The organism is Streptomyces sp. T028, assembly GCF_048159505.1.
Taxonomy (GTDB): domain Bacteria; phylum Actinomycetota; class Actinomycetes; order Streptomycetales; family Streptomycetaceae; genus Streptomyces.
In genome coordinates this window covers 56558-168789 of the sequence record NZ_JBLRVZ010000007.1, presented here as the reverse complement: position 1 = coordinate 168789, position 112232 = coordinate 56558, and the positions used below count along the sequence as shown (strand labels likewise).

At 69.3% G+C, this 112232-nt stretch carries 112 protein-coding genes, 1 tRNA gene and 1 pseudogene (1 of these 114 cut by a window edge); 41 read left to right on the top strand and 73 right to left on the bottom strand.

What is annotated here, in order from left to right:
• The coding region (locus ACLZN2_RS08180) for an ATP-binding cassette domain-containing protein (RefSeq protein ID WP_416977694.1) at positions 1–605 on the top strand (605 nt) is incomplete at its 5' end.
• Entirely contained in the window at positions 602–1378 is a 777-nt protein-coding gene (locus ACLZN2_RS08175; RefSeq protein WP_416977693.1) for an ABC transporter permease, read from the top strand. The genes ACLZN2_RS08180 and ACLZN2_RS08175, both read left to right, overlap by 4 nt.
• Positions 1379–1475: 97 nt before the next feature.
• Here ACLZN2_RS08175 and ACLZN2_RS08170 read toward each other — a convergent pair whose 3' ends face one another.
• Positions 1476–1847 (bottom strand): holo-ACP synthase, encoded by a 372-nt coding sequence (locus ACLZN2_RS08170; RefSeq protein WP_416977692.1) that lies wholly within the window; start codon positions 1845–1847, stop codon positions 1476–1478.
• A gap of 92 nt (positions 1848–1939) precedes the next feature.
• Between ACLZN2_RS08170 and ACLZN2_RS08165 the strand changes: the two genes are divergently transcribed.
• Both ACLZN2_RS08165 and ACLZN2_RS08160 read left to right on the top strand, forming a co-directional pair.
• Complete coding sequence (locus ACLZN2_RS08165) at positions 1940–2896, top strand: tetratricopeptide repeat protein (RefSeq protein ID WP_416977691.1); 957 nt, start codon at positions 1940–1942, stop codon at positions 2894–2896.
• Between the two features lie 5 nt (positions 2897–2901).
• Positions 2902–4626, top strand: a complete 1725-nt coding sequence (locus ACLZN2_RS08160; RefSeq protein ID WP_416977690.1) for a M16 family metallopeptidase — start codon at positions 2902–2904, stop codon at positions 4624–4626.
• A gap of 55 nt (positions 4627–4681) precedes the next feature.
• Here ACLZN2_RS08160 and ACLZN2_RS08155 read toward each other — a convergent pair whose 3' ends face one another.
• The 5 genes from ACLZN2_RS08155 to ACLZN2_RS08135 all read right to left on the bottom strand — a co-directional run bounded on the left by ACLZN2_RS08155 (position 4682) and on the right by ACLZN2_RS08135 (position 10825).
• Positions 4682–5158: a hypothetical protein gene (locus ACLZN2_RS08155; RefSeq protein ID WP_416977689.1), complete on the bottom strand. Its 477-nt coding sequence runs from the start codon at positions 5156–5158 to the stop codon at positions 4682–4684.
• A 241-nt stretch (positions 5159–5399) separates the two neighbouring features.
• The gene (locus tag ACLZN2_RS08150; protein WP_416977688.1) at positions 5400–6119 is read right to left on the bottom strand and encodes a PH domain-containing protein; all 720 of its coding nucleotides are present in this window, start codon (positions 6117–6119) and stop codon (positions 5400–5402) included.
• A gap of 31 nt (positions 6120–6150) precedes the next feature.
• Positions 6151–9243 carry an FG-GAP repeat domain-containing protein gene (locus tag ACLZN2_RS08145; protein ID WP_416977687.1) on the bottom strand — a complete coding sequence of 1031 codons (3093 nt, stop codon included), beginning with the start codon at positions 9241–9243 and terminating at the stop codon, positions 6151–6153.
• A gap of 167 nt (positions 9244–9410) precedes the next feature.
• Positions 9411–10337: a hypothetical protein gene (locus ACLZN2_RS08140; RefSeq protein WP_416977686.1), complete on the bottom strand. Its 927-nt coding sequence runs from the start codon at positions 10335–10337 to the stop codon at positions 9411–9413.
• Between the two features lie 80 nt (positions 10338–10417).
• Entirely contained in the window at positions 10418–10825 is a 408-nt protein-coding gene (locus ACLZN2_RS08135; RefSeq protein WP_416977685.1) for an ATP-binding protein, read from the bottom strand.
• Positions 10826–10942: 117 nt separating this feature from the next.
• Here ACLZN2_RS08135 and ACLZN2_RS08130 point away from each other — a divergent pair, with 117 nt between their 5' ends.
• Both ACLZN2_RS08130 and ACLZN2_RS08125 read left to right on the top strand, forming a co-directional pair.
• Positions 10943–11779: a helix-turn-helix domain-containing protein gene (locus ACLZN2_RS08130; protein ID WP_416977684.1), complete on the top strand. Its 837-nt coding sequence runs from the start codon at positions 10943–10945 to the stop codon at positions 11777–11779.
• A gap of 8 nt (positions 11780–11787) precedes the next feature.
• Positions 11788–11967: a DUF397 domain-containing protein gene (locus ACLZN2_RS08125; protein WP_416977683.1), complete on the top strand. Its 180-nt coding sequence runs from the start codon at positions 11788–11790 to the stop codon at positions 11965–11967.
• Here the strand turns inward: ACLZN2_RS08125 and glmS are convergent.
• Both glmS and ACLZN2_RS08115 read right to left on the bottom strand, forming a co-directional pair.
• Positions 11950–13797 (bottom strand): glutamine--fructose-6-phosphate transaminase (isomerizing), encoded by a 1848-nt coding sequence (gene glmS / locus ACLZN2_RS08120; protein ID WP_416977682.1) that lies wholly within the window; start codon positions 13795–13797, stop codon positions 11950–11952. The two genes, ACLZN2_RS08125 and glmS, sit on opposite strands and share 18 nt — an antisense overlap.
• 95 nt (positions 13798–13892) lie before the next feature.
• Complete coding sequence (locus ACLZN2_RS08115; RefSeq protein WP_416977681.1) at positions 13893–15464, bottom strand: PQQ-binding-like beta-propeller repeat protein; 1572 nt, start codon at positions 15462–15464, stop codon at positions 13893–13895.
• Positions 15465–15737: 273 nt separating this feature from the next.
• On the opposite strand from ACLZN2_RS08115, the gene coaA reads away from it, so the two are divergent.
• Positions 15738–16706, top strand: coding sequence for a type I pantothenate kinase (gene coaA / locus ACLZN2_RS08110; RefSeq protein ID WP_416977700.1), 969 nt, complete (start codon positions 15738–15740; stop codon positions 16704–16706).
• 42 nt (positions 16707–16748) lie between these two features.
• Positions 16749–17687, top strand: a complete 939-nt coding sequence (locus ACLZN2_RS08105) for a DUF389 domain-containing protein (RefSeq protein WP_416977680.1) — start codon at positions 16749–16751, stop codon at positions 17685–17687.
• On the opposite strand, the gene ACLZN2_RS08100 is transcribed toward ACLZN2_RS08105, so the two are convergent.
• Positions 17688–18938, bottom strand: coding sequence for a glycosyltransferase (locus tag ACLZN2_RS08100; protein WP_416977679.1), 1251 nt, complete (start codon positions 18936–18938; stop codon positions 17688–17690).
• A gap of 237 nt (positions 18939–19175) precedes the next feature.
• On the opposite strand from ACLZN2_RS08100, the gene ACLZN2_RS08095 reads away from it, so the two are divergent.
• Positions 19176–20279, top strand: coding sequence for a methyltransferase domain-containing protein (locus tag ACLZN2_RS08095; protein ID WP_416977678.1), 1104 nt, complete (start codon positions 19176–19178; stop codon positions 20277–20279).
• Positions 20280–20442: 163 nt separating this feature from the next.
• Here the strand turns inward: ACLZN2_RS08095 and ACLZN2_RS08090 are convergent, their stop codons facing one another.
• On the bottom strand, positions 20443–21297 hold the full coding sequence (locus ACLZN2_RS08090; protein WP_416977699.1) for an alpha/beta hydrolase: 855 nt from the start codon (positions 21295–21297) through the stop codon (positions 20443–20445).
• A 353-nt stretch (positions 21298–21650) separates the two neighbouring features.
• Between ACLZN2_RS08090 and ccrA the strand changes: the two genes are divergently transcribed.
• The gene (ccrA, locus tag ACLZN2_RS08085; protein WP_416977677.1) at positions 21651–22973 is read left to right on the top strand and encodes a crotonyl-CoA carboxylase/reductase; all 1323 of its coding nucleotides are present in this window, start codon (positions 21651–21653) and stop codon (positions 22971–22973) included.
• Between the two features lie 38 nt (positions 22974–23011).
• Here the strand turns inward: ccrA and ACLZN2_RS08080 are convergent, their stop codons facing one another.
• Together ACLZN2_RS08080 and ACLZN2_RS08075 are read right to left on the bottom strand one after the other, a co-directional pair.
• Positions 23012–29746: an SDR family NAD(P)-dependent oxidoreductase gene (locus ACLZN2_RS08080; protein ID WP_416977676.1), complete on the bottom strand. Its 6735-nt coding sequence runs from the start codon at positions 29744–29746 to the stop codon at positions 23012–23014.
• On the bottom strand, positions 29743–31512 hold the full coding sequence (locus ACLZN2_RS08075; protein ID WP_416977675.1) for a fatty acyl-AMP ligase: 1770 nt from the start codon (positions 31510–31512) through the stop codon (positions 29743–29745). The genes ACLZN2_RS08080 and ACLZN2_RS08075 overlap by 4 nt, the downstream gene beginning before the upstream one ends.
• Before the next feature lie 170 nt (positions 31513–31682).
• On the opposite strand from ACLZN2_RS08075, the gene ACLZN2_RS08070 reads away from it, so the two are divergent.
• A complete protein-coding gene (locus ACLZN2_RS08070) occupies positions 31683–33293 on the top strand; it encodes an MFS transporter (protein WP_416977674.1) in 1611 nt (536 codons plus the stop codon).
• Here the strand turns inward: ACLZN2_RS08070 and glmM are convergent.
• The 3 genes from glmM to rplM all read right to left on the bottom strand — a co-directional run bounded on the left by glmM (position 33290) and on the right by rplM (position 36022).
• Positions 33290–34648: a phosphoglucosamine mutase gene (glmM, locus tag ACLZN2_RS08065; RefSeq protein WP_416977673.1), complete on the bottom strand. Its 1359-nt coding sequence runs from the start codon at positions 34646–34648 to the stop codon at positions 33290–33292. The genes ACLZN2_RS08070 and glmM overlap by 4 nt on opposite strands.
• A gap of 371 nt (positions 34649–35019) precedes the next feature.
• Positions 35020–35532: a 30S ribosomal protein S9 gene (gene rpsI, locus ACLZN2_RS08060; RefSeq protein WP_416977672.1), complete on the bottom strand. Its 513-nt coding sequence runs from the start codon at positions 35530–35532 to the stop codon at positions 35020–35022.
• Positions 35533–35578: 46 nt separating this feature from the next.
• Positions 35579–36022 (bottom strand): 50S ribosomal protein L13, encoded by a 444-nt coding sequence (rplM, locus tag ACLZN2_RS08055; protein ID WP_416977671.1) that lies wholly within the window; start codon positions 36020–36022, stop codon positions 35579–35581.
• A gap of 320 nt (positions 36023–36342) precedes the next feature.
• Here rplM and ACLZN2_RS08050 point away from each other — a divergent pair, with 320 nt between their 5' ends.
• Both ACLZN2_RS08050 and ACLZN2_RS08045 read left to right on the top strand, forming a co-directional pair.
• Positions 36343–37215, top strand: a complete 873-nt coding sequence (locus tag ACLZN2_RS08050) for a hypothetical protein (RefSeq protein WP_416977670.1) — start codon at positions 36343–36345, stop codon at positions 37213–37215.
• Positions 37216–37311: 96 nt separating this feature from the next.
• On the top strand, positions 37312–39312 hold the full coding sequence (locus tag ACLZN2_RS08045; protein ID WP_416977669.1) for a glycosyl hydrolase family 28-related protein: 2001 nt from the start codon (positions 37312–37314) through the stop codon (positions 39310–39312).
• A 7-nt stretch (positions 39313–39319) separates the two neighbouring features.
• On the opposite strand, the gene truA is transcribed toward ACLZN2_RS08045, so the two are convergent.
• From truA to rpsJ, 31 genes are all read right to left on the bottom strand, one after another.
• A complete protein-coding gene (truA, locus tag ACLZN2_RS08040; RefSeq protein ID WP_416977668.1) occupies positions 39320–40177 on the bottom strand; it encodes a tRNA pseudouridine(38-40) synthase TruA in 858 nt (285 codons plus the stop codon).
• 145 nt (positions 40178–40322) lie between these two features.
• Positions 40323–40808 carry a 50S ribosomal protein L17 gene (gene rplQ, locus ACLZN2_RS08035; protein ID WP_416977667.1) on the bottom strand — a complete coding sequence of 162 codons (486 nt, stop codon included), beginning with the start codon at positions 40806–40808 and terminating at the stop codon, positions 40323–40325.
• Positions 40809–40991: 183 nt separating this feature from the next.
• Positions 40992–42014, bottom strand: coding sequence for a DNA-directed RNA polymerase subunit alpha (locus ACLZN2_RS08030; RefSeq protein ID WP_003966937.1), 1023 nt, complete (start codon positions 42012–42014; stop codon positions 40992–40994).
• Positions 42015–42132: 118 nt separating this feature from the next.
• Positions 42133–42537 (bottom strand): 30S ribosomal protein S11, encoded by a 405-nt coding sequence (gene rpsK, locus ACLZN2_RS08025; RefSeq protein WP_010354218.1) that lies wholly within the window; start codon positions 42535–42537, stop codon positions 42133–42135.
• 68 nt (positions 42538–42605) lie between these two features.
• Positions 42606–42986: a 30S ribosomal protein S13 gene (gene rpsM, locus ACLZN2_RS08020; protein ID WP_030788235.1), complete on the bottom strand. Its 381-nt coding sequence runs from the start codon at positions 42984–42986 to the stop codon at positions 42606–42608.
• A 217-nt stretch (positions 42987–43203) separates the two neighbouring features.
• A complete protein-coding gene (gene rpmJ / locus ACLZN2_RS08015; RefSeq protein ID WP_003948619.1) occupies positions 43204–43317 on the bottom strand; it encodes a 50S ribosomal protein L36 in 114 nt (37 codons plus the stop codon).
• A gap of 62 nt (positions 43318–43379) precedes the next feature.
• Positions 43380–43601 (bottom strand): translation initiation factor IF-1, encoded by a 222-nt coding sequence (gene infA, locus ACLZN2_RS08010; protein ID WP_003948620.1) that lies wholly within the window; start codon positions 43599–43601, stop codon positions 43380–43382.
• Positions 43602–43752: 151 nt separating this feature from the next.
• Positions 43753–44589 carry a type I methionyl aminopeptidase gene (map, locus tag ACLZN2_RS08005; RefSeq protein ID WP_416977666.1) on the bottom strand — a complete coding sequence of 279 codons (837 nt, stop codon included), beginning with the start codon at positions 44587–44589 and terminating at the stop codon, positions 43753–43755.
• 167 nt (positions 44590–44756) lie between these two features.
• Positions 44757–45419: an adenylate kinase gene (locus ACLZN2_RS08000; protein ID WP_416977665.1), complete on the bottom strand. Its 663-nt coding sequence runs from the start codon at positions 45417–45419 to the stop codon at positions 44757–44759.
• Positions 45419–46732, bottom strand: a complete 1314-nt coding sequence (gene secY / locus ACLZN2_RS07995; RefSeq protein ID WP_416977664.1) for a preprotein translocase subunit SecY — start codon at positions 46730–46732, stop codon at positions 45419–45421. The genes ACLZN2_RS08000 and secY overlap by 1 nt, the downstream gene beginning before the upstream one ends.
• Before the next feature lie 259 nt (positions 46733–46991).
• A complete protein-coding gene (gene rplO / locus ACLZN2_RS07990) occupies positions 46992–47447 on the bottom strand; it encodes a 50S ribosomal protein L15 (protein WP_416977663.1) in 456 nt (151 codons plus the stop codon).
• 2 nt (positions 47448–47449) lie between these two features.
• The gene (gene rpmD / locus ACLZN2_RS07985) at positions 47450–47632 is read right to left on the bottom strand and encodes a 50S ribosomal protein L30 (RefSeq protein WP_055632353.1); all 183 of its coding nucleotides are present in this window, start codon (positions 47630–47632) and stop codon (positions 47450–47452) included.
• Positions 47632–48237 (bottom strand): 30S ribosomal protein S5, encoded by a 606-nt coding sequence (gene rpsE / locus ACLZN2_RS07980; RefSeq protein WP_009190144.1) that lies wholly within the window; start codon positions 48235–48237, stop codon positions 47632–47634. Before rpsE ends, rpmD begins: the two co-directional genes overlap by 1 nt.
• Before the next feature lie 36 nt (positions 48238–48273).
• Positions 48274–48657 (bottom strand): 50S ribosomal protein L18, encoded by a 384-nt coding sequence (rplR, locus tag ACLZN2_RS07975; RefSeq protein ID WP_055632352.1) that lies wholly within the window; start codon positions 48655–48657, stop codon positions 48274–48276.
• 3 nt (positions 48658–48660) lie between these two features.
• Positions 48661–49200, bottom strand: coding sequence for a 50S ribosomal protein L6 (gene rplF, locus ACLZN2_RS07970; RefSeq protein WP_055632351.1), 540 nt, complete (start codon positions 49198–49200; stop codon positions 48661–48663).
• Between the two features lie 24 nt (positions 49201–49224).
• Positions 49225–49623: a 30S ribosomal protein S8 gene (rpsH, locus tag ACLZN2_RS07965; RefSeq protein WP_055632350.1), complete on the bottom strand. Its 399-nt coding sequence runs from the start codon at positions 49621–49623 to the stop codon at positions 49225–49227.
• A gap of 241 nt (positions 49624–49864) precedes the next feature.
• Positions 49865–50050: a type Z 30S ribosomal protein S14 gene (locus tag ACLZN2_RS07960; protein WP_003956452.1), complete on the bottom strand. Its 186-nt coding sequence runs from the start codon at positions 50048–50050 to the stop codon at positions 49865–49867.
• Between the two features lie 5 nt (positions 50051–50055).
• A complete protein-coding gene (gene rplE / locus ACLZN2_RS07955; protein WP_020135807.1) occupies positions 50056–50613 on the bottom strand; it encodes a 50S ribosomal protein L5 in 558 nt (185 codons plus the stop codon).
• Entirely contained in the window at positions 50613–50936 is a 324-nt protein-coding gene (gene rplX / locus ACLZN2_RS07950) for a 50S ribosomal protein L24 (protein WP_030039760.1), read from the bottom strand. Before rplX ends, rplE begins: the two co-directional genes overlap by 1 nt.
• A gap of 2 nt (positions 50937–50938) precedes the next feature.
• Positions 50939–51307 (bottom strand): 50S ribosomal protein L14, encoded by a 369-nt coding sequence (gene rplN / locus ACLZN2_RS07945; protein ID WP_003998823.1) that lies wholly within the window; start codon positions 51305–51307, stop codon positions 50939–50941.
• A gap of 138 nt (positions 51308–51445) precedes the next feature.
• Positions 51446–51733: a 30S ribosomal protein S17 gene (gene rpsQ / locus ACLZN2_RS07940; protein ID WP_009327090.1), complete on the bottom strand. Its 288-nt coding sequence runs from the start codon at positions 51731–51733 to the stop codon at positions 51446–51448.
• Positions 51733–51957 (bottom strand): 50S ribosomal protein L29, encoded by a 225-nt coding sequence (gene rpmC, locus ACLZN2_RS07935; RefSeq protein WP_355741593.1) that lies wholly within the window; start codon positions 51955–51957, stop codon positions 51733–51735. Before rpmC ends, rpsQ begins: the two co-directional genes overlap by 1 nt.
• Positions 51957–52376: a 50S ribosomal protein L16 gene (gene rplP / locus ACLZN2_RS07930; RefSeq protein WP_189268842.1), complete on the bottom strand. Its 420-nt coding sequence runs from the start codon at positions 52374–52376 to the stop codon at positions 51957–51959. Before rplP ends, rpmC begins: the two co-directional genes overlap by 1 nt.
• 5 nt (positions 52377–52381) lie before the next feature.
• On the bottom strand, positions 52382–53203 hold the full coding sequence (gene rpsC, locus ACLZN2_RS07925) for a 30S ribosomal protein S3 (protein WP_390658130.1): 822 nt from the start codon (positions 53201–53203) through the stop codon (positions 52382–52384).
• The gene (gene rplV, locus ACLZN2_RS07920; protein WP_403820179.1) at positions 53203–53550 is read right to left on the bottom strand and encodes a 50S ribosomal protein L22; all 348 of its coding nucleotides are present in this window, start codon (positions 53548–53550) and stop codon (positions 53203–53205) included. The genes rpsC and rplV overlap by 1 nt, the downstream gene beginning before the upstream one ends.
• 45 nt (positions 53551–53595) lie before the next feature.
• Positions 53596–53877, bottom strand: coding sequence for a 30S ribosomal protein S19 (gene rpsS, locus ACLZN2_RS07915; protein WP_023547380.1), 282 nt, complete (start codon positions 53875–53877; stop codon positions 53596–53598).
• A gap of 12 nt (positions 53878–53889) precedes the next feature.
• Complete coding sequence (rplB, locus tag ACLZN2_RS07910; protein ID WP_030788280.1) at positions 53890–54726, bottom strand: 50S ribosomal protein L2; 837 nt, start codon at positions 54724–54726, stop codon at positions 53890–53892.
• Positions 54727–54766: 40 nt separating this feature from the next.
• On the bottom strand, positions 54767–55186 hold the full coding sequence (gene rplW, locus ACLZN2_RS07905; RefSeq protein ID WP_133914848.1) for a 50S ribosomal protein L23: 420 nt from the start codon (positions 55184–55186) through the stop codon (positions 54767–54769).
• A complete protein-coding gene (gene rplD, locus ACLZN2_RS07900; protein ID WP_416977662.1) occupies positions 55186–55839 on the bottom strand; it encodes a 50S ribosomal protein L4 in 654 nt (217 codons plus the stop codon). The genes rplW and rplD overlap by 1 nt, the downstream gene beginning before the upstream one ends.
• 8 nt (positions 55840–55847) lie before the next feature.
• On the bottom strand, positions 55848–56492 hold the full coding sequence (rplC, locus tag ACLZN2_RS07895) for a 50S ribosomal protein L3 (RefSeq protein ID WP_107465881.1): 645 nt from the start codon (positions 56490–56492) through the stop codon (positions 55848–55850).
• Positions 56493–56510: 18 nt separating this feature from the next.
• Complete coding sequence (gene rpsJ / locus ACLZN2_RS07890; RefSeq protein WP_003948644.1) at positions 56511–56819, bottom strand: 30S ribosomal protein S10; 309 nt, start codon at positions 56817–56819, stop codon at positions 56511–56513.
• A 568-nt stretch (positions 56820–57387) separates the two neighbouring features.
• On the opposite strand from rpsJ, the gene ACLZN2_RS07885 reads away from it, so the two are divergent.
• Complete coding sequence (locus tag ACLZN2_RS07885) at positions 57388–59394, top strand: hypothetical protein (protein ID WP_416977661.1); 2007 nt, start codon at positions 57388–57390, stop codon at positions 59392–59394.
• 16 nt (positions 59395–59410) lie between these two features.
• Here ACLZN2_RS07885 and ACLZN2_RS07880 read toward each other — a convergent pair whose 3' ends face one another.
• Positions 59411–59587 (bottom strand): hypothetical protein, encoded by a 177-nt coding sequence (locus ACLZN2_RS07880; RefSeq protein WP_416977660.1) that lies wholly within the window; start codon positions 59585–59587, stop codon positions 59411–59413.
• Between the two features lie 319 nt (positions 59588–59906).
• On the opposite strand from ACLZN2_RS07880, the gene ACLZN2_RS07875 reads away from it, so the two are divergent.
• The gene (locus ACLZN2_RS07875) at positions 59907–61889 is read left to right on the top strand and encodes an ATP-binding protein (RefSeq protein ID WP_416977659.1); all 1983 of its coding nucleotides are present in this window, start codon (positions 59907–59909) and stop codon (positions 61887–61889) included.
• Between the two features lie 44 nt (positions 61890–61933).
• Here ACLZN2_RS07875 and ACLZN2_RS07870 read toward each other — a convergent pair whose 3' ends face one another.
• A complete protein-coding gene (locus ACLZN2_RS07870; protein WP_416977658.1) occupies positions 61934–62146 on the bottom strand; it encodes a DUF397 domain-containing protein in 213 nt (70 codons plus the stop codon).
• Complete coding sequence (locus tag ACLZN2_RS07865) at positions 62143–63018, bottom strand: helix-turn-helix domain-containing protein (RefSeq protein ID WP_416977657.1); 876 nt, start codon at positions 63016–63018, stop codon at positions 62143–62145. The genes ACLZN2_RS07870 and ACLZN2_RS07865 overlap by 4 nt, the downstream gene beginning before the upstream one ends.
• Positions 63019–63132: 114 nt before the next feature.
• Between ACLZN2_RS07865 and ACLZN2_RS07860 the strand changes: the two genes are divergently transcribed.
• Positions 63133–63591, top strand: a complete 459-nt coding sequence (locus ACLZN2_RS07860) for an ATP-binding protein (RefSeq protein ID WP_416977656.1) — start codon at positions 63133–63135, stop codon at positions 63589–63591.
• 258 nt (positions 63592–63849) lie between these two features.
• A complete protein-coding gene (locus ACLZN2_RS07855) occupies positions 63850–64599 on the top strand; it encodes a helix-turn-helix domain-containing protein (protein WP_416977655.1) in 750 nt (249 codons plus the stop codon).
• Positions 64600–64849: 250 nt separating this feature from the next.
• On the opposite strand, the gene ACLZN2_RS07850 is transcribed toward ACLZN2_RS07855, so the two are convergent.
• From ACLZN2_RS07850 to ACLZN2_RS07825, 6 genes are all read right to left on the bottom strand, one after another.
• Complete coding sequence (locus ACLZN2_RS07850) at positions 64850–65989, bottom strand: acyltransferase family protein (RefSeq protein WP_416977654.1); 1140 nt, start codon at positions 65987–65989, stop codon at positions 64850–64852.
• A gap of 197 nt (positions 65990–66186) precedes the next feature.
• Positions 66187–67380 carry an elongation factor Tu gene (gene tuf / locus ACLZN2_RS07845; protein WP_416977653.1) on the bottom strand — a complete coding sequence of 398 codons (1194 nt, stop codon included), beginning with the start codon at positions 67378–67380 and terminating at the stop codon, positions 66187–66189.
• Positions 67381–67549: 169 nt separating this feature from the next.
• Positions 67550–69676, bottom strand: a complete 2127-nt coding sequence (fusA, locus tag ACLZN2_RS07840) for an elongation factor G (RefSeq protein ID WP_416977652.1) — start codon at positions 69674–69676, stop codon at positions 67550–67552.
• A 39-nt stretch (positions 69677–69715) separates the two neighbouring features.
• Positions 69716–70186 (bottom strand): 30S ribosomal protein S7, encoded by a 471-nt coding sequence (rpsG, locus tag ACLZN2_RS07835; protein ID WP_030788318.1) that lies wholly within the window; start codon positions 70184–70186, stop codon positions 69716–69718.
• A 2-nt stretch (positions 70187–70188) separates the two neighbouring features.
• Complete coding sequence (rpsL, locus tag ACLZN2_RS07830) at positions 70189–70560, bottom strand: 30S ribosomal protein S12 (RefSeq protein WP_003948652.1); 372 nt, start codon at positions 70558–70560, stop codon at positions 70189–70191.
• 253 nt (positions 70561–70813) lie between these two features.
• Positions 70814–71848: a glycosyltransferase family 2 protein gene (locus ACLZN2_RS07825; RefSeq protein WP_416977698.1), complete on the bottom strand. Its 1035-nt coding sequence runs from the start codon at positions 71846–71848 to the stop codon at positions 70814–70816.
• Positions 71849–71993: 145 nt separating this feature from the next.
• Here ACLZN2_RS07825 and ACLZN2_RS07820 point away from each other — a divergent pair, with 145 nt between their 5' ends.
• Positions 71994–73271: a hypothetical protein gene (locus ACLZN2_RS07820; RefSeq protein WP_416977651.1), complete on the top strand. Its 1278-nt coding sequence runs from the start codon at positions 71994–71996 to the stop codon at positions 73269–73271.
• A 52-nt stretch (positions 73272–73323) separates the two neighbouring features.
• Here ACLZN2_RS07820 and ACLZN2_RS07815 read toward each other — a convergent pair whose 3' ends face one another.
• From ACLZN2_RS07815 to ACLZN2_RS07800, 4 genes and pseudogenes are all read right to left on the bottom strand, one after another.
• Positions 73324–73809 carry a DUF1707 and DUF4190 domain-containing protein gene (locus ACLZN2_RS07815; protein WP_416977697.1) on the bottom strand — a complete coding sequence of 162 codons (486 nt, stop codon included), beginning with the start codon at positions 73807–73809 and terminating at the stop codon, positions 73324–73326.
• 272 nt (positions 73810–74081) lie between these two features.
• Positions 74082–74273: pseudogene (locus ACLZN2_RS07810) on the bottom strand (hypothetical protein); the annotation flags it as partial.
• Positions 74270–75274, bottom strand: coding sequence for a hypothetical protein (locus ACLZN2_RS07805; protein WP_416977650.1), 1005 nt, complete (start codon positions 75272–75274; stop codon positions 74270–74272). The pseudogene ACLZN2_RS07810 and the gene ACLZN2_RS07805, both read right to left, overlap by 4 nt.
• Positions 75267–75590, bottom strand: coding sequence for a WhiB family transcriptional regulator (locus tag ACLZN2_RS07800; RefSeq protein WP_416977649.1), 324 nt, complete (start codon positions 75588–75590; stop codon positions 75267–75269). The genes ACLZN2_RS07805 and ACLZN2_RS07800 overlap by 8 nt, the downstream gene beginning before the upstream one ends.
• A 259-nt stretch (positions 75591–75849) precedes the next feature.
• Here ACLZN2_RS07800 and ACLZN2_RS07795 point away from each other — a divergent pair, with 259 nt between their 5' ends.
• The 5 genes from ACLZN2_RS07795 (at position 75850) to ACLZN2_RS07775 (ending at position 78715) form a co-directional block, all read left to right on the top strand.
• Complete coding sequence (locus ACLZN2_RS07795) at positions 75850–76347, top strand: helix-turn-helix domain-containing protein (protein ID WP_416977648.1); 498 nt, start codon at positions 75850–75852, stop codon at positions 76345–76347.
• 350 nt (positions 76348–76697) lie between these two features.
• The gene (locus tag ACLZN2_RS07790) at positions 76698–77111 is read left to right on the top strand and encodes a hypothetical protein (RefSeq protein ID WP_416977647.1); all 414 of its coding nucleotides are present in this window, start codon (positions 76698–76700) and stop codon (positions 77109–77111) included.
• Positions 77112–77275: 164 nt separating this feature from the next.
• Complete coding sequence (locus tag ACLZN2_RS07785; RefSeq protein ID WP_416977646.1) at positions 77276–77878, top strand: phage tail protein; 603 nt, start codon at positions 77276–77278, stop codon at positions 77876–77878.
• 100 nt (positions 77879–77978) lie between these two features.
• Entirely contained in the window at positions 77979–78269 is a 291-nt protein-coding gene (locus ACLZN2_RS07780; RefSeq protein WP_416977645.1) for a hypothetical protein, read from the top strand.
• 188 nt (positions 78270–78457) lie between these two features.
• Positions 78458–78715, top strand: a complete 258-nt coding sequence (locus ACLZN2_RS07775; protein WP_416977644.1) for a hypothetical protein — start codon at positions 78458–78460, stop codon at positions 78713–78715.
• A 16-nt stretch (positions 78716–78731) separates the two neighbouring features.
• Here ACLZN2_RS07775 and ACLZN2_RS07770 read toward each other — a convergent pair whose 3' ends face one another.
• Positions 78732–79580 carry a hypothetical protein gene (locus tag ACLZN2_RS07770; protein ID WP_416977643.1) on the bottom strand — a complete coding sequence of 283 codons (849 nt, stop codon included), beginning with the start codon at positions 79578–79580 and terminating at the stop codon, positions 78732–78734.
• A gap of 387 nt (positions 79581–79967) precedes the next feature.
• Here ACLZN2_RS07770 and ACLZN2_RS07765 point away from each other — a divergent pair, with 387 nt between their 5' ends.
• The 16 genes from ACLZN2_RS07765 (at position 79968) to ACLZN2_RS07690 (ending at position 93719) form a co-directional block, all read left to right on the top strand.
• The gene (locus tag ACLZN2_RS07765) at positions 79968–80177 is read left to right on the top strand and encodes a hypothetical protein (RefSeq protein WP_416977642.1); all 210 of its coding nucleotides are present in this window, start codon (positions 79968–79970) and stop codon (positions 80175–80177) included.
• A gap of 147 nt (positions 80178–80324) precedes the next feature.
• Positions 80325–80768: a hypothetical protein gene (locus tag ACLZN2_RS07760; RefSeq protein WP_416977641.1), complete on the top strand. Its 444-nt coding sequence runs from the start codon at positions 80325–80327 to the stop codon at positions 80766–80768.
• Between the two features lie 129 nt (positions 80769–80897).
• Positions 80898–81596 carry a hypothetical protein gene (locus ACLZN2_RS07755; RefSeq protein ID WP_416977640.1) on the top strand — a complete coding sequence of 233 codons (699 nt, stop codon included), beginning with the start codon at positions 80898–80900 and terminating at the stop codon, positions 81594–81596.
• A 97-nt stretch (positions 81597–81693) separates the two neighbouring features.
• Complete coding sequence (locus tag ACLZN2_RS07750) at positions 81694–82887, top strand: phage tail protein (RefSeq protein WP_416977639.1); 1194 nt, start codon at positions 81694–81696, stop codon at positions 82885–82887.
• Positions 82884–84155, top strand: coding sequence for a tape-measure protein (locus ACLZN2_RS07745; protein WP_416977638.1), 1272 nt, complete (start codon positions 82884–82886; stop codon positions 84153–84155). The genes ACLZN2_RS07750 and ACLZN2_RS07745 overlap by 4 nt, the downstream gene beginning before the upstream one ends.
• A gap of 19 nt (positions 84156–84174) precedes the next feature.
• Positions 84175–85095, top strand: coding sequence for a phage distal tail protein (locus ACLZN2_RS07740; RefSeq protein WP_416977637.1), 921 nt, complete (start codon positions 84175–84177; stop codon positions 85093–85095).
• A gap of 4 nt (positions 85096–85099) precedes the next feature.
• On the top strand, positions 85100–86293 hold the full coding sequence (locus tag ACLZN2_RS07735) for a hypothetical protein (RefSeq protein ID WP_416977636.1): 1194 nt from the start codon (positions 85100–85102) through the stop codon (positions 86291–86293).
• A gap of 48 nt (positions 86294–86341) precedes the next feature.
• Entirely contained in the window at positions 86342–87553 is a 1212-nt protein-coding gene (locus tag ACLZN2_RS07730; protein WP_416977635.1) for a hypothetical protein, read from the top strand.
• A gap of 31 nt (positions 87554–87584) precedes the next feature.
• Complete coding sequence (locus ACLZN2_RS07725; protein ID WP_416977634.1) at positions 87585–88781, top strand: hypothetical protein; 1197 nt, start codon at positions 87585–87587, stop codon at positions 88779–88781.
• Positions 88782–88842: 61 nt separating this feature from the next.
• Positions 88843–89943, top strand: a complete 1101-nt coding sequence (locus tag ACLZN2_RS07720; RefSeq protein WP_416977633.1) for a hypothetical protein — start codon at positions 88843–88845, stop codon at positions 89941–89943.
• Entirely contained in the window at positions 89940–91085 is a 1146-nt protein-coding gene (locus ACLZN2_RS07715; protein WP_416977632.1) for a hypothetical protein, read from the top strand. Before ACLZN2_RS07720 ends, ACLZN2_RS07715 begins: the two co-directional genes overlap by 4 nt.
• A complete protein-coding gene (locus ACLZN2_RS07710; RefSeq protein ID WP_416977631.1) occupies positions 91085–91795 on the top strand; it encodes a hypothetical protein in 711 nt (236 codons plus the stop codon). Before ACLZN2_RS07715 ends, ACLZN2_RS07710 begins: the two co-directional genes overlap by 1 nt.
• Before the next feature lie 12 nt (positions 91796–91807).
• Positions 91808–92221 (top strand): ATP-binding protein, encoded by a 414-nt coding sequence (locus tag ACLZN2_RS07705; protein ID WP_416977630.1) that lies wholly within the window; start codon positions 91808–91810, stop codon positions 92219–92221.
• Positions 92222–92314: 93 nt separating this feature from the next.
• Entirely contained in the window at positions 92315–93187 is an 873-nt protein-coding gene (locus ACLZN2_RS07700; RefSeq protein WP_416977629.1) for a peptidoglycan-binding protein, read from the top strand.
• 26 nt (positions 93188–93213) lie between these two features.
• Positions 93214–93456, top strand: coding sequence for a hypothetical protein (locus ACLZN2_RS07695; protein WP_416977628.1), 243 nt, complete (start codon positions 93214–93216; stop codon positions 93454–93456).
• Positions 93453–93719: a hypothetical protein gene (locus tag ACLZN2_RS07690; protein WP_416977627.1), complete on the top strand. Its 267-nt coding sequence runs from the start codon at positions 93453–93455 to the stop codon at positions 93717–93719. The genes ACLZN2_RS07695 and ACLZN2_RS07690 overlap by 4 nt, the downstream gene beginning before the upstream one ends.
• A 57-nt stretch (positions 93720–93776) precedes the next feature.
• On the opposite strand, the gene ACLZN2_RS07685 is transcribed toward ACLZN2_RS07690, so the two are convergent.
• The 10 genes from ACLZN2_RS07685 to ACLZN2_RS07640 form a co-directional block, all read right to left on the bottom strand.
• Positions 93777–97673, bottom strand: coding sequence for a DNA-directed RNA polymerase subunit beta' (locus tag ACLZN2_RS07685; RefSeq protein ID WP_416977626.1), 3897 nt, complete (start codon positions 97671–97673; stop codon positions 93777–93779).
• Between the two features lie 94 nt (positions 97674–97767).
• Positions 97768–101253: a DNA-directed RNA polymerase subunit beta gene (rpoB, locus tag ACLZN2_RS07680; RefSeq protein WP_416977625.1), complete on the bottom strand. Its 3486-nt coding sequence runs from the start codon at positions 101251–101253 to the stop codon at positions 97768–97770.
• 549 nt (positions 101254–101802) lie between these two features.
• Entirely contained in the window at positions 101803–102186 is a 384-nt protein-coding gene (gene rplL / locus ACLZN2_RS07675) for a 50S ribosomal protein L7/L12 (RefSeq protein ID WP_416977696.1), read from the bottom strand.
• A gap of 124 nt (positions 102187–102310) precedes the next feature.
• Positions 102311–102841 (bottom strand): 50S ribosomal protein L10, encoded by a 531-nt coding sequence (rplJ, locus tag ACLZN2_RS07670; RefSeq protein ID WP_133914837.1) that lies wholly within the window; start codon positions 102839–102841, stop codon positions 102311–102313.
• Positions 102842–103119: 278 nt separating this feature from the next.
• Positions 103120–104025: a hypothetical protein gene (locus ACLZN2_RS07665; RefSeq protein ID WP_416977624.1), complete on the bottom strand. Its 906-nt coding sequence runs from the start codon at positions 104023–104025 to the stop codon at positions 103120–103122.
• 148 nt (positions 104026–104173) lie between these two features.
• Complete coding sequence (gene rplA / locus ACLZN2_RS07660; RefSeq protein WP_416977623.1) at positions 104174–104899, bottom strand: 50S ribosomal protein L1; 726 nt, start codon at positions 104897–104899, stop codon at positions 104174–104176.
• Between the two features lie 82 nt (positions 104900–104981).
• Positions 104982–105416, bottom strand: coding sequence for a 50S ribosomal protein L11 (gene rplK, locus ACLZN2_RS07655; protein WP_037858373.1), 435 nt, complete (start codon positions 105414–105416; stop codon positions 104982–104984).
• A gap of 165 nt (positions 105417–105581) precedes the next feature.
• Entirely contained in the window at positions 105582–106442 is an 861-nt protein-coding gene (gene nusG, locus ACLZN2_RS07650; protein ID WP_416977622.1) for a transcription termination/antitermination protein NusG, read from the bottom strand.
• Positions 106443–106523: 81 nt separating this feature from the next.
• Positions 106524–106811, bottom strand: a complete 288-nt coding sequence (gene secE / locus ACLZN2_RS07645) for a preprotein translocase subunit SecE (protein ID WP_416977621.1) — start codon at positions 106809–106811, stop codon at positions 106524–106526.
• Positions 106812–106920: 109 nt separating this feature from the next.
• Positions 106921–106993: transfer RNA gene (locus tag ACLZN2_RS07640), tRNA-Trp, on the bottom strand.
• Between the two features lie 215 nt (positions 106994–107208).
• On the opposite strand from ACLZN2_RS07640, the gene ACLZN2_RS07635 reads away from it, so the two are divergent.
• Together ACLZN2_RS07635 and ACLZN2_RS07630 are read left to right on the top strand one after the other, a co-directional pair.
• On the top strand, positions 107209–108435 hold the full coding sequence (locus ACLZN2_RS07635; protein WP_416977620.1) for a pyridoxal phosphate-dependent aminotransferase: 1227 nt from the start codon (positions 107209–107211) through the stop codon (positions 108433–108435).
• Positions 108436–108560: 125 nt separating this feature from the next.
• The gene (locus ACLZN2_RS07630; protein ID WP_416977619.1) at positions 108561–109592 is read left to right on the top strand and encodes an adenosine deaminase; all 1032 of its coding nucleotides are present in this window, start codon (positions 108561–108563) and stop codon (positions 109590–109592) included.
• Between the two features lie 177 nt (positions 109593–109769).
• On the opposite strand, the gene ACLZN2_RS07625 is transcribed toward ACLZN2_RS07630, so the two are convergent.
• The 3 genes in view from ACLZN2_RS07625 to ACLZN2_RS07615 are tightly spaced (each overlapping or abutting the next) and all read right to left on the bottom strand, a layout consistent with a single transcriptional unit that may run on beyond the window.
• Positions 109770–111272 (bottom strand): hypothetical protein, encoded by a 1503-nt coding sequence (locus ACLZN2_RS07625; protein WP_416977618.1) that lies wholly within the window; start codon positions 111270–111272, stop codon positions 109770–109772.
• Entirely contained in the window at positions 111247–112002 is a 756-nt protein-coding gene (locus tag ACLZN2_RS07620; RefSeq protein ID WP_416977617.1) for a hypothetical protein, read from the bottom strand. The genes ACLZN2_RS07625 and ACLZN2_RS07620 overlap by 26 nt, the downstream gene beginning before the upstream one ends.
• On the bottom strand, positions 111999–112232 hold the final stretch of the coding sequence (locus ACLZN2_RS07615) for a hypothetical protein (protein ID WP_416977616.1). 372 nt of this gene lie beyond the right edge of the window; only the last 234 of its 606 coding nucleotides appear in the window; its start codon lies off the right edge, out of view; the stop codon is at positions 111999–112001. The genes ACLZN2_RS07620 and ACLZN2_RS07615 overlap by 4 nt, the downstream gene beginning before the upstream one ends.

Genomic DNA, 112232 nt, shown 5'->3' with positions numbered 1-112232 from the left:
TCGACCTCACCGACGCCGCGAAGAAGCCCGCCTCCACCTACTCCGGCGGTATGAAGCGCCGCCTCGACATCGCCATGACCCTGGTCGGCAGCCCGCGGATCATCTTCCTCGACGAGCCGACCACCGGTCTCGACCCCCGCTCCCGCCACACCATGTGGCAGATCATCCGCGAACTCGTCTCCGACGGCGTCACCGTCTTCCTCACCACCCAGTACCTGGAAGAGGCCGACGAACTCGCCGACCGCATCGCCGTCCTGCACGACGGCACGATCGCCGCCGAGGGCACCGCCGAGGAACTGAAGCGGATCGTCCCCGGCGGACACGTCCGGCTCCGCTTCACCGACCCCGCCGCCTACCGCAGCGCCGCCTCCACCCTGCGCGAGGCCGCCCGGGACGACGAGTCGCTCACCCTGCAACTCCCCAGCGACGGCAGCCAGCGCGCACTGCGCGCCGTCCTCGACCGGCTGGACTCGGCCGGCATCGAGGCCGACGAGCTGACCGTGCACACCCCCGACCTCGACGACGTCTTCTTCGCCCTGACCGGCCCGGCCGACGTCCCCGCCCAGCAGAACCAGCAGAACCAGCAGAAGGAGTCCGCCCGATGAGCACCCTGTCCCTCGCCGCACGCGACTCGGCCACGATGCTGCGCCGCAACCTCCTGCACGCCCGGCGCTACCCCTCCCTCACCCTGAACCTGCTGCTCACGCCGATCATGCTGCTGCTGCTCTTCGTCTACATCTTCGGCAACGCGATGAGCGGCGGGGCGGGGCGCTCCGCCTACATCGCCTACATCGTCCCCGGTCTCCTGTTGATGACCATCGGCTCCACCACGATCGGCACCGCGGTCTCCGTCTCCAACGACATGACCGAGGGCATCATCGCCCGCTTCCGCACGATGGCGATCCACCGCCCCTCGGTGCTCGTCGGACACGTCGTCGGCAGTGTGATCCAGTCGGTCATGAGCGTGGTCCTCGTGGGTGCCGTCGGTGTGGCCATCGGCTTCCGCTCCACCGATGCCACCGTCCTGGAGTGGCTCGCGGCGTTCGGACTGATCGTCCTGTTCGCCCTCGCGCTCACCTGGATCGCGGTCGGCATGGGGCTCGTCAGCCCGAACGCCGAGGCGGCCAGCAACAACGCGATGCCGCTGATTCTGCTGCCGCTCCTGTCCAGTGCCTTCGTACCCCTCGACTCGATGCCGGGCTGGTTCCAGCCGATCGCGGAGTACCAGCCGTTCACCCCGGCCATCGAGACCCTGCGCGGCCTGCTGCTCGGCACCGAGATCGGCCACAACGGCTGGCTCGCCGTCGCCTGGTGCCTCGGCCTCGCGGTGCTCGGCTACTTCTGGTCGACCTCGAAGTTCGACGCCGACCCGAAGTAACCGACCGCCATGGCAACGCGGACCGGCCATCGAACGGGCGGCGCACACCGACACCACGTCGGAGTGCGCCGCCCGTTCACATGAAAGACCGACCGCCCTACCCCTCCGCGATCACCACAGCCGAAGCCACCCCCGCGTCATGGCTCAACGACACATGCCACCCCCGCACCCCCAGCTCGGCCGCCCGGGCCGCCACACTTCCCCGCACCCGCACCCGCGGCTGCCCGCTCGCCTCCACGAACACCTCCGCGTCGGTCCACAGCAGCCCCGGCGGCGCCCCCAGCGCCTTGGCGAGCGCCTCCTTCGCCGCGAACCGCGCCGCCAGCGAGGCGACCCCCCGCCGCTCCCCGCTGGGCAGCAGCAACTCGCTCTCGACGAACAGCCGTTGGGCGAGCGCGGGCGTCCGCTCCAGCGACGCCGCGAAGCGTTCGATCTCGGCCACGTCGATACCGACCCCGATGATGCTCATGCCGAGCACTCTAAGGCGGGTACACCGCTCTCCCCGTTGGCACAGCCTGCTGCTAGCCTGCGGCAACTTGATCACCACCAGGGGGCGGAGAGATGAGCGGTACTGCCGGCAGACCCACGACCTCGAACGGGCCGACCTTCGACTCGTTCGACAACACCCCGGAGCTGATCCCCTTGCGCACGGCGGCCCAGTCGGGCGACTGGAACGCCGTACGGGCCTATTTCTCGGGCCTGGACTCGGTCGACAAGGTCTCCTCCGCCGTCGCGACCCTCGCCGACATCGACGGCGCCGAGTTCCTCCTGCAGCAGGCGGCCGCCGACCACCCCGGTGACCCGCTGCCCCGCGCCGCCCTCGCCGAGCGCTATGTCTACATGGGCTGGGACATCCGCAGCAGCCTGCAGGCCAAGCACGTCTCCAGCGAGCAGTTCGACCGCTTCCACGCCTGGCTGCGCAAGGCCGAGCAGATCCTGATCGAGGTCTGTGCCGAACAGCCGTCGTACGCCCCCGCCTGGACGGCCCGTCTGATGACAGCGCGCGGACTGCAGTTGGGCCAGGCGGAGGCCAGGCGCCGCTACGACCGCCTCTCCGCCCACCACCCGCACCACTACCGCGCCCAGGTCCAGCTGCTCCAGCAGGTGTGCCCGAAGTGGAGCGGCTCCTGGGAGGCGGCGCACGGCTTCGCCCGGGAGTGCGCGACCGCCTCCCCCGACGGCTCGAACTCCGGCGCCCTGGTCGCGCTCGCCCACATCGAGCACTGGCTCGACCTGGACGGCCCCGCGGGCACCGCCTACATGCGGGGCATCCCGGTCCGCGACGACCTCCGCAACGCCGCGCGGATCTCCGTCCTGCACCCGGACCACCGCCCCGACTGGAACTCGCTCGGCGCGCACAACGCGTTCGCGTTCGCCTTCTCCCTCGGCGGCCACTTCGAGGACGCGGCCCCGCACTTCGCCTACATCGGCGACCGCGCCACCGAGTCCCCCTGGTACTACACGAACGACAAGAAGGCCGCATTCCTGAAGCACCGCAAGTCCGCACTGGGGGCCTGACCACGATGACGACCGAACTGCACGTGCTCGACGGCCTGGTCTCCCACACGACGACCGACGGCATCCCCACCCTGTACGCCCCGACGTCCGCGAACGAGATCACGGCGGGCCTGTTCTTCCGGGTGGGCCGCGCCGACGAGACCCTGGCGACGGCCGGGATCACCCATCTCGTCGAGCATCTCGCGCTGCACCGCCTCGGCCTGTCCGACCTGCACTACAACGGCGCGACGGCGAACGCGTACACCCTCTTCCACGTCACCGGCAGCGAGGAGGAGGTCGTCACGTACCTCAACAGCGTCTGCGCGGCCCTGCGCGACCTGCCGATGGACCGGCTGGAGACGGAGAAGGAGATCCTCCGCACCGAGGCGGCCGGCCGGGGCGGCGGCCCGGGCCACCAGCTGCCGCTGTGGCGGTACGGCGCCCGGGGCTACGGCCTGTCCAGCTACAACGAGCTGGGCACCTGGAGCCTGACCCCGGACCAGGTCCGGCACTGGGCCGAGACCCGCTTCACCCGCGACAACGCGGTCCTGTGGATCACCAGCGAGCACGTCCCGGAGGGCCTCGACCTCGCCCTCCCCCAGGGCACCCGCCTCCCGGCCCCCGCCGCGACCAGCGCACTGCCCGTCACCCCCGCGTACATCCACGGCGACGACGGCCACGTGGTCCTCACCTCGGTCGTGCGCCGCTCGCCGGCCGCCGCCGTCTTCGCGGACGTCGTCGGCCGGGCCCTCTTCCAGGACCTGCGCCAGGAGGGCGGCTACTCCTACTCGGCGGAGGCCGACTACACCCCGCGCGATGCCGATTACGCCACCCTCACCGCGTACGCCGACTCGCTCCCCCAGAAGCAGGACGCGGTCGTCGGCGGCTTCATCGACACCCTCGCGCGCCTGCGCGCCGGCCGCATCGAGCAGTCCGAACTGGACTCCGTCCGCGCCAAGCTCCTCAAGGCGTACGACGTCCCGGACCTCGGCGCCGCGTCGCTCCCGTCGTACGCGCTGAGCCTCCTCCTCGGCCACCGCATCCTCTCCCCCGAACAGCGCCGCGCCGAACTGAACGCGGTCACCGTGGCCGACCTGCACGAGGTGGCCCAGGAGGCCTGGGCCACCGCCCTCGTCCAGGTCCCCGGCCGGGGCGTGGACTGGGCGGGCCTCACCCTGGCCCCGCAGTACTCCCAGGACTCGGTCACCGGCACCCGCCACCAGTCCCTGGAGGACGAGAAGGTCACCCTCGTCATTGGCACGGAGGGCGTCAGCCTCCTCACCCCGCGCGGCCCCGTGACCGTCCGCTACGACGCGACGGCCGCCATGACCGCCCGCCCCGACGGCGCCCGATCCCTCACCGGCCACGACGGCTTCTCGGTGACGATCGAGCCGACCCTCTACAAGAGCGTCACCCCCGAGCGCATATCCGCCGTCGACGCGGCGACCCCGCCCGCGGCGGTGGTCCCCATGCCCGCGAGGGAGCCGGACCGCATCCCCCAGCCCCGCAAGCGCGCGAGCACCCCCGCCGACCGCCCCCTCAAGTCCACCTGGGCCTGGACCCTCGCCCTCTGGACGGTCGGCCTCCTGACCGCCTTCTGGGGCCTCCTCTGCGCCGTCATCACGGCGGACGAGGCGTCGGCCGCGAACCCGGAATGGGACGCGGTGGTGGGCGTCTGGATCATGTGGCTCCCCCTGGCGGCGGTGACAGTGGCCCTGTACCGGGCCCGCGGGCGCCGCCGCCGCTCCTGACAGCGTTGGGTCCGGCGGTGCGCAACCGCCGAACCCAACGCCACGCCTCCTGCGGTCAGGCGGCGGTCTTGGTCGTGCAGTTGTTGGCCTGGAGCTGGGCGCTGGTGCTGATCACCGCGTTCAACGCCAGGCTGATCTGGGTCGGGTTGATCGGGAAGGTGGTCAGCGCGGAGGCCAGGGCCTGCAGGTTCTGCTGCAGCTGGAGAGTGAGAGCCACGCAGGTCGGCGAGGGTGTCGTCGGGAGACACCCCTGCGCCTGGAGCTGTACGACGGTGGCCTGGGCCGCGGTGATGGCCGCCTGGGCCGCGACGACGTCAGGAGTCGCGAGGGCGAGCGCTGTCTGAGCGGCCGTCAACTGCGTGTTGAGCTGAACGGTGAGTTCTGCGCAGGTCAGCTTCTTCGTTTCCTGGACGATGGGCTTGGGGACGGGCAGGCCCGTGTCCGCTGCGGCTGCCGGTGCGATGGCGATGGCCAGAGATGTCAGAACCGCGGCCGACACGACAGCGGACCCGAAGCGCTTGAGGGATGACATTCCGCGCCTTTCTTTGTGTGCGAATGAGGAAGCCGATGGGGACTTCTCGCATCCACAAGGCCACGGAGTGTGACAGTCGGCAACTCGGCCACCCCGTCCACTGCGGGCCGAGGGAGCCGCCGCCAGCACATGATCCGCAGAAAAGCCCAGCTCAGAGCGGCAAGGTGACGGCCGACCAGAACCGGGCAACCGATACTGCGAACGAGTACTCCGAGTGACGAGACCGCCCGGAATCCTCGAACTAGACCCGGCCCCGCGAACGCCGGCGGGCGGCGGCGCGGGCCTCACCGACGCGGTCCAGGACGAGAAAGAAGACGGGGAGAGAGAGCAGCGGCAGGCCCAGAAGCAGCAGCCATGTGCGCGTCGGCCGTTCGGTGAGGACCAGCCAGGTGAAGAGGACGAACGCGGCGACCATGACGAACAGGGAGCCGATGACCGCCCGCTGCCACGCGGTACGCCGCCGCGCCCCGCGCAGGATTCGCTCCTCCAGCTCGGGCCGCGTGTGCGGGGACAGGAACCCGAGCCGTACGGCGGTGGCGGACAGGTCGGCGACCTCGCCGACCGGGTCGCCCAGCTGCTGCTCGTCGAGCTGGAAGAGACGGATCCGGCGCCCGGCGGTGTCGTACAGGTACGCCGGCCAGCGCGGGCTGCCGCCCCGCTTGCCGCTCTCCACCCGGATGCCGTAGACATCGGACCAGGCCCGGGTACGCGTCCCCAGCGGCCCCCGGACGGTGATCCCGTCGGCGGTGACGGACGTACGCGCCCGCCAGTGCTCCAGCGCCACCCGGAGGCCGAGCCCCACCCAGACCACCATGGGCGCCAGGTCCCAGCCCGTCACCCCGCCCAGCGTCGTGATCCGCAGCAGGGTCATACCCGTGATCACCGTCACGGCCACCAGCACGAGATACACCACCGGCACCGCCCGCCGCCTGCGGTACTCCCGCTCGATCCCCTCACCCATCCAAAACTCCCCCGCACGCGGACCTGACGCTCTAGAAGATCCCCTTGTAGCCCTTCCAGCCGGTGCTGATCTTCACGCGGCTGCCGAAGGATCCCTTGCCGTTGCCGGGGAGCCGGTAGAGGACGCCCGCGGTGTCGCGCGCGACCAGGTCGGCCTTGCCGTCGCCGGTGATGTCCCCGACGCCGACGACCGAGTTGTACGAGGATCCCCATCCGGAGAACAGCTTCACGCGTGCGGAGAAGGTGCCGTTGCCCTTCCCGTAGTACCGGTAGAGGTTGTTGGACTTGTCCTGGGCGACCAGGTCGCCGATGCCGTCGCCGTTGAGGTCCCCGGCGCCGACGACCTTCTTGTACGTCTTCCAGTTGGCGTACAGCTTCACCCGCGCCGACAGCTTCCCGGTGCTGGTGCCCTTGTAGAGGTAGACCGCGCCGGTCGAGGCGTTACGGGCGATCAGGTCCGGGCGGCCGTCCTTGGTCACGTCACCGGGGGCGGTCAGGACGTCGTACTGGTTCCAGCCGGTACCCAGCGAGGTGTACGACGTCCACTGGGTGGACGTGACGACGCATCCCGGCTTGTACAGACGCAGGGACCCGTTGCCCATCCGCAGCAACACGTCGTTGCAGCGGTCCCCGTTGAGGTCGCCGACGGCCACCGGCGTGATCTTCGTCCCCCAGCCCCAGCCCCCGACCCTTCGGGAGAACGTGCCGCTGCCCGTGCCCTGGTGGAAGCTTAGGTAGCTGTCGGAGTCGACGGTCACCAGATCGCCGACAGCGTCCGGCAGCAGGCTCGCGGTACCGAGGTAGTCGTGGTGCACCGCGGCGCCCTGCTGGAGCCGGACCGTGCCCTTGACCGTCAGGGGCGCGCCGACGCCGTCGGCGGGCGTGACGGAGATCGTCCAGTCGTAGACGCCGTTGGGGGCGTACCCGGAGCCGGTGGTTCCGTTCCATTCCGGGCGCGGGATCGCGCCGCGTACCGGGCCGCCGCCATCGCTGGCGACGACCTTGCCGGTGGTCTTGTTCCGGATGGTGAGCTGCCAGCTCGCGGCGGGTTTCGACAGCAGAATCGCGTTGCCGGTCAGCAGGGCGCTGTTGTTCGCGTCCGCCCAGATCTGGTCGTGGATCGTCAGGGTGTCCAGCAGTCGCAACGGCTGCTGGGCCAGCCCCGACGGCACGAGGTGCACCTGCTCCTTGGCGTCCACGTACGCGGCGTTCGCGCCCGACTCGTCGACCGTCCAGCGCACGTCCCGCTGCGACACCCCGGTGTCCGGCAGGTCGCCGATCTCCCGGCTCGCGGCCGTGCCGTCGGCGACCGTCGTCAGCGTCAGCTTCCCGGCCTGCTTGTCGTGCGTGACGACGTACCCGTCGCCCAGCTTGGCCTCGTCGGCCGGCACCGGCACGGACTTCTTCGCCGTACGGTCGTACACACCGGCCTTGTCGCCGCAGCTCCAGTAGAGCCAGCGGCCCAGCGCCTGGAGTTCGGTAAACGCGCAGTCGGCGTCGGTCGTGAGGGTTTCGGTGGTCTTCTTCGTCGTCAGGTTGTACGCGGTGACGCTGCCGGGCGTCGCACCCGCGGTCCACAGGACCTCGCCGGAGAGGGCGGCCGGGCCGGGGGTGCGGGTGACGACCGGGGCGCCACTGTCGTCGAGGTGGTAGACGTACTGCTCGGTGGCCGTGGTGTAGATCAGGTACGCCCCGGAGACGTCGGTGATCTGCCCGCCGGCGGGGACGGAGCGCTCCCAGAAGTCGTAGTCGCCGGGCCCGTTGACCCTGAGCCGGTCGTACTGCCCCGATTCCCGCCCGAGCCAGGCGGTCCGCCCGTCGGCCGTGCCGAACAGCTGGGAGCAGCCGAGGTCCGTCGCGGGGCAGGAGCCCACCAGCGTGTCGGTGCCGTCGTACGACGAGCGCGCTCCGAACGTCGGCGTCCCGGTGACGGCCACGGTTCGCCCGTAAGTGTCGCGGTAGCCGGCGTAGCTGGGGTCGGCGACGACGAGCATGCCCTGGTCCAGGGAGAGCCCCTGGATCTTGTACGCGGGCTTGGGCAGCGCCTTGACCTGGGTGACGACCGGGCCGCCGTCCGGGCCCTCCTGGATGCGCTGGACGCCCCAGTCGTCCTCGGCGGCGGCGGTGCGGCCGACGGCGAGGGCACTGTCGTTCGTAGCGGCCGCGATGGCGGGGTTCGACGCGGGCAGCAGGGTCGTCGACGGACCGCCCACGAGGGGCGTGGCGATCACCGCCGTGCCGGGCCGGGTCACCAGCCAGTCGCCGACCACGGCGAGGCCCTGCGCGGGGTTGGTGGCGCCGCTGTCGAGGGCGATCTCGACCGGGGCCGCGGACAGGTCGGAGCGGGAGTAGACCTGGACGACGGGGTCGCTGATGCTGAAGAGGACGACGTGGTCGGCGGTGACCTGGGCCCCGGAGTAGACCTTGCTGCGCAGCGGGGTCCACTGCTGGACCTGGCCCGTCCGCCGGTCGACCATGACCGAGACGTACGCCCCGGTCTCGCCCGCCCGTCCGGCGTGGAACAGCAGCCCGTCGGCGTCGCCGCCCCTGGGCATGCCGAGGACGTACCCCTCGGGCACCCCGGTCACCGGCACGTCTCGCGTGGTGCCGTCCGCCTCCGGGAACAGCAGGTGCATCTCCCGCTGCGTGACCCCGTTGTCGTCCTTCCACGACCTGTAGGCGACCGCGAGATCGCCGTAGGCGGTGAGGTAGGTCAGGCCCTCGGGCGTGCGGATCGTACGGGTCGTGCCGTCGGCCGCGTTCCACAGGTCGACGCGACCGTCGGCGTAGCGGTAGGCGAGGACGTCGCCGCCGGCCGTGTTGTAGGTGGTGTAACCCTCCGGGTGGACGACCTTCACGGACTTGCCGTCGGCGTACCGCGTCCAGACGAGCCCTGAGCCCTCCAGGCTGTGGAAGACGCCCTGGGCTCCGGCCCCGTCGTGCCCGTCGTACGACGACCCGCCGTACAGCGCGCCGGAGGTGTACGTACTGCGCAGCGCCGCCGGTACGACCGTCTCTGTAGCGGTGTCAGCGACCGCGACGGACGGCAGCAGCGGGCTCAGACCGGCCGCGAGTACGGCGCAGGCGGCGACGAGACGGGTACGTGCGTGGGCATGACGAGCCATGAGAGTCCCTCCCCGTGAGCGGAGACGGGTTGGACGCCGACCCGGCGTCTGTGGCCCCCCGGCCTTCACACCCATCTCACAAGTCGGCTGATCCTACAGCGACTTCACGACCGGCGGGACGAGCGGGGCTGACGAGCGCGGGGGCCGCATCCCGCAGCCCCCGGCGTTCAATCCGAGTCCGGACTCTCACCGTCCTCGTCGGCGAGGAGCTCCTCCGCGCGTTCGACCGTGCCGACCCGGCCGAGCCAGTCGTCGAGCAGGTCGAGGTCGGTGCAGGTGACGATCCGCTCGCGCAGCTCGTCGGAGACCGGGAGGCCGCGCCCTTCCAGCACACGCAGGACGCTCTTGGCCTCGCCCTCCGCCATACCCTCCGCCATGCCCTTCGCCTTGCCGTCCAGATAGGCCTCTTCGAAGACCGTGCCCCGGCCCGGGAAGTAAGTGATGACCATCTTCTCCAGTTTCCTCCACGTATCGCGGGCCGGGGTGTTCTCCAGCCCGATCTCCACCAGTTCCGACCAGTACTTCGCCGTGGCCTTGTCGAACGACCGCATCCCGCGGGCCAGCAGTTCCAGTATGGCCGCGATGTCCTGACTCTCGCTGTGCACGATGGCACTGAGCGTCGCCAGCGCCGGCTGCCGCGCGACCTCCGACTCGTCGGTGATCGGCGCGACGGTGTCCGGCCCCAGCACGAAGGGGCTGGTGACCTGGGTCTTCCACGGGCCGACACGACACTCGAAGGGTCCGGCCGCCCAGGCCGCAGTGGGGTGGTTACGGCAGACGGCGACGAGCAGTACCGGCAGGTTGAACTTCGCGTGCAAATAGCTCACGTAGTAGGCCCAGCTGGCTCCCTTGCCGGAAACCTTCTTGGTCTGTGCCTCGATGGCGAGCAGGAAACCGTCCCCGTCGGACGGCTCGATCTTCAGCACCGTGTCCACACGGCGTTCCAGGGGCTTGATCTCCGTCGCGTCAGGCGTGATCGCTTCGATGACCGCCTTGGCGGGCGCCTCAAGTCCCAACACCTCGAAGACCGGGGCGAGGACCTCCGGATGATCCTGGAAGATCCGGTGGGACACCTCATGGGTGGATGTGACCATGTGCGCAACCTTGACGGGTCGAAGGGACGACTGACCAGGTGATCCGAAAACGTTCACCCTTTCGAGCGGCGAGGAAACGTTCACGCCGCCGAACTCAGCTCGCACCACACGTACTTGCCCCGGCTGCCGAATCGGGACATCGGCTGCCAGTGCCAGAGGTCGGAGCAGGCCTGGACGATCGCGAGCCCGCGCCCACTCTCGGCCTCCTCGTCCAACTCCTCGAACCTGGTGGGTGGTTCGGGCGGCTCCGGGTCCGCATCCCAGGCCCCGATCTGCAACACCCCCTCCGTCCAGCGCACCCTGAGCGCGGCGGGCCCCTTCTGATGCCGTACGGCATTGGAGACCAGCTCGGCGGCGAGGAGTTCGGCGGTGTCGAGGAGGGCGGCGAGGCCGTGGAGGTTGAGGATCACCCGGAGGGTGTGGCGAGAAACGGTGACGGCTCGGGGGTCGTTGGGGATGTAGAGGGAGTACTCCCAGGGTTCGGGCATGGGGCGGCTCCAACTCCGTTTCATAGAGTGTGCGTTGCGTCACCGACGGTAGGCCTAAGATTTCATCCAGAGCAAGCCGGTCGCGTAATCTGAACCCGAACGAGCAAGGAGCGGTCAATGGTGTTGAGGCGCGAACCAACGGCACGTCAGATGCGCCTGGCGACCGAACTACGCAGGCTCCGAGAGGCAGCGGGGCTCAACTCCACTGAGGCAGCAGCGCTGCTTGGCGCGAGTCGCGTCCAAATCAGCCACATCGAATCCGGCCTCACTGGTGTGAGCGAGCAAAGGCTGCGTCGCCTCGCCTCTCACTACGCCTGCACAGACAGCAAGTTCATCGACGCCCTGGTCACTATGGCCGTCGACAGGACGCGTGGCTGGTGGGAGGAGTATCGAGGATTACTGCCCACGCCGTTCCTGGACCTGTCCGAACTGGAGCACAACGCCCAGTTTCAGCGCCACGTCGCCATCCTGTACGTGCCGGGCTTGCTCCAGACGGAGGACTACGCGCGCGCCGTCTTCTCATCCAGACTGCCGGAACTCACCCACGAAGAGGTTGAGTTGCGCATCAGGCACCGCAAGGCGCGCCAGGAAATCGCCATCCCCTACGAGGCGGTGATCCATGAGGCTGCACTTCGGATCAGGGTCAGCGACCGTGCCACCTCAGAGGCCCAACTCACCAGGCTGCTTGAGCTGTCCGAAGCGGACCACATCACCTTGCGCATCATTCCCTTTGACGTGGACGGCTTCGCCAAAGCCTCAAGCACGATGACGTACGTAGGAGGCCGCGTCCCCAAACTGGACACAGTGGTCCGTGACGCGCCGCACGGCTCGGTCTTCATCGATTCCGAGGCTCAGCTCAACACCTACCGAACAAGCTTCCGTAGAGTGGAGGAAGCGTCACTCGAACCCGAACCGTCGCGCGATTTCATCCACAAGCTGGCGAAAGGGCTGTGAGGTACCCCATGGACAACTGGCGGAAGTCCTCCTACTCAGGCGAGGGCGACGGCAACGAGTGCGTGGAAATCGCCACCACCCCCACCCACACCGCCGTACGAGACTCAAAAGCCCCGGCCGGAGGCACCCTCACCTTCCCGGCCGAGGCCTTCGACGCCTTCCTGAACGGCCTACTCGACCGTCACTGACTTCGCCAGGTTGCGCGGCTGGTCCACCTCGTTGCCCCGGGCCGTGGCCAGCTCACACGCGAACACCTGCAACGGCACCGTGGCCACCAGCGGCTGCAACAGCACCGGCGTCGCAGGGATCCGTACGAGGTGGTCGGCGTACGGGACGACCGCCTCGTCGCCCTCCTCCGCGATGACGATGGTCCGCGCACCCCGGGCCCGGATCTCCTGGATGTTGGAGACGATCTTGTCGTGGAGGACGGACCGCCCGCGAGGTGAGGGGACGACCACGACGACCGGCAGATCCTCCTCGATGAGGGCGATCGGCCCGTGCTTCAGCTCACCGGCGGCGAAGCCCTCGGCGTGCATGTAGGCGAGCTCCTTCAGCTTCAGGGCTCCCTCCAGCGCGACCGGATAGCCGACGTGCCGCCCGAGGAACAGCACGGTTTTCTTGTCGGCGAGGGAGCGTGCGAGCTGCCGTACCGGCTCCATGGTCTCCAGGACGCGTTCGACCTGGCCGGAGATCTGGGCGAGGTCGCGGATGACGGCGCGGATCTCGTCCGCCCACTTGGTGCCGCGCACCTGCCCCAGATAGAGGGCCACCAGGTAACAGGCGACCAGTTGCGTCAGGAACGCCTTGGTGGAGGCGACGGCGACCTCGGGCCCGGCGTGGGTGTAGAGGACGGCGTCGGACTCGCGGGGGATCGTCGAGCCGTTGGTGTTGCAGATGGCGAGGACTTTGGAGCCCTGCTCACGGGCGTGCCGTAGGGCCATGAGGGTGTCCATGGTCTCGCCGGACTGGGAGATGGCGATGACGAGGGAGCGCGGACCGAGGATGGGATCCCGGTAGCGGAACTCGCTGGCGAGTTCGACTTCGCACGGGATGCGGGTCCAGTGCTCGATGGCGTACTTGGCGATGAGGCCCGCGTGGAAGGCCGTACCGCACGCGACGATGACGACCTTGTCGACCTCCCGCAGCTCGGCGGCGCCGATGCGGACTTCGTCGAGGGTCAGGGAGCCGCTTGCGTCGATCCGGCCGAGGAGCGTGTCGGCGACGGCCTTCGGCTGCTCGGCGATCTCCTTGAGCATGAAGTAGTCGTAGCCGCCCTTCTCGGCGGCGGAGGCGTCCCAGTCGACGTGGTACGAGCGCACGTCGGCCGGCTGCCCGTCGAAGCCGGTGACGGTGACGCCGTCCCGCCGCAGCTCGACGACCTGGTCCTGGCCGAGCTCGATGGCCGAGCGGGTGTGGGCGATGAAGGCGGCGACGTCGGAGGCGAGGAAGGCCTCCCCCTCCCCCACACCGACGACGAGTGGCGAGTTGCGCCGGGCCCCGACCACGACGTCCGGCTCGTCCGCGTGCACGGCGACCAGCGTGAACGCCCCCTCCAGCCGCCGGCACACGAGCCGCATGGCCTCGGCGAGGTCGGCGGTGCCGGAGTACTCCTCGGCGAGCAGGTGGGCGACCACTTCGGTGTCCGTCTCGGAGGACAGCTCGTGCCCGCGCTCGGCCAGCTCGGCACGGAGGACGGCGAAGTTCTCGATGATCCCGTTGTGCACGACGGCGACGCGCCCCGCGTTGTCGAGATGAGGATGGGCGTTGGCGTCGGTCGGGCCGCCGTGAGTGGCCCAGCGCGTGTGCCCGATGCCGGTGGTCCCGGTCGGCAGCGGGCGCGCCCCGAGTTCCTTCTCCAGATTCAGGAGCTTGCCGGCCTTCTTCGCGGCGGCCAGCCCCCCGTCGGCGAGCACGGCCACACCGGCCGAGTCGTATCCCCGGTACTCCAGCCGCTTCAGCCCGGCCATGACGACCTCGAGCGCCGACTGAGACCCCACGTATCCCACGATTCCGCACATGCGCGGCAGCCTAGGCGCGAAACACCCTCCAAACACGCCTCCGCGTGCCCGATTCCGGATATTCCCACGGGGGTACGAGCGCCCAGGCTGAGTGCTCAGTGGGTGGCCCGGCCGAAGGCGAGGACATGGCCGTCGCGGGTTCCGACGTAGACACGGCCGCCGTCGGTGGCGGGCACGGAGAACTTGGAGGCCGTGCCGATCGGCGCCGACCACAGTTTCTTCACCGTGCCGTTCACCGGGTTCGCGTCGTACGCGCGCAACTCGCCGTTCGCGCCGCTCCCACCGTCGGCGTGGACCGCCCACACGACGGCCGAGCCGCTGGTGGTGCCGGCGGAGGTGATCACCGGGGAGCCCGAGGTGTAGCCGAAGGTGTCGGTGGAGCGGCCGGCGTCGGTCAGTGTGGGCAGGCCGGTGCCGGTGACGCCGTAGCGGAAGGCGCGCAGCGGGCCCTTCTTGCCGGTCATGTAGACGTAGCCGCCCCCTCCGCCGTAGGCGGCGAGGTGGCCCCAGACGCCCTCGTAGGGGCCGAAGGTGCCGAGGACTTTGTCGGTGCCGCCCGAGCCCTGGCTGCGGCCGCCGAGGTCGTCCCGGTCGAGGAGGAAGAGCCTGCCGTCCTTGCCGATCTGGACCAGGAGGTGCGGGTGCTGGGCGGTGCCGAAGACGCCGTCGGGGAGGGCGGTCGGGCCGCCGGAGCCGAGGTCGGTGTCGAGCAGGCCGAGGAGGGGGGCGTTGGAGGGGCTGAAGAAGTCACGCGCCGACAGGGTGCCGTCGCTGTCGACGCCGAGGCGGACGACGGAGTCGCCGAGCTGGCCCGGCGGCTTGGAGCCCGGCCCGACGGGCGGGGCGGTGCCGTTCCCGGTGGCGAACAGGATGCGGCCGGGCCCGTCGGAGACCAGGCCGCCGCCGCTCATCCAGACGCTCGACCTGCCGTTGTCGGAGGCGGTTCCGGTGGACCACAGAGTGGTCTTGCGGGTGGCGGTGTCGACGCCCAGGACGTAGCCGACGTAGGGGGTGTGGATGCAGTGGGAGCCGAATCCCGCGTAGACCGAGCCGCCCATCAGCAGCAGGCCGGGGCGCTGATGCGCGCTGTACGCGTTGAAGGGGCGGGCCGGGTCGTTCGCCGGGGCGCCGGTGACCTTGACGGGCCAGCCGCTGCGCTCGGCGCCGGTGGTGGCGTTCAGGGCGTGGACGTACCAGTTGGGATGCTGGACGTCGGGCCCGTCGTTGGTCTTGGACGTGAGATAGAGGGTGCCCGTGGCCTTGTCGTAGACGGGCGTGGCGGTCACGCCGATGTTGGGAACCAGGTCGGAGCAGCCGATGGCCGAGGCCGGCCAGGCCGCGCCCAGGCTCCGAGTCCAGACGACAGCGCCGGTGGCCGAGTCCAGGCCGTACACCTTGTTGTTCTCGGTGGCGACGACGACCGTCTTCCCGACGACCAGCGGCTGGGCGTAGACCTGTCCGTCGACTGCAGTGGAGAACCGCTGCCCGAAGTCGGAGCTGGAGACCTGGTCGGGGGCGAGGCCGGGCTCGTCGGAGTCCCAGCCGGTGCGGTAGGTGTCCGTGGAGACCGTGGTGACGTCGGCGGGGCGGGTGCCCTCGGGGGCGGCCAGGGAGGGCGCCGTGAGGCCGCCGGCCGTCAGACCGGCCGTCACCAGTGAGGCCGTCATCAGTGAGGCCACCAAACCGAACCTGTTCCGCATCCGCCGCTCCGCCCTCGTCACCATGGTGGACGGGCCCCTCCCGCCGACCGTCATGATCGGCGGGGCGGCGCGATTCACCAACGACCACGGGCGGGCAGGGCGTCATGTCCACCCGCACGGAGGTAATCCCCGGCCCTCAGGTACGGGACCCGGCGGGTCCGGTCTGCGGCGTGACACACCCCACCCGCCATCCCGTTCAAACTCCGTTAACAATGGACTGTGATCTCACCGGTCTCCGCGATGCCCCGGAGCGCCCACCGGCACAGGCCGGAGGCGACTCCCTACGTCGACCTCACCCGCCGCGAGTGGAGCGCGCTGCGCGACAAGACGCCGTTGCCGCTGACCGCCGAGGAGGTCGAGAAGCTGCGCGGCCTCGGTGACGTCATCGACCTCGACGAGGTGCGGGACATCTATCTGCCGCTGTCCCGGCTGCTCAATCTGTACATCGGCGCGACCGACGGGCTGCGCGGTGCACTGAACACCTTTCTCGGTGAGAAGGGCTCCCAGTCCGGCACCCCGTTCGTCATAGGTGTCGCCGGCTCGGTGGCGGTCGGCAAGTCGACCGTCGCCCGACTGCTCCAGGCCCTGTTGTCCCGCTGGCCCGAACACCCGCGCGTGGAACTGGTGACCACCGACGGCTTCCTCCTGCCCACCCGGGAGCTGGAGGCGCGCGGCCTGATGTCGCGGAAGGGCTTCCCCGAGTCCTACGACCGCCGCGCCCTGACCCGCTTCGTCGCCGACATCAAGGCCGGCAAGGACGAGGTCACCGCCCCCGTCTACTCCCACCTGATCTACGACATCGTCCCCGACCGGCGACTGACCGTCCGCCGCCCGGACATACTCATCGTCGAGGGCCTCAACGTGCTCCAGCCCGCCCTCCCCGGGCAGGACGGCCGCACCCGCGTCGGTCTCGCCGACTACTTCGACTTCAGCGTGTACGTCGACGCGAGCGTCGAGGACATCGAGCGCTGGTACCTGAGCCGCTTCAGGAAGCTGCGCCAGACCGCCTTCCAGAACCCGGACTCGTACTTCAGGAAGTACACCCAGGTCTCCGAGGAGGAGGCCCTGGACTACGCCCGCGGTCTCTGGCGCACCATCAACAAGCCCAACCTGGTCGAGAACATCGCCCCCACCCGGGGCCGCGCCACCCTCGTCGTCCGCAAGGGCTCCGACCACAAGGTCCAGCGCCTCAGCCTGCGCAAACTCTGAGCCGGGGCAGGGGCGAAAAGCCTCCCCCACTAACCTGCCCTCATGCTGCACCTTCGCCTGATCACCCCGCCGGACCGCACCGACGACGTGATCCGCCTGATCGAGAAGGCCGTCGGCACCACCCACCTGGTGGTGCTGGAGGGCGCCGCCCGCAACCCCGCCGGGGACGTCGTCACCTGCGACGTGGCCCGCGAGGCCGGCGACGAACTCCTCACCGGGCTCCAGGAGATGGGGCTGGACCGGACCGGCTCGATCGCCGTCGAGGACATCGACCTGTCCCTGTCCCAACGCGCCGACAAGGCCGAGGCGGAGGCACCGGGCGAGGGCGCGGACGCGGTCCTGTGGGAGCACCTCACCGACGCCACCCACGAGGAGTCGACGCTCTCCGTCACCTACCTCGCCTTCATCACCCTGGCCACGATGATCGCGGCCTGCGGCGTGGTCCTGGACAACGCGATCCTGATCGTCGGCGCCATGGCCGTGGGCCCGGAGTTCGGCCCGCTCGCCGGTATCTGCACCGCGATCGTGCAGCGGGCGCCCCGGCTGGCGGTGCGCTCCCTCGTCGCCCTGCTGGTGGGTTTCGCGGCGGCGATGGCCTTCACGGCGGCCTTCAGCCTCTTCATGGACGCCGTGGGCCTCTTCACCAAGGAGCAGTTGGAGGCCGACCGTCCGAACACGGGCTTCATCTACGCCCCGGACTGGTTCTCGTTCGTCGTGGCGGTCCTGGCCGGAGCCGCCGGCACGCTCTCCCTGACGTCCGCGAAGTCGGGCGCCCTGGTCGGTGTCGCCATCTCGGTGACCACGGTCCCGGCCGCCGCCAACGCGGCCGTGGCCCTGGTCTACGGCGACACGAACCAGGCTCTGCGCTCCTCGGAGCAACTGCTGCTGAACCTGCTGGGCATCGTCCTGGCCGGCACTCTGACTCTGCTGGCCCAGAAACGGCTCTGGGCGCTGCAGCGCCAACGCGCCGGGAACCCCTGATCACCCGGTGCGGGCCCGGTACCGCGACAGGATGTCGCAGGCCCGGTCGGTGCCGTTCTCGGCTTCCAGGAGCCGGCCGATCCGGCTCGCGGCCTCGGCGTAGGGGGCGTGCCGGGTGAGGGCGTGCAGGCGCTGGGCGAAGGCGGGAACGGTGAGGTCACGGGCCGGCAGGGGCGCCGGTCCGGTGCCGAGCGCGCGCACCCGTGCGGCCCAGTAGGGCTGATCGCCGAAGAACGGACAGACGAGGGACGGCCTTGCCGCACGCAGAGCCGACGCCGTCGTACCGGCCCCGCCGTGGTGGACGACGGCGGCCATGCGGGGAAACAGCCAGTCGTGGGGGGTGTCGCCGACGACGAGCATGTCGTCCTCGCTGGTGGCGGGATCCCCGGGCAGCACGCCGCGCAGTCCGGCGCTACGCAGGGCCGTCCGTACGAGGGCGTCGGTGGCCCGGGGGTCGCCGGTCCGCATGCTGCCGAACCCGACGTACACGGGCGGGGGGCCGGAGGTGAGGAAGGCGAGCAGTCGCCGCTCGGGCTTCCACAGCGGTCGGCCGTACTGCCAGAAGCCGGTCACATGGACGTTCGGGCCCCAGTCGGACGGCCGCGGTACGACCTCGGAGCTGAACGCGCACAGCACGGGCGCGCGGCGGGCGTGCCGGAAGGCGGCCGGCACGGAAAGCTCCGGCAGACCGAGGGATTCCCGGCGCCAGGTGTTGACGAACCCGCGGGACAGCAGCCAGGACCCGAGGTCGACCGCGCCGAAGCTGAGCCGGTTGCCCAGGGCCCCGAGCGTACGGGCGGCCGGGGCGAGGGGATGCGGAAAGGCCGCGGTGGGCTGGCTCGGCTGGAAGTGGACGACGGCGTGCGGGACGCGGAGGTACTGGCTCAGGTGCACGCCCAGGAAGCCGAAGGTGGGTGCGATGACCAGGTCTGCGCCCTCGGCTCCGGACTGTGTCTCCTGCAGTATCGGCATGATGTGAGGGCGCAGGACGCGGTCCATACGGCGGACGAACGCCACCGGATTGCGGGAACCGGCGAGGAGTTCCTGCCCCTCGGCGGACTCGATGATCTCCATGGGATCGGCCGGAAGGGGATGGAGCTCCAGGCCCGCCTCGGCGATCAGGGGCTCGTAGCGCCCACTGGCGAGGACCCTCACCGTGTCACCCCGGCGGACCAGTGCGCGGCCCAGCGCCAGGCAGGGCTGGACGTCGCCCCGGGACCCCGCGGCGAAGATCACCACTGTTCGCGGCATGCCGTTCCTCTCTCCGGACCGCTACCCGATTGGCAGACCATGGACGTATCAGCGGGCGCATTACTGAACTTATAGGGCAAAGATGGAACAAATGCCCCTTCTGGCGGGACGGAAGCCTGCTGCCAAGGACCATGGCCCAGCTCACCGCGGCAGCGCTCGGGGGTGTCGGTGCTGCCCTTGAAGACGGCACACAGCGGCTCTGCCGCGCTTCCCGGTCTCCACGGAAAGGACCCAGTCGTGGCGTGTACGGATGATTCGACCGTCGGCGGTGGCTCCCGGGCAGCCGCACTCCGCCCGGCGTATCAGAGCGAGCTGGCCAAGGGCACCGATCGGTTCATGCTGCCCCGGCGCCCGGACTGTCCCTGGTGCGGCTCCAGCCGACTGGTGGAGCGTCTACGCACCACCGACCTCATCCAGCGAAAGCCAGGAGAATTCGTCCTGGACCGGTGCCAGGACTGCGGACACACCTTTCAGAACCCCCGGCTGAGCCCGGACGGTCTGGACTTCTACTACCGCGATTTCTACGACGGCCTGGGCGAAGGCCGACTCGCCGGTGTCCTGACGACTTTGAACAAGACAGTCCGCATGATCACCGACAGCAATCACCGCCGACGCGCCCGCCAAGTACTGCCGTTCGCGCCGGAACCCCAGCGGTGGCTTGACGTGGGGACCAGCGACGGGGAGTTCTGCGCGGCGGCCCGGGCGCTGCTGCCCGAAACGATCTTCGACGGACTGGACCTCAGCGACAGCGTGGAACGCGCCGAACGCCAGGGCAACGTCACCCACGGATACCAGGGTGCCTTCCCCGAACTCGCCCCCGGGCTGGCAGGCCGCTACGACGTCGTGAGCATGTTCCACTACTTGGAGCACACCGGAGAACCTCAGCACGAACTCAGCGCAGCGCACCAGGTGCTTCGCCCTGGCGGCCTGCTACTGGTCGAGGTGCCCGACCCGGACTCCGTCTTCGGTCGCCTGCTGGGCCGCTGGTGGCTGCCGTGGTTCCAGCCTCAGCACCTTCACATGATCCCGGCCGGAAACCTCGGCCGGTATCTCACCGAGACGGGCTTCACCGTGCTGGCCGAACAGCACGGGGAGGCCCACCTCCCCATCGACCTGCTTGCCGCCAGCTGGCTGATCATCAGCTCGCTGGCACCGCCCGCGGACATGCCATGGCTGCCGAAAGCCCCCGACCGGGTGAGCATGGCGCTTCGCTACGCCCTGTACATGGGCGGAGCTCCTGCCATGGCGATGGCCTCCGTACTCGACCACACCATCGCGCTGTGCGGAGGGCGCCCAAAGGTGTCCAACGCCTATCGCATCCTCGCCCGGCGGGAGCTCTAGCCTCACCGTTTCGCGCGGGCCCAGCACCTGGGCGATGACCGCGGGGCGGGGACTTCTGCGGCGCCGTGGTGGAGCGCTTCCGCTCCTGGACGCCGAGCCCCCGGTACCCGTGGTCCCGAACGCCCCCGACCCGGCCCCGTGCCCTTGCGCGGGGCGGGCAGGCCTACCGGATCCTCGCGCGCGAAGAAGAGTGACGCCCGTCCCCGGCACCGGGAGCCTTCCGCCCGAGCGAGCCCATCACCTCGGGCCAGATGCGGTGCAGTTCGTTCCGCCAGTACGCCCAGGAGTGCGTCCCCGGCGTGTACAGATGCGTCGTGACGTCGACGCCCTCCGAACTGAGCGACCGCGCGAATTTCTCGATCTGCTTCGGCAGCGGTGCCTCGCCCAGCATGCTCAGCAGTACGTCATTGGCGGTGCGTCCCATGTCCCACGGCCCGGGAATGCCGTTGCCCGAGGACAGATGGACGTGCGTTCCGCGGAAGGAACGCGGCATGGCGGCCGGGTTGTGGGCCTGCCAGACGTCGGCGTTCTTCACCGGGTCGCCCCACACCTTGTTGGTGTCGGTGCCGTACTTCTTGGCTCCGGCCGCGAGGGACAGGCGCACACTGGGCTCGTTCAGGTCCACGTAGGAACTCATCGACGCCACGTAGCGGAACATCCGCGGGTGCCGGGCCGCGTAGACGAGTGCGCCGAAGCCTCCCATGGACAGTCCCATGATGGCTCGCGAGGGGCCGGCACGGTACTGCTTCTCCATGAGCCGCACGAGTTCGACGGTGTGAAAGGTTTCCCAGCGGGGGCCGCCGGCGAGCCAGTCACTGTAGTAGGGGGTCTGGCTGGCGTCCGGCATGACGACGAGCACGTCGGAGTTCTCCGCCAGTGCCTCCACGTCCGTCTCGCGCGTCCATGACGTGTAGTCGTCGACGCCGCCGTGGAGCATGTAAAGAACGGGAAAGGTGGCTTTCGGCTTTTTGCTCCAGCTCGCGGGAAGAATGACACGGACCGGGATGGACATTCCCATCGTCGGCGAACTGACCGTGAGATCGCGCGTTCTCTCGTCGATCGTTTTCACGGCGGTGACACGAGCCTCTGCGCGGTGAGGCCCAGGTGTACCGTCCGGATTCCGTTCAGCCGCATGCGCCTCGGTCGAGACGAGAGCGGCAACGAGCCCCAGGCACACCAGATTTGTTCTCGCGCACTTCAGAAAGGAGTCCCACACGGCCGCGAGCATGACGAAATGCGCTGATTATCACCAGGAGACACTCCGTTCGACGCAGGGCCGGTAGCCCGTACAGCAGAGCCCCGGTTGCAGGGCAGCAGGTCAGCGGTTCTCGTGGGAATCAGCCGTGAGACGTAAGCCAGATCGGAGCCGAAATGACATCGCCCCTGTCCGAAGCGGTCATCGCGGGTGCGGATGCAGCGGCCCTCGCATCCCTCCCTCTCCCGGACCATTTCCCGGCGGCCTGTGTGCGCGCCTCCGACGTCACCATGTTCGAGGGCGTCGAGGACAAGGACGTACGCAAGTCCCTCAACGTGGGGGACGTTCCGATGCCCGAACTCGCCCCGGACGAGGCCCTGATCGCCGTGATGGCGAGTGCGATCAACTACAACACGGTCTGGACGGCCATGTTCGAGCCGCTGCCGACCTTCCAGTTCCTCAAGGAGATGGCGAAGGCGGGGAAATGGGAGGCGCGGCACGACCTGCCGTACCACATCGTGGGGTCCGACGCAGCGGGCGTCGTCGTCCGGACGGGATCGTCCGTGCGCAGGTGGAAGATCGGTGACCACGTCTCGATCTCGCCGGCCTACGTCGACGAACAGGATCCCGACACGCACCACGACGGCATGCTCGGCCTCGGCCAGAAGGCCTGGGGGTTCGAGACGAACTTCGGCGGTCTGGCCCACTACGCCGTCGTCCGGGCGAGCCAGCTGATGCCGAAGCCTCCCGCGCTGACCTGGGAGGAGGCGGCGGTCAACCCCCTGTGTGCCAGTACGGCGTACCGCATGCTGGTCAGCGACCGGGGCGCGCGGATGAAGCAGGGCGACATCGTGCTGATCTGGGGTGCGACCGGGGGGCTGGGCTCGTACGCCGTCCAACTGGTGCGCAACGGGGGCGGTGTCCCGGTCGGCGTGGTGAACTCCGAGGAGAAGGCGCGGCTGCTCAGGTCACTGGGGTGCGAGGCGGTCATCAACCGCAGCGAGGTGCAGGACGGGGACGACACGCTCCTGGAGCGCCCCGAGGGGTGGAAGAGGATGGGGAAGGCGATCCGCGCGGCGGTCGGCGAGGACCCGCACATCGTGTTCGAACACGTCGGCAGGAAGACCTTCGCGGCGTCGGTGTTCCTGGCCAGACGGGGCGGGACGGTCGTCACCTGCGGGTCCAGCACCGGCTACCAGCACACCTACGACAACCGGTACCTGTGGATGCGGCTGAAGCGGATCATCGGCAGTCATGGCGCGAACCTGCACGAGCAGTGCGAGGTCAACCGGCTCATCGCGATGGGCAGCGTGGTTCCCGCCCTGTCGGCGACGTATCCGCTGGCGGAGGTCGGCGCGGCCACCCGGACCGTCCAGCGCAACGAGCACACCGGCAAGGTCGGCGTGCTGTGCATGGCACCGCGGCCGGGGCTCGGCGTCACCGACCCGCAGGCGCGCGCCCGGGTGGGCGAGGAGCGGTTGCGCCTGTTCCGCAGGTGAGCGAGGTGACCGCGCGAAGCCGGCGCGGTGCGCCGCTCTCACCCGGTGGACCACCCCAGGGCACGGGTGAGGTGCTGGGCGATGGCCCGGACGTTCGGCGGGTCGATGACGGACAGGTGGTCGCCGCCGACCGGGACGATCTCCAGGGACCGGCACAGGGGCGCCCAGCCGAGATCGGCGTCGTCCCTCAGATAGCGCGGGTCCAGAGCGGTGGTGAGCGGCGTGGGCTGCTGGGCACGGTAGAGCACGACGGGGCCGTCGTAGGGACGGGGCGCGTAGCGTTCACCGACCCGTGCGTCGACGTACGAGGTCCGCTGGTGCTCCATGATGGACGGGCTCATGTCGAGGCCCGCTTCGGCCACCAGCCGCATGATCACCTCGATCTGCCGGTCGTCCGGGGTGGCCGCCAGCTCCTCGTGGGGCAGTTCGAGGCGGTGACCGTACGTCTTCTCGATGTACTCGGCGAACCGGCTGAAACGCTCGAGCAGGAACTCCGGTGACTCCCGTTGCTGCAGGGCTGCGGGGAGGATCGTGTCGATCAGCCCGAGGTACCCGACGCCCTCTCCTCCCGCCGTCAGCTGGCCGGCCGCCTCGTAGGCGAGGCAGCCTCCGAAGGACCAGCCGAGCAGGTGGTACGGCCCTTCCGGCTGGATCTCGCGGATGAGCGTCAGGTAGTGGGCCGCCTTCTCCTCCATGGTGCCCAGCTCATCGGCGCGTTCGAATCCGTACACGGGTTGCCCGGCCGGCAACAGGCCCGTCAGGGGCAGGTAGACGGAGGTCGGGCCGCCCGCGGGGTGGAAGGTGAACAGCGGGGGCCGCGACGACCCGGGGCTCGGCGGGCGCAGGGTGGTGACGGCGGACGGGCCGGTCCGGTTGACCACCGGCCGGATCAGGTCGGCGACGGCCGCGACGGTGCGCTGGGCGAGGACGGCGTCGGCGGTCAGGCTCAGCTCGGCGTCGTCGCCGAGGCGCCGGCGGATGACGTCCGCCATGGCCGCGGCGGCGGACCGGTCCCCGCCGACGGTGGTGAAGTCCTCGCGGACGTCCTTCGGCCCCCGGCCCAGCACTTCGGCCCAGGAACTGGCCACCAGCCGTTCCGCGGCGTCCCGGGGGCCGAGGAAGTTCGGCAGCGAGGGTGCGCTCTGCCGGTCCGGCCCCGTCCGGTCCGGCCCCGTCCGGTCGGGAGCCGCCGGTCCGGCGTCGGCGGCCGGTGCCGGTGAGTCCAGACCGAGTTCCTCCAGCACCTCGCGCCCGACCTCGCGCAGGGAGGCTCCGCGCAGCAGGCGTGGGCCCGTCAGGTCGACGCCGAAGTCCTGGCGGACCGCGTTGCGGATCCGTACCGCCATCAGCGAGTCCAGGCCCAGTTCCGTCAGCGGGGTCGTCTCGCCGAGGTCGTCGACGCCGAACCCCATGATGGCCGCCGTTCTGCGGACCAGACGTGCGTACACCAGGTCCGGGGCGGAACCGCCGAGCGCCGCGATAGCACCGGGACCGCCCCAGTCGTCGTCGGGCGCGCCGTCCCCGAGAAGGTCGGCGAAGAAGGGGATGGCCGCGAGGCCGGGGAACGCCGCCAGCACCCGGTCGGTGTCGAGGTGGACGACGCCGACATGCGGGCGGTTGAGGGTGACGAGTGCCTGGAGGGCGTCCATTCCCTCGCCCAGCCGGATGGGCTCCAGGGCCAGCACCGGGTTCCCGGGCGCCGCGCCGACGTTCTCCCACGGGCCCCAGGCGATCGAGGCCGCGGGCAGACCGGCGGCCCTGCGGCGGTGGGCCAGGGCGTCGAGCCAGGCGTTGGCGGCGGCGTAGGCGGACTGTCCCGGGGAGCCGAGGAGTGCCGCGGCGGAGCTGTAAATCACCCACCAGTCCAGCTCGTGGCCGGCGATGGCCCTCTCCAGGTTCAGGGCTCCGACGGTCTTCGGCCGCAGCACGGTGTCGATGTCCGCCGCCTCCAGGTCGGTGATCATGCGGTCGTGCAGGACACCGGCGCAGTGCGCGACGCCGCGCAGCGTGTGGCCTTCCGCGAGGGCGGCCGCCACCAGCGCGGCGGCCACGTCCGGTTCCGCGATGTCTCCCTGGACCACGGCGACCGAGGCTCCCCGCTCCCGCAGTTCGGCCAGTACGGCCAGGGCCTCGGGTCCGGGCGCACGCCGTCCGTTGAGGACGATGCGGCCGGCGCCCTGCTCGGCGAGCCGGCCCGCGGTGGCCAGGCCCAGTCCGGTCAGGCCACCGGTGATGACGTAGGCGCCGCCGGGACGGGTGAAGGCCGCCTCGGCGCCGCGCTGGGGGCTGAGGTCGGCCCGGGCGAGCCGGGCGGTGAGGCGGGTGCCGCCCCGCCAGGCGATCTCGTCGGCGTCGCCGCCCGCGAGGAGTTCCCGGACCAGGTCGTCGATCGCGCCGGGCTGTCGGTCGATGTCCACCAGCGAGGCCCGCAGCGGGGGGTGTTCGAGTGCCAGCACCCGTACGAGTCCGCGCAGACAGGCCAGATACGGCGTCCCGGGCTCCCCGGGCACGGTCGCCCTGGCCAGCACGGTGACCATCCACAGCCGGGGCGGTCGGCGGTGTGTCGCGTCGGCCAGGCGGCGGGCGAGTCGCGCGGCCGTGCGCAGCGGACCCGTCTCGTCGTCGCGCTCGCGCTGCGGCAGGAAGAGGACCACGGCGCTCGGGCCGTCGTCCCGCGAGGTGCCGGTGTCCAGCCAGTCGTCGAATACGGCGTCGCAGGCGTCGTCGTCCCGGGCGTCGGCCCGTGTGACGTCGACGCCGGCCGTCTCCAACGCCGACAGCAGCGAGGCCGTGGCGGCGCCCGCGGTGCCCGCGGCACCCGCTGCGTCCGCGGCGTCCGGTTCGTCGCTGACGAGCAGGGCGCGCCTCAGGCGGCCCGGGGGCAGCAAAGCGGCGGCCTTCTCCCAGTGGATGTCATAGGTGCAGGTCTCCAGGGACCGGGGCACTTCCGAGCGCTCGACGGACCGCAGTCGGACGGACCGGGCGACGATCTCGCTCGTGGCGCCCCGGGCACGGACATGCCACTCCTCGACCCCGGTGTCCGCCGGGCCGGCCCCGTCGGCGGGCGTGCGGTGGATGTCGTAACCGGCGTCGAGAACCCCCGGTGCCGTGATGCGCAGGGACCGCACACCGACCGCGGCGCGTTGTGCGATCGCGTCGGCGAAGCGGTCTCCGCCGTGCGGCGTGGCGGTGGCGACCACGGCTCCCGTGGCGCCCGTGGCGCCCGTGGCCTCCAGCATCGCGGTCAGCAGCTGTCCGTAGGACGGTCGGCGCGGATGGTGCGGGTCCTCGGGAAGGAAGCGCCGGACGAACGCCGGTTCCGCCTCGTCCCCGTGCTCGTCCGCGTGGTCGGGTTCGCGGGTGATGCGCGCCGAGGCGTAGCAGCGCCAGGCGGAGCCGGCACGGGCGTGGAGTGTGACGGTTCCCCGGGTGGCGGAGTCCGGTTCCCACACCGTGGTCAGCGGAGTGCTGCCGGAGAGGGCGAGCCACTCGTGGACGCGCAGGTCCTCGATGCCGAGTCGGGTGAGGCCCTCGTCGCGGCCCCACAGGTCCAGGCCGGCTTCGATCATCAGCTCGGCGGCCTCGACGAGGGTCAGCACCGCCCTGTCGTGGACCGTGCTCCGCGTACCGTGCCGTCGCGTGCCGACGTCGCCCTGCCACAGCGCGGCGCCCGTCCTCGGGTCGTCGGTGCGCACGCCCAGCAGGGGATGGCCGCCCGCTTCGGCCGGGGAGGCGGGGCGGGGGAACCAGAACCGTTCGTGGCGCCAGGCGGGCGTGGGCAGCGCGGTGCGCCGGCCGACGGGCCACAGCCCCGGGTCCGTCGTGACGCCCGCGAAGTGCAGCCTGGCCAGTGCGGCGCGTACCTGGACGGTGTCCTCGACGTTCCTGTACAGCGTGGGGACGACCAGAGCCTCGTCGCTCGCCGAAGTCGCCTCCAGGGTCTCGGTGAGCGGGACGACGGCGATGGGGTGGGGCGAGATCTCCAGGAAAAGGGTGTGCCCGTCCTCGGCTGCCGCGGTCACCGCCTGCTGCATGCGCACCGGGCGGCGGACGTTGGCGCACCAGTGGTCCGCGTCGGCTGTCGTGACCGCGCGGGGATCGTCGTCGACGGTGCTGTACCAGGGCGTGGCCGGTGTGCGCGGGCGCAGGCCGGCCAGGTCCTCGCGCAGGGGCGCGAGGACGGGATCGACCGCGGCCGAGTGTCCGGCCCCGCCGACCTCCAGCAACCGTGCGAGGTGGCCCTGTCCGGTCAGTTCCTCCACCAGGTCGCGCACCGCCGCGGCCGGTCCGGCCACCGTGCAGCGCCGGGGTGAGGAATGGACGGCGACCTCGACACCGGGGAAACGGCCCAGGACGTCCGCCCGGGACCGTACGTCCAGTTCGACGGCGGCCATCGCACCGGCCTGTTCGGCGTCGATGGTGGCGAGGTGGGCCGATCGGCGGGCGACGACGCGCACTCCGTCCTCGGGGTCCAGGGCACCGGCGACCACGGCGGCCGTGATCTCGCCCATCGAGTGGCCGATGACGGCGGCGGGTTGCACACCGCCGGCCTGCAGGGTGCGCGCCAGGGCCAGCTGGATGCCGAAGAGCAGCGGCTGGGTCTGGTCCACCGTCCATCCGGAGTCGGACCCGAGCATGTCGGTCAGGGTCGAGCCCGTTTCCGCGCGGAAGACCGGATCGAGCGCGGACACCTGCGCCGCGAAGACGGCGTCGTCGGACAGCAGACGCCGCCCCATGCCCTCCCACTGCGAGCCGTAACCGGAGAAGACGAAGACCGGCCGGCGCGCGGTGAACGCGTGCGCCGCTGTGGCGTCGGCGCAGGGGGCGACGACCCCGGGCACCGTCTCCCGGCGGGCCAGCGCGGCGAGCCGGTCCGCCGCCTCGGAGCGGGTCCGCGCCACGACGGCGGCGCAGGACGGGCCGCGGCGGCCCGTCGCCAGTGTGTGGGCGAGGTCGGTGAGGGAGGGCGCGTCCTCGGCCGTCACCCACCGTGCCAGGCTCCCGGCCGCCTCGGGGATCCGACCCGCGGAACGGGCGGACACGACCAGGATGTGCGGGTGGTCGGCCTCCTCGTCGTCCGCCTCCGGGGGCCTGCCGGGCCCGGCGGCGACGGGCGGCGCCTGTTCGAGGACGGCGTGGGCGTTGGTACCGCCGAATCCGAAGGCGGACACACCGGCGCGGCCGGGACGGTCGCCGGGGGCGGACGGGGCGGGCCAGTCGGTCGGTTCGGTGACCACGCGCAGCCCGGACCCGGTGAAGTCGATGTGCGGGTTGGGATCGTGGAAGTGCAGGCTGGCGGGGATGTGCCCGTGCTGCAGGGCCAGCGCCGTCTTGATGAGGCCCACGATGCCGGCCGCGCCTTCGAGGTGGCCCAGGTTGCTCTTGACCGATCCGATCAGCAGCGGCCGGTCCGGCTGTCTGCCGCGGCCGACGACCGCTGCGAGGGCCGCCGCCTCGATGGGGTCGCCGAGCAGGGTGCCCGTCCCGTGCGCTTCGACGTAGTCGATGTCGGCCGCGTCGATCCGCGCGTCGCGCAGCGCGTCGCGCAGCAGTGCCTCCTGCGCCGCCGGGTTGGGCGCCATGAGGCCCGCCGACCGCCCGTCCTGGTTCACCGCGGTACCCCGGATGACGGCGATCACCCGGTCGCCGTCCCGCCGGGCGTCGGCGAGTCGCCTGAGCACGACGACGCCGCAGCCCTCGCCGCGGGTGATGCCGTCCGCCGCGGCGTCGAAGGGCTTGCACCGGCCGTCCTCGGCGAGCGCGCCGGCCTGTTCGAACGACGCCGTGACCGCCGGGGACAGGAGCACGTTGACCCCGGCCGCGAGTGCCGTGTCGCACTCCCCGGCGCGCAGGCTGCGGCAGGCGAGGTGCACCGCCACGAGGGAGGAGGAACAGGCCGTGTCGGTGGTGATGCTGGGGCCGCGCAGGTCGAGCTGGTAGGAAACACGGTTGGCGACGATGCTGCCCGCGGCTCCGGTGCTGGTCCACGGCGTCAGGCGCCCCGGATCCGAGGTGGTCAGCTGCCCGTACTCGAGCGCGCTCAGGCCGACGAAGACGCCGGTGGCGGTGGAGCGCAGGGTGTGGGCGGGTGTTCCCGCGTGGTCCAGGGCCTCACAACTGACCTCCAGCAGCAGCCGCTGCTGGGGGTCCATGACCTCGGCCTCGCGGGGGGTGATGCCGAAGTACTTGGCGTCGAATCCCTGGATGTCGTCGAGGAACGCCCCCCAGCGGGTGGTGGCTTCCATCAGGGCGGTCACGTCGGCCCCCGTACCGGCGAAGTCCGGCCAGCGTCCGTCGGGCACCTGGGCGACCGCGTCCCTTCCCGCCAGGAGCTGCTGCCAGAACGCGTCCGGCCCGTGCGCGCCGCCGGGCAGTCGGCAGCCGATACCGACGACGGCGACGGCACCGTCGTCCTCGCCTGCCGCGCCGTCGGTGTCGGCGGTGCGGGCGGTGTCTGCGGCGCCTTCCCGTTCGGCGGCGTCGGCGGGTGTACGGGGCTGCTCGTCCCGTTCCGCGCCGGCGGCCCGGTCCGCGGCCGTCAGGGTGCTGACGAGCTGTCCGATCGTGGGGTGCTCCCACAACAGCGTGGCGGACAGCGGCCGGTTGAGCATTTTCTCCAGTTCACCGGTCAGCCCGACGGCGTCGCGGGAGGTGAGACCGTACTCCGCCAGCGGGCGGGCGTCGTCGAGCTGTTCCGGGGAGATGCCACTGATGTCCGAGACCAGTCGCACCAGCGCGTTCCGCAGATTCTGGTGTCCGCCTGTCTCCCTCATGCGTTGCCGGTCTCCCTCTCTGCTTGCACGTCGGAGCTCGAGGCACCCTGGAGGTAGCGCTCACGGCAGGCGCCGCGGGCGACCTTCCCGCTGGTGGTGTGGGGTACGGTGCCGGGCTGGGCGAGGACGAAGTCGTGGACGGCGACGCCGTGACCGGTGGACACGGCCGCGCGCACGGCGCGTGTCACCTCGTCCAGCACGCCGTCGGGTTCGGTGAGTTCCCGGACGTGCTCGGCGACGACGACCAGACGTTCTCCGTCATCGGTGAGGACGGAGAACGCGGCGGTGTGGTGGCGGCGGATCGCGGGGTGGGCGTTCTCGACCGTCTGCTCGATGTCCTGCGGATAGTGGTTGGTGCCGTCGATGATCACCAGGTCCTTGATGCGTCCGGTGATGTAGAGGTGCCGGTCGTGCCACAGGCCCAGGTCGCCCGTGCGCAGCCAGTGACACGCCGGGTCGTCCGGATCGTCGCCGTGCGGGGTGGCGTGGAAGGTGGCCCGGCTGTGTTCCGGGCGTCCCCAGTAGCCGCGCCCGACGTTGGGTCCCCGAAGCCAGATCTCACCGACTCGCCCGTTCTCCAGGCGGACGTGGGTGGCCGGGTCGACGATCGCCGCCTCCTGGTCGGTGGGCCGCCCGCAGCCGACCAGACGGGTCACGGCCCGGGCCGCGGAGCCGTCGGCCACCCGGGCCGTACCCGCCGCCAGCGCGTCACGGTCGAACGAGGTGACGGTCGGTTCCTCCCCGGCCGGTGAGGCCGAGACGAACACGGTCGCCTCGGCCAGCCCGTAGGACGGGCGCATGGCGGTGCGCAGCGCGCCCGCCGGGGCGAAGGCCTGCTGGAACCGGTCGAGTGTCCGCCCGGCGATGGGTTCGCTGCCGTTGACCATGGCGGTGACCGGTCCCAGCGAGAGTTCGCCGCGCTCCTCGTCGGTGACCCGGCGCACGCAGTAGTCGTAGGCGAAGTTGGGAGCGGCGGTGAGCGCTCCCGGGTACCGGGAGAGCAGGCGCAGCCATCTGACGGGCTGTTGGACGAAGGCGAGCGGGTCCATGAGCACGGAGTGGACGTGACCGACGACGGGCAGCACGATCGCCAGCACGAGCCCCATGTCGTGGTACAGCGGAAGCCAGCCGACCGTGCAGTTGCGCCCGCTGCGGATGTCGTAGGCGCGCAGGGCCTGTCGGGCGTTGGCGCAGACGTTGGCGTGGGTGATCTCGACGCCGGACGGCACGCGGGTGGAGCCGGAGGTGTACTGCAGGTAGGCGCAGTCCCCGGCCCGCGGGTGCGGCGTCTCGCCGTCCGCCGGTCCGTCGTCCGGCACCGTCTCCGCGGTCAGGTCCTGTTCGGTGACCACGCGCACCCTCAGGCCGCTCTGGTCGGCGCAGAACTTCTCCGCCGTCTGGAGCGAGTCGGGGCTGGTGAGGGCGAGTACCGGGTCGGCGTCGGCCAGCACGGCGGTGAGCTTCTCGCCGTGGCCGGGCAGGTCCGGGGGGAAGAGGGGAACGGCGATCGCGCCGGCGCAGGTGGCCGCGAGGAATCCGACGACGTAGTCCAGGTTCTGGGGTGCCACGACGGCCACGCGCTCGCCGACCGCGCCGGCCCGGCGCAGGGCCCGCGCGAGGGTGCGTACTCGGGTCTCCAGTCGACGCCAGGTGAGACAGGAGGCCGCCCCGTCACGATCGTTGTGGAAGTCCACGAAAGTGAACGCTGTTTCATCGGGCGTTCGCGCTGCGGCCTCTGTGAGACAGCTACTGATCGTGTCTCTCACGGTTTCCGGCACTGAGTCACCGAACCTTCGTGCTGGGCGGGGAATGGAGAGCGTGAGAATGCAGCCAAACACGGACAGGATCCGGCATCCCCATGACACGCCGACGGGAAAGCCGAACAACGCAATCAGGCTCTTTGCGAGTCGCGCTCACCCGGTGCGAAGGGCAGCGTATGCAGCAGGCGCGTGAAGAACGTGGCTGCCCAACCATCTCCTCCCCGCTGCCCGAGGCAGGTATCGTGAGTCGACCGCGTGTCATCGCCATCCTTGTGGCGGTCCTTTTTCCGTCATTCATGACGGCCCTGGACAACACCATCGTCAATGTGGCGCTCCCTCAAATCCGAGCCGAACTCGGAATGGGCGACGCCTCATTGAAGTGGGTGGCGGCCGTCTACCCGCTCATCCTCGCGAGCCTTCTTCTGCTGGGCGGGCGTCTGACCGACACCGTCGGACGGCGTGCGACGCTGCTGCTGGGGGTCGCCGTCTTCACGATGTCCTCGGTCGGATGCAGCGTGGCGACCTCAGGGGCGGTGCTGATCTCGTTCCGGGGGCTGCAGGGCAGTGGCGCGGCACTGATCCTGCCGGCCACGCTGGCCATCCTGTCCCACGATCTTCCGCCGCGCGCCCGCAACGCCGCCTTCAGCGCCACCACCGCCACGCTGGCCCTGGCACTGGCCTGCGGACCCGTGGTCTCCGGTGTCATGACACAGCACCTGGGCTGGCAGTCGGTGTTCGCCATGAACGTGCCGCTCGGGTGCGCGAGTCTCCTCGTCGGTTTCACCCTCCCCCGGCCGAGCGCTGCCGCCCGCTCCTCCCGCGCACCGTCCACGACCGTCTCCCTCAGAGGCGTCGCGCTGGCCTGCTGTTCCCTGGCCGCCCTGGCCAACTGTCTGATCGAGGGCCCCGAACAGGGTTTCGGCAGCTTTCCCGTGGTCACGTCCGAAGTCATCGCCCTCGGCTCGGCGGTGGCGCTGTCGTACGAGCTGAGGCTGCGCCGGAATGCCGCGTTGCGGCTCCTCTTTCGGCAACGCCCCTTCGTCGGCGGGATCGTCACTCAGCTCCTGGGCGGCCTGGGCGTGACCGGGGTGTATTTCTTCACGTCCCAGTTTCTGCAGAACGGCCTCGGTCTCACCCCGACATCGGCCGGGCTGACCTTCATTCCCGTGGCGCTTTCACTGATCGTCATGGCCCCCTTCATCGCGGGCATGGCGCGCCGCTGGGGAGACGGCCGGATCTCCGCCGCCGGTCTGCTCGTGATCGGCCTGGGATTGCTGATGGTCGCACTGGGCAGCATCGGACGCAGTCTCGTCCATATTCTGCCCGGCCTTTCGGCGATCGGCCTCGGCTCGGCTCTGGCCATTCCACTGACCACCCGCGCCCTGGAATCCTCTCCCGATCACCTTTCAGGAATCGCCGCCGGATTGTTCAGCGCTGTCCGCGAGGCGTCCGGAGTCGTCGGGATCGCTCTGGTGGGTGCGATGGTGTCGTTCGTGGAGCACACGGCGGCCGACGCCGGGGCCGACGCCCCGGACGCCTTCCTCACCGGTTACCAGGCCGGCCTGTGTCTGGCCGCCGCACTGGTGGGAGCGGGAGCGCCCGTGGCGCTGTGGGCCCTGCGCGACCGCCGCCCGAAGAGACCCGGGGCCCTGCGCGACCACCGCTCGAAGGGGCGCGGGGCGCTACATCCTGCGGCTCCGCCGCGTGGGCGCGACCAGCCAGAACCCGGCCGCAGCCCGAACCACACAGAACCCCCCACCCCGAACCGCCCTCAGGGCTTGTCCTAACCGAGCGCGGACTTCACCACATCGGCCAGCCGACCGGCCACCGACCGAGCCTGCTCGATGTCCGCCGCCTCGACCATCACCCGCACCAGCGGCTCGGTCCCGGACGGCCGCAGCAGCACACGCCCGGTGGACCCCAGCTCCCGCTCCGCCTCGGCGACGGCACTCGACAGCTCGGTCGAGGAGGAGACCCGGGACCGGTCCACGTCCGGCACATTGATGAGCACCTGCGGCAGCCGCTCCATCACGGAGGCCAGTTCCCGCAGCGACTTGCCGCTCTGCGCGACCCGCGCCGCCAGCATCAGCCCGGTCAGCGTGCCGTCGCCGGTCGTCGCGTGGTCGAGGATGATCACATGCCCGGACTGCTCGCCGCCGAGCGCGTACCCGTGCTCCTTCATCTCCTCCAGGACGTACCGGTCCCCGACCGCCGCCTGGACGAGCTGGATTCCCTCCCGCTCCATGGCGAGCTTGAACCCGAGGTTGGACATGACGGTCGCGACGACGGTGTCCGACCGCAGCACGCCCCGCTCGCGCATGGCGAGCGCCAGCACGGAGAGGATCTGGTCGCCGTCGACCTCGTCGCCGGTGTGGTCCACGGCGAGGCACCGGTCGGCGTCCCCGTCGTGCGCGATGCCGAAGTCGGCCCCGTGCTCGACGACCGCGGCCTTCAGCTTGTCGAGATGCGTCGACCCGCACCCGTCGTTGATGTTGAGCCCGTCCGGCTCGGCCCCGATCGTGACGATCTCGGCCCCGGCCCGGGTGAACGCCTCCGGCGACACCCGCGCCGCCGCGCCGTGCGCCTCGTCGAGGACGATCGTCAGCCCGTCGAGCCGGTTCGGGAGTACGGCGATGAGGTGGGCGACGTACCGGTCGAAGCCCTCGTCGTAGGACCGTACGCGTCCGACACCCGAGCCGGTGGGCCGCTCCCACGGCTCACCGTGCGTGTGGGACTCGTACACGGCCTCGATCTTGTCCTCGAGGTCGTCGGCGAGCTTGTGGCCGCCGCGGGCGAAGAACTTGACGCCGTTGTCGGGCATGGCGTTGTGGCTGGCGGAGAGCATCACGCCCAGGTCGGCGCCGAGTACGCCGGTGAGGTAGGCGACGGCGGGCGTCGGCAGCACGCCGACCTTCAGCACGTCCACGCCGGCGCTCGCGAGACCCGCCACCACGGCGGCCTCCAGGAACTCCCCGGACGCACGCGGGTCGCGTCCCACGACAGCCACCGGCCGGTGGCCCTCGAAGGTGCCCGCCTCGGCCAGCACATGCGCCGCCGCGACGGACAGGCCGAGCGCCATCTCGGCCGTCAGATCCGCGTTGGCGACACCGCGCACGCCGTCCGTGCCGAAGAGTCGTCCCACTTGTCCTCCTGAGGAAGCGTCAATTACCGAAGGGGCGATTACACCGGACAGCGGCATCCGGTCACACAAGATTTTGAGTATCTGAGCATCTTGTGCCGTTATACGCCTTTGGCAGTGATAAAACGAACGCCCCGACAGCACACTGTGGCGTGCCGCCGGGGCGTTCGGTGCCCAGGGCCTGTCCGACGGATCATGCCGCAGACGCGAGGGCTGGCACGCCCCATCTGCCGCGTTGTCGTCGGTCGCCGACGCTCCGCGTCGACTCCCTCCTCCGCCTTGCAGCTGGACGCACCAGCCCTCGCTCACGTGCGTCGAACAGGCAACGTGGCTTCTCTGCGGCCTGACCCGCCGGACAGGCCCGCAGCGAGCGATTAACGCTTGCTGTACTGCGGAGCCTTGCGGGCCTTCTTCAGACCGGCCTTCTTCCGCTCGACCGCGCGGTCGTCGCGGGTCAGGAAGCCGGCCTTCTTCAGCGGGCCGCGGTTGTTGTCGACGTCCGCCTCGTTCAGCGCGCGGGCGACACCGAGACGGAGCGCACCGGCCTGACCGGAGACACCGCCACCGGCGATGCGGGCGACGACGTCGTAGCGGCCCTCGAGCTCGAGAACCTTGAACGGCTCGTTGACTTCCTGCTGGTGCACCTTGTTCGGGAAGTAGTCCTCGAGGGTGCGACCGTTGATCTTCCACTTGCCGGAGCCCGGGACGATCCGGACGCGGGCGATGGCGTTCTTGCGACGGCCCAGGCCGGCGGCCGGCTGGGGCTCGCCGAAGCGGGACGCCAGCGACTCCGAGGTGTACTCGCCCTCGACGGGCACCTCGGACTCGGTGGTGTAGCTGTCGATGTCAAGCTCTTCGAGCGGCTGCTCGGCAGTGGTCTCGGCCACGGTGATTCCTCAGATTCTCTTTGGCTTGGTTTGGTCTAGGCCGGTGTTACTGCGCGACCTGGGTGATCTCGAACGGCTGCGGCTGCTGCGCGCCGTGCGGGTGCTGGTCACCCTTGTAGACCTTCAGCTTCGTGAGCATCTGACGGCCCAGCGTGTTCTTCGGGAGCATGCCCTTGACGGCCTTCTCGATGGCCTTCTCCGGGTTCTTGTCCAGCAGCTCGTCGTAGCGGACGGAGCGCAGACCACCCGGGTAGCCGGAGTGGCGGTACGCCATCTTCTGGGTCCGCTTGTTGCCGGACAGGTGCACCTTGTCGGCGTTGATGATGATGACGAAGTCACCGGTGTCGACGTGGGGCGCGTAGATCGGCTTGTGCTTGCCGCGCAGGATGGAGGCGGCGGTGCTGGCGAGACGGCCCAGGACAACGTCCTGAGCGTCGATGACGTGCCACTGGCGCGTCACATCGCCGGGCTTGGGGCTGTACGTACGCACGGTTCGTAGCCTTCGCTTCTTCAGTGAATGGTCCTGACAAGGTCACCGAAGACGATCACGACAGCCCTGACCGCACTGCGGTGACGCAAACCGCGTGCTGGTCGCTGGTCATCGGCCCGGTGGACCGGTGTAAGGGCCCGTCCCGTGAGAAGAGCAAGCCAATACACAACGAAGATGCAGGATACCCGCGTCCCAAGGGTGGGGTCAAAACGAGGCCGGAGCGGCAGGGCCGCACGGCAAACACGACATCTCCGGGTGAGAAGGTTTCAAAGGCAGTTGGGGCGGAACGACGGCGTGTCCCGGCGTCTAAGATGCGGCCCATGAGCTATGGGCAGGGGGGACCTCAGTCCCAGTGGGATCCGTGGAAACCGAACTCCCAGCAGCCGTGGACCGGCGGCAGTGACGGCCCGTCCCCGGACTGGGCCGCACTCGCGGACGCGTCCGAGAAGCGCAACAGGCGCCGTCGGCTGTTCTTCATAGTCGGGGGCGCGCTGGCCACGGTCGGCGTGGGCGCCGCCGTGACCATGGCGGTCGTGAACACGGACGGCGGTGACGAGGCCAACCGGCCGACGTCCTCGCAGCCGGCGACCGATCTGCCGAGCGCGTCCGGCACCCCGTCCTTCGCTCCGACCAGCGCGCCGCCGGCGCTGGACCCGAAGGAGTTCGTCTCCAGCAAGGCCAAGGACACGGCGGCCAACAGCCCGGAGCTGATGTTCCCCGGAACCCAGCTGACCATGGGCTCCAACGTGTACAAGAAGGGCCCGACGGCAGACAGCACCGACTGCGCCACGGGCGTCCAGGGCACCCTGACCAAGGTCCTCGCCGCGGGTGACTGCACCCGGCTGATGCGGGTGACGTACACCAAGGGCGACACGGCGGTGACGGTCGGCGTGGCCGTCTTCGACACCGAGGCCCAGGCCCTGAAGGTCAAGAGCCAGGCCGACAGCAAGAGCATTATCCAGGCGCTCAAGGGCAAGGGTGTGAAGGCCTTCTGCAGTGGCGCGATCTGCCGCTCGACGACCAACTCCTACGGCCGTTACGCCTACTTCACGATCACCGGCTTCACCAACGGCAAGGACGTGACCACCAAGGACACGGCCGTCTTCCGGATGGGCGACGACCTCGCCGAGTTCGCCTTCCAGCAGATCAACCGCCGCGGCCAGGCCCAGGCGTCGGCGGCGGCCGAGGGCTGACCCGGCCGGGCGTCAACCGGGCCAAACGGGACGTGCGACACTCCCCCCAAGTGATCATCTGATCATCCGGTCACGGATCCCTGGGGGGACCACGCCATGAGCGCCACGACCCGACGCAGCCTCCTCGCCGGCGCCTCCGGTCTCACCGGCGCCGCCCTCGCCACGTCGATCGTCACCGCGCAGAGGGCCACGGCCGCCGACACCGGCGCGGGCTGGCTGAACGTGAGGGACACGGCGTACGGGGCCCTCGGCGACGACAAGGCCGACGACGCGCCCGCCATCCAGAAGGCGATCGACACGGCCGGCCAGGGCGGCACGGTCTACCTCCCGCCCGGCACGTACCGGCTCGCCTCCCCGCTCCGCCTGCGGCTGGGCGTCACCCTGCGCGGCGACTGGAACCCGCACTTCCCCGTCCGCACCAACATGACCGCCTCCTACCTGCGCCCCGGCATCGGCAACTTCACCGGCGAGGCCCTGATCGTCGTCGACCCGGCCCCGGCGCAGGGGACGTACGAGAACTCGGCATACGGCGGCGGCCCCCGCCTCCACGGCCTCGCCCTCGACGGCCGCGGCCAGAAGGACTCCACCGGCACCGCCGTCGACGGCATCCGGATCACCCCCGGCGTCAAGGACGTCGGCATGGACAAGGTGACGATCTGGCGCTTCACCGGCCACGGTCTGAACGCCCAGAACGCCGCCGCCTTCCAGCTCAACCAGGTCCACACCGTCGACAACGACGGCCACGGCTTCACCTGGGGCGACTCCACGGGCACCGGCGGCGGCCTGGTCGACGCCGACCTGTTCCAGTGCTACTCCCAGGGCAACAACGGCCACGGCTACGACATCCTCAACCCCAACGCCGTCACCATGGTCGACTGCCGCTCCGAGTGGAACGCCCAGCACGGCTACCACATCACCGGGATCAACTACTCGATGGTGATGATCGGCTGCAACACCGACCGCAACGGCCGCGACGGTTTCCACCTCGCCAGCTCCCCCGGCGGCCGTTTCCTCCAGCTCCTCGGCTGCCTCGCCAAGCGCGACGGCAAGGAGACCGCGACCTCCCTCGTCCCCTACTCCGGCTTCACCGTCACCGGCGAGTCCGCCGAGGGCGTCGTCCTCACCGGCTGCTCCACCTCCACCGGCCGCGACGACGACAACACCGGCGCCCACTCCCCCGCCTACGGCATCACCACCTCCGCGCTGAACTCCGTGAGCAACGTCTCGGTGGTCGGCGGCGAGTACGTCGGTACGACCGCCCCCTTCCAGGACCTCGGAGCGGTCGTCGTCCGCCACAGCGGCGTGATCTCCGGCACCCACAAGGCATCGGGCATCGAGTGGGACAAACACGACGTCCACATGATCTCCGGAGCCGCCGGCACCCCCCGTGACCTGGAGTTCTGGACCCGCGGCAAGAGCCGCCGCTGGACCCTGCGCACCACCGACGCCGCCGAGTCCGGCTCCGGCGACGGCTCCGACTTCGCCCTCGTCCGCCACTCCGACGACGGCACGGTCCTCGACACCCCCCTCACCGTCAGCCGCACCAGCGGCCGCGTCGCCCTCACCACCCCCGGCGTCACGGTCAACGCGAGCGCCGACCCCGGCGTCAACGTCATCCAGAACCGCCCCTCCGGCCAGGGCTACGCGATCACCGGCGCCGACACGGCCTCCCGCGCCTTCCAGTCCCGGATCACCGGCGACACCGTCAACCGCTTCGCGATGGAGATCAACGGCACCCAGACCTTCGGCCCGGGCGGCAGCACCGGCCGGGACACCAGCTGGGGCCGCCTCGGCACCGCCCAGATCGGCAGCGCCGACGCCGACATCGTCGTAGGACTGGCCGGGAAGGGCATCAAGGTCAAGGAGGGCACCAACGCGAAGATGGGCACCGTAGCCCTCAACGGCACCACGCCGGTCACCGTCCCCACGACCGCCGTCACCGCCACCAGCCGCATCTTCCTGACGGTCCAGTCCCCCGCCGGCACCCCCTCCGGCGTGGCCTACGTCGCCTCCCGCACCCCCGGCACGTCCTTCACGGTGAAGGGCATGGCCGGCGACACCTCAACGGTCGCCTGGCTGATCGTGGACCCGGCCTAAGGGCAGGTCAGCAGCATCCGGCGGCACCGGGCAGCGTCCGCTTGTTCCGGGCCTCCCTGCTCCGGGCGGCCAGGAGCTCGTCGGCCGGATAGCCGACCTCCTCCAGCGTCAGCCCGTGCGGCCGTACGACATGCACGGCGGAGTCCCGCACCCCCGCGGCCAGCACCTTCCCCGGCCACTCGGCCCCCCGATGCCCGTCCCCCACGAACAACAACGCCCCGATCAACGACCGCACCATGTTGTGACAGAAGGCATCGGCCCGCACGGTGGCGGTGATGATCCCGTCACCACCCTTGACCAGCGTCAGCTCCTGAAGGGTCCGAATGGTGGTGGCCCCCTCCCGCCGCTTGCAGTAGGCGGCGAAGTCATGCTCCCCGAGCAACCGCTGAGCGGCCTCGTTCATGGCATCGACATCGAGCGGCCAGTCGTGCCACAGCACATGGTTGCGCAGCAGCGGATCCACACCCCCCGGGTTGTCCGTCACCCGATAGGCATACCGCCGCCAGACGGCCGAGAAGCGGGCGTTGAAGCCACGGGGAGCCTCCCTGAGCGCCCACACCCGCACATCCCGCGGCAACCGCCCGGCAAGCCGCTTCAGCAGCTTCTCGTGATGCTCACGCCAGACACCCTCCGGCAGATCGACATGGGCGACCTGCCCCCGAGCGTGCACCCCGGCATCGGTCCGCCCCGCCACGGTCAGCTCGTAGGTCTCCCTGGACCGCGTGACGGTCCGCAGAGCGTCCTCGATCTCCCCCTGCACGGTCCGCCGCCCCCCGGCCTGCTTGGCCCACCCGGAGAACTCGCTCCCGTCGTAGGACAGGTCGAGACGTACCCGCACGAACCCGGGCTGTACTTCGTCACTCACACAGAGATCCTCTCAGGAACACAAAAGCGGGCCCGCCCCTCGAAAGGAACGGGCCCACTGACGCGCCCCCTCAGGGGCGCGGGGAACTGCGCGACAAGCCACGACGAAGCCGCACCCGCCAACGAAACAGCCCCCGGCGGAACGCTTACACGTCCTTGGACTCCTCGGCGGGAGCCTCGTCGGCCTGGGTCTCCTCGACCTTGGCCTCCTCGGCCTCCTTGACCGCACGCTTGGTGGCGGCCTCGGCCTCACCGGTCGCCTGCTGCGCCACGGTCAGCGCCTCGACCAGCTCGATGACAGCCATGGGCGCGTTGTCGCCACGGCGGTTACCGATCTTGGTGATACGGGTGTAGCCACCCGGACGGTTCTCGTAGCGCGGGCCGATCTCGGTGAAGAGCGTGTGGACGACGCTCTTGTCCGTGATGACCTGGAGCACCTGACGGCGGTTGTGAAGGTCGCCCTTCTTCGCCTTGGTCACCAGACGCTCGGCGTACGGCCGCAGACGGCGGGCCTTCGCCTCGGTGGTGGTGATACGGCCGTGCTCGAAAAGGCTCTTCGCGAGGTTCGCGAGCAGCAGCTTCTCGTGCGCGGCACTGCCGCCCAGACGGGCACCCTTGGTGGGCTTCGGCATGGTTCTTCTCCTGTGTGTCTGCCCCGGCCGTACTAGGTACCGGGGTCAGTATCCGAGCGGGCGGGCGCCCGTCGGAGATCCAGGCCCCCCGAAGGGGGCCTGGAAGGGGCGCGGGGCCCTGTCAATTTGCGGCTACCGCCGCGTGGGCGCGACCAGCCACAGCGCACCCGCAGACGAAACCGATCAGTACTGCTCGGTCTCCACGAACCCGGCGTCCGCATCGTCATCGGCGCCGAACGCGTCCGCCGCAGCGGTCGGGTCGAACCCGGGCGGGCTGTCCTTCAGGGCCAGGCCCATACCGGCCAGCTTCGCCTTGACCTCGTCGATGGACTTCGCACCGAAGTTACGAATGTCGAGGAGGTCGGCCTCGGAGCGGGCGACGAGCTCACCCACGGAGTGGATGCCCTCACGCTTGAGGCAGTTGTACGACCGAACGGTGAGCTCCAGCTCCTCGATCGGCAGCGCCAGGTCGGCGGCGAGGGCGGCGTCCGTCGGGGACGGACCCATGTCGATGCCCTCGGCGTCGATGTTCAGCTCGCGGGCGAGACCGAACAGCTCGACCAGGGTCTTACCGGCGGAGGCCATGGCGTCACGCGGACGCATCGCCTGCTTGGTCTCGACGTCGACGATCAGCTTGTCGAAGTCGGTGCGCTGCTCGACACGCGTGGCCTCGACCTTGTACGTGACCTTCAGAACCGGCGAGTAGATGGAGTCGACCGGGATACGGCCGATCTCCTGGCCCACCTGCTTGTTCTGCACGGCGGAGACGTAACCGCGGCCGCGCTCGACCGTCAGCTCCATCTCCAGCTTGCCCTTGCCGTTGAGCGTGGCGAGGACGAGGTCGGGGTTGTGCACCTCGACACCGGCCGGGGGCGCGATGTCGGCGGCGGTGACCAGACCCGGACCCTGCTTGCGCAGGTACATCACAACGGGCTCGTCGTGCTCGGACGACACGACCAGCTGCTTGATGTTGAGGATCAGGTCGGTGACGTCCTCCTTGACGCCCGGCACGGTGGTGAACTCGTGCAGGACACCGTCGATACGGATCGACGTGACCGCCGCACCCGGGATCGACGACAGGAGCGTACGGCGCAGGGAGTTGCCGAGGGTGTAGCCGAAGCCCGGCTCCAGCGGCTCGATCACGAACCGGGAGCGGAACTCGTCGACGACCTCTTCGGTCAACGAGGGACGCTGAGCGATCAGCATGTTGTGTTCCTTCAGTCAGGGGCGCCCGCTATTTGACGCCCGACTCTGTACTGCAAGGGTACGGGCGATACGACCCTTTATGGAGCCGTACCGCCCGTAGCCTCAAGACAACCGTGCGTCAGACGCGGCGACGCTTCGGCGGACGGCAGCCGTTGTGCGGGGTCGGGGTGACGTCCTGGATGGAGCCGACCTCGAGGCCCGTGGCCTGCAGGGAACGGATCGCGGTCTCACGACCGGCGCCCGGGCCCTTGACGAAGACGTCGACCTTGCGCATGCCGTGCTCCTGCGCGCGACGGGCAGCCGACTCGGCGGCCATCTGCGCGGCGAACGGCGTGGACTTGCGCGAGCCCTTGAAGCCGACGTGGCCGGCGGAGGCCCAGGAGATCACGTTTCCGGCCGGGTCCGTGATGGACACGATCGTGTTGTTGAACGTGCTCTTGATGTGCGCCTGGCCGTGCGCGACGTTCTTCTTTTCCTTGCGGCGCACCTTCTTGGCAGCGCCCTGACGTCCCTTGGGGGGCATCTACAAACTCCTACGGGAGGTGGTCGGTCCTACAGCGAAGACCGCTGGACGGCGAAGTCCGCTGTGGACTACTTCTTGCCCGGCTTCTTCTTGCCGGCGATGGCGCGACGCGGGCCCTTGCGGGTGCGGGCGTTGGTGCTGGTGCGCTGACCGCGGACGGGCAGACCACGACGGTGACGGAGACCCTGGTAGCAGCCGATCTCGACCTTGCGGCGGATGTCGGCCTGGATCTCGCGACGGAGGTCACCCTCGGTCTTGATGTTGTTGTCCACGTACTCGCGGATGGCGACCAGCTGCTCTTCGGACAGGTCGCGAACACGGGTGTTCGGGTCGACGCCGGTCGCAGCCAGCGTCTCCTGCGAGAGGGTCCGGCCGATGCCGAACACGTAGGTGAGGGCGACCTCCACGCGCTTGTCGCGCGGGATGTCAACACCGGAAACGCGTGCCATTCAATGGCTCCTGGTGATCTTCGGAGGTCTTCCACAGAACCGGATCCCAGCCGCCGGCCTCTTCCCTTCGAAGACTTGGTACGGCTGGGTCCCCGGCCTCCGAACCGGGGGTGTCAGGCAAGAAGAAACCCCCGCCTGGGTCCTGCGTATGAACATATTCAGCTCGCGTCGCGCGAAGTCTCTGCGATATCGATGCAGAGGGTGTGATCGGCTGCGATCAGCCCTGGCGCTGCTTGTGGCGCGGGTTGTCGCAGATGATCATGACCCGACCGTGACGGCGGATCACCCTGCACTTGTCGCAGATCTTCTTGACGCTCGGCTTGACCTTCATGGGATGTGAGGTTCTCCGGGTCAGTTGCCGGCGGCCCCGCTCACGCGGGGCGTGGGCAAGATCTACTTGTAGCGGTAGACGATCCGGCCACGCGTCAGGTCGTACGGAGACAGCTCCACCACGACCCGGTCGTCAGGGAGGATGCGGATGTAGTGCATGCGCATCTTGCCGCTGATGTGTGCCAGGACCTGGTGGCCGTTCTGGAGCTCGACCTTGAACATGGCGTTCGGCAGAGACTCGACGACAGTGCCCTCGATCTCGATGGCACCTTGCTTCTTGGCCACGCTTCGCCCTTCGAATCGACTACCTTGATCGACTCTCTCGTCCCCTTGCGGGCCGCATGCGGACATGCGGGTACACGAGAGCCGACGAGTCAGTCTACGTCAGCGCCCCGAGAAACACGAATCGAGGAAGTGTGCCCCACGGGGGTGATCCTTATGCCAGCGGATCCGGCGCCGCGGTCACACCATGCTCCGCCAGCTTCGCCTTGCCGCAGTCGGGCGCCGTCAGAACCAGCGGCCCGTCCGCCGTCAGGGCGACGGAGTGCTCCCAGTGCGAGGACCACGTGCCGTCCGTCGTGATGACGGTCCAGTCGTCCTCCAGGACCTCCGTCTTCGGGGTGCCCAGGGACACCATCGGCTCGATCGCCAGGCAGAAGCCGGGGACCAGCTTGGGGCCCTTGCCCCGGCGTCGGTCGACGTAGTTCAGCAGATGCGGGTCCATGTGCATCTCGGTGCCGATGCCGTGGCCGCCGTAGTCCTCGATGATCCCGTAGCGGCCGCCGCCCGGCTTGGGCTGACGGCGGATGTACGTCTCGATCGCCCGCGAGACGTCGACGAGCCGGTTGCCGGGCTTCATCGCGGCGATGCCGGCCCACATCGACTCCTCCGTCACCCGGGAGAGCTCGATCAGCTCCGGGGCGTGACCGGAGCCCACGAACGCCGTGTACGCCGCGTCCCCGTGCCAGCCGTCCACGATCGCGCCACAGTCGATGGAGATGATGTCGCCGTCCTTGAGGACCACCTCGTCGGACGGGATGCCATGGACGACCACGTCGTTCGCCGAGGTGCAGATCGTCGCCGGGAAACCGCCGTAACCGAGGAAGTTCGACTTCGCCCCGTGCTCGGCGAGCACCTTGCGCGCGACCTCGTCCAGGTCCTTCGTCGTCGCCCCCGGCACCGCCGCTTCCCGCGTCGCCGCGTGGATGGCGGCGACGACCAGCCCCGCCGCCCGCATCTTCGCGATCTGCTCGGGGGTCTTGATCTGCACCATGATCGGTTGCGCCTCCTGGCCACTGGTATTCGCGGCGCTCCAGGATACGCGTACGCACAGACGTACGCCGAAACGGCAAAGGTGTCATGCCCAGGAAGAAAGAAGCCCCCGTCGTCCCTGAGGGGACGACGGGGGCTTCTTCACGCAGAACGGAGACGCGAACGCCGCTACCGGCCGGCCTCGTCACGCTGCAGCGCGCCCATGGCGCGAGCCGTGACCTCCTCGACCTTGCCCAGCGCGGAGATGGTGACGACCAGCCCCTGCGCCTTGTAGTAGTCGATGATCGGTTCGGTCTGGGTGTGGTAGACCTCGAGCCGCGTGCGGACGGTGTCCTCGGTGTCGTCGTCCCGCTGGTACAGCTCGCCGCCACAGACGTCGCAGACGCCCTCCTGCTTCGGCGGGCTGTAGGTGACGTGGAAGACGTGGCTGGAGTCCTTGCGGCAGATCCGGCGCCCGGCGATCCGCTTGACGACCTCTTCCTCGGGGACCTCCAGGTCCAGGACCGCGTCGAGCTTCATGTCCTCGGACTGGAGCACCTCGTCGAGCGCCTCGGCCTGGGAGACGTTGCGCGGGAAGCCGTCCAGCAGGAAACCGCCCTCGGCGTCGGGCTGCTCCATGCGGTCCTTGGCCATCCCGATGGTGACCTCGTCCGGGACGAGATTGCCCGCGTCCATGTAGGACTTGGCGAGCTTCCCGAGCTCCGTCTGCCGGCTGATGTTGGCGCGGAACAGGTCGCCCGTGGAGATGTGCGGGATCGACAAGTTCTTGGCCAGGAACGCGGCCTGCGTCCCCTTTCCGGCACCCGGCGGCCCGACGAGCACGATTCGCATCAGCGGAGGAACCCTTCGTAATTGCGCTGCTGGAGCTGGCTCTCGATCTGCTTCACCGTCTCAAGACCGACACCCACGATGATCAGGATGCTGGTCCCGCCGAACGGGAAGTTCTGGTTTGCATCGAAACCGACCAACGCCATCGTCGGGACGAGAGCGATCAGGCCCAAGTACAGCGAACCCGGCCAGGTGATCCGGTTGAGCACGTAGGAGAGGTACTCAGCGGTCGGTCGGCCAGCCCGGATGCCCGGGATGAAGCCACCATACTTCTTCATGTTGTCGGCGACTTCCTCGGGGTTGAAGGAGATCGCGACGTAGAAGAAGGCGAAGAACACGATCAGCAGGAAGTAGATGCTGATGTAGATCGGGTGGTCACCCTTGGTCAGGTTGGCCTCGATCCAGGTCTTCCAGCTGGAGTTGCCGCTGGAGAACTGCGCCACGAGGGCCGGGATGTAGAGCAGCGACGAGGCGAAGATGACCGGAATCACACCGGCCTGGTTCACCTTGAGCGGGATGTACGTCGACGTACCGCCGTAGGACCGGCGGCCGATCATGCGCTTGGCGTACTGCACGGGGATCCGGCGCTGGGCCTGCTCGACGAAGACGACCAGGGCGACCATCACCAGGCCGACCGCGACGACCGTGCCGAACTCGATCCAGCCGTCCGCCAGGGTGCCCTGCTTCTTGATGGCCCACAGCGCGGAGGGGAAGGTCGCGGCGATCGAGATGAACATCAGGATCGACATGCCGTTGCCGATGCCGCGGTCGGTGATGAGCTCACCGAGCCACATGACGACGGCCGTACCGGCGGTCATGCAGACGACCATCACGATGGTGGTGAAGATCGCGCGGTCCGGGACGATCTGGCTGGCGACGGTGCAGCCGGAGAACAGGGCGCCACTGCGGGCGGTGGCCACCAGGCCGGTGCCCTGCAGGATGGCCAGCGCCACCGTGAGGTAACGGGTGTACTGCGTGATCTTCGTGGTGCCGGCCGAGCCCTCCTTCTTGAGGGCTTCCAGACGCGGGATGACCACGGTCAGCAGCTGAAGGATGATGCTCGCCGTGATGTACGGCATGATGCCCAGCGCGAAGACCGTGATCTGCAGCAGCGCGCCGCCGCTGAACATGTTCACCAGACCGAAGAGGCCCTGGTTGCCGGACGCCTCGTCGACGCAGCGCTGGACGGACGTGTAGTCGACGCCGGGGATCGGGACATGCGTACCGACCCGGTAGACCACGATGATGGCGAGCGTGAAGAGCAGCTTCTTGCGCAGGTCGGGCGTCCTGAACGCCCGGGCGAACGCGGTGAGCACGGTGCCTCCTGCGACCCCCGCGCATCTGCGTCAAGGGTGACGGTCTTGAAGGTCGAATAAGAACAACGACAAACGACAACGACATGAGTAACGGCCGACTGCCGCTCAAGGTGCCCCCATGAGAGAACCTTGTGAAAAGTGGGCAGTGCAGGTCACCTTACCCGCGACACCGCCGCCCTAGGAACGACCAACCGGGGATACCCCATTTGTGGGGTATCCCCGGTCGGGATCGCTCAAGTCATCGAGACGCCTGATGTGGTCAGACGAGCTCGGTGACGGTACCGCCGGCGGCGGTGATCTTCTCCTTGGCGGAGCCGGAGACGGCGTCGACCGTCACCTGCAGCGCCACGGAGATCTCGCCCTGGCCGAGCACCTTGACGAGCGCGTTCTTGCGAACGGCACCCTTGGCGACGAGACCCTCGACGGTGACCTCGCCACCCTCGGGGTACAGCGCGGCCAGCTTGTCGAGGTTCACGACCTGGAACTCGGTCTTGAACGGGTTCTTGAAGCCCTTCAGCTTCGGGAGGCGCATGTGGAGCGGCATCTGGCCACCCTCGAAGCGCTCCGGAACCTGGTAACGGGCCTTCGTGCCCTTCGTACCACGACCGGCCGTCTTACCCTTCGACGCCTCACCACGACCGACACGGGTCTTGGCGGTCTTGGCGCCCGGGGCGGGACGGAGGTTGTGGATCTTGAGCGGGTTGCTTTCCGCCATGATCAGTCGACCTCCTCGACCGTCACGAGGTGGCGGACGGTGTGCACCATGCCGCGGAACTCGGGGCGGTCCTCCTTGACGACCACGTCGTTCAGGCGCTTCAGCCCGAGCGAGCGCAGGGTCTCACGGTGGTTCTGCTTGCTGCCGATGTACGACTTCGTCTGCGTGATCTTGAGGCGAGCCATTACGCACCCGCTCCCGCACGCGCACGAAGCAGAGCCGCGGGGGCGACGTCCTCGAGCGGCAGACCGCGGCGGGCCGCGATCTCCTCGGGACGCTGCAGGCCCTTCAGGGCCTCCACGGTCGCGTGCACGATGTTGATCGCGTTGTCGGAGCCGAGCGACTTCGACAGCACGTCGTGGATACCGGCGCACTCGAGCACGGCACGCACCGGGCCACCGGCGATAACGCCGGTACCGGGGGACGCGGGCTTGAGCAGCACGACGCCGGCAGCCTTCTCACCCTGGATGGGGTGGGGGATGGTGCCCTGGATACGGGGGACCTTGAAGAAGTGCTTCTTGGCCTCCTCAACGCCCTTGGCGATGGCGGCCGGCACCTCCTTGGCCTTGCCGTAACCGACACCCACGGTGCCGTCACCGTCGCCCACCACGACCAGCGCGGTGAAGCTGAAGCGACGACCACCCTTCACAACCTTGGCGACGCGGTTGATCGCGACAACGCGCTCAACGTACGCGGTCTTCTCGGCGGCAGCAGCGCCGCCGTCACGGCCCTTCCGGTCCCGCCGCTCGCCGCCACCGGCACCGCCACCGCGGCGCTGGGGTCCAGCCATTGGATTACCTCTCTCTTTCCGCTAGCTACAAGCGGCTCAGAACTTGAGCCCGGCCTCGCGGGCGGCGTCCGCCAGGGCGGCGATGCGCCCGGCGTACTGGTTACCACCACGGTCGAACACGACAGCCTCGACGCCGGCGGCCTTGGCACGCTCGGCGACCAGGGCGCCGACCTGCTTGGCCTGCGCGGACTTGTCGCCCTCGCCACCACGTACCGAGGTGTCCAGGGTGGACGCCGACGCCAGGGTGTGACCCTTGATGTCGTCGATCACCTGGGCCACGATGTGGCGGTTCGAGCGGGTAACGACCAGACGGGGACGCTCCGCCGTACCGGAGATCCGCTTGCGGATCCGGATGTGGCGGCGCTTGATCGCGGCGCGCTTGTAGGCGTCGCCCTTCAGGATCTTCTGTCCGTATGCCATGGCTTACTTACCCGCCTTTCCGACCTTGCGGCGGATGACTTCGCCCTCGTACTTGACGCCCTTGGCCTTGTACGGGTCGGGCTTGCGCAGCTTGCGGATGTTGGCCGCGACCTCGCCGACCTTCTGCTTGTCGATGCCCTCGACCGAGAAACGGGTCGGAGCCTCGACCTTGAAGGTGATGCCCTCGGGGGCCTCGACCAGGATCGGGTGGCTGTAACCGAGCGCGAACTCGAGGTTCGAGCCCTTTGCGGTCACGCGGTAACCGACACCGCTGATCTCGAGCTTCTTCACGTAACCCTGGGTCACGCCGGTGATCATGTTCGCCACCAGCGTGCGGGACAGGCCGTGCAGGGCCTTGCTCTGACGCTCGTCGTTGGGGCGGGTCACCTGGAGAGTGCCGTCCTCGCCCTTGGCGATGTCGATCGGTGCCACGACGGTGTGGGTCAGCGTGCCCTTGGGGCCCTTGACCGACACGGTCCGGCCGTCGATGGTGACGTCCACGCCGGCGGGAACCGCGATGGGGAGCTTGCCGATGCGCGACATAGCTGTTTCCTCCGTTCCCTTCTGCTACCAGACGTAGGCGAGGACTTCCCCACCCACGCCCTTCTTGCCGGCCTGCTTGTCGGTGAGGAGCCCGTGCGACGTGGAGATGATCGCCACGCCGAGGCCGCCGAGCACCTTCGGCAGGGAGGTGGACTTCGCGTACACCCGGAGACCGGGCTTGGAGATCCGCTTGATGCCCGCGATGGAGCGCTCACGGTTCGGGCCGAACTTCAGCTCGAGGGTGAGGTTCTTGCCGACCTCGGCGTCCTCGACGCGCCAGCCGGTGATGAAGCCCTCCTGCTGGAGGATCTCCGCGATGTGAGACTTGATCTTGGACGCCGGCATCGTCACGGAGTCGTGGTACGCCGAGTTCGCGTTCCGCAGACGAGTCAGCATGTCTGCGATCGGATCAGTCATGGTCATGAATTGGCCTGTGGCCTCTCTCGCCGGGGTTTCCTGGTGCGCCATCCCTCTCCCCGATCCGAGACGGGACGGGTGCGGCGCGGTGGACCTACGGCGTAGTAAGCAGTCATCAGCGGACAGCTGTCCGCGTGCGTACGGGCGACCGTCAGGCGCCCAACCCCCCAAGCCTAAGCCATGGGGAGGTGGGCGCCTGACACGCCCATTGCTTACCGAGAGCCTCCGGAACCCCTAAATAGGGGGATTACCAGGAGCTCTTGGTCACGCCCGGCAGCTCGCCACGGTGAGCCATCTCACGAAGGCACACGCGGCAGAGGCCGAACTTGCGGTACACGGAGTGCGGACGGCCGCAGCGCTGGCAGCGGGTGTACGCGCGCACACCGAACTTGGGCTTGCGAGCAGCCTTAGCGATCAGAGCCTTCTTCGCCATCTCGCTCACGCCTCCTTGAAGGGGAAGCCGAGGTGACGAAGGAGCGCGCGGCCCTCAGCGTCGTTGGTCGCCGTGGTCACCACGGTGATGTCCATACCCCGGGTGCGGTCGATCTTGTCCTGGTCGATCTCGTGGAACATGACCTGCTCCGTGAGACCGAAGGTGTAGTTGCCACGGCCGTCGAACTGCTTGGGGGACAGACCACGGAAGTCGCGGATGCGCGGCAGCGCGAGCGACAGGGTGCGGTCCAGGAACTCCCACATGCGGTCGCCACGGAGCGTGACGTGGGCACCGATCGGCTGGCCCTCACGCAGCTTGAACTGCGCGATGGACTTGCGGGCCTTGGTGACGGCCGGCTTCTGACCGGTGATGGTGGTCAGGTCGCGGATCGCGCCCTCGATCAGCTTCGAGTCACGGGCGGCGTCGCCGACACCCATGTTGACCACGATCTTGACGAGGCCGGGGATCTGCATGACGTTCTCGTACTTGAACTCGTCACGCAGCTTGCCCGCGATCTCCTCGCGGTACTTCGTCTTGAGACGCGGAGTGGTGGTGGTAGCCATCAGATGTCCTCACCCGTCCGCTTGGCAACGCGGATCTTGTTGCCCTCGTCGTCGAAGCGGTAACCGACACGCGTGACGACCTTGTTGCCGTCCTTCTCCACGACCAGCTGGACGTTGGAGACGTGGATCGGCGCCTCGGTCGTGACGATGCCACCGGCCTGCGAGCCCTTGGCGGTCGGGCCGGCCTTGGTGTGCTTCTTGACCCGGTTGACACCCTCGACCAGGACACGGTCCTCGCGGGGGAAGGCCGCGATGACCTTGCCCTGCTTGCCCTTGTCCTTACCGGTGATGACCTGGACCAGGTCGCCCTTCTTGATCTTCATGCTTACAGCACCTCCGGCGCGAGCGAGATGATCTTCATGAACTTCTTCTCGCGCAGCTCACGGCCGACCGGGCCGAAGATGCGGGTGCCGCGAGGGTCGCCGTCGTTCTTCAGAATGACGGCGGCGTTCTCGTCGAAGCGGATGTACGAGCCGTCCGGACGACGGCGCTCCTTGACGGTGCGAACGATGACCGCCTTGACGACGTCACCCTTCTTCACGTTGCCACCGGGGATCGCGTCCTTGACGGTGGCGACGATGACGTCACCGATGCCCGCGTAGCGGCGACCGGAGCCACCGAGCACACGGATGCAAAGGATCTCCTTCGCACCAGTGTTGTCGGCGACACGCAGTCGCGACTCCTGCTGGATCACGTCTATCTCCTGTTTGTCTGCCGGTTCCCGGCAGGGGCCGCTTCTTTACGAGGCGAACCCCTGCCGAGCCTGGCGGAACTGTCCTGCGAGGGATGCCCCGCAGGAACGTACTTTTTGGAATTCCCTTGCGGGAATTACCTACTTGGCCTTCTCGAGGATCTCGACGACGCGCCAGCGCTTCGTCGCGGACAGCGGCCGGGTCTCCATGAGGAGGACGCGGTCGCCGACACCCGCGGCGTTCTGCTCGTCGTGCGCCTTGAGCTTGTTCGTACGGCGGATGACCTTGCCGTACAGCGCGTGCTTGACGCGGTCCTCGACGGCGACGACGACGGTCTTGTCCATCTTGTCGCTGACGACGAGACCCTCACGGGTCTTGCGGAAGCCGCGCGCCTCTGCGGTCTGCTCAGTCACGTTGTTCTCACTCATCAGGCGCTCTCCACCGTTTCGATGCCCAGCTCACGCTCGCGCATCAGGGTGTAGATCCGCGCGATGTCCTTGCGGACCGCCTTCAGACGGCCGTGGTTCTCGAGCTGACCCGTCGCCGCCTGGAAGCGGAGGTTGAACAGCTCTTCCTTGGCCTCGCGGAGCTTCGCCAGAAGCTCCTCGTTGCCCAGCTCGCGCAGCTCGGACGCCTTGGTGCCGACCGACATCACGCTTCACCTGCCTCGCGCTTGACGATCCGGCACTTCATCGGCAGCTTGTGGGCGGCGCGAGTCAGGGCCTCACGGGCGATCTTCTCGTTCGGGTAGGACAGCTCGAACATGACCCGGCCCGGGTGCACGTTCGCGATCCACCACTCGGGGGAACCCTTACCGGAACCCATGCGGGTCTCGGCCGGCTTCTTCGTGAGCGGGCGGTCCGGGTAGATGTTGATCCAGACCTTGCCGCCACGCTTGATGTGGCGGGTCATCGCGATACGGGCCGCCTCGATCTGGCGGTTGGTCACGTACGCCGGCGTGAGGGCCTGGATGCCGTACTCGCCGAACGCGACCGTCGTACCGCCCTTGGCCTCACCGCGACGCCTCGGGTGGTGCTGCTTGCGGTGCTTGACCCTACGGGGGATCAGCATGTCGGTCAGGCCTCCGTTCCGGTGCTCTCAGCCGGAGCGGCGGGAGCCTCGGCCTTGGGGGCCTCGGCAGCAGCCTGCTGCGGCTTACGACCGCGACCGCCACGCTCGCCACCGCGGCCACCGCGGGCCGGGCGGTCGGCGCCGCCACGGGCCGGGCGGTTGCCGGCGCGGGCAGCGGCGTTCTCGGCGCGGACCTCGGCGATGTTCTTGACGTCGCCCTTGTAGATCCAGACCTTCACACCGATGCGGCCGAAGGTCGTCTTGGCCTCGAAGAAGCCGTAGTCCACGTTCGCGCGGAGCGTGTGCAGGGGCACACGGCCCTCGCGGTAGAACTCCGAGCGGGACATCTCGGCGCCGCCGAGGCGGCCACCGCACTGGATCTTGATGCCCTTGGCGCCCGCCTTCATCGCCGACTGCATGCTCTTGCGCATGGCACGACGGAAGGAGACGCGGGAGGAGAGCTGCTCGGCGACGGCCTGGGCCACCAGCTGAGCGTCCGTCTCCGGGTTCTTGACCTCGAGGATGTTGAGCTGGACCTGCTTCTTGGTCAGCTTCTCCAGGTCGCCGCGGATACGGTCGGCCTCGGCGCCGCGGCGGCCGATGACGATGCCGGGACGCGCGGTGTGGATGTCCACGCGGACACGGTCACGGGTGCGCTCGATCTCCACCTTCGAGATGCCGGCGCGCTCCATGCCGGACGTCATCATCCGACGGATGGCGACGTCTTCCTTGACGTAGTCCTTGTACGACTTGTCGGCGTACCAACGGGACTTGAAGTCCGTGGTGATGCCGAGCCGGAACCCATGCGGGTTAACCTTCTGGCCCATTACCGGGTTCCTTCCTTGCTGGCGACGACCACGGTGATGTGGCTGGTCCGCTTGCGGATCCGGTAGGCACGGCCCTGGGCGCGCGGACGGAACCGCTTCAGGGTCGGGCCCTCGTCGACGTACGCCTCGCTGATGAACAGCGAGGAGGCGTCCGTGTGGTCGTAGTTGTGCGCGGCGTTGGCGATGGCGCTGTCGAGCACCTTGCCGACCGGCTCGGAGGCTGCCTGCGGAGCGAATCGCAGAACAGCCTGAGCCTCCGTGGCGTCCATGCCACGGATGAGGTCCACCACACGGCGGGCCTTCATGGGCGTGACGCGGATGTACCGCGCCTGGGCCCTGGCTTCCATGGTTGTCCCTTCAGAGTTACTTACGTGTCTGAATGCGATCCGCTACTAGCGGCGCTTCGACTTCCGGTCTTCCTTGACGTGACCCCGGAAGGTGCGCGTCGGCGAGAACTCGCCGAGCTTGTGGCCGACCATCGACTCGGTGACGAACACCGGGATGTGGGTCTTGCCGTTGTGCACCGCGAGCGTGTGGCCGAGCATGGCCGGCACGATCATGGAGCGACGGGACCAGGTCTTGATGACGTTCTTGGTGCCTGCTTCGTTCTGGGCGTCCACCTTCTTGATCAGGTGGTCGTCGACGAAGGGCCCCTTCTTGAGACTGCGCGGCATCTAAACCCGCTCCTAGCGCTTCTTGTTCGTCTTGCGGCGGCGGACGATGTACTTGTTCGAAGCCTTCTTCGGCGAACGAGTACGACCCTCCTTCTGACCCCACGGGGAGACCGGGTGGCGACCACCGGAGGTCTTGCCCTCACCACCACCGTGCGGGTGGTCGACCGGGTTCATCGCGACACCACGGACGGTCGGGCGAACGCCCAGCCAGCGCTTGCGGCCGGCCTTGCCCCAGTTGATGTTGCTCTGCTCGGCGTTGCCGACCTCGCCGACCGTGGCGCGGCAGCGCTGGTCGACCAGGCGGATCTCACCGGAAGGCATGCGGAGGTGGGCCATCGAGCCCTCCTTCGCGAGCAGCTGCACGGAGGCACCGGCGGAGCGGGCGAACTTGGCACCGCCACCGGGACGGAGCTCGATCGCGTGGATCGTGGTACCGACCGGGATGTTGCGGAGGGCCAGGTTGTTGCCCGGCTTGATGTCGGCCCCGGGACCGTTCTCGACGCGGTCACCCTGCTGCAGGTTGCGCGGGGCGAGGATGTAGCGCTTCTCGCCGTCGGCGTAGTGCAGCAGCGCGATGCGCGCGGTGCGGTTGGGGTCGTACTCGATGTGCGCGACCTTCGCCGGCACGCCGTCCTTGTCGTGACGACGGAAGTCGATCACGCGGTAGGCGCGCTTGTGGCCACCACCCTGGTGGCGGACGGTCACACGACCGGAGTTGTTACGGCCACCCTTGCTGTGCAGGGGGCGGACCAACGACTTCTCCGGCGTGGACCGCGTGACCTCGACGAAGTCGGCGACGCTGGAACCACGACGGCCCGGCGTAGTCGGCTTGTACTTGCGGATTCCCATTTCTCAGTCCTCGTCCGATATCGGACGATCCGGACCGCCCTCAGGCGGTCGGACCGCCGAAGATGTCGATACGGTCGCCCTCGGCGAGGGTCACGATCGCGCGCTTGGTGGCGGCGCGCTGGCCGAAGCCGGTGCGGGTCCGCTTGCGCTTGCCCTGGCGGTTGATCGTGTTGACCCCGGTGACCTTGACCGAGAAGACCGCCTGGACGGCCTGCTTGATCTGGGTCTTGTTGGCGTTCGGGTCGACGATGAACGTGTACTTGTTCTCGTCGAGGAGCGCGTAGCTCTTCTCCGACACGACCGGCTTCAGCAGCACGTCACGGGGGTCCGTGTACGCCTTGCTGGGCGCGGTGACGACGGTGTTCTTGCCCTCGGTGGCGTGGCGCTTCGCCTTGGCGACGCGCGCGGCCTTCGCGGCCTTGGCGGCCTTCGAGGCGATGGAGGGGTGACGGGTGGCCATCAGACCTCAGTCCCTTCGGTGTCGTTGGCCTTCGGGCCGGCGACGAAGGACTCGAGAGCGGCCTGGGTGAAGACCACGTCGTCCGAGACGATCACGTCGTACGTGTTCAGCTGGCCCGGCTCCAGGATGTGCACCTGGGGCAGGTTGCGGGCGGACAGCCACGCGGCCTCGTCGCTGCGCTCGGCGACGAGCAGCAGGTTCTTGCGCTCGCTGATCTTGCCGAACAGCGTCTTCGCGGCCTTGGTGGAGATGTCGCCGTCGACCACGCCGGTGACGACGTGGATGCGGTTGTGGCGGGCCCGGTCGGTGAGGGCGTGACGCAGGGCGGCAGCCTTCATCTTCTTGGGGGTCCGCTGCGAGTAGTCGCGCGGCTGCGGGCCGTGGACGACGCCACCGCCGGCGAACTGCGGCGCGCGGGTCGAGCCCTGACGGGCGCGGCCGGTGCCCTTCTGCCGGTAAGGCTTCTTACCGCCACCACGGACTTCACCGCGGGTCTTGGTCTTGTGCGTGCCCTGGCGGGCAGCCGCGTTCTGCGCGACGACGACCTGGTGGATCAGCGGGATGCTGACCTTCTCCACGCCGAAGATCTCCGCGGGGAGTTCGACGCTACCGGTCTTCTCGCCGGCAGGCGAAAGGATGTCAACAGTGCTCATCGGTTACCTCAGGCCCCCTTGGCCGCGGTGCGGACCAGGACGAGGCCGCCGTTCGGACCGGGGACAGCGCCCTTGATGAGCAGCAGACCCTTCTCCGCGTCAACGGCGTGGACGGTCAGGTTCTGGGTGGTGACCCGCTCGTTGCCCATACGACCCGCCATGCGGAGGCCCTTGAACACACGACCCGGGGTGGCGCAGCCGCCGATGGAACCGGGGGAGCGGTGCTTGCGCTGGGTGCCGTGTCCGGCGCCGAGGCCACGGAAGTTGTGGCGCTTCATGACACCGGCGAAGCCCTTGCCCTTGCTCTTGCCGGTCACGTCGACCTTCACGCCGGCCTCGAACACCTCGGCGGTGATCTCCTGGCCCAGCGTGTACTCGGAGGCGTCCGCGGTGCGGATCTCGACGAGGTGGCGACGGGGGGTGACGTCGGCCTTGGCGAAGTGGCCCTTGAGGGGCTTGTTCACCTTGCGCGGGTCGATCTCGCCGAAGGCGATCTGGACCGACTCGTAGCCGTCGGCGTCGTTCGTGCGGACCTGGGTGACGACGTTGGGGCCGGCCTTGACGACGGTGACCGGAACAACACGGTTGTTCTCGTCCCACACCTGCGTCATGCCGAGCTTCTCGCCCAGGATGCCCTTGATCTGCTTAGCCATCTCTCAGATCACCGGCCCTCAGAGCTTGATCTCGATGTCGACACCGGCCGGGAGGTCGAGTCGCATCAGAGAGTCAACGGTCTTGGGCGTCGGGTCGAGGATGTCGATCAGGCGCTTGTGCGTGCGCATCTCGAAGTGCTCGCGCGAGTCCTTGTACTTGTGCGGCGACTTGATGACGCAGTACACGTTCTTCTCAGTGGGCAGCGGCACCGGGCCCGCGACCGACGCACCAGTGCGGGTCACCGTCTCGACGATCTTCTTCGCCGAGGAGTCGATGACCTCGTGGTCGTAGGCCTTGAGCCGGATGCGGATCTTCTGTCCCGCCATGGCTACTCAGTAGTCCTTTGTCTTCTTCGCTCCGGAGCCCTTCGGCTTCCCTTTCCTCCGACCCACGCGGTCGGGCGTGTCGCGCTCCCGCTGACAAAGATGTCCCTTGTTCGAACATCCCTACGGGAATGCACACGGCCCTTCCGGTACCGCAGGCCGAGGGCGGAATGCCCACCGGGCGCCTGGCCGCTGCCGCACCGCGCTTCCCGAAAGATTCCCGTACGTCCGCCCCAGCGCTGCCGTGAGGCAGTTAGGGCGACGAGTACTGTGGGACTCGCTTCCGGTCCTCCCGGCGGGAGGCGCACAGCATCAACACTCGACCGAGCAACCCCGCTAGTCTGCCATACGGGACAGCACCTCCGCCAATCGAGCCGGAGAGAATACCCCGGACGTGACAGAGGTCAAACACACCCCTATGACCGCCCCGGTGATCATGTCCTTACACTCCCCTTACGTCGCACGTTGTGCCACTCTCGGCACAGGGAGCGCATGGGGATGCGCTCGGGGTTGGGGCCGGGCCTGCGCCCGGCCCGGTTCGTGGGGGCTGGATCAATCAATGACATCGCCATTGCCACTTCGCGGGTCCCGCAGACGGACGGCACGCGCCGCCGTGGTCGCCGGTACGGCAGTACTGCTGCTCTCCCTGGCGCCGGTGCCGGCCCAGGCGCACCGGAACGGGTGCCACCGCTGGCATTCGTGCCCGTCGGACTCGAATTCGTACGTCTGCGGCGATCTCGGCTACGACACCTACTGCGGCGGAACGGGCGACAGCGGTTCGTCGGCGTCCGAGTCCGTCGACATCACCGCACCGCGTAGGCCGAAGGTCGTACGTCCGCACACCGGCCGGGGCGGCAAGGTCACCCTGACCGTCACCGCGGAGCAGGGCTCCCGCATCGAGGTCGCCGAGACCGACTCGTATGGCGATCCCGGCGACGTCGTGGCGAAGGCCACGGCGACCGGCAGCGCCCAAACCGTCGCCTTCACCGCCGACAGCGGCTCGCACACCTACACCGTCACGGCCACCGACGCCGCCGACAACACCAGTGACGCTGTCGACGCATTCACGCTCGACGTGGACGCCGAGGCCCCTGCTATCAGCGGCTTCACCGTGGGTGACGCCGACGCGGCGACCGCGAGTTCGGTGGTGGCGTTCACCTCGGAGGACGGAGCGGCGTACGAGCTGACCGTCTCCGGCCGCGAGGAGAAGTTCAGCGGCACGGTCACGGACGGCGGGCTCCCGGACGCGGCGCTCACGCTCCCGAACGGCGACTACACGGTCCGGCTGGCGGTGACGGACGAGGCGGGCAACATCGGCCGGGCCGAGCGGAAACTCCATGTGGACCTCGACTACCTCGTCCCCCGGGTCAGCGCCGAACGGAAGCGCGGCTCCGCCGACGTACGGTTCACGATCACCGCCCCGCCGCACGCCAAGGGCACGCTCGCGACGGGTGACGGGTCGGACCACGACTTCACCGCGGACAGCGAGGGCCGGGCCACGGTGGACCTGCGGATGGCGGACGGACACTACCCGGCACCGGTCGCCACCGTCACCGACACCTACAGGCGCACCGGCCGCGGCACGGGCAGGAAACTGACCGTCGACACGGTCGCCCCTGCGCTGAAGGTCGTCTCCGACGGCGACCGCGCGTCCCACGGCGAGTTGACCCTGGCCGTGACCGCCGAGGCGGACGCCGACGTGAAGGTGGCCTACGGCTCGGCCGCCGCCCGCAAGGCCTTCACCTCGACCGGAAAGCGGGCCTCCGTGACCCGGGCCCTGGCCCCGGGCAGCTACACGGTCACGGTCATCGCCGAGGACGCCTACGGCAACACCACCACCCGCCGGCTCACCATCGCCGTGGACGACGAGCGGACGGTCGGCGAGTGGCTCACGCTGCTGCTGAAGGTCGTCCTCGTAATCCTGCTCCTCGTAGGAGTCGCCTACATCCACCGCCGCAGCCGTCCGGCCCGCGAGGCGCGCCGGGCCGCTCAGGCGACGGCGGCGTACGAACGCCTGCTGCGCGACTGGGAGCAGGAGCGGGCGAGGCTTGTCGAACTCGCCGAGTTCGCCGCGGAGTTGGGGGAAGAGGATGCCTCCTCCGACCGCTGGCTCGCCGAGTGGGGCAAGCGCAAGCGGGACGAGTCGGTGTGGTGGGTGACCGATGCGGACCTGGTACAGCCCGACGCCACCGGCCAGGGCGTCGCCGTACGCGATTCCGGAACACTGGTGATCACCGCGCAGCGCGTGCTGTTCTGCGGCAGGAACCGGCGCGAATGGCTCTTCTCGAAGGTGGAGCATGTCCAGCACCTGGGTGAGGACACCACGCTGATGCGGGTGAGCAACCGCGCCAACGTCTCGGGCGTCCGCTACCGCCGCTCCTCGGAGAGGACGCGCCTCGCCATCGAGGGCGCCCTCGCGGACGCCCCCAGGGGGCAGGCTCCCGAACTGGGCACAGGGCGGGCCGCCGTGCTGCGGCGGGTACGGGCGGCGCTCACGGCACACGATGCCCGCCGCCCGGTCGCCCCCGAGCCGGCCGTCCCCGCCCCGCGCTCGGAGCAGACACCGACTCCCGTGTGAACGGTGCTGGGGCCCGTCAGCGCACGTCGGCGGAGGCGGTGATCGTGGTCCTGAGGGCGCCGGTGCTGCTGGAGGTGACCTTCTTGTCGGCGACGGTGAGCTTCGCCACCCTCCTGAGCGGGACGGTCAGGGACCTCGTCTCGTACTCCTCGGCCTTGAGAGCGCCACTGGCCTTGAACAGGCGAAGAGACACCGCAACCTTCCACGTGGTGGCCTCGCGGTTGGAGTCGACGTGTTCCTGGCTCTGGCACGGTGATGCCGGTGTCAGCCGCCTGGGCCGCCGGCGCGCTGAGCGCCGAGAGCCCCAGCGTCCCCGCGAGCGTGGCCCCCGCGAGGATCCGTCTGCCTGATCTCATTCACACCTTCCATGGGGGTGCGGATACGAAGATCGCCGGACTGTCCGGCCACGTGATCACGCTCGGGTGATTTCGCAGCCTTGCCGCACGTCAGGCGGCAGGGGAAGGCAGACTGGCCTCCCCGATCCGGGAGACGCGCAGCAGAAGGGCCCCGTCATGGGAAAGGTACGGCTGGAGACCAGCCGCGAGCACATCGCCGAGCTGGCCCGGCTACGGGACCCCGTCGGCGCCGTCGAGGAGCTGGTCTGGAACGCGCTCGACGCCGACGCCGGCCGTGTCGTCGTCGAATTGGAGCGCAACGACCTGGGAGGGGTCGAGCGAGTCCGTATCGAGGACGACGGCAGCGGTATGTCCGCCGAACAGTGCGAGGAGTACTTCCGTCCCATCGGAGCCTCCTGGAAGAAGTGCGCCCAGGGAACGCCCCTCAAGAAGCGTGCGCTGCACGGCAAGAACGGACGCGGTCGGGTGCGCGCCTTCGCACTCGGCGTTCAGGTGCGCTGGACCAGTGTCAGCGAGGGGATCACCGGGCGGCAGCGACTGGTGATCGAATCCGACCGCCACTCCATGGACGAGTTCGACATCGGCGATCCGGAGTCCACCACGGCTCCGGCAGGCACCCTCTTCGAGGCGTTCGGCAGTGTGCAACTGGACGTACTGGCGGAGGAGCGCACCAGATCATCGCTGACCGCGGCCTTCGCCACGTACTTGGAGAAGTATCCCGACGTCTGCATCGAGTACGACGGCCGCGCACTGGACCCGTCCTCAGAGCAGCTGCACGTTCGCAACTACGCGCTGCCCGTGGAGGGAGAGCGGGACAGCGGGCCGGCCCAGCTCAAGGTCATCGAGTGGCGAAAACCTGTCACCCGTGCGCTTTTCCTCTGTGACGGAGAGGGAATGTCACGGGTCCAGTTGAAGCCCGGCATTCAGGCCCCAGGATTCGAGTTCACGGCGCATCTCCAGTGGCCTGGTTTCGACGAACTCGACGCGGATGAACTCACCTTCGCCGAGTGGGCGCCCAGCGGCGTCCCGGCCGAAGTCGTCGCGGTGGCACGTGAACATCTGAGGAGTCACTTCCGGTCACGAGTGGACGAGCGTCGGCGGGAACAGGTCGGCGAGTGGCAAAGGGAGGGCATCTACCCGTACGCCGGAGAGCCCTCCGACGAGCGGGAGCGGGCCGAGCGAGAGACGTTCGATGCCGTCGCCACGACCGTCGTCCGCCACCTGCCCAGGTACACACACGCCCGCAAGACCACCTTCGCGCTCCTGAGGTCCGTCCTGGCACACGAACCGGGAGACGTCCTGCGGATCGCCGAGGAACTGTTCACGCTCTCGAAGCAGGAGCAGGAGGAACTGGCCCGCCTGCTCGACCGCACTCCGCTGTCCGCCCTGGTCAAGGCTTCCGCGACGGCCACTGGCCGGTTGGACTTCCTGGCAGCCCTCGAACATCTGGTCTTCGACGGCGGCGCCAAGCAGCGCGTCAAGGAGCACGGCGAACTGCACCGCATCCTGGAGAAGGAGTGCTGGGTCTTCGGCGAGGAGTACGGTCTGCACGCCAGCGACCGCAGCCTGGACGAGGTTCTGCGGCAGCACTGCCGACTCCTCGGCCGCGAGGATCTCGTACCGGCCCAAACGGTGCTGATGGAGGACGGCCGCCGTGGCCGCGTAGACCTCACGCTCTCCCAGGCGGCACGGCGCGGAAAGGGCGAGCGGCACCACCTCGTTGTCGAGCTGAAGAGGCCGAGCACGGTCCTGACCATGACCGAGTTCGGCCAGGTCAACAGCTACGCCCAGGCTGTCGTGACGGCCGACAGATTCCGGGATACGGCCGTGACCTGGGATTTCTGGCTGGTCGGCAACAGCATGGACGAAGGGCTGCGCCAGCTCGCCCACCAACACGACCGTATGCCCGGATGCGCCCTCTCCCAGCCACGGTTCCGGATCTGGGTCAAGACCTGGGGTGAGATCATCGAGGACTGCCAGGAGCGGCTGCGCTTCTACGGCGAACAGCTGGAGTACCAGTCCTCGGCCCAGCACGCCATGGACTACCTGGTGCGCGAGCATGCCGACGCGGTGGGTGAGCTCGTCGCCGATGGGACGATTCCCGCCCCGCGAAGCACAGGCGCTGCCGTCGCACCGTGAGGTCCGAGGCTCCGACCTCGCGTGAGGTGCCGGTGACCGGGGAGTCAGTTCCCCGAGGCGTACGTCACGAAGTCCGCCCAGACCTGCGGCGCCAGCGCGAGGCGGGGGCTGGTGTCGCGGTACTTGGAGTCGCGGACGTGGACCGTGCGGGGCGCTAGCGCGATCTCGACGCAAGACTCGCCATCGTTGCCGCCGCTGTAGCTGCTCTTGAACCAGGCCAATTCTGAGGCGTGCCCGGCCGAGGCCTTGCGGATCATGTCTCTCCCAGGAGTTTATCGATGAAGGCCAGCGACTCCCCTGGAGGGAGAGCCTGCGCGCGGATCGTGCCATACCGCAGCTCAAGGATGCGCAGTTGCCTCAGGTCGGAGATAGGGCGGCCATTGAACGCACCGTCGGAGCGGGCAACTGCCGTACCGTCCGCGAACTTCAGCAGCTCGATCCTGCCGTCGAGGCCGGAATGGACCTCGCGGTGCGTCGGCATCACCTGAAGCATGACATTCCGCAACTGGCCTACCTCCAACAGGCGTTCGAGCTGCTGTCGCCACACCATTGTGCCTCCGAGAGGGCGCCGCAACGGCGCCTCTTCCAGCACGAAGCCGAGAGAGGGACCAGGGTCACGTTCAAAGATGGACTGCCGGGCCACACGAGCAGCCACCATCCGCTCCACATCATCCTTCGAGTACGGAGGCTGTGCCGCCTCAATTGCGGCCCTGGCATGTCCCGGCGTCTGCAACAGCCCAGCAATGATGTTGGACTCGTACACCCCGATCTCGACCGCCTTGGCCTCCATGTCCGCCAGATCCCGCACCTTCTTCGGATACCGGACCTTCTCCACGTCCACCTTCATGGCCGAGAGCAGCCCACCCGCCCCCAACACCTTGTCGGCCTTGTCCAGGTACTCGGGCCGGGGGATGCGCTTTCCACTCTCGATCTTGTACACCATGTCCTCGCCGTACCCGAGGGCCTTGCCGAACTCGCCGGCCCGCATCCCCGCCGCCTCCCGCCGCAGCTTCAACTGCCGCCCCACCGTGCCGACGACAGCGAGCCCCCACTCGTCGTCCGGATCCACCTCCCACCCGGGCTCACTCGTCTCGTCCCTGAGCTGCCCGGCCTCCCCGTCAACCGTCATCTGCGCGCACCCTTCCCGACAGGCCCGGACTCCCCCGGACAACCGACGGACAGTCACCGTACGTATCGGAGCCGTCACTGTTCACGGTAAGCGCATCCCGCCACGCTGAGTGACGTGAATCAGGAAATCACCGAGCCGCGAACCCAACGGGACGGCAGCACACCCCACTTCAGCGTCCTGTTGTCCCCCACGCCCCGCGGAGCCCGCCTCGCCCGTCTGCTCGCGACGGAGCACCTCCGTCCCTTGGGCCTCTTCCCCCTGGACCGCGTGGAGCACATCGTGGCCGAGTTGGCGGCCAACGCCATCTCCCACGGCCGCGTTCCCGGCCGGGACTTCCGACTCAAGCTCTACGTCGTGGGCGACACCCTCCGTATCGAGGTCACCGACACCCGAGGGGATCGCCTACCCAGCGCCCAACGCACCGCCCCCGACAACGAATCGGGCCGTGGCCTGGTCCTCGTGGACGCCCTCGCCGACCGTTGGGGAGTGGCCGAGGGTCCCGCCCCACTCAAGACCGTCTGGGCGGAGGTGAGGACCGGCCCCACCGGATCGCGCTCCGTCCCGCCCCGGTGACGGACGTCCCGGCCCGGCGCGTGATCAAAGCTTTTCCATGACCTGGGATGAGTACCAACCAACCAACCCACCCCACCTCCCCTCGACCCCGGGGATCTCCGTCACCCGGAAGAGTGGCGATCCTCAACTCTCCTGGATTTCGGCCCGGTTCGCTGGCATATGCTCGCCGCGACCACAACAGCAGACATGCGACGGCCCCCGCCGGGACGGCAATCCCAGTGCGAGGGCCTGACCACCGAGGAAGTAAAGGGCTTCCCTGTGGATACCCAGAACCTTAGCGCGCCCGCCTGCGCCCAGCCGCCGAATCCGCGCGGTGTCACCCACGTCAACATCAAGCACACGACCCGCTTCACGATCGTCGGCAACCACCTCACCCAGCACCGCCGGCTCTCCCTCACCGCGATCGGCCTGGCCTGCCATATCCAGTCGCTGCCCTCCGGCGCCCGCGTCGACATCAAGACCCTCACCGACCGCTTTTCCGAGGGCGAGACCCGTATCGCCGCCGCCCTGCGCGAACTGGAGACCCACGGCTACCTGACCCGCGCCCGCGTACGCCTCCCCAGCGGCCGGATCGTCACTCACACGGTCTCGTACAACCAGCCTCTGACCAGCGAGACGGCCCGCCCCGAGCCGATCCCCGACCGCTCGCCCCAACCACCTGCCGCTCCCCCGCAGCCCCCTCAGGACACACCCCCGCCACAACCTGCCGAACCCGAACCCCAACCCCAACCCGAAACGGAGAGTGCCCCCGACACCGAAGCCAAGCCCGGCCCCGACCCCACACGTGGCACCACCACCGCCAAACCCCCACTCCCCGAGCCCGAAACCCCCGACCTGGACCGCCACCGCATCGCCACCACCCTCCTCGCCGCACTCCACCACCACGACCACCGCCTCCTCCTCTCCGAACGCGACGTCCGCCGCCTCGCCCCCGCCGTAGCCGCCTGGCTCGAACGCGGCGCACATACCGAGGCCGTACGCCACGCCCTGACGTCGAACCTCCCGTAGAACCCCCGCCATCCGGCGTCCCTGATCGCCTACCGCCTCACCGAGCACCTGCCGCCCCCGGCACCTCCCGCACCCCGGTCCGGCGACAGCCGCACGCCCCCACCACCGTCGCCCCCTCGCCCCTTCTACAACTGCGAGGGCTGCGAGCGCGCGATCCGAACACCCACCCCCGGCTCCTACTGCCGTGAATGCCGCGACGCGAGCCTGGACACCAGCACGGCAGCCTGATGCCCTCCGCGAGGCCTCCGCCCTACCCCGCGTTCCGCAGCCGCGTGAACGCCGCGTCCAGCCCCCGCTTCACCGCCCCCGCCACCGGCCGCTCCACCAGCCGGTGCACCAGCCAGCTCAACAGCAGGAACCCGGCCAGCACCGACGCCACCAGCAGCCGTGGGTCCATGGCGTCCCGCAGGCGGTTGATCACGGCCGTGCCCGCCGCGTAGTGCGTCAGGTAGAGCGGATAGGTGAGGCTCCCTGCCGTCACCAGCCACCGCCACCGGATCCGGTCCGTGAAGCCGAGTGCCACGGCGACCATGACCAGCAGGAACACGGTGAAGATGACCACCGCGCCCCGCCAGCTCCCCACATGCTCGACCTCGTCGATCCGCTGGCCCAGCTCCTTCTGGCCCATCAGCCAGGCCATCGCGAGGATGCCCCACAGGAGCAGGTCCTGGCCGAAGCGGTGCATGAGGTACAGGGCGAGGCCGGCGATGAAGTACCAGGAGGCCTCCGGGTCGGCGACCAGCTCCAGCAGGGGCAGTTTCGCGACCGGGGCGAGCATGGCCGCCGCGCCCCACACGCAGCAGAACAGCACCACCCGGCGATAGGTCAGGCCCATCCACACCACGACCAGGAACAGCAGGTAGAAGCGCAGTTCCGACCACAGGGTCCAGTAGACGCCGTCCACGTTCTGCACGCCCGAACCCGACTGAAGCATCGTCAGGTTCAGCAGGACGTCCCGCAGCCGCAGCCGCTCCCACACCCCCGGCAGCGCCACCAGCACACCCGTAGTGAACAGCGCCGCGAACCAGTAGGCGGGGTAGAGCCGGATGACCCGCGACACGAAGAACTGGCGCGGCGTCCGTCCCCAGCACGACATGCAGATCACGAAGCCGCTGATCACGAAGAAGATCTCGACGCCGATCCAGCCGTAGGCGGCGAAGCGGAAGACCGTCGGCATGATGTCCGACGTCGGGCGGTCCCAGATCAGGTTGCCCGGCTGGTTCACGCGGCGGGTGCCGGCGTAGTGGTGGACCGCGACCATGAGCGCGGCGAGGAGCCGGATGCCGTCGAGGGCGTAGAGGCGGGGGCGCCGCGCGCGGCTGGGGGGTGGCTGCACCACGAGGGGCGTGGGGAGCGGCTGTGCGGTGCGTATGAGAGGGAGGCCAGGCATCGTCCGTCAGGCTAGGCCCGGCACAGGTATCTCATGGGCAACACAGGGCAACGTTCGCCCATGGTTCACCCACCGCACATCCGTACGACTCCCCGCACCGAAAAGCAGGCGCCCCACGCGAAAGGGCCCGTACGACCGGAGTCGTACGGGCCCCTTCAGGAGCTCAGCTCAGGCTGTGCCACCAGTCAGGCGCAAGATCACTTCGTGATCTTGGTGACCTGGCCGGCGCCGACCGTCCGGCCACCCTCACGGATGGCGAACTTCAGGCCCTCTTCCATGGCGACGGGCTGGATGAGCTCCACCTTCATCTCGGTGTTGTCACCCGGCATGACCATCTCGGTGCCCTCGGGGAGGGTCACGACGCCGGTCACGTCCGTCGTACGGAAGTAGAACTGCGGACGGTAGTTGTTGAAGAACGGGGTGTGGCGGCCACCCTCGTCCTTCGACAGGATGTAGGCCTGGGCCTGGAACTCGGTGTGCGGGGTGACCGAGCCCGGCTTGATGATGACCTGGCCGCGCTCGACGTCCTCGCGCTTGATGCCACGGAGCAGCAGACCGACGTTCTCACCGGCCTGGCCCTCGTCGAGCAGCTTGCGGAACATCTCGATACCGGTGACCGTGGTGGTGGTCTTCTCGGTCTTGATGCCGATGATGTCGACGGTCTCGTTGACCTTCAGGACACCACGCTCGATACGGCCGGTGACGACCGTACCACGACCGGTGATCGTGAAGACGTCCTCGATCGGCATGAGGAACGGCTTGTCGACGTCACGCTCGGGCTGCGGGATCGACTCGTCGACAGCCTTCATCAGGTTGAGGACGGACTCGGTCCACTCGGCCTCGCCCTCCAGCGCCTTCAGCGCGGAGACGCGGACGACCGGCAGGTCGTCGCCCGGGAACTCGTACTCGGAGAGGAGCTCACGGACCTCGAGCTCGACGAGCTCCAGGATCTCCTCGTCGTCCACCATGTCGGCCTTGTTCAGGGCGACCACGATGTACGGCACGCCGACCTGGCGGGCCAGGAGCACGTGCTCCTTGGTCTGCGGCATCGGGCCGTCGGTGGCGGCGACCACGAGGATCGCGCCGTCCATCTGCGCGGCACCGGTGATCATGTTCTTGATGTAGTCCGCGTGACCCGGGCAGTCGACGTGCGCGTAGTGACGGGTCTCCGTCTGGTACTCGACGTGCGCGATGGAGATGGTGATACCGCGCTGACGCTCCTCGGGCGCCTTGTCGATGTTGTCGAACGCGGTCGCCTCGTTCAGGTCCGGGTACGCGTCGTGCAGCACCTTGGTAATGGCGGCCGTGAGGGTCGTCTTACCGTGGTCGATGTGACCGATGGTGCCGATGTTGACGTGCGGCTTAGTCCGCTCGAACTTCGCCTTCGCCACTGGGGTCCTCCTGTGGAGTGTGCTGTACGCCTTGGATCGTCGGCGCCAGGTGATCTTTGCTGTTAAGTCCCGGGCCCCGGGTCATTCCGCCACGAATGCGGAGGTACGACCCGTGAGGCTCCGAGGTCAAGCCTAAAGCGTGTGCACGCGGTGCGTTAAACGCGGTGCGTTACTCGCCCTTGGCCTTCGCGATGATCTCCTCGGCGACGTTCCGCGGAACCTCGGCGTAGGAGTCGAACTGCATCGAGTAGCTTGCGCGACCCGACGTCTTGCTGCGGAGGTCGCCGACGTAGCCGAACATCTCCGACAGGGGCACGAGGCCCTTCACGACGCGGGCACCCGCACGCTCCTCCATGGCCTGGATCTGACCACGGCGGGAGTTGATGTCGCCGATGACCTCACCCATGTAGTCCTCGGGCGTGGTGACCTCGACGGCCATCATCGGCTCGAGCAGCACGGGGCTGGCCTTGCGCGCGGCCTCCTTGAAGGCCTGCGAACCGGCGATCTTGAAGGCGAGCTCGGAGGAGTCGACCTCGTGGTAGGCGCCGTCGATGAGCGTCACGCGGACACCGGTCATCTCGTAACCGGCGAGGATGCCGAACTGCATGGCCTCCTGCGCACCGGCGTCGACCGAGGGGATGTACTCCTTCGGCACACGGCCACCGGTGACCTTGTTGACGAACTCGTACGACGTGTCGCCGCCCTCGATCGGCTCGATGCCGATGATGACGCGGGCGAACTGGCCGGTACCACCCGTCTGCTTCTTGTGGGTGTACTCGACCTTCTCGACGGCCTTGCGGATCGTCTCGCGGTACGCGACCTGCGGCTTGCCGACGTTGGCCTCGACCTTGAACTCACGGCGCATACGGTCGACCAGCACCTCGAGGTGCAGTTCGCCCATGCCGCCGATGATGGTCTGGCCGGTCTCCTCGTCGGAGTGGACCTGGAAGGACGGGTCCTCCTCGGCGAGACGCTGGATCGCGATGCCCAGCTTCTCCTGGTCGCCCTTCGACTTGGGCTCGATGGCGACCTGGATGACCGGCGCCGGGAAGTCCATGGACTCCAGGATGACCGGGTTCTTGTCGTCGCAGAGCGTCTCACCGGTGGTGGTCTGCTTCAGGCCCATGACGGCGACGATGTCGCCGGCGCCCACCGACTCGATCTCCTCACGCTTGTTGGCGTGCATACGGTAGATCTTGCCGATGCGCTCCTTGCGGCCCTTGACCGAGTTGAGCACGGCGGAGCCGGACTCGAGGCGGCCGGAGTAGACACGCACGAAGGTGAGCTTGCCGAGGTGCGGGTCGCTCATGATCTTGAACGCCAGCGCCGACAGCGGCTCGTCGTCGGACGGACGGCGCTTGACGACCGTCTCCGGGTCCTTGACGTCGTGGCCCTCGATGGCCTCGATGTCGACCGGCGACGGCAGGTAGCGCACGACCGCGTCGAGCAGGGGCTGAACACCCTTGTTCTTGAAGGCGGTGCCGCAGAACACGGGGGTGACGGTGGTGCCGCCGCCCTTGCCGGAGGCGATGGTGATCCGACGGATCGCCGCGTAGAGCTGCTCCTCGGTGGGCTCGGTGCCCTCGAGGTACAGCTCCATGAGCTCCTCGTCGTTCTCCGCGACGGCCTCGAGCAGCTTGCCGCGCCACTCCTCGGCCGCCTCGGTGTGGGTGTCCGGGATGTCGACGACGTCGTACATCTCGCCCTTGGTCGCCTCGGCGGACCACACGAGCGCCTTCATGCGGACCAGGTCCACGACGCCCTTGAAGTCGGCCTCGGCACCGATCGGCAGCTGCATGACGATCGGCTGCGCGCCCAGGCGGTCGATGATCATGTCGACGCAGCGGTGGAACTCGGCACCGGTGCGGTCGAGCTTGTTGACGAAGCAGATGCGCGGAACGCCGTAGCGGTCCGCCTGACGCCACACGGTCTCGGACTGGGGCTCGACGCCGGCGACGCCGTCGAACACCGTCACGGCACCGTCGAGCACGCGCAGGGAACGCTCCACCTCGACGGTGAAGTCGACGTGGCCCGGCGTGTCGATGATGTTGATGGTGTGGTCGACGTCTTCCAGCGGCCAGTGGCAGGTGGTGGCAGCAGAGGTGATCGTGATGCCACGCTCCTGCTCCTGCTCCATCCAGTCCATCGTGGCAGCGCCGTCGTGGACCTCACCGATCTTGTACGAAACGCCGGTGTAGAACAGGATCCGCTCGGTGGTGGTCGTCTTGCCCGCGTCGATGTGGGCCATGATGCCGATGTTGCGCACCTTGGCCAGGTCAAGCGAAGTGGTAGCCATAAGGCTTCAGTCTTCTCTCGGTCTCGATGTGGACTGCGACTACCAGCGGTAGTGCGCGAAGGCCTTGTTGGACTCGGCCATCTTGTGCGTGTCCTCGCGCTTCTTCACAGCGGCGCCGAGGCCGTTGGACGCGTCGAGAAGCTCGTTGAGCAGGCGCTCGGTCATGGTCTTCTCGCGACGGGCGCGGGAGTAACCGACGAGCCAGCGCAGCGCGAGCGTGCTGGCGCGGCCGGGCTTGACCTCGACCGGGACCTGGTAGGTCGCGCCACCGACACGGCGGGACTTGACCTCGATGGTCGGCTTGATGTTCTCGAGAGCGCGCTTGAGCGTGATGACCGGGTCGTTGCCGGTCTTCTCGCGCAGGCCCTCCATGGCGCCGTAGACGATGCGCTCGGCAGTCGAGCGCTTGCCGTTCAGCAGCACCTTGTTGATCAGGGAGGTCACCAGAGGGGAGCCGTAAACCGGGTCGATGATGACCGGGCGCTTCGGGGCGGGGCCCTTACGAGGCATTCTTACTTCTCCTTCTTGGCGCCGTAGCGGCTGCGGGCCTGCTTGCGGTTCTTGACACCCTGGGTGTCGAGGGAACCGCGGATGATCTTGTAGCGAACACCCGGCAGGTCCTTCACACGGCCGCCGCGCACGAGCACGATGGAGTGCTCCTGCAGGTTGTGTCCCTCACCCGGAATGTAAGCGGTGACCTCGATCCCGCTGGTCAGACGCACACGCGCGACCTTACGCAGGGCCGAGTTCGGCTTCTTCGGGGTGGTCGTGAACACACGCGTGCAGACGCCACGACGCTGAGGGGAACCCTCGAGTGCGGGCGTCTTGTTCTTCTCGACCTTGTCCTGCCGGCCCTTGCGGACCAGCTGCTGGATCGTAGGCACTACTTCTCCGGTTTCTGTGTGCCGATGGGTACAGCTAACCTGGAACTTCTCCGACCCACGCGGTCGGGTGTGTCGAATCCTGCGGACTTCCGCCGCGAGGCAGCGGAAAGCTCGGATTACGGCGGCCGCTCGCGGCCCCGGTGCGGTGTGATGGCACGCACGAGGGCCAGGGCACACCCCAGGCACAAGGTCTGAGCGTACCCAGCGCAATCACTCCGGTCAAAACAGAAGCCGTGCGCCCGACACACGACGGTTACGTTCTCGAACCCGACCGCTGGTGTGGTACGGGAGTTTCCGCGCCCTTCGTGTCCTGGGTCGCCGCCTCCCGGGCTGCCGTGTCGTGGGTCGCCGTGTCGTGGCCGACGAAATACGTCGGGCGGTTCTGGACGGCCGTATAGATGCGGCCCACGTACTCGCCGAGCAGCCCGACGCAGATCAGCTGGACCGCGCCGATGAACAGCACCCCGGTGAACAGGGAGGTCCAGCCGGGGACCGTGTGGTCGAGGAAGTGGGCGCTCAGGGTGTACGCCATCAGCCCGAGGCACACCAGGAAGGCGAAGCCGCCGAGCCAGGTGGCGATGCGCAGCGGGGCCGCCGAGAACCCGGTGACGCTGTCGACGGCGAGCCGGATCATCCGCCCCAGCGGGTACTTGCTCTGCCCGGCCGGGCGCGGGGCGCGCTCGTACGTCACCTGTCCACTGGGGAAGCCGAGCCAGGGCACCAGGAGCCGGTAGACGCGCTGCTGGTCGGGCAGTGCCTTGAGGGCGTCCACGGCGGCCCGGCTGAGCAGCCGGAAGTCACCGGCCTGGGAGGGCACGGCCGGCCCGGCGAGCCGTCGCACCAGCCGGTAGTAGAGCCCCGCCGTCCAGCGCTTGAAGCCGGTGTCGCTGGCGCGGTCGGCGCGGATGCCGTAGACGATGTCGAGCCCTTCGCCCCGCGCGAGGGCGAGCATCTCGGGGATCTTCTCGGGCGGGTCCTGGAGGTCGGCGTCGATGCTGACGACGTAGGCGCCGACGGCGCGGTCCAGGCCGGCGGTGAGGGCGGCCTGGTGGCCGGAGTTGCGGCGCAGGCCGATGATCCGCAGTTCGGGCCAGCCGAGGCGGAAGGCGGCGAGGAGTTCGGCGGTGCGGTCGGTGGACCCGTCGTCGACGGCGACGACCTCGTACGGCGTGCCGAGACCGGCGAGGACCGGGCGCACTCTGCTGACCAGCGCCGGGAGGACCTCTTCCTCGTTGTACATGGGTATGACGACCGACAGAACGGTCGCGCCCGTCACGGCATTCGGCATCTCCGCCACGCGCCCTCCCCTAACCTGTGGCGCACATGTGCGACTCTGGTGCGATCTTATGACCACGTTTCACGATCGTCCGGACAACGGCTCCGACCCGGCCCGTACGGTGATCGCCAGGGCCTGTCCTAGGGGGACCCCAGTCATGAGCACGGCGCGCAGCGACGCGGCGACCGAGTCGGCCATACCGGAAGAGGGACGGGAGCGGCCCGCACGGGGCCGCCGGCTGTCGCTGCCGGACGGTCTACGACCGTACCTCTTGCCGCTGCTCCTGTACGGCGTGACGAAGCTGGTCGGGCTGACCGTCTTCGCGTGGCTGCTGGAGTGGGCCGACGACTACCGGAAGAAGGACCCGCGCTTCGGCGGCGGCGCCCACTGGTGGGACGTGCTGGCCACCTGGGACGGCTGGTGGTACCTCCAGGTCGCCGAGAAGGGGTATGATCCGCGGCCGCTGGAGCCGCTGGCGCCGGGCGGGCTGTTCACCGTGCAGCAGAACTCGGTGGCGTTCTTCCCCCTCTACCCCGGCCTGATCAGGGGGGTCTCCGAGGGCACGGGCCTCGGTCTGTACGGTTCCGCGATCCTGGTGTCCGTCGTGGCGTCCTTCGTGGCCGCGGCCGGGATCTACGCGGTCGTCGCGGCGCTCGCTGGGGTGCGGGCGGGCACGATCGCGGCCGGACTGTGGGCCGTGGTGCCGGGCGCGGGCGTGGAGTGGGCGGTCTACTCGGAGTCGGTGTTCGTCGCGATCGCCGCATGGTGCTGCTACTGCGTGATGAGGAAGCGGTGGGTGGCGGCCGGGCTGCTGGCCTTCCTCGCCGGGCTGAACCGGCCGACGTCCGCCGCGCTCATAGGGGCCGTGGGCCTCGCCGCGATCGTGACGCTCGCCCGGCGGGAGAGCAGGCGTGAGCAGGGGATCGCCGGTCCGGTGTACGCGATGGTCGCCGCGCCGCTCGGGCTGCTCACCTATGTCGCCTGGGTCGGGCTGAGCATGGGCGATCTGACCGCCTACTTCACGCTCCAGCGCGAGGGGTGGGCGCACTACTTCGACTTCGGCAAGTACACGCTGGACGTGCTCGGCAACACGGCGGTCGGCCACAACAACTACCTGTTCGCGTTCTCGGTGCCCGATCTGCTGTGTGTCCAGATCGTGCTGGCGCTGCCGTTCCTCATCGCGCTGATGCTGCGGAAGAAGCCGCCGCTGGTGCTGGTGGCGTACGCGCTGGCGTCGATCGTGACCGTGCTGGGGACGCAGCAGATGTTCGGCAACACGGGCAGGTATCTGCTGCCCGTGTTCCCGCTGCTGCTGGCCCCGGCCGCGGCGCTGAGCCGGCTGAAGTGGCCGAGCCTGGCGGTGTTCTTCACGACGGCGTCGATCGCGTCCGGCTGGTACGCGCACTACGTCATCTTCGAGCTGGGCATCCCGTAGGACGCGCCCCGGGGGCGGTCGCCGTCAGGGGGTTGCCGTAAGGGGGTCGCCGTCAGGGGGACGAGACCGCCGCCAGCATGAGGATCATCAGGAAGAACGCCCAGCCCGCCACCGACAGCCAGCCCAGGATGAGGCCGGCCAGGGCGAACCCCTCGCCGCCCTCGCCGGTGCGGCGCATCTCGGCGCGGGCCTTGTGGCCGAGGATCACCGCGGGGATGCCGGTGAGCCCCGCGGTCATGGTGGTGAGGACACCGCAGACCATGGAACCGACCGCCTTGCCGTTGGTGGGCGGCGGCGGGGCGGGCAGGAACGTCCGCGGGACGGGCGGGCCGAAGGCGGTCGGCGCGGCGAGGGCCGACGGGACGGCCATCGGCCCCTGCGGGAGGTCGGAGATGACGAGTTGCAGCTCGCCGACGGTGCGGGCCTGGTAGGCGCGCTGCACCCGCTTCTCGAACTCGTCCTGCTGCAGACGGCCTTCACCGAAGCCCGCCCTGAGCACGTCCACCGCACGCTCGCGGTCGGCGTGCGACGCGAGCATCGAAGCGCCGTTCGGCACCTGTCCCTGCGGCTGCCATGGCGACGGATACGACACGGGCACCTCCCCCCGGACGGCTGAATTGCCTCCATCATCCCTCAACGCGCCCGGGCCGCCCACGGTTCCCCCGGTCAGCGCGGGTCACGGTTCGGGTGACGGTCCGGGTCGCGGTTCGGGTCGCGGTTCGGGTCGCGGTCCGGGTCGCGGTCCGGGTCGCGGTCCGGGTCGCGGTTCGGGTCGCGGTTCGGGTCGCGGTCCGGGTCGCGGTCCGGCCCGCGCGCCGCGCGCTCGGCCGCGAAGACGTCCTCCAGGCGGAAGAGCTGGGCCCGCCCCGCCTTGCCGGCCGGTCTGAGCCGGCCGAGCTGGACCCACTTGCGGATGGTGGCGGGGGCGACACCGACCTCCTGGGCGGCGAGGGGGCCGGGGATGAGGGTCGGCTTCTCCGGGATGTTCCCCTTGCCGCTCATGCCCGCCTCCACTCCCCCTCGTCCCAGGTGTGCCGGTAGGCCGGGTCGTCGTGGCAGCCGCAGTCGGGGTCGGCGCAGCGGCAGGCCGGGTTGACGCACAGGACGGCGTGGCGGTCGGGGAAGGCGCGCAGGGAGACCGAGTCGCACCAGGGGCAGCGGCCGGAGATCCGTACGACCGTCTCGGCGTCCCCCAGCGCACGGGCGCAGCGCCGGGCCATCCGGCGGGTCTCGTCGCGGACGTGCGCGGCGAGTACGGGGTCGGCGGCGACTCCGTCGAGCAGCGCGGCGATCCGGCGCAGCCGGTCGGGCACGGGGGCGCGGCGCGCGCGGGGCAGCCCGAGCCGGTCCCGTACGGCCTCCTCCAGCTCGACCACGCCGTCCGTGATGTCCCGGATGGTGTCGGAGATGTGCAGCCGCAGCGGGGCGGCACTGTGTCCGGGGGCGACGAGCCCGTGCCGCTGCTGAAGCTGCAGCGCGTCCTCACGCTCCTCGCGCAACCGCTCGGCGAGAGCGGCGGGGGGCGGAGCGGAGGGACGGGCGGCGGGCGTGGCCCGCCCCGGCACCAACTCCGCGGCCAACTCCGGGAACTGCTGGAGCAGGGTGGCGATCCAGAGGGCGGCCTGGGCGACGGGGCGGGATTCGAGGGGGGTGGGGCGGACGCCGGCCGGGGGTGCCGGGGCGGGGCGGGCACCTGCCGGCGGTGCCGGGGTGGGGCGGTGGTGGGCCGGGGGCGGCTCCGGGGAGCGGCGGTTGCCCCGAGGCGGCTCCGGGGAGCGGCTGTGGGTCGCGGCCGGCTCCGGGGAGCGGCTGTGGGTCGCGGCCGGCTCCGCGGCGCGGGCGCGGGTTGAGGCCGGCTCCGCGGCGCGGGCGCGGGTTGAGGCCGGTGTCGTGGGGCGGCCGCCGGTCGCAGCCTGTGCGAGGCGGGGTGCTGGTGTCGTGGGGCCGGTGTGGGGCGGGGTGGTGGGGCTGGTGAGCGGAGCGGTGGGGCGGTGGTCAGGCACGGGCGCCTCCCCGGCTCGGGAGGTGGGCCACGACCGCGGCGAGGGCCGACGGCAGGAGGTGGGCCGGTACGGAGACCGGGCGGCCGGAGCGCCAGAGCCGACCGCCGCAGACGCCGTCGAACCAGTTCTCCGCCGGCGCCACCGTCTCCTCGCAGGCACGCCGTACGGGGCAGACCGCGCAGGCCCGCAGTGCGGGGGCGGCGTCCTTGGGTTTCTTGGAGAAGACGACCCGGGGCGGGAGTCCGGCACAGGCGGCCTCGGCCTGCCAGCCGACGGGATCCGGTGGTGGACAGGAACTGGTTGCGGGCACGGACATGGGACCCCCCTGTCGGTTCGTGAACGAGCCGTACGAAGTGAACGCTCTTCAGAGTACAGGTTGCGTGCGCGCTCGCAACGAGATTCCCGATTCGCTCGCCCTGCCACTCCTGCACCACCAGAGCGGGCACCCCCCTCTCTCGGGCCCCGCAAATCTCCACGAAAAGCTCGAGCTTTCCTCATTGCTTGCACGAGAGCACGTAATTCCGTGCGCGCAAGCAAGCTAAACTCTTGCCCACCCCCGGAGAAAGCGAGAAGAGATGACCACCCAGGATCTGGACGCGTTCGCCGCATGGGTCGAAGACCTCATGCGCGAGCGCGGCTACGACATCGACAGCCCACGCGGCGGCGGAAAGTCACGGATCGCGGACGAGGCGGGCGTCCACCGCGCCGCCGTCACCCGCCTGTTGCAGCGGCAGAGCATGCCGGACCTCGAAACCACGCGCCGACTCGCCCGCGTGCTCGGCGTGCCGGTCCGCGACATGCTCATCCGCTCGGGCCGCCTGACGGCGGAGGAACTGGCCGACCCGCACGACCATCCGGCCACCCCCACCCCCGGCACCGAGATCGGCCGCCGACCCACCCTCGAGGAGGTCGCCGAGCTCCTCGGCGTCCCCGCCGACCGGCGGGAGATGTTCGTCAGGGTGGTGGAACAGTTCCTGCCGAACGGGTCGGAGATCTCCGTAGAACAGGACCGCAAGGAAGGCGGGCGGGTACTGGTGGAGGCCGCGACGGCGGCGTCCCCCGGCACCGACTGACGACACGGGCACCCGTGGGCCGACGGGTGCACCTCGTGGGCGACACCGCGCCGATCCCCTCCACACCACCGCCCCCACCTCGCACTTTCGCTCCTCCGCCGCCGCCCGGCGCAACCCTCTCGCCATTTTAGTTGCGTGCGCGCACGTTCGTCTGTCACAGTTGGTGCAGCGGCGGAGCTGTGCCCGCACCTCGCAGCCGGGGTCGCACCCTCGCCGTACGCCGGGCCGAGGCGCCGTGCCGCCTCCCCCGCCGCCCCCCGCCACCCCGCGCGGCGCCCGCCCGGCGGCCTTCTCCTTCTTCCTGCTCATCCCGCTTCCTGATCTTCCCGCTTCCGGCGAGGTGACCCGGCATGACCACACCCACTCCACCGAGCGCCTTCCCCGACGTCGAGGCCCTGGTCGTCGACATCCTGGAGGCCGACTCGGCGCTCTCCACGGCGCTCGTGACCGTCGAGCCGCCAGAGAACTTCGACGGCACGACCGCCGCCGTGCTCGTCAACCGGCGCGGCGGCGCCTGGGTCGGCGAACTCCACGTCGACCAGCCGCTGATCGAGCTGGAGGTGTACGGCCCGACCAAGCAGGCCGCGCACGTCCTGGCCAACTCCGCCCGCCGCGCCCTGATGGCCGCGGCCGGCAACACCTACGGCACCAACCTCATCACCGAGGTGGAGGAGCAGGACGGCCCGCGCTGGCTGCCCGACTACCTCTACCGCGCGGCCAACCGCTACGTGATCGTGCTCAAGGTGTTCCTGGACGTCTACTGACACGTCCTCACGCGGCCCGGATTCGGGTCGCCCACAGACCGAAGGCCCCGCCCCCTCGCATCGCGAACCGGCGGGGCCTTCGCCGTACCCGGACCACGCACCACCGCCGGGCGACGGCAACCGGCAACACCACCACACCCCCTTTTTTTTAAGGAGACTCATCCATGGCAGGCACCAACTCCTCCGAGATCCGCATCGCCGGAGTCGGCCGGCTCTACGTCGCCACCGCCGACACCGACGTTCCGACGACCTTCTCCACCGACCCGTCCACCGACTGGGCCACCGGCTGGAAGAACCTCGGCTTCACCAACGGCGAGGGCGTCACCTTCAGCAAGAAGGACAAGCTGGAGCCGGTCGACGTGTGGCAGGCCGTCAGCCCGGTGCACTTCGTGTACTCGGACCGCGACCTGACCCTGAAGTTCTCGCTGCTGCAGTTCAACGAGGACACGCTGCCGTTCTTCATGGGCGGCGGCCAGGTCGACGCGGTGACCGGCTCGACGGGCGTCTACAAGTACGACATCGCCGACCGCCCGTACGCCGATGTGCGCGCCCTCGGCCTGGAGTTCACCGACGTCCGTGCCAGCGACGGCTCCACCGTGACCTACCGCTTCGGCATCCCGCGCGGCCAGGTCACGGCGGCGGACGACATCAAGCTGGCCCGCAAGTCTCCGGCCCAGCTCGGCATCACCTTCACGGCGATGGCGTCGGCCGACGGTTCGGCGCTGGCCAGCTTCGTGATGAAGGACGCCGCGTACGCCGCGTCCTGACCCGCCGGGGTGGGGTGAGCACCCCACTGCCCACCCCACCCCGGGCTCCATCCCTCTCTTCACCACCCAGGCTTCACGGACCCAAGGAGTACGCATCACCATGGCCCGTTTCGACGTCAACGCCGCCCGCGCCCAGCGCCTCGAAGCCCTCGGCCGTACCTGGTCGTTCGAGCTCGACGGCGAGAGCTTCACCCTGCCCACGGAGCTGACCCGCGCCACCGCGAAGGCGCTGCGGGGGCTCGACGACAACGACGTGGACGGGCTGCTCGGGCTGCTCATGGGCGAGCAGCAGTTCGCCCGCTTCGAGCGGCACGAGGTGACCATGCAGGACATCGCCGCCATCCTGGAGGCCTACGGCAAGGAGACCGGGCTCGGCCTGGGGGAAGGCTGAGCCTCGTCGGGTTCGTCGACGAACACGCCGAGGCCCTCGAAGCGGACCTGCTCCGCTACTACGGCATCGATCTGCTCGACTGGCACCGCGACCGCCTCTCGGCGCGGCGGCTCGCGGTACTGGTCAAACACCTGCCGCGCGACAGTGCGCTCAACCGCGACCTGCACGGCGAGGCCGCCGACTGGTCGGTGACGGACCATCTGCTGGCCGCCGCGGTGGACCATCTGGCGGCGGCGAACTGGATGTTCGCGTGCGTCAACTCGGAGGAGGGCGACCAGCCGGAGCCTCCGGTCCCGGTGCCGCGTCCGGGTGACACGGCGGACGTGGACGACGAGACGGAGGACGGGGCGGACGAGGACGACGCGCGGTCTGCTCGGCTCGGTCCTGAGGAGCCGGGCGGCGGCTCGGCGCCCTCCGCGGTCCAGCTGGCCCGGTTCTTCGGCTGACCCGATGGGTGCCGCCTCACCGGGACCCCGGTGCCCCCGGCTGGTCGTCCCGGCGGCGGCTGTTCGCCCGGCCCTCCAACTCGTCGGCAAGGGCACGGGCCTTGTCCGAGAGCCGGGGCCGCTCCTCGGCCCGGGTCCCGGGCGGGTCCGCGGGCTCCTCCGACGGCTGTTCCGCCGTATCGGCCCTGCGTTCCTTGTCCCGCCCGGCCCCGGTGTCGGCACCCGGCCGGATCAGCGGGGGCACGCTGGGCCGGCCGTTGCGCCGGACCACCTGCCGGCGGTCCGAGGGCGCCGGGCGCTTCTCGCGCACCTCACGGGCGGAGAGCGCGTTGTCGTCGGCGGAGTTGCCCGGCGACGGCTGATCGGACTCGTCCCCGGCGCGGTCGTGTTCGGCGGGCGCGGATTCGACGACGTTGGTCCCGCCGGACGCCGGTGCGGGCGGGGGCGCGGGTACGGGCAGATGCCCGCCGTCCGCCACCGACCGCTCGCGCTCCCCCCGCTCCTCCACCCGAGTCACCTCGGAGGGCGTCCGCAGCAGCTCGACGTACGGCAGCGCGATGACCTCGCCGCCGGACTCGCCGTCCGGACGCCGGGCGCGGCGCGGGCGGCGGCCGGCGCGGGCGTCCTCCTGGCCCTGGAGGTAGGCGGCGGTGATCCGCTCCTCGTAGGCGCGTCGTATCGCGGGGAGCTGTTCGGCGACCATGTCCGCCCAGCCGGCGCTGTAGGCGGCCATTTCGCGGCGGTCGAGTTCGCCGCGTGGCAGGACCACGAGGCCCTCCGGGTCGTAGCCGAGTCGGAGGACGAGCTCGGAGACACGGGCGATGAGGTGTGGCAGATCGGGAGAGTGTTCCAGCCAGTCGATCATGTGATCGTTCCGCGCGTTGCTCGCGTCCCCGTCCACCCCGTTCGCCTTGCTCTAGTCCCCTGCCCCTTCGCGCCCCCGCGCGAGGACGGCTGCCCGTCGCCGTCCACCGTCGTCTACCGGCCCTTCAATTCGCTTTCAACGAACGGCAGTTCGTAGTAGTTCCTGCCCAACGGGAGAACGGCCGGATCCTACTCCACGAAATCCTGCACAACTTTCGACGCACCCGGTATCGCCGCAGGTCCGGACCACGGAACCACGGAGAGTTGTCGCCAAACACGGTACGACACCGCAGAGTAACTCGTACACTAGTTCGAACGGACGCTTCGAGCACCCCCAGGAGCGTCAGCTGCACCACAGCCCAGCGAACAGACCGGAAAGCAGGCCGACATGGCGACTGGCACGAGCGACTCCCCGAAGCAGCCGATCGACTCCTACACCCGCCTCTCCCACCTCCTGCGCACCACGGCCCCCGACCGCGAGGCGGTGCTCGACCGGGTGTACGAAGAACTGCTCGCCCGGGAGTCACGCGCCTACGCGGCGGGGTGGTCGGACGCACTGACGGAGGCGCGGCGGACCCGACGACACCGTCGGCCATGACCCCTCTCGGGCCACTCCTCGGGTGCTGAAGCGGCCGGCACTCCCCGGCGTCGCCGTAACCCCCTAGCCTCTTCTCCAAGGGTGTCGGCTTCCGGCGCCGCCTCCGGCGTCCCACAACGCGCCCGTTCGGTAGGGGGATGAGGCAGAGTGAGCGGCACGGACAGACAGACGAATCGGCGCATCCCGATCCTGATGGCGGCGGGTCTGCTCGTCGCGGCGGTGGGGCTGGGAATCCTCGGCGTCGTCCGCGACAACAACAGCCGCCTCGAAGCAGTGGAAGACGCCGGCAGGGCGTTTCTGAAGGCCTTGGCCGCAGGCGAGGGCAAGGACGTCTGCGGTCGTATGACCCGGATCGCCCAGTCCCAACTCGCCGCGGAACAGCACAAGGGCAGCTGCCCGCAGGCCGTCGCGGCACTCGTCGGCCCGCTGGACGACACGGAGCGAAACGAACTGGCGTCCTCCTGCAAGTCCAGGTTCTTCGAGAGGGAAGGAAGCTTTGGGCACGTCGGTGTCCGTGACAACCCCTTGGGCATCACCGAGCTGCTGCTTTCCGAGAGCGACGGAAATTGGCTGGTCGCTGAAATGAAATAGCTCGCACCGCACTGACACCCAACCAGCCTCGAAGGGGCCGCCAGATGACTGGCGGCCCCTTTGTCGTGCTGGCGGAAATTCCCGCCCACACACCCTTCGGACCATCGATTCCGAGCAAAGGAGAAGTGGATGACCACCCCCGTCCCGGGTACCGACTTGAGCCCCCTGAATGACCGGATATCGGAACTCATCAACGACGCGAAGGCGAAACTGGAGGAGCTCGGCAGTAGCTTCGGCAGCGCGTGGGGAGCAACCGGAAGCATCCTCGACACGCCGGCTGTCGCCATGGGTGCCGACCCCAACGCTTCTTCCATCGCCGCGACGAGCCAGTCCCTCTATTGGAGCCAGCAGGCCGGAAAGCTCGACGTCAGTGCCGTGACGGCCTCCGCCGACGTCCTCAAGTTGGATGAATCCGGCGTCTCTTTCATGGGCGCAAAGCTCTACGAGTTCCCCTGGGTGTCCGCCATCGAGAAGAAGTTCGGCACGGCCTCGGCCAGCGCCAAGGACCTGGAAAACCTGAAGGCGGAGATCTCGAAGATCGATGAGGGGCTCACCCGCGCGGGCGAGAAGACCGAGGAGATCAGTCGTTCAGTGGGCCGAGTGGGCAACGAGGTCTCCGATCTTCACCAGGCGCAAGAGGCCTACAAGCGGAAGAAGGTCGGCGACGCCTCCCGATGGGCGACGAGGCAGTGGGTCGATCACCGACTGAAGACGGCGAAGTCCATTTCGGACCGTATCAAGAACGATCCCGCGGTCGCCCGGGCCGGCCAGGACGTCCAGCAGTTGGCACAGCGGGTGAAGGACCTGGAAGAAGCCATCGGCAAATGATCGGCCGGCTACCGAAGAGGAGGAGAAATGGCTTTGAATTCCGCCGCCGGAAGAGCTGTTCGAACGACCTGTGTGACCAGCCCGAAGGAGGCGTGAGATGTCACTCGTCAGTTCCTTGAAGAAGGCGTCTGGGTCTCTGCAGGACTTCAAGGCCAAGGCCTCGAGCGCGGAGACCGCTGCGAAAGGAGTCGGCGACAAGGCTCGCACCGCGGATTCCGGCCTCAGGAACCTCAAGTCGTCCGCTCAGAACTCCAGCAGTGAGCTGAAGCAGCTCAAGATCGCCACCGACCAGGCCGAGAAGTCCATATCCAAGGCCGGAAAGACCGGCTCCAGCGCCGGCAAGAACCTCGGCAAGTACGAGTCCGGGGCCGGCAAGGCCGCCAAGGGCCAGGACAAGATGAACAAGTCGATGAAGGGCAACTTCTTCGGCATGCTCATGGACCTGCTCGCGCCGCTCATCGAGAAGGTCGTCGAGATGGCGACCAAGTCGAAGACCATGCAGAAGGTCCTCAAGACGGCCTTCGGCGTCATCAAGTCCGTGATCAGCACCGTCATGAAGGCCATCGGGCCGATCATGAAGAGCGCCGCGAAGCTCATCAAGTCGGTCTGGGACGGCATCAAGAAGGCGATCGCCACCGTCGTCAAGGCGATCGCCACCGTCATCAAGACCTACGTCGCCATCTGGAAGAAGGTCATCAGCACCGCCCTCAACGCGATCAAGACGGTCGTGTCCGGCGTGTGGAAGGGCATCAAGGCCGTCATCTCCCCGGTCGTCAACTGGGTCAAGTCGGCGATCCCCAACGCCTTCAAGGCCGTCAAGGACAAGCTGTCCAGCATCTGGGGCGGCCTGAAGGGCATCGCGAGCCGCGCCTTCGACGGCATCAAGAACGCGGTACGGGGCCCGATCAACGCGGTCATCGGCATCATCAACCGCGCGATCGGCGCCCTGAACGGCATCAAGGTCTCGATCCCGGGCTGGGTGCCGGGCGTCGGCGGCAAGACCTTCGGCGTCAGCCTGCCGAGGATCCCCACGCTGGCCACGGGCGGTGTCGTCATGCCCCGCTCGGGCGGTGTCCCGGCGATCCTCGCCGAGGCCGGTGAGGCGGAGGCCGTCCTGCCGCTGAGCAAGCTCGACCGGCTGCTCAGGCGGGCCGCCGCGCAGGGCTCGGCGTACGCCGGCGCGGCGGGTGCGAGCGGCGCGCTGCACATCGAGCACTACTACGCGGCCGAGACCAGCAGCCCGCAGCGCACCGCCGACGCCCTGATGTTCCTGGCGAAGGCACGCGGATGAGTGCCGCGGCGATATCGGCGGCCAACCCGCTCGCGGGTGTCGCATCCGCCCTGGGCTCCTTCCGGAGCCGGGCCGGACAGGGCGGCAGCGCACTGCGTTCCGTCACCAGCCGGATCAAGTACACAACCGTCACCGTTGACCGCATCCGAACGGCCGCCGATCAGGGCGGCACGGCACTTCGGCAGGTCAAGCAGGGGGCCGAGGCGACCGCCCGTTCCGTCGGCAGAACCGGACAGACCGCCACCGCCGCCGCGACCGGCGTGAGGTCCGTCGGCGGCAAGGCCAAGGCAGCCACGAAGGCACTCGGCAACCTCAAGTCCGCCCTCGGCGGTGTCTTCGCCGTCGTCGGCGCCCTCATCGAGGCCTCCGGCGTCCTCGGCGACCTCATGGGCACCTTCGGCACCCTCATGACCATCGGCGCCGGGGTCATGCTCGTCATCAACGCCCTCACCCGCGCCAACCCCATCGGCTTCGTCACCGGCCTCCTCCTCCCGGTCGCCGGCTGGCTGCTCGATCTCGCGCTGAACTCCGAGACCGGGCAGCGGCTGATGGAGCAGCTCGCCACCGTCGTACTGAAGTACGTCGAGGGCTATCTGATCGTCATGACGCCGCTGCTCAAGTTCATCGCGAGCGCGGTGAACACGTACGTCACCGTCTATCTCGGCGTGATCACCACCGCGCTCACCGTCATCGGCGCGCTCGTCGGCACCGGGTTCGCCGTGCTGAAGGCGCTGACCACCGGGGACACCCGGGCCCTCAGCGGCAAGGTGTCGTCGGTCTGGCGGGGGTTCAAGGACGCCGTCAGGCCGGCGCTGGACTGGGTCAGCAAGGACATCCCCCGGATGTTCACCCGGATCAAGGAGGCCACCTCCCGCACGCTCGGCGCGATGGGGCAGTTCGTCACCACCGGCGCGCAGACCGTCGCCGGGGTCGTGAAGGGGCCGATCCAGGGGCTGATCGCCTTCGCCAACTGGGTCATCGACAAGCTCAACAGCCTCAGCTTCAGCATCCTCGGCAAGAAGTTCGGCGTGCACCTGGACAAGATCCCGATGCTGGCCGAGGGCGGTGTCGCGGTTCCCGGCGCGTCCCGCGGCGGCCGAGTGCTGCCGCTGACCAACCTGGACCGGCAGCGGGCACTGGCCCGACGGCACCGGACCGCATCCCAACTCCCGTACCACGTCAAGGAGTTCCACGAGAGCCGGAGCGCCGGCGCCCGCGGCACGGCGGAAGATCTGCTCTTCCTCGCGTCCGCCCACGCCTGCACATGAGAGTGAGGTGACGGCCAGCATGGCCGAGATCACGACAACCGCATACACCGACGACGTGGCCCCCGGCTCACTCATCACCCGCGACGGGCAGATGCAGTGGGCCGGACTGCTGATGGGGCCCGGAACGCCGTACGAGATCGACCGCGGAGGCCTCAGCGGCTGGGAGGACCTGCCGGAGTACGACTCCTCCGACGCCGACCGCCCCACCGCGCACGGCGCCTGGCCGGGCGCCCGCTACGCCAAGCCCCGCAAGATCGGCGGCACGGTGTGGACCGTTCCCCCGCAGGACGACACGGCCTCCTCGCTCGGCGCGATGCGCGCCCTGCGGCAGGCGTTGCTCCTCGGCGACCAGGAGCGCTGGCTGGCGGTGCGGCTGCACGGCGAGACACTGGCCGTACGGGCCCGGGTCAGCCAGCGGGTGCTGGCCGCCGACCGCACGTACACCACGCAGGGCGTCTCCCGGGCGTCCGTGCAGTGGTACGCCACCGACCCGCGCCGCTACTCGGTCACCGAGCAGGCCGCGGTCACCGGCGCCCCGCAGCCGGAGAGCGGTCTGACCTGGCCGCTGACCTGGCCGCTGTACTGGGGCCAGGCCGCCGCCACCGGCGATGTCAACGCGGACAACGACGGCTCCGCGCCGACCCACCCGGTGATCGTCTTCAACGGCCCGTGCACCAACCCGACCGTGACCGACCGGACCTCGGCTCTGCGACTGCGCTACGAGATCGGGCTCGCCACCGGTGACGAGCTGGTCGTCGACACCGCCGCCGGCACGGTCACCCTCAACGGCACCGCCTCCCGCAGGCACACCGCGGCCGCGGACAGCAGCCCCGAGGAGCTCTTCGCCTTCGCGCCCGGCCGCGCCCAGCTGGCCTTCCGACCCGACACCCACGACACCGGCGCCCGGATGACGGTGCGCTGGCGAGCAGCGGAGTGGTGATCCCATGACCGTACGAGCCGCGTGGCTGACCGAGACCGGCCAGACCCGCGAGGACACCCGCCTCACCCTCTCCGGACTGCTCACCGTCAACGCGAACGCCGCCGAGAACATCCCGCTCAAGGCGCGCGGCGGCATCGTCCCCGGCGGCTTCGCGCTCAGCGGCGCCACGGGGGGCATGACCTGCACCGTCGGCACCGGCCGCGCCTTCGTCCAGGGCGGCCGGATCAACCAGGGTGCCTACCCGGTGGCGGTGACCGAGCCGGAGACCCTGACCGTGCCCGACGGCGACGCCCAGTACGGCCGTATCGACCTCGTCGAACTCGTCGTACAGGACGGCGTCTACGACGGCACCGCCCGGACGGAGGCCAAGGTGCGCCTCGTGGAGGGCACCCCCGCGGCCACGCCCGTGGCGCCCAGCACCCCCGACGGCAGCGCCCTGCCGCTGTACCAGGTCAAGGTGCCCGCCGGGACGTCGGCCGGCACCGGCGGCGTGCCCTGGGACACCGCGGTCACCAGCCTGCGCTACCCGACGGTGGCCCTCGGCGGGATCGTCCCGGCCGGAGGCTTCAGCGGCGCGTACGCCGGTCAGTACCGGGAGGAGTCCGGGGTCCTGCAGCGCTGGGACGGCACCACCTGGGTGCCGTACCCGAAGTCCGTCGGCGGGATCGCACCGTCCACTCCGCTGCTGGTCAACGGCAGTTACGTTGGCCAGTACCGGGAGGACGCCGCCGGACTGCTCCAGCGCTGGAACGGCAGCGCCTGGGAGTACGTGGCGGGCCGGACCACCCTGCTGCTCAGCGTCTCGCAGAGCACGGCGCAGTCCGTGCCCAGCGGCACCTGGACACCGATGACCCTGAACCTCACGGACGTCGACGACGCGGCCGGCTGGGCCACCAACGCCTACACCGTGCCGCGGGCCGGCTGGTGGCGGGTGGCGGGCGCCGTCACCTGGTTCACCGAGTCCAGCTCCGGCACCCGGGGGTCGCGGATCTACGTCAACGGCACCGGCGTCCCGCGGGCCACCTGGCAGATCGGCGCGGGACCGGGCGCGACCACCGTCGGCGGCACCGCCCTGCTGAAGCTGGCGGCCGGCGACAGGCTCGCCCTCTACGGGATGCAGAGCTCGGGCTCCACGATGACCACCCTCGGCGGCTCCGGCTACTACACGAGCCTCAACGCCGAGTGGCTCAGGTCCTGACACCCCCTCACCACCCCCCACCCTCCGCAGATCACAGGAGACCCGCAGATGAACCTGCGCAGCTCATGGGTGGCCGAGACCGGCCAGACCCGCGAGGACACCCGGCTGACCCAGACGGGCGCCACCACCCCGGCCAACCCGCTGGAGGTCCGCTCCGGCATTCTGCCCGGCTCCTACGACGGGCAGTACCGGCTCTCGGGCTTCTGGATGGAGGGCGGCGCCGGCACCATGACCGCCACCGTCCACGAGGGCCGGGCCGTCATCCAGGGCGCCGGCAACCAGGGCGCCTACCCCGTCACGCTCGCCGAGCCGATGACGCTCACCTTCGCCGACGGCGACGCCTCCAACCCCCGGATCGACCTCGTCGTCCTGCGGATCTACGACGACCTGTACGACGACTCCGGCTTCACCAAGGCCGCCGTCGAGATCATCAAGGGCACCCCCGGCGCCACCCCGGCCGTACCCGCCGTCCCGGGCATCGGGCTGCCGGTCTACCAGGTCAGGGTCCGGGCCGGCACCAGCGCCGGCACGGGCGGCATCAACTGGAACGACGACGTCACCGACCTGCGCACGCCCACCGTCGCGGTCGGCGGCATCCTGCCGGTGTACGGCGAGACCGGCAACGGCGCCTACCCGGGCCAGTACCGGGACTCCGGCGGTGCCCTGCAGCGCTGGGACGGCTCCGCCTGGGTCGGCTACCCGAGCGCCCTGGGCGGCATCGCCCCGGCCGGCACGGTCGCCACCGCCAGCTACACCGGGCAGTACCGCGACAGCTCCGACGGGACCCTGCAGCGCTGGGACGGTTCGACATGGGTGTCGTACCAGCGGGTTCCCTCCTGGAGCAGCTACACGCCCGTCTGGTACTCCTCCACGGGCACCGCGCCGGTGGTCGGCAACGGCAGCCTCAACGGCCGGTACGTCAAGCTCGGCACGCTCGTGCACGTCCGCGTGCGGCTGGTCATCGGTTCGACGACCAACCTCTCCGCGCTGGACAGCGCCGGCGCCTGGTCCATCTCGATGCCGTTCCTCCCGGCAGCGGGCTGGATGACCGACATCCTGCTGAACGTCGTCGGCTACAGCAGCAACGGCTTCCGCTTCTTCCAGGGCACCTCCCAGCTGTGGACGAACAACGGCGGCGTGGCCGCGAGATTCACGGTCACCTCGGGCACGACCGCGGCGAGCTGGACCAAGTCGGTGCCCTACACCTGGCAGGCGGGCGACGTCCTGTCGATCTCGGGCTCGTACGAGTCCGCCACCTGACCCCCTCTCTCCCTCCGACGAAGGACCCGCCATGTCCCTGAACGCCGGATGGCTCTCCCCGGACAGCCAGACACGCCGGATCACCCGACTCGTCTCCCTGGGGGCCACCACCCCCGACAACCCCATCCAGTCCCGCTCCGGCATCCTGCCGGGCACCTACGGCGGCCAGTACCGCGTGGGCGGCTTCTGGCTGGGCGGCACCGCGGGCACGATGAAGGCCACCCTGTACCACGGCCGAGCCGTCATCCAGGGCACCGCCGCCCAGGGCGCCTACCCGGTCGTCCTGGACGAGGACATCACGCTGACGTTCGACGACGGCGACGCCCAGTACGGCCGCGTCGACCTCGTCGTCCTGCGTGTCTACGACGACGACTACGACGGCTCCGGCCGCAACGAGGCCGCCGTCGAGATCATCAAGGGCACCCCCGCCGCCACCCCGGCCGCGCCCGCCACGCCCAACCTGGCCCTGCTGCTGTTCCAGGTCGCCGTACCGGCCGGAGCGAGCACCGCCACCGGAGGCATCGACTGGTCCATCCGCTCCACCGACCTGCGCACGACGCTGGTCTCGGTCGGCGGCATCCTGCCGGTGTACAACAACGCCGGCGTGGCCGGCAGCTACCCCGGCCAGTACCAGGACAACTCCAACGCCGGCTACCTCCAGCGCTGGAACGGCACCGCGTGGGCCGCCTACCCGAGGGAGATCGGCGGTGTCGCCCCGTCCGGCATGGTCAGCACCGGCGGCTACACCGGCCAGTACCGGGATTCCTCCCTCGGGCAGCTCCAGCGCTGGAACGGCAGCGCCTGGCAGCCGGCCGTGCCGGGGCCGGCGTTCGCGTCCTCGCTGGACGCCGGGTACACCGCCTCGACGACGTACACCGCCGCGCTGGTCGGCACGTCCGTCTCGGCGCTCACGCTCAACTTCACCGCCCCACCGTCCGGAGCGGTGATCATCAGCGCGGGCGCACGCATCTCCACCTCGGGCAGCGAGACCGTGCAGGCGCATATGTCCCCGCAGGTCACGCTGGGTTCGACGGTGATCTGGGCGGCGGACGACGAGCGGGCCGCGTCCGGCTCGGGTGCGGTGAGCAAGTCCGCGGTCGCACAGCTGCGCCTCGGTTCCCTCACCGCCGGCTCGGTCTACACGATCACCGCGATGCACAGGTCGACCAGCGCCAGTGTCAACAGCTGGTTCGACACGATCTTCCTGCGCGTCGACCCGATCGCCTGAACGTCGTTCCTCTCGAACGTCCGTTCCTCTCCCATGTCCGTTCCTCTCGAAGGAGTCGACCATGCCCGTGCGTTCCGGATGGCTCTCCCCGGACGGCCAGACCCGCGAGGACACCCGGCTCGTCCCGCTCGGCCCCCTCACCCCCACCTCACCCGTCGCCACCCGCTCCGGCGTCCTGCCGGGCTCCTCCGACGGGGTGTCCCGCCTCTCCGGCTTCACGCTCACCGGCGCCACCGGCACCATGACCGCCACGGTCGGCCCCGGCCGCGCCGTGATCCAGAGCACCGACGCCCGGGGCGCCTACCCGCTCGCCCTGACCGACTACCTGTCGCTGACCTTCGACGCCGGCGACGCCCAGTACGGCCGCATCGACCTCGTCGTCCTGCGCGTCTACGACGACCTCTACGACAGCTCCGGCCGCACCGAGGCCGTCGTCGAGATCGTCAAGGGCACCCCGGCCGCCACCCCGGTCGCCCCGGCGGTACCCGCCGTGTCCCTGCCGCTGTACGAGGTCGCCGTGCCCAAGGGCGCGAGCACCGGCACCACCGCCATCGACTGGAGCACGGCGCTCACCGGCCGCCGCACCGCCACGGTCGCTGTCGGCGGCATCCTCCCCGTCAGCACCGACACGTCGAACGGCGCGTACCCCGGCCAGTACCGGGACGTGGGCGGCCAGCTCCAGCGCTGGTCCGGCACCGCCTGGACCGACTACCCGGTCCTGCCCACCTGGCAGAGCTGGACGCCGACGTGGTTCACCAGCACCGGGTCGGCGACCCCGTCCTTCGGCAACGCCTCGCTCAGCTGCCGCTACATCAAGTTCGGCACGACCGTGCACATGAACTTCTCGATCACGTTCGGCAGCACCACCACCTTCGGCACCGGCGCCACCACGAGCGAGAACTGGCGCTTCTCCCTGCCGGTCACCGCGGCCGCGACCCGCCCGGCGATCGGCTTCGCCGAACTGGCCGCCGGCAACGCCGCCAACCGCGCCACGGCCCGCGTCTACCTCGCCGCCACCACGGCCTTCGAGCTGATCACCTCCTCGGGCCAGCCCACCGCCACCGCCTTCACCTACACCGGCGGCGTGGACTCCCTCACCCCGTGGACCTGGGCGAGCGGCCACACCGTCGTGGGCACCGCCACCTACGAGGCCGCGTCATGACGGCGACCACCAACACGCCGTACCGCGCGATCTTCTGCGACCTGCTCTCCGACCGCACCATCGACATCCTGCCGCTGCGCGACGTCACCGTCGACGACTACCTCGGCAAGGCCGGCTCGCTCTCCGGCACCATCCCGGTGCCCGACGCGGCGATGGCCGCCCGCGTCCGCCGTATCGAGGAGGGCCGCACCTCGGTCTACCTCCAGCGGGGCACCGACCTGTGGTGGGGCGGCATCATCTGGACGTCCACCCTGCAGAGCGACGACCGCGGCGTCCTCACCCTCGGCATCCAGGCGGCCACCTTCGAGTCGTACGCCGGCCGCCGGCGCATCCGCCAGGACCTCACCTTCACGGACATGGACCAGCTGGAACTGGCGCGCGGGCTGTGGCGACACCTGCAGACCGGGACGGTCGACCCGCTCGACGAGGGCGAGGAACCGCCGGTCGACGGCGGCGACATCGGCGTCACCTACGGGACCGAGACCTCCGAGCAGACCCGCTCGGCGACGTACCGCAACGGCGACGAGACCGTCTACCTGGAGGCGCTGGAGGCGCTAGCCGCCCTGGAGCACGGCTTCGAGCACCACATAGCCGTCTACCGCGACCCCGTCTCCGGCAAGCGGGTGCGCCAACTGCGCCTGGGCAGCCCGCAGATCGCCATCGGGACCACCGACCTGGTGATGGACCGGCCGGGCTCCGTCCTGTCGTACTCCTTCCCGCGCGACGCCACCCGCGGCGGCACCACAGCCCGGGCCCGGGGCGGCACGAACAACACCAACCAGGCCGAGGAGTCCCGCCCGGTGTACGCCGACGCGGACGAGGCGACCGCCCAGATCACGGCGGGCTATCCCCGTGTCGATCTGTCCTCGGACCACAACGAGACCACCAGCACGACCGTCCTGAAGTCCCTGGCCACCGCCGAACTCAAGCAGGCCACCGGCGCGGTGGTGATCCCTGAGATCAGCGTCCGCCTCGACGACCTGGTGCCGCCCGCGCTGCTGGGCCGCACCATCCGGCTGCGCATCGCCGACGAGTGGTGGACCGAGGGCCTGGACGCCCGCTACCGGATCGTCGGCGTCAAGGTCAGCCCGGCGCAGCGCGGTCGCCCCGACACCGCCGAGCTCTACCTGGAGGAGGCCTGATGCCCCAGCTTCCCGAAGACATCATCGACCGGCTGACCCAGATGGAACGCCGGATCCAGCAGCTCTCCACCGCGGTCAACAGCCGCCCGGCGCTCAACCGGATCTCGGGCGGCGCGGTGGAGATCACCGACGGCGGCTCCCTCGTGGTGCGCACGCCGTCCGGCACACCGATGTTCCGCGTCGGCGGCTGGAGCGGCAACGAGTACGGCATGGAGATGCACCGCCAGACCGGCAGCCTCGCCATGACCCTCTTCAACGGCGACGGCAGCGCGACCTCGCTCCAGCCGGTGCGGATCTACGACAACGGCAGCCGGGAGATCATCTCCGACGACGTCAACACCGGCGGCCTGGCCCGACCGTGGCTGGACATGCTGCCGCCGCAGGACACCACCCAGACCCGCTGGCCGCAGACCGCCGCGACCTCCTGGGCGACGATCGCCCTGTCGTACAACCCGGTCTGGCAGCCCAAGATGCGGCTGCTGCTGAACACCCGGGTCAGCTCCGGCGGCGCGGGGCAAGTGCGTGTACTTGTCAACGGCTCCCAGTGGGGCGACACCGTCACCGCCGGCAACGACTTCGACTACACCGGGCTGCTCAGCAGCGACTTCTCCTCGATCTACGCCACCACGGTCAAGTTCGAGATCCAGGCCATCGCCACCAGCGGCACCGTCTACGCGAACCCGGTCCTCATGCACGGCCGCCAGACCTGAGGAAGGCACCCCATGGACATCGACCCCACCCAGCCCTGGGGCACCGCGATCGACTACGCGGGCCGCGCCACCGTCATCGAGGACGGCCACACGATCCACGTCAACGTCGGCGACAGCAGCCTCAGCACCGTCATCCAGCCGGACTCGATCACCGGCCGCCATCCGTCGGTCACCGTCACCGCCCAGTTCACCGAGACCGGCGAGAACGCCACCGTGCTGCGTGGCTACGGCCGGATCACCATCGATCCCGCCGGCGCGGACCCCGTCCTCCCGGACCCGACGGCAGTCCAGCGGGCGGTCGCCGCGGCGCTCGCCGACTTCCGGGCGAACACGGGGGCGTACGCGGCGCTGTGCGCCCAGTGGACGACGGACGGCGAGAGCGACGGAGGTTCTTCGGACGCTTCCGATCCGGAAGCCACCGTCTGAGGCCCCGCGAAACATCCCCCACCCCGAGCCGCTTCACCGGCCGGGGTTCTCTCATGCCCGAAACTCCCGAAACTCCCCAGGGAGGCACCACCCATGGCCAACCCCCTCTCCGCCGACGCCCTCGTCGCCGCGCTGAAGGCCGAGGGCGTCACCGTCGTCGAGCACTCCGGCTGGCGCAGCCACAACCGCAACCACAAGGGCAGTTGGGGCCCGGTCAACGGCGTGATCATCCATCACACCGTCACCTCCGGCACCAGCAACTCCGTCAGCATCTGCTTCAACGGCTACTCCGCCCTGCCCGGCCCCCTGTGCCACGGCGTGATCGCCAAAGACGGCACGGTCCACCTCGTCGGCAACGGCCGCGCCAACCACGCCGGCAGCGGCGACGGCGACGTCCTGCGGGCCGTCGTCGCCGAGAGCGCGTCCCTGCCCGCGCCGAACCAGAACGACACCGACGGCAACGTCCACTTCTACGGCTTCGAGTGCGTCAACCTCGGCGACGGCAAGGACCCCTGGCCCGCGGTCCAGCTGGAGGCCATGGTCCGGGCGTCTGCCGCGCTGTGCCGGGCGCACGGCTGGTCCGCGCGCTCCGTCATCGGCCACAAGGAGTGGACCAACACCAAGGTCGACCCGCGCGGCTTCACGATGGCCGACTTCCGGGCCCGGGTCACGGCCCGCCTCGGCACCAGCACACCCTCGGCACCGGCCAGGCCGGCATACCAGCCGTTCCCCGGCGCCGCATGGTTCAGGAAGAACCCGAGGTCGGCGATCGTCACCGCGATGGGCAGACGCCTGGTCGCCGTCGGGTGCTCCGCCTACGCCTCCGGCCCCGGCCCGCAGTGGACCGAGGCCGACCGGACCTCGTACGCCAAGTGGCAGCGCAAGCTCGGCTACACCGGCTCCGCCGCCGACGGCTGGCCGGGCGCCAGGTCCTGGGCGGCCCTCAAGGTCCCGTACAGCTCCTGAAGACGGCTCCAGAATCGAGGCTCACGATGTCAGAGGCCGCCAAGCGGACCCTCCGCACCGTTCTGCAAACCGCTGTCGGCCTGTGCGTCCTGCTGCCGACGGTCGCGGGCGCCGCCGGCCTCCCGGACACCCTGCCCTGGGTCGCCGGCGCTCTGACGGTCGCCGCCGGCGTCACCAGGGTCATGGCCCTGCCCGCCGTACAGGCGCTGCTGCCCGGGTGGCTGCGCACGGACGTTCCCGCTCAGGACACGGAAGGGAGGGATACGTGAACGAACCCCATCCGCTGTCCGACCCGACCGCCGTCGCCGTGGAGCTGGAGCGGCTGCGCGGCACCGTCGAGGCCGGGTTCGCCCGGGTCGACGGCTCGCTCGCCCTGCTGGTCCAGCGCAGCGACCAGACCGACCGGCAGCTCGCCGACCACGAGCAACGGCTGGACGCCCTGGAACGCTCCCGCTGGCCCCTCGCCAGCATCGGCGCCCTGGCCGCGGTCGCGACCATGACCGTCACCGTGTGGGAGCTGACGGGCCGATAGGAACGCCGAAGGGCGGGTCACCGGTGGGTGACCCGCCCTTCAACCTGTTTCAGCTACTCACTGGTTGTACGGACCGTAGTCGTAGTCCTCCAGCGGGACGGCCTGGCCGGAGCCGGTGCCGAACGGCGAGTAGTCGATGTCGTCGTAGCCGACGGCCGAGTACATCGCGGCCTTCGCCTCCTCGGTCGGCTCGACCCGGATGTTGCGGTAGCGGGACAGACCCGTACCGGCCGGGATGAGCTTACCGATGATGACGTTCTCCTTGAGGCCGATGAGCGAGTCGGACTTGGCGTTGATCGCCGCGTCGGTGAGGACTCGCGTCGTCTCCTGGAAGGACGCCGCCGACAGCCAGGACTCCGTGGCCAGCGAGGCCTTGGTGATACCCATCAGCTGCGGGCGACCGGAGGCCGGGTGACCGCCCTCCTGGACCACACGACGGTTCTCGGTCTCGAACTTCGAGCGCTCGACCAGCTCACCGGGCAGCAGCTCGGCGTCGCCGGACTCGATGATCGTCACACGGCGCAGCATCTGCCGGATGATGATCTCGATGTGCTTGTCGTGGATCGACACACCCTGCGAGTTGTACACCTTCTGGACCTCGCCGACCAGGTGGACCTGGACGGCACGCTGACCCAGGATGCGCAGCACGTCGTGCGGGTTGGTGGCACCCACGGTGAGCTTCTGGCCCACCTCGACGTGCTCGCCCTCGCTGACCATCAGACGGGCACGCTTGGAGATGGGGTAGGCCATCTCGTCGCTGCCGTCGTCCGGGGTGACCACGAGCTTCTTGGTCTTCTCGGTCTCCTCGATCCGCACGCGGCCGGAGGCCTCGGAGATCGGGGCGACACCCTTCGGGGTACGGGCCTCGAAGAGCTCGACGACACGCGGCAGACCCTGGGTGATGTCGTCACCGGCCACACCACCGGTGTGGAAGGTACGCATCGTCAGCTGGGTACCGGGCTCACCGATGGACTGGGCGGCGATGATGCCGACCGCCTCACCGATGTCGACCAGCTTGCCGGTGGCGAGCGAGCGGCCGTAGCACATGGCGCAGGTGCCGACGGCGGACTCGCAGGTCAGGACCGAGCGGGTCTTGACCGTCTCCACGCCGTGGCGCACCAGCTCGTCGATGAGCACGTCGCCGAGGTCGGTACCGGCCGGGGCCAGCACCTTGCCGTCGACCACGATGTCCTCGGCGAGGCAGCGCGCGTACACGGACGTCTCGACGTTGCCCGTCTTGCGCAGGACACCGTCCTCGCGCTCGGCGATCGCCAGCTTGAGACCGCGCTCGGTGCCGCAGTCCTCCTCGCGGATGATGACGTCCTGCGAGACGTCCACCAGACGACGGGTGAGGTAACCCGAGTCGGCGGTACGCAGGGCGGTGTCCGCCAGACCCTTACGGGCACCGTGCGTGGAGATGAAGTACTCCAGCACGGAGAGGCCCTCACGGAAGGACGCCTTGATCGGACGCGGGATGGTCTCGTTCTTCGCGTTCGACACCAGACCACGCATACCGGCGATCTGCCGCATCTGCATCATGTTTCCTCGGGCACCCGAGTCAACCATCATGAAGATGGGGTTCGTCTTGGGGAAGTTCTCGTTCATCGCCTCGGCGACCTCGTTGGTCGCCTTGGTCCAGATCGCGATGAGCTCCTGAGTGCGCTCTTCCTTGGTGATCAGACCGCGCTCGTACTGCTTCTGGACCTTCTCGTCCTGCGCCTCGTAGCCCTTGACGATCTCCTTCTTCGCCTCGGGAACGACGACGTCGGAGATGGCCACGGTGACACCGGAACGGGTCGCCCAGTAGAAGCCCGCCGCCTTCAGGTTGTCGAGCGTCGCCGCCACGATGACCTTGGGGTAGCGCTCGGCCAGGTCGTTGACGATCTCGGAGAGCTGCTTCTTGCCCACCGAGTAGTCGACGAACGGGTAGTCCTCGGGCAGCAGCTCGTTGAAGAGCGCACGGCCCAGGGTGGTGCGCAGCCGGAAGGTGTCACCGGTCTGGTACTCCGGCTCGCCCTCCTCGACGGCCGGCGGGGTCCAGCCGCGCGGCGGGATGGTGCCCACCGGGAAGCGGATGTCGATCGCCGACTGCAGCGCGAGCTCACCGGCGTCGAACGCCATGATCGCCTCGGCCGTGGAGCCGAAGGACCGGCCCTCGCCCTTGGTGTCGCGCAGCTCGCCGTCGGTGGTGAGGAAGAACAGACCGAGGACCATGTCCTGGGTCGGCATCGTCACCGGACGGCCGTCGGCGGGCTTGAGGATGTTGTTCGAGGACAGCATCAGGATGCGCGCCTCGGCCTGCGCCTCCGCGGACAGCGGCAGGTGCACGGCCATCTGGTCACCGTCGAAGTCCGCGTTGAACGCGGTGCAGACGAGCGGGTGGATCTGGATGGCCTTGCCCTCGACCAGCTGCGGCTCGAAGGCCTGGATGCCGAGGCGGTGCAGGGTGGGCGCACGGTTCAGCAGCACCGGGTGCTCGGCGATGACCTCTTCGAGGACGTCGTACACCACGGTGCGGCCGCGCTCGACCATCCGCTTGGCGCTCTTGATGTTCTGCGCGTGGTTCAGGTCGACCAGGCGCTTCATCACGAACGGCTTGAAGAGCTCCAGCGCCATCGCCTTCGGCAGACCGCACTGGTGCAGCTTCAGCTGCGGACCGACGACGATCACGGAACGCGCCGAGTAGTCGACACGCTTGCCGAGCAGGTTCTGACGGAAACGGCCCTGCTTGCCCTTCAGCATGTCGCTGAGGGACTTCAGCGGGCGGTTACCGGGACCGGTGACCGGGCGACCACGACGACCGTTGTCGAAGAGGGCGTCAACAGCCTCCTGAAGCATGCGCTTCTCGTTGTTGACGATGATCTCGGGTGCGCCGAGGTCGAGGAGCCTCTTCAGACGGTTGTTGCGGTTGATCACACGGCGGTACAGGTCGTTCAGGTCGGAGGTCGCGAAGCGGCCACCGTCCAGCTGCACCATCGGACGCAGGTCCGGCGGGATGACCGGCACGCAGTCGAGCACCATGCCCTTGGGGCTGTTGCTGGTCTGCAGGAACGCGGAGACGACCTTCAGGCGCTTGAGCGCACGGGTCTTCTTCTGGCCCTTGCCGGTACGGATGATCTCGCGGAGACGCTCGGCCTCCTCGTCGAGGTCGAAGGACTCCAGGCGCTTCTGCAGCGCCGCGGCACCCATCGAACCGTCGAAGTACGTGCCGAAGCGGTCGCGCAGCTCGCGGTAGAGCAGCTCGTCGCCCTCGAGGTCCTGGACCTTGAGGTTCTTGAAGCGGGTCCACACCTCGTCGAGACGGTCGATCTCGCGCTGCGAACGGTCGCGCAGCTGCTTCATCTCGCGCTCGGCGCCTTCGCGCACCTTGCGGCGCACGTCGGCCTTGGCGCCCTCGGCCTCCAGCTCGGCCAGGTCGGTCTCGAGCTTCTTGGCGCGGGCCTCCAGGTCGGCGTCCCGGCGGTTCTCGATCTGCTGCCGCTCGACGGAGACATGCGCCTCCAGGGAGGGCAGGTCACGCGTACGGCGCTCCTCGTCGACGTACGTGATCATGTACGCCGCGAAGTAGATGACCTTCTCGAGGTCCTTGGGAGCCAGGTCGAGCAGGTAGCCCAGCCGGCTGGGGACGCCCTTGAAGTACCAGATGTGCGTGACGGGCGCGGCCAGCTCGATGTGGCCCATCCGCTCACGGCGCACCTTGGCGCGGGTCACCTCGACGCCGCAGCGCTCACAGATGATGCCCTTGAAGCGGACGCGCTTGTACTTGCCGCAGTAGCACTCCCAGTCCCGGGTCGGACCGAAGATCTTCTCGCAGAAGAGTCCGTCCTTTTCGGGCTTGAGGGTGCGGTAGTTGATGGTCTCGGGCTTCTTGACCTCGCCGTGGCTCCACTGACGGATGTCGTCCGCGGTGGCCAGGCCGATCCGGAGCTCGTCGAAGAAGTTGACGTCGAGCACTATGCGTCAATCCCTCTCAGGGTTGTAAGTCTTGGGGTCTGAAACGGGGGTCCCGGGGCCGGGGGCCTTCTGGATGAAAGCCCCCGAACTCCCGTCAGACCTCTTCGACGCTGCTCGGCTCGCGCCGGGACAGGTCGATGCCGAGCTCCTCCGCAGCGCGGAAGACGTCCTCGTCGGTGTCACGCATCTCGATGGACATACCGTCGCTGGACAGCACCTCCACGTTCAGGCAGAGCGACTGCATCTCCTTGATGAGCACCTTGAAGGACTCGGGGATGCCGGGCTCGGGGATGTTCTCGCCCTTGACGATGGCCTCGTAGACCTTCACGCGGCCGGTGACGTCGTCGGACTTGATGGTCAGCAGCTCCTGGAGGGCGTACGCGGCGCCGTAGGCCTCGAGGGCCCACACCTCCATCTCACCGAAGCGCTGGCCACCGAACTGCGCCTTACCACCCAGCGGCTGCTGGGTGATCATCGAGTACGGGCCGGTCGAGCGGGCGTGCAGCTTGTCGTCGACCAGGTGGTGCAGCTTCAGGATGTACATGTACCCGATGGAGATCGGGTCCGGGAACGGCTCACCGGAGCGGCCGTCGAACAGCCTCGCCTTACCGGTCGGCTGCACCATGCGCTCGCCGTCCCGGTTCGGGATGGTGTGCTGGAGCAGACCCGCGAGCTCGTCCTCGCGCGCACCGTCGAAGACGGGGGTCGCGACGTTCGTGCCCGGGGCGACCTGGTCGGCGCCGATCGCCTGGAGGCGCTGCGCCCAGTCCTCGGCGAGGCCCGAGACGTCCCAGCCGCGGCTGGCGAGCCAGCCGAGGTGGATCTCCAGGACCTGTCCCGGGTTCATTCGGGACGGCACACCCAGCGGGTTGAGGATGATGTCGACCGGGGTCCCGTCCTCGAGGAACGGCATGTCCTCGATGGGCAGGATCTTGGAGATGACACCCTTGTTGCCGTGGCGGCCGGCGAGCTTGTCACCGTCGGTGATCTTGCGCTTCTGCGCGACGTACACGCGCACCAGCTGGTTGACACCGGGGGGAAGCTCGTCGCCCTCCTCGCGGTCGAAGACGCGCACGCCGATGATCTTGCCGGTCTCGCCGTGCGGCACCTTCAGCGAGGTGTCACGGACCTCACGGGCCTTCTCGCCGAAGATCGCGCGCAGCAGACGCTCCTCGGGGGTCAGCTCGGTCTCACCCTTGGGCGTGACCTTGCCGACGAGGATGTCACCGGCGATGACCTCGGCGCCGATACGGATGATGCCGCGCTCGTCGAGGTCGGCGAGGACCTCCTCGGAGACGTTCGGGATGTCCCGGGTGATCTCCTCGGGGCCGAGCTTGGTGTCACGGGCGTCGACCTCGTGCTCCTCGATGTGGATCGAGGAGAGGACGTCGTCCTGCACGAGGCGCTGCGACAGGATGATCGCGTCCTCGTAGTTGTGACCCTCCCACGGCATGAACGCCACGAGCAGGTTCTTGCCGAGGGCCATCTCGCCGTGCTGGGTGGCCGGACCGTCGGCGAGGACCTGGCCCTCGATGATCCGGTCGCCCTCGTTGACGATGACCTTCTGGTTGACCGAGGTGCCCTGGTTGGAGCGGGCGAACTTGGCCAGCCGGTAGGTGATGTAGGTGCCGTCGTCGTTGGCGGTGGTGATGTAGTCGGCGGAGACCTCCTGGACCACACCCGCCTTCTCGGCCTTGACCACGTCGCCGGCGTCGACGGCGGAGCGGTACTCCATGCCGGTGCCGACGAGAGGGGACTCGCTCTTGATGAGCGGCACGGCCTGGCGCATCATGTTCGCGCCCATGAGGGCACGGTTGGCGTCGTCGTGCTCGAGGAACGGGATCATGGCGGTCGCGACCGACACCATCTGGCGCGGCGAGACGTCCATGTAGTCCACGTCGTCACCGGCGACGTAGTCGACCTCGCCGCCACGGCGGCGGACCAGGACGCGGTTCTCGGTGAAGCGCAGGTCGTCGTCGAGCGTGGCGTTGGCCTGCGCGATGACGAAGCGGTCCTCTTCGTCGGCCGTCAGGTAGTCGACCTCGTCGGTGACGACACCCTCGACGACCTTGCGGTACGGGGTCTCGACGAAACCGAACGCGTTGACGCGACCGTAGGAGGCGAGCGAGCCGATCAGACCGATGTTCGGGCCTTCGGGCGTCTCGATCGGGCACATACGGCCGTAGTGCGAGGGGTGCACGTCACGGACCTCGAAGCCGGCCCGCTCACGGGAGAGACCACCCGGGCCAAGGGCCGACAGACGGCGCTTGTGGGTGAGACCCGACAGCGGGTTGTTCTGGTCCATGAACTGCGACAGCTGGCTGGTGCCGAAGAACTCCTTGATGGAGGCGACGACCGGCCGGATGTTGATCAGGGTCTGCGGCGTGATCGCCTCGACGTCCTGAGTGGTCATGCGCTCACGGACGACGCGCTCCATACGAGCCAGACCCGTGCGGACCTGGTTCTGGATGAGCTCGCCGACGCTGCGCAGACGACGGTTGCCGAAGTGGTCGATGTCGTCGGTCTCGACGACGATCGTCTGACCGCTGTCGCCGACTGTCTCGGTCTCGCCGGCGTGCAGCTTGACCAGGTACTTGATCGTCGCGATGACGTCCTCGACGGTCAGGACACCGGCGTCGAGCGGCGCGTCCGCGGCGAGCTTCTTGTTGACCTTGTAGCGGCCGACCTTGGCGAGGTCGTAGCGCTTGGGGTTGAAGTAGAGGTTCTCGAGCAGCGTCTGCGCGGCCTCACGCGTGGGGGGCTCGCCCGGACGGAGCTTGCGGTAGATGTCGAGCAGCGCGTCGTCCTGGCCCTGGGTGTGGTCCTTCTCCAGGGTGGCGCGCATGGACTCGTACTCGCCGAACTCCTCGAGGATCTGCTCGGTCGTCCAGCCGAGCGCCTTCAGGAGGACGGTCACGGACTGCTTGCGCTTGCGGTCGATACGCACGCCGACCATGTCGCGCTTGTCGATCTCCATCTCCAGCCAGGCACCCCGGGAGGGGATGATCTTGGCGGAGAAGATGTCCTTGTCGGACGTCTTGTCGATCGAGGAGTCGAAGTAGACGCCCGGCGAACGGACCAGCTGCGACACCACGACACGCTCGGTGCCGTTGATGACGAACGTGCCCTTGTTGGTCATGAGCGGGAAGTCGCCCATGAAGACCGTCTGGGACTTGATCTCACCGGTCTCGTTGTTGGTGAACTCGGCCGTCACGAAGAGCGGAGCCGCGTACGTGAAGTCGCGCTCCTTGCACTCGTCGATGCTGTTCTTCGGCGGCTCGAAACGGTGGTCGCGGAACGTCAGCGACATCGACCCGGAGAAGTCCTCGATCGGGGAGATCTCCTCGAAGATCTCCTCCAGACCGGACTTGGTGGGGACGTCCTGACCGGACTCCAGAGCCTCCTCGACCCGACTCTGCCAGGCGGTGTTGCCGAGCAGCCAGTCAAAGCTCTCGGTCTGCAGCGCGAGCAGGTTCGGAACCTCGAGAGGCTCCTTGATCTTTGCAAAGGAGATGCGCAGCGGGGCGGTGCTGGCGGCGTTGTTCGTATTCGCGGTCGAGGCGTTGCGCGAGGCGGCCAAGAGGGGGTCCTTCCGAGGGCTCGGACTCACTACGCGCGTACCGGCCCCTCTCCTGCGCACAGAGACGGAAAACCCCAGGTCAGGGATGATCTTGTCGTCGGTGCTCAAGTGAGGACAGACCCCTGGTGACGGACAGGGGACAGCTAACAGGCAGCGCAAAGGGTCAGTGTAGCCAGTCGGCACACTGATGTCCAGTCCCGTCTTTCAGAGACCCTTGCTGCCCTCAACGCCTGCGTCACATGCCTGCCTTCAACGCGTTGATACTGCCCTCTTCGTCGTCGATCCATGCCTCGGATTCGGATCCTTGTGACGACGCGTCCTGAGAATTGCGCGCTACGTGCGGTTCGTCAAGGCCCCCCTGCGTAAACCCGGGCCGCGGGAGACACGACGAAGATCACCATACCCCTCGCCGTCACGGGTGCAGGGCAACCGTGGCCGACCTCCCGGGAACGCCGAAGAGCGACCACCCAGATGGATGATCGCTCTTCGGCGCTTACGCGTTACAGGCTCGCTGAGCCCGGGTTCCGGACCTGGTGGGCCCGGAGGGTGTTACTTGACCTCGACGGAGGCGCCGGCGCCCTTGAGGGACTCGGCGGCCTTCTCCGCGGCCTCCTTGGCGACCTTCTCGAGAACGGGCTTCGGGGCGCCGTCCACGAGGTCCTTGGCCTCCTTCAGGCCCAGCGAGGTGAGCTCACGCACGACCTTGATGACCTGGATCTTCTTGTCGCCGGCACCGGTGAGGATGACGTCGAACTCGTCCTTCTCCTCCTCGGCCTCGGCGGGGGCGGCCGGGCCGGCCGGACCCGCGACGGCGACCGCGGCGGCGGCGGTGACGTCGAACTTCTCCTCGAACGCCTTCACGAACTCGGAGAGCTGGATGAGGGTCATGTTCTCGAACTCGGCGAGCAGTTCGTCCTGGGTGAGAGCCACGATGGCTTTCCTTCCACTAATTTCGGCTGGTGCCGGATGTACATGTCTGGCGGGCGTACGTTCGGCCCGCTACGACCCCCTGCCTCAGGCGGGCTGCCTGGAGGCGGCGGTCATTACGCGAGCCGAGTTACTCGGCACCGCCCTGCTCGGCCTGCTTGGCACGAAGCGCCTCCGCGGTGCGGACGAACTTCGACGGGAGCGCCTGGAAGACCTGAGCAGCCTGCGTCTGCTTGCCCTTCATGGCGCCCGCCAGCTTGGCGAGCAGAACCTCGCGGGACTCGAGGTCCGCAAGCTTCTTGATCTCGTCGGCGGACAGCGCCTTGCCGTCAAGGACACCGCCCTTGATGACGAGGTTCGGGTTGTCCTTGGCGAAGTCACGAAGACCCTTCGCCGACTCCACCGGGTCACCGGTGACGAAGGCGACCGCCGTCGGACCGTTGAACAGGTCGTCGAGCGTCGTGATCCCGGCCTCGTTGGCCGCAATCTTGGTCAGCGTGTTCTTCACCACGGCGTACTGGGCGTTCTCACCGAGCGAGCGGCGCAGCGTCTTGAGCTGCGCCACGGTGAGACCCCGGTACTCGGTCAGCACGGCGGCGCTCGAGCTACGGAACTGCTCCGTGAGCTCGGCCACCGCGGCAGCCTTGTCGGGCCTTGCCATAGAGCGTCGGCCTCCTTCCGGGTGATGAGGACCGCTCGGAAGGGGCTGAAACAGACGAAACGCCCCGGCGCAGGCGCACGGGGCGTAGCTCGACCGAACGAGAACCGTCTACGGACGGGATCCGGCCCGGGAGCACTTCCACAGTCACCTGCGCGGGTCGTCCGCATCTCTAGCGGATCCTTCGGCCGCCGCACCCCTTCTCAAGGACACGGCAACGACCAGCGGTCTTTGGCTTCGGTAGGAGAGTACGGGAGACGGACGCCGTCAAGCAAATCCGCTCAGCCCCCCGACTGCTGCTGCACCAGCTCGGTGAAGTCGGCCGTGTCACTCGCCGGCGGCTCCTCGACCGCGACCTCGGTGCCGTAGTCGCTGTAGTACGCGGTCTGGCTGTACGCGCCCGCCGACGCCTCGCCCTTCTCGACCTTCTTGACCAGCAGGTCCTGGTCGTCGACCCAGATGTCGACGGTCTCGGTGGTGACGCCGGCCTGCTCCAGCGTCTTCCTCAGGTCGTCGAGCTGGCTCTGGCTGAGGCTGGAGTTCTTCTCGGCGAGGTCGGCCACGTCGACCGTCCCCGAGTAGTGCGTGGTCTGCTGTCCGCGCACTCTCTCCTCGCCGACCTTGTGGACGTCCCCGGAGGCCAGCAGGAGCTTCACCGACTGGTTCGGGGTGGTGTTCTGCATCTGGTCCTTCAGATACGCCCCACCGCTCCCGCCGAGGGTCTCCAGGTCGTCGTAGGCGTACTTGATCCAGTGCTTGCCGCCGGACTGCTCGGCGAAGGTGTCGCCCATCCGGGCGTAGTAGGCGTCGGGGAGGTAGCGGGCCTCCATCGAGTCGCTGCCCATCTCGCGCATGGTGTCGGCCATCGTGCCGCCGGTGTACGTGATGGTGAGGTTGCCGGTGAGGCCGTCGCCCCAGGCGAGGGCGCCGTCGGCGGTCATGGACATCACCGAGCCCATGGTCGTGGTCGACTCGACCTTCGCGGAGTCGGCGCCGTCGGTGGACTTCTCGGCGGTGCGCAGCGCGGCGATGGGATCGAACCCTCCGCCCCCCGAGCCACCGCTGGAGCCGCCGGAGGAGCCTCCCGAGCTCCCGGAGTCCCCCGAGGAGCCGCAGGCCGTCACCCCCGCCAGCAGGCTCATCGCCGCGATGGACAGTCCCGCCGTCCGCACGAACGTGCGCTTCATCCGTCCCACCCCCATGAGAGTCCCGTCACTGCACGCTAACGCACAGCACTGACAGTCGTACGAAAAAAGCCTCTTCGACCAAAAGGGACGAGCCCCGCACCTCGAAAGGTTGCGGGGCTCGTCGCCGACCGAAAGGGAACCGTCAGGTTCAGACCGCGGCCGGGTCCTCCTCGACGAGGAGGTTGCGGGTGCGGTTCGGGTCGATCTGGATGCCGGGGCCGATCGTGGTGCTGATCGCGGCCTTCTTGATGTAGCGACCCTTCGCGGCGGACGGCTTGAGACGGGTGATCTCCTCGAGCGCCGCGGCGTAGTTCTCCACCAGCTTGGTGTCGTCGAAGGACGTCTTGCCGATGATGAAGTGCAGGTTCGAGTGCTTGTCGACGCGGAACTCGATCTTGCCGCCCTTGATGTCGGTGACGGCCTTGGCCACGTCGGGGGTGACGGTGCCGGTCTTCGGGTTCGGCATCAGACCACGGGGACCGAGCACGCGGCCGAGGCGGCCGACCTTGCCCATGAGGTCCGGGGTGGCGACGACGGCGTCGAAGTCCAGACGGCCCTTCGCGACCTCGTCGATCAGTTCGTCGGAGCCGACGATGTCGGCGCCCGCGGCCTCCGCGGCCGCAGCACGGTCACCGGTCGCGAAGACCAGGACCCGGGCGGTCTTGCCGGTGCCGTGCGGCAGGTTCACGGTGCCACGGACCATCTGGTCGGCCTTGCGCGGGTCGACACCCAGACGGAAGGCGACCTCGACGGTGCCGTCGAACTTGGACGTGGAGGTCTCCTTGGCGAGACGGACGGCCTCGAGCGGGGCGTAGAGCTTCTCCCGGTCGATCTTGGCGTCCGCAGCGCGGAGAGACTTGCTGCGCTTGCTCACTACTGCTCCTGATGTGTCTGAGGAGTCGTGGTACGGGCCGAGCAGGCCCTGCCACTACTGCTGAAGTACGGGGTGGAGAAGGTCAGCCCTCGACCGTGATGCCCATGGAACGGGCGGTGCCGGCGATGATCTTCGACGCGGCGTCCAGGTCGTTGGCGTTCAGGTCGGGAAGCTTGGTCTGGGCGATCTCGCGGACCTGCGCCTCGGTGATCTTGGCGACCTTGGTCTTGTGCGGCTCGCCGGAGCCCTTCTCCACACCAGCGGCCTTGAGGATCATCTTCGCGGCCGGCGGGGTCTTGGTGACGAAGGTGAAGGAGCGGTCCTCGTAGACCGTGATCTCCACCGGGATGACCCAGCCACGCTGCGACTCGGTCGCGGCGTTGTAGGCCTTGCAGAACTCCATGATGTTGACACCGTGCTGACCGAGCGCGGGGCCGACCGGCGGGGCCGGGTTCGCCGCACCGGCGTTGATCTGGAGCTTGATGAGCCCCGTGACCTTCTTCTTCTTGGGAGGCATTACTCTCCGGGTCCTTTCATTCGGGTCCATGCCTGCATCCGGGTGCTACCCGCACGCAGGCATACCGCACAACGATAACGGGTATGGAAGCGCGGCCAAAAACCGAGCAGGTCAGGCAAGCTGTGACAGCCCGCCTGACCTGGTCGGAAGCTTTTCCCGAAGAAGCTAGTTCTTCTGGATCTGATCGAACGAAAGCTCGACCGGGGTCTCGCGACCGAAGATCTCGACGAGCCCCTTGACCTTCTTCGAGTCGGCGTTGATCTCGTTGATCGTGGCCTGCAGCGTGGCGAACGGACCGTCGGTGACGGTCACCGAGTCGCCCACCTCGAAGTCCAGCACCTGGACCTCGACCTTGCGCTGCGGAGCCGGCTTGCCCTCGGCCTCGGCGGCCTCGCGGGCGGCCTTCTCCTCGGCCTCCGGGGCGAGCATCTTGACGATCTCGTCCAGGGTCAGCGGGTACGGGTCGTAGGCGTTGCCCACGAAGCCGGTGACGCCGGGCGTGTTGCGGACGACGCCCCAGGACTCGTTCGTCAGGTCCATGCGCACCAGGACATAGCCCGGGAGCTTGTTCTGGCGGATCGTCTTGCGGTCGCCGTTCTTGATCTGGACGACCTCTTCCTGCGGCACCTCGGCCTGGAAGATGTAGTCCTCGACGTTCAGCGAGACGGCGCGCTGCTCCAGGTTGGTCTTCACGCGGTTCTCGTAACCGGCGTAGGTGTGGATCACGTACCACTCGCCGGGGAGGGTGCGCAGTTCCTCGCGCAGTGCCGTGACGGGGTCGACGGGCTCGGCCGGCTCTTCTTCCTCGGCCTCGAGCTCGTCCTCGGCCTCGTCGAGCTCGTCCTCGGCGTCCTCGCCGTCCTCCGCGTCCTCTTCCTCGACGTGGAGCGCTGCTTCCTCCGCGGCCTCGCCCGCCTCGGCGTCGGCAGCCTCGAACTCGTCCACCTCGTCCGCGCCCTCGACGATGTCGAGCTCGTCGTCGACCTCGTCGGGCTCGATGGCGTCGTTCAGGTTCTGGTCAGACACGGTGGCTGCTTCTTCCTGGATACAGAGGGGTGGAACATGCGAAAAGGGGCGCCGGATACCTCGGCGCCCTTCGCTCTCGGCTCAGCCAAAAACGTACTTGGCGGCGTGGCTGAGTCCATAGTCAATCACGGTCACCAGGCCGATCATGACGACCACGAAGACGATCACCACGGTCGTGTACGTCGTCAGCTGTCCGCGTGTGGGCCAGACGACCTTGCGGAGCTCCGCGACGATCTGGCGGTAGAAAATCGCGAGACGCTTCAGGGGGCCCTTCTTGGCCCGCTTGCCACCCTTGCGGCCCTTCTTCTTGGCCTCAGGCAGCTCATCCTGGGCATCAGGCGTGTCGATGGAGCCCACGGCATCCGCCATTCGTCCTCACCTGTTCCCCGGGTCGTGGCCGTGCCGCGCCCGGTCCGAGCCGCACGGCGGTGCAATGCTGTACGTACATGCGCACACTTCCTGATGAAGGAGTGTGAAGCAGGGCCGGAGGGACTTGAACCCCCAACCGCTGGTTTTGGAGACCAGTGCTCTACCAATTGAGCTACGACCCTTTGCGTGTCCCCAACGTACCGCATCCGACCGGGTGCTCGGTGTGCACCGGCCCAGGCACGGCTGTTGGAGGCCAACGACGGATGAGTGTACGTGGTCTTGAGCGTGCCGTCGAACGGAAAGCGGTCCCGGAGGAAATCCGTCTGATGTTCAGCCAGTTGCCCAGTGGGTGAAACCCGTGTGCCGGGGCCGTTTCCGGTCTGAAAACATGGGCCGTATGAGCGCTGCAACCCCTCCCACCGAGCGCCGGGTCTCCGCCCGAGTCGGCGCGATCTCCGAGTCCGCCACCCTCGCCGTGGACGCCAAGGCCAAGGCCCTGAAGGCCGCCGGGCGTCCGGTGATCGGCTTCGGCGCCGGTGAGCCCGACTTCCCGACGCCGGACTACATCGTCGAGGCCGCCGTAGAGGCCTGCAAGAACCCCAAGTACCACCGCTACACGCCGGCCGGCGGTCTGCCGGAGCTGAAGGCCGCGATCGCCGCGAAGACGCTGCGCGACTCCGGCTACGAGGTCGAGGCCTCGCAAATCCTGGTCACCAACGGCGGCAAGCAGGCGATCTACAACGCGTTCGCCGCGATCCTCGACCCGGGCGACGAGGTCATCGTCCCGGCGCCGTACTGGACGACGTACCCGGAGTCGATCCGTCTCGCCGGCGGTGTCCCGGTGGAGGTCGTGGCCGACGAGACGACCGGCTACCGGGTCTCGGTCGAGCAGCTGGAGGCGGCGCGCACCGAGAAGACCAAGGTCGTGCTGTTCGTCTCCCCGTCCAACCCGACCGGCGCGGTCTACACCGCCGCCGAGGCCGAGGCGATCGGCCGCTGGGCCGTGGAACACGGCCTGTGGGTGCTGACGGACGAGATCTACGAGCACCTCGTCTACGGCGACGCCGTCTTCACCTCGCTGCCGGCGATCCTGCCCGAGCTGCGCGACAAGTGCGTGGTCGTGAACGGGGTCGCCAAGACGTACGCGATGACCGGCTGGCGGGTGGGCTGGATCATCGGCCCGAAGGACGTCGTCAAGGCCGCGACGAACCTCCAGTCGCACGCCACCTCGAACGTCTCGAACGTCGCCCAGGTCGCCGCGATCGCCGCCGTCTCCGGTGACCTGTCGGCGGTGGAGAAGATGAAGGAGGCCTTCGACCGGCGCCGCAAGACCATCGTGCGGATGCTGAACGAGATCGACGGCGTGCTCTGCCCGGAGCCCGAGGGCGCGTTCTACGCGTACCCGTCGGTGAAGGCGCTGCTCGGCAAGGAGATCCGCGGCAAGCGCCCGCAGAGCAGCGTGGAGCTGGCCGAGCTGATCCTGGAGGAGGCCGAGGTCGCGGTCGTCCCTGGTGAGGCCTTCGGCACGCCGGGCTATCTGCGGCTGTCGTACGCGCTGGGCGACGAGGACCTCGTCGAGGGCGTGAGCCGCCTCCAGAAGCTGCTGGCGGAGGCGCGCGACTGACGTCCGCCTCCTCCACGGGGTCCACTCGCCGTTCCCGGTGGGTGGACCCCGTTGTTCTGTGCGAGCAAGACCACGTTCGGGGAATCGGCTACCGGGACGACACGGCCGTACGGCAGGATCGGTGGATGGAGCATGTACGTGATGTCTCTGAGCTGCCCAAGGCCCATCTGCATCTGCACTTCACCGGGTCGATGCGGCCCGGGACCGTGCTGGAGCTGGCCGACAAGTACGGGGTGCGCCTCCCCGAGGCGCTGACCGACGCGCTGACCAGCGGGGAGCCGCCGAGACTGCGCGCCACGGACGAGCGGGGCTGGTTCCGCTTCCAGCGGCTGTACGACGCGGCGCGGTCCTGTCTGCGCCGGCCCGAGGACATACAGCGGCTGGTGCGGGAGGCGGCGGAGGAGGACCTCAGGGACGGCTCGGGGTGGCTGGAGATCCAGGTCGACCCGACCTCGTACGCGCCGCGGCTGGGGGGTCTGATCCCGGCGCTGGAGATCATCCTGGACGCGGTGGAGACGGCGTCGCGGGACACCGGGCTCGGGATGCGGGTGCTGGTCGCGGCGAACCGGATGAAGCATCCGCTGGACGCCCGGACGCTGGCCCGGCTGGCGGTGCGCTACGCGGACCGGGGTGTGGTCGGCTTCGGGCTGTCGAACGACGAGCGGCGGGGCATGGCGCGCGACTTCGACCGGGCGTTCCACATCGCGCGCGAGGGCGGTCTGCTGTCCGCGCCGCACGGCGGCGAGCTGACCGGTCCGTCGTCCGTACGGGACTGTCTGGACGATCTGCACGCCACCCGGGTCGGGCACGGCGTCCGGGCGGCGGAGGACCCGAGGCTGCTGAAGCGGCTCGCGGAGCGGGGCGTGACGTGTGAGGTGTGCCCGGCGTCGAACGTGGCGCTGGGGGTGTACGAGAAGCCCGGGGACGTGCCGCTGCGGACGCTGTTCGAGGCGGGGGTGCCGATGGCGCTGGGCGCCGACGACCCGCTGCTGTTCGGCTCACGGCTGGCCGCGCAGTACGAGATCGCCCGGCACCACCACCACTTCACGGACGAGGAGCTGGCGGAACTGGCCCGTCAGTCGGTACGGGGTTCGGCGGCCCCGGAGGGCGTGAAGGCAAAACTACTGGCAGGCGTCGACGACTGGCTGTCCACCTGACGCCTTGCACCCCCTGCCCACCGAAGGCCTGAGCGGGGCGGGCCATGTCGCCTACGGCTCGGCATCGCCCCAAAGGGGCGCGGGGCTGTATCGATATGCGGCTCCGCCGCGTGGGCGCGACCAGCCACGACGGATGCCGCAGCCGAACGACGGCACATCGCGCCCCTCCAGCGGAGCTCACCGCTGGGCCGGGATTTCCGGCAGCAGTGGATAGCGGGTCGACAGCCGCATCGCGCCCTCGGTGACCGCGGGATCGCGGGAGGCTGCCTGGACGCCGTCCAGGTAGGCGTGGGCCGCGGCCTCGAAGACGTTGTCCACGGCGGTGAGTTCGGCGGCGAGGGCCTGGGCGCGTTCGGTGCGCCGCTCCTCCAGGGTGCCCTGATCCCGCCGGGCCGCGGCGACCGCCGCCTCCGCCCGCGCCAGCTCCTCCTCGGCCTTCGCCAGCCGCTTGCCGTGCAGCCGGTAGGCGGCGACGAAGGGGTGCTCCTCGGACACCGCCAGCAGGAAGGCGATGCCGCCGGACAGGAGCAGCAGCGCGATGAAGGTGACGCTGACGGTGTGCTCGTCCAGGTGGAGCTGGTCGAGCAGGGTGGGCGCGGGCGGCAGGTCGACGCCGAGCTGCCGGGCGGTCTCCGCCAGGGCGGAGTCGTCGGTGTCCCGGAAGACGATCCGGGCGCGCAGGTCGCCCAGGTACCAGGCGGCCCAGCCCCACAGGGTGACCAGCGCGGCCGCGACCGGCAGGACCAGCCACAGGGCGGCGGTGGCACCCCGGCGGCGCCACTGGCGGCCGGCCTGGAAGGGGCCGAGGGTCATGGCGACGCCGACGGCTGCGGTGAGCAGGAACGCGCTGGCCCGGCCCTCCGGTGTGCCGTCGTGGATGGCCAGGAACACGCCGAGGTACACGGGGAGTTCGACCAGGATCAGCAGCAGGGTGAGGACGCGCCGGGGCCAGCGGGCCATGGCCGAGGTCTCGGTCAGTCCCTCCCAGGGCACCTCGGTCGCGGGTGCGGGCCGGGCGGCCGGGTCGCGTACGGGGTCGCCGTCCCGTTCGTCGGGCGCGTACAGGCCGGCGTCCTCGCCCTGGGCGCCGTACTCGGGATCGTCCGTCCCCGGCTCGGGGTAGGGATGGGGGTCCGGGTCGTCCGGGCGGCGGCTCGGCCCGGTGCGGGCCACGATCCAGGGCAGCAGCCGGTCGCGGCGGTCCTCGCGGGCGGCCATCCGGGTCGCCGCGCGGTCCAGGCGGGCGGCGGCCGCGTGCCGGCGCCGGGTCTCCTCCTCCTGGGTGTCGCGGGCCCGGCGGGCCTCGGCCATCCGGCTCGCGGTGTCGGCGTACAGCTCGGCGGAGGCCCGCAGTTCGCGTTCCTCGCGTTCGTGGTGCTCGGCGAGCACCCGGCCCCGGGTGTGGTCGCGCATGCCCTGGAGCCGCCCGAGGTAGGGCAGCCGACGGCTGGAGCCGAGGACGTACGGGTTGAGGGTGCCGCCGGTGGCGGCGCGGCGGCCGGCGTTCTCGGCCTGCTCCAGCAGGCGCCGGCCGTCGCGGGTCTCGGACAGCGGGACCCGGCCGCGGGGCGCGCCGGGGGCGGTGCGGCCGAGGCCGGGGGCCCGGCCCTCGGAGCGGCGGAAGCGGAAGGGGTTCCGGAGCCGACGGGGCTCGTCAGGCGCCGTATCCGTCGTCGACATCGACCTTCACCTCCGTCTCCAGCAGCTGCTTCCAGAACTCGCCGAGCTGTTCGACGTGTTCGGGGGTGGTCTTGGTGCCGCGCATGGCGAAGCCGACGCGGTAGACGGTGGTGTCGGGCAGGTCGGGCAGATTGCGGCCGTCGACCATCGCGTCGACGGCGGTGTTCCGCTGCGCCGGCGTCGCCAGCTTGTACTTGGACAGCTTGAAGCCGGGGTCGGCCTGCTCGAAGTCGCTGATCACGAGGATCTGGAAGGTTCCGTCGCCGTCCCGTGGCACCTTGGCGGCGCGGGTGAGGCCGCCGAGGACGTCGGAGCCGGGCTGGCGGTCGCGGGCGCACTCCAGCATCTTCTGGGCGCCGGCCTCGGCCAGGACGCGGGTCTGCGTCCACAGGGGCTCGCGTTCGGAGCGCTTGTCGGAGTCCGGGTCGATGTCGATGCGCGGCACCTGGCAGGAGGAGGCCTCGGAGGCGGAGGTGATGGGCGCGTAGGAGACGTACCTGCACTTCTTGTCGGCGAGGAAGCGGGGCAGGGTCGTCTCCAGCTTCTCCTTCGCCCGGAAGCCGTCGTCGCTGTCGGCCCCGGATCCGGAGCCGTCCACGACGACCGCGCAGTCGGCCTTGAGCCGTTCCGGCCCGTCCAGCGTGCCGCACGCCGTCAGCAGCAGCGCGGTCGCGCCCAAGACGGCGACGACCGGTGTGGGACGGATCGTTCCGCCGGTGGTTCGCTTCATCGGTACCCCCGCTCTCTTCGACCGGCCGCGGCGGCCGCCGGCCCGGTCCTCTGCTCCAGAATCCGCAGCGCCCTGCTCACCACCACGCCGTCGAGCAGCCAGTCCGGCGGGCCCGTCCACGTCTCGTCGAGGGCCGCGCTGCCCGGGTGTCCGGCGGACGGCAGCTCCTCCAGCCGGGCGACGCGCGCGTACGCGGCCTCGTAGTGGGCGAGTTCCTGGTCGGCGCAGGC

What these genes read in the sequence shown, in the direction of transcription:
- ACLZN2_RS08175 (WP_416977693.1), top strand. Translation starts at nt 602, where the DNA reads ATGAGCACCCTGTCCCTCGCCGCACGCGACTCGGCCACGATGCTGCGC.
- ACLZN2_RS08170 (WP_416977692.1), bottom strand. Translation starts at nt 1,847, where the DNA reads ATGAGCATCATCGGGGTCGGTATCGACGTGGCCGAGATCGAACGCTTC.
- ACLZN2_RS08165 (WP_416977691.1), top strand. Translation starts at nt 1,940, where the DNA reads ATGAGCGGTACTGCCGGCAGACCCACGACCTCGAACGGGCCGACCTTC.
- ACLZN2_RS08160 (WP_416977690.1), top strand. Translation starts at nt 2,902, where the DNA reads ATGACGACCGAACTGCACGTGCTCGACGGCCTGGTCTCCCACACGACG.
- ACLZN2_RS08155 (WP_416977689.1), bottom strand. Translation starts at nt 5,158, where the DNA reads ATGTCATCCCTCAAGCGCTTCGGGTCCGCTGTCGTGTCGGCCGCGGTT.
- ACLZN2_RS08150 (WP_416977688.1), bottom strand. Translation starts at nt 6,119, where the DNA reads ATGGGTGAGGGGATCGAGCGGGAGTACCGCAGGCGGCGGGCGGTGCCG.
- ACLZN2_RS08145 (WP_416977687.1), bottom strand. Translation starts at nt 9,243, where the DNA reads ATGGCTCGTCATGCCCACGCACGTACCCGTCTCGTCGCCGCCTGCGCC.
- ACLZN2_RS08140 (WP_416977686.1), bottom strand. Translation starts at nt 10,337, where the DNA reads ATGGTCACATCCACCCATGAGGTGTCCCACCGGATCTTCCAGGATCAT.
- ACLZN2_RS08135 (WP_416977685.1), bottom strand. Translation starts at nt 10,825, where the DNA reads ATGCCCGAACCCTGGGAGTACTCCCTCTACATCCCCAACGACCCCCGA.
- ACLZN2_RS08130 (WP_416977684.1), top strand. Translation starts at nt 10,943, where the DNA reads ATGGTGTTGAGGCGCGAACCAACGGCACGTCAGATGCGCCTGGCGACC.
- ACLZN2_RS08125 (WP_416977683.1), top strand. Translation starts at nt 11,788, where the DNA reads ATGGACAACTGGCGGAAGTCCTCCTACTCAGGCGAGGGCGACGGCAAC.
- glmS (WP_416977682.1), bottom strand. Translation starts at nt 13,797, where the DNA reads ATGTGCGGAATCGTGGGATACGTGGGGTCTCAGTCGGCGCTCGAGGTC.
- ACLZN2_RS08115 (WP_416977681.1), bottom strand. Translation starts at nt 15,464, where the DNA reads ATGACGGCCTCACTGGTGACGGCCGGTCTGACGGCCGGCGGCCTCACG.
- coaA (WP_416977700.1), top strand. Translation starts at nt 15,738, where the DNA reads ATGCCCCGGAGCGCCCACCGGCACAGGCCGGAGGCGACTCCCTACGTC.
- ACLZN2_RS08105 (WP_416977680.1), top strand. Translation starts at nt 16,749, where the DNA reads ATGCTGCACCTTCGCCTGATCACCCCGCCGGACCGCACCGACGACGTG.
- ACLZN2_RS08100 (WP_416977679.1), bottom strand. Translation starts at nt 18,938, where the DNA reads ATGCCGCGAACAGTGGTGATCTTCGCCGCGGGGTCCCGGGGCGACGTC.
- ACLZN2_RS08090 (WP_416977699.1), bottom strand. Translation starts at nt 21,297, where the DNA reads ATGGGAATGTCCATCCCGGTCCGTGTCATTCTTCCCGCGAGCTGGAGC.
- ccrA (WP_416977677.1), top strand. Translation starts at nt 21,651, where the DNA reads ATGACATCGCCCCTGTCCGAAGCGGTCATCGCGGGTGCGGATGCAGCG.
- ACLZN2_RS08080 (WP_416977676.1), bottom strand. Translation starts at nt 29,746, where the DNA reads ATGAGGGAGACAGGCGGACACCAGAATCTGCGGAACGCGCTGGTGCGA.
- ACLZN2_RS08070 (WP_416977674.1), top strand. Translation starts at nt 31,683, where the DNA reads ATGCAGCAGGCGCGTGAAGAACGTGGCTGCCCAACCATCTCCTCCCCG.
- ACLZN2_RS08050 (WP_416977670.1), top strand. Translation starts at nt 36,343, where the DNA reads ATGAGCTATGGGCAGGGGGGACCTCAGTCCCAGTGGGATCCGTGGAAA.
- ACLZN2_RS08045 (WP_416977669.1), top strand. Translation starts at nt 37,312, where the DNA reads ATGAGCGCCACGACCCGACGCAGCCTCCTCGCCGGCGCCTCCGGTCTC.
- rplQ (WP_416977667.1), bottom strand. Translation starts at nt 40,808, where the DNA reads ATGCCGAAGCCCACCAAGGGTGCCCGTCTGGGCGGCAGTGCCGCGCAC.
- ACLZN2_RS08030 (WP_003966937.1), bottom strand. Translation starts at nt 42,014, where the DNA reads ATGCTGATCGCTCAGCGTCCCTCGTTGACCGAAGAGGTCGTCGACGAG.
- rpsK (WP_010354218.1), bottom strand. Translation starts at nt 42,537, where the DNA reads ATGCCCCCCAAGGGACGTCAGGGCGCTGCCAAGAAGGTGCGCCGCAAG.
- rpsM (WP_030788235.1), bottom strand. Translation starts at nt 42,986, where the DNA reads ATGGCACGCGTTTCCGGTGTTGACATCCCGCGCGACAAGCGCGTGGAG.
- rpmJ (WP_003948619.1), bottom strand. Translation starts at nt 43,317, where the DNA reads ATGAAGGTCAAGCCGAGCGTCAAGAAGATCTGCGACAAGTGCAGGGTG.
- map (WP_416977666.1), bottom strand. Translation starts at nt 44,589, where the DNA reads ATGGTGCAGATCAAGACCCCCGAGCAGATCGCGAAGATGCGGGCGGCG.
- ACLZN2_RS08000 (WP_416977665.1), bottom strand. Translation starts at nt 45,419, where the DNA reads ATGCGAATCGTGCTCGTCGGGCCGCCGGGTGCCGGAAAGGGGACGCAG.
- rplO (WP_416977663.1), bottom strand. Translation starts at nt 47,447, where the DNA reads ATGGCGGAAAGCAACCCGCTCAAGATCCACAACCTCCGTCCCGCCCCG.
- rpmD (WP_055632353.1), bottom strand. Translation starts at nt 47,632, where the DNA reads ATGGCTCGCCTCAAGATCACGCAGACGAAGTCGTACATCGGCAGCAAG.
- rpsE (WP_009190144.1), bottom strand. Translation starts at nt 48,237, where the DNA reads ATGGCTGGACCCCAGCGCCGCGGTGGCGGTGCCGGTGGCGGCGAGCGG.
- rplR (WP_055632352.1), bottom strand. Translation starts at nt 48,657, where the DNA reads ATGGCATACGGACAGAAGATCCTGAAGGGCGACGCCTACAAGCGCGCC.
- rplF (WP_055632351.1), bottom strand. Translation starts at nt 49,200, where the DNA reads ATGTCGCGCATCGGCAAGCTCCCCATCGCGGTTCCCGCCGGCGTGGAC.
- rpsH (WP_055632350.1), bottom strand. Translation starts at nt 49,623, where the DNA reads ATGACCATGACTGATCCGATCGCAGACATGCTGACTCGTCTGCGGAAC.
- ACLZN2_RS07960 (WP_003956452.1), bottom strand. Translation starts at nt 50,050, where the DNA reads ATGGCGAAGAAGGCTCTGATCGCTAAGGCTGCTCGCAAGCCCAAGTTC.
- rplE (WP_020135807.1), bottom strand. Translation starts at nt 50,613, where the DNA reads ATGGCTACCACCACCACTCCGCGTCTCAAGACGAAGTACCGCGAGGAG.
- rplX (WP_030039760.1), bottom strand. Translation starts at nt 50,936, where the DNA reads ATGAAGATCAAGAAGGGCGACCTGGTCCAGGTCATCACCGGTAAGGAC.
- rpsQ (WP_009327090.1), bottom strand. Translation starts at nt 51,733, where the DNA reads ATGAGTGAGAACAACGTGACTGAGCAGACCGCAGAGGCGCGCGGCTTC.
- rpmC (WP_355741593.1), bottom strand. Translation starts at nt 51,957, where the DNA reads ATGTCGGTCGGCACCAAGGCGTCCGAGCTGCGCGAGCTGGGCAACGAG.
- rplP (WP_189268842.1), bottom strand. Translation starts at nt 52,376, where the DNA reads ATGCTGATCCCCCGTAGGGTCAAGCACCGCAAGCAGCACCACCCGAGG.
- rpsC (WP_390658130.1), bottom strand. Translation starts at nt 53,203, where the DNA reads ATGGGCCAGAAGGTTAACCCGCATGGGTTCCGGCTCGGCATCACCACG.
- rplV (WP_403820179.1), bottom strand. Translation starts at nt 53,550, where the DNA reads ATGGAAGCCAGGGCCCAGGCGCGGTACATCCGCGTCACGCCCATGAAG.
- rpsS (WP_023547380.1), bottom strand. Translation starts at nt 53,877, where the DNA reads ATGCCGCGCAGTCTCAAGAAGGGGCCCTTCGTCGACGACCACCTGATC.
- rplB (WP_030788280.1), bottom strand. Translation starts at nt 54,726, where the DNA reads ATGGGAATCCGCAAGTACAAGCCGACTACGCCGGGCCGTCGTGGTTCC.
- rplW (WP_133914848.1), bottom strand. Translation starts at nt 55,186, where the DNA reads ATGGCCACCCGTCACCCCTCCATCGCCTCGAAGGCCGCCAAGGCCGCG.
- rplD (WP_416977662.1), bottom strand. Translation starts at nt 55,839, where the DNA reads ATGAGCACTGTTGACATCCTTTCGCCTGCCGGCGAGAAGACCGGTAGC.
- rplC (WP_107465881.1), bottom strand. Translation starts at nt 56,492, where the DNA reads ATGGCTAAGCAGATCAAGGGCATCCTGGGCGAGAAGCTCGGCATGACG.
- rpsJ (WP_003948644.1), bottom strand. Translation starts at nt 56,819, where the DNA reads ATGGCGGGACAGAAGATCCGCATCCGGCTCAAGGCCTACGACCACGAG.
- ACLZN2_RS07875 (WP_416977659.1), top strand. Translation starts at nt 59,907, where the DNA reads ATGGGAAAGGTACGGCTGGAGACCAGCCGCGAGCACATCGCCGAGCTG.
- ACLZN2_RS07870 (WP_416977658.1), bottom strand. Translation starts at nt 62,146, where the DNA reads ATGATCCGCAAGGCCTCGGCCGGGCACGCCTCAGAATTGGCCTGGTTC.
- ACLZN2_RS07865 (WP_416977657.1), bottom strand. Translation starts at nt 63,018, where the DNA reads ATGACGGTTGACGGGGAGGCCGGGCAGCTCAGGGACGAGACGAGTGAG.
- ACLZN2_RS07850 (WP_416977654.1), bottom strand. Translation starts at nt 65,989, where the DNA reads ATGCCTGGCCTCCCTCTCATACGCACCGCACAGCCGCTCCCCACGCCC.
- fusA (WP_416977652.1), bottom strand. Translation starts at nt 69,676, where the DNA reads ATGGCTACCACTTCGCTTGACCTGGCCAAGGTGCGCAACATCGGCATC.
- rpsG (WP_030788318.1), bottom strand. Translation starts at nt 70,186, where the DNA reads ATGCCTCGTAAGGGCCCCGCCCCGAAGCGCCCGGTCATCATCGACCCG.
- ACLZN2_RS07825 (WP_416977698.1), bottom strand. Translation starts at nt 71,848, where the DNA reads ATGCCGAATGCCGTGACGGGCGCGACCGTTCTGTCGGTCGTCATACCC.
- ACLZN2_RS07820 (WP_416977651.1), top strand. Translation starts at nt 71,994, where the DNA reads ATGAGCACGGCGCGCAGCGACGCGGCGACCGAGTCGGCCATACCGGAA.
- ACLZN2_RS07815 (WP_416977697.1), bottom strand. Translation starts at nt 73,809, where the DNA reads ATGCTCGCGTCGCACGCCGACCGCGAGCGTGCGGTGGACGTGCTCAGG.
- ACLZN2_RS07800 (WP_416977649.1), bottom strand. Translation starts at nt 75,590, where the DNA reads ATGTCCGTGCCCGCAACCAGTTCCTGTCCACCACCGGATCCCGTCGGC.
- ACLZN2_RS07795 (WP_416977648.1), top strand. Translation starts at nt 75,850, where the DNA reads ATGACCACCCAGGATCTGGACGCGTTCGCCGCATGGGTCGAAGACCTC.
- ACLZN2_RS07790 (WP_416977647.1), top strand. Translation starts at nt 76,698, where the DNA reads ATGACCACACCCACTCCACCGAGCGCCTTCCCCGACGTCGAGGCCCTG.
- ACLZN2_RS07785 (WP_416977646.1), top strand. Translation starts at nt 77,276, where the DNA reads ATGGCAGGCACCAACTCCTCCGAGATCCGCATCGCCGGAGTCGGCCGG.
- ACLZN2_RS07780 (WP_416977645.1), top strand. Translation starts at nt 77,979, where the DNA reads ATGGCCCGTTTCGACGTCAACGCCGCCCGCGCCCAGCGCCTCGAAGCC.
- ACLZN2_RS07770 (WP_416977643.1), bottom strand. Translation starts at nt 79,580, where the DNA reads ATGATCGACTGGCTGGAACACTCTCCCGATCTGCCACACCTCATCGCC.
- ACLZN2_RS07765 (WP_416977642.1), top strand. Translation starts at nt 79,968, where the DNA reads ATGGCGACTGGCACGAGCGACTCCCCGAAGCAGCCGATCGACTCCTAC.
- ACLZN2_RS07755 (WP_416977640.1), top strand. Translation starts at nt 80,898, where the DNA reads ATGACCACCCCCGTCCCGGGTACCGACTTGAGCCCCCTGAATGACCGG.
- ACLZN2_RS07750 (WP_416977639.1), top strand. Translation starts at nt 81,694, where the DNA reads ATGTCACTCGTCAGTTCCTTGAAGAAGGCGTCTGGGTCTCTGCAGGAC.
- ACLZN2_RS07745 (WP_416977638.1), top strand. Translation starts at nt 82,884, where the DNA reads ATGAGTGCCGCGGCGATATCGGCGGCCAACCCGCTCGCGGGTGTCGCA.
- ACLZN2_RS07740 (WP_416977637.1), top strand. Translation starts at nt 84,175, where the DNA reads ATGGCCGAGATCACGACAACCGCATACACCGACGACGTGGCCCCCGGC.
- ACLZN2_RS07735 (WP_416977636.1), top strand. Translation starts at nt 85,100, where the DNA reads ATGACCGTACGAGCCGCGTGGCTGACCGAGACCGGCCAGACCCGCGAG.
- ACLZN2_RS07730 (WP_416977635.1), top strand. Translation starts at nt 86,342, where the DNA reads ATGAACCTGCGCAGCTCATGGGTGGCCGAGACCGGCCAGACCCGCGAG.
- ACLZN2_RS07725 (WP_416977634.1), top strand. Translation starts at nt 87,585, where the DNA reads ATGTCCCTGAACGCCGGATGGCTCTCCCCGGACAGCCAGACACGCCGG.
- ACLZN2_RS07720 (WP_416977633.1), top strand. Translation starts at nt 88,843, where the DNA reads ATGCCCGTGCGTTCCGGATGGCTCTCCCCGGACGGCCAGACCCGCGAG.
- ACLZN2_RS07715 (WP_416977632.1), top strand. Translation starts at nt 89,940, where the DNA reads ATGACGGCGACCACCAACACGCCGTACCGCGCGATCTTCTGCGACCTG.
- ACLZN2_RS07710 (WP_416977631.1), top strand. Translation starts at nt 91,085, where the DNA reads ATGCCCCAGCTTCCCGAAGACATCATCGACCGGCTGACCCAGATGGAA.
- ACLZN2_RS07705 (WP_416977630.1), top strand. Translation starts at nt 91,808, where the DNA reads ATGGACATCGACCCCACCCAGCCCTGGGGCACCGCGATCGACTACGCG.
- ACLZN2_RS07700 (WP_416977629.1), top strand. Translation starts at nt 92,315, where the DNA reads ATGGCCAACCCCCTCTCCGCCGACGCCCTCGTCGCCGCGCTGAAGGCC.
- ACLZN2_RS07695 (WP_416977628.1), top strand. Translation starts at nt 93,214, where the DNA reads ATGTCAGAGGCCGCCAAGCGGACCCTCCGCACCGTTCTGCAAACCGCT.
- rplJ (WP_133914837.1), bottom strand. Translation starts at nt 102,841, where the DNA reads ATGGCAAGGCCCGACAAGGCTGCCGCGGTGGCCGAGCTCACGGAGCAG.
- ACLZN2_RS07665 (WP_416977624.1), bottom strand. Translation starts at nt 104,025, where the DNA reads ATGAAGCGCACGTTCGTGCGGACGGCGGGACTGTCCATCGCGGCGATG.
- rplK (WP_037858373.1), bottom strand. Translation starts at nt 105,416, where the DNA reads ATGCCTCCCAAGAAGAAGAAGGTCACGGGGCTCATCAAGCTCCAGATC.
- secE (WP_416977621.1), bottom strand. Translation starts at nt 106,811, where the DNA reads ATGGCGGATGCCGTGGGCTCCATCGACACGCCTGATGCCCAGGATGAG.
- ACLZN2_RS07635 (WP_416977620.1), top strand. Translation starts at nt 107,209, where the DNA reads ATGAGCGCTGCAACCCCTCCCACCGAGCGCCGGGTCTCCGCCCGAGTC.
- ACLZN2_RS07630 (WP_416977619.1), top strand. Translation starts at nt 108,561, where the DNA reads ATGGAGCATGTACGTGATGTCTCTGAGCTGCCCAAGGCCCATCTGCAT.
- ACLZN2_RS07625 (WP_416977618.1), bottom strand. Translation starts at nt 111,272, where the DNA reads ATGTCGACGACGGATACGGCGCCTGACGAGCCCCGTCGGCTCCGGAAC.
- ACLZN2_RS07620 (WP_416977617.1), bottom strand. Translation starts at nt 112,002, where the DNA reads ATGAAGCGAACCACCGGCGGAACGATCCGTCCCACACCGGTCGTCGCC.